Consider the following 115,343-nt stretch of genomic DNA (forward strand, 5'->3'; position numbering starts at 1 on the left):
TTACATTGCTGTGTTTGCCTTGATAGCTCAGTCGGTAGAGCAGAGGATTGAAAATCCTCGTGTCGGTGGTTCGATTCCGCCTCGAGGCACCATATTAAAGATAATGAGTTCTCTCATTATTTAAAAAAGAATTTAGTGTGCCGACTTAGCTCAGTAGGTAGAGCAACTGACTTGTAATCAGTAGGTCACCAGTTCGACTCCGGTAGTCGGCACCATCTTTTGAAAGCCTCATCTTTGATGAGGCTTTTTTTTCGTCTGGAGAAAAGGAACGAGGGTTCGATGGTTCGATGGTTCGATGGTTCGATGGTTCGATGGTTCGATGGTTCGATGGTTCGATGGTTCGATGGTTCGATGGTTCGATGGTTCGATGGTTCGATGGTTCGATGGTTCGAAATTTTCAGCACCAGCAACATCATTGTCAACAATAATCTTGCCGCTGCCCTTACTCGTCTCTAAAAAACTCGTCCCTGCTATTACACCTATCTTCAGCTCTTCCTCGCCCCTAGAAACCTCGTCCCTGCTGTTACACCTATCTTCAGCTCTTCCTCGCCCCTAAAAACCTCGTCCCTGCTGTTACACCTATCTTCAGCTCTTCCTCGCCCCTAAAAACCTCGTCCCTGCTGTTACACCTATCTTCAGCTCTTCCTCGCCCCTAGAAACCTCGTCCCTGCTATTTTACCTACCTTCTACCCTTTATCCCGCAAACATATGCTTAATCCACGTTGCAGGCTGGCTATCATTACACTGCACTTTTAAATCACCATTTTTATCCCAAGCAGGTAACGAAACATTACCGTTACAGTCAAACTGTAAACTGCCATTCGCTGCCCGTTGATACTTAACAGTAGTGATATAAGGCGGCCAGCCGATATTTAACGGCAATGGTTGACGACGAGTAAGATAATCAGCATAAACCCGTAGCGCACCGCTAGAGCCCGTTAATCGCACTGGAGTGTTATCATCACGGCCAACCCATACCACGCCAACCTCGCGTCCATCAGCGCCAGCAAACCAACTGTCACGGTTGTTATCAGTTGTACCTGTTTTCCCTGCGAGCTTAGCTGAACTAAATTTCGTGTGTAGAAAACGTGCCGTACCTTGGCTAACGACTTTTTTCATATCATAGGTTGTTAACCAAGCGGCTTGCTCTGGTACCACCTGTTCGATATGAGACTGATGTTGGTATAGCACCCGCCCTCGACTATCAACAACCGCATCAAGGCTATATAACGGCGCTTTACGGCCATTGTTAGTAATACTCTGGAACATCTGTGCCACTTCAAACGGTGATAAATTAAATGCCCCTAATAATATCGACGGTAAACGTGGTACTTCATCGCGGTTAACGCCAAGCTTAGCCAGAGTATTAATCACTGTACCCAGCCCAACTTTTAGCCCTAAATTCACTGTCGGCACATTTAGCGAATGTGCTAGGGCATAATATAACGGTACTTGACCACGGAACTTACGATCGTAGTTTCTTGGCCGCCAGGAGGTGCCTTTATTGCCTTTTAAAACAATTGCCTGATCACTAAGCGTGGTCGCTAAGCTAAATTTATGGGGTTGGCTCAATGCCGCCAGATAAACCGCGGGCTTAGCTAACGAACCAATTTGACGACTGGCATCTAAAGCACGATTAAAGCCCGCATACCCGGGACGACTACCACCAATAAGTGCTCGTACTGCACCATCTTGACGATCAACCACCACCATCGCAGTTTCTACTTTAACACCGGCTTTTTTATTCAACCGTGGCACCATCACCGCAATGGTTTTTTCAGCCGCTTGTTGAGAGACAGGATCAAGGGTACTGAAAATACGCAGCCCTTTACCTGATTTGTAAATATCGCCAACATCTTGTTCTAGTTCACGTTGCAATTGCTGAAAATAAGCCGGTTGACGACTGGCTATCTTGGGTGTTTTTTGAATCCCTAATGGTTCTGAAACCGCTTTCTCATATTCAGCACCCGTGAGATAATTATTTTTAAGTAATAACATCAACACCAAATCACGACGCTTAATGGTGCGATCAGGATGACGCCATGGATTAAATTGTGACGGTCCTTTTACCATACCGACTAACATTGCCAATTGATCAGCCCGCAGTTCTTCTAATGGACGTCCAAAATAAAATCGTGCTGCCAATGGAAAACCATGCACTTCTTTAGCGCCATTTTGACCAAGATAAATTTCATTTAAATACGCTTCTAAGATGCGGTCTTTACTGTATCGATGATCAATAATCACCGCGATATACGCTTCACGCACTTTGCGCCATAAACTGCGTTCACGGCTTAAAAATAAATTTTTTGCAAGTTGCTGGGTCAACGTACTGCCCCCTTGCACTGTGTGTCCTGCTTTAAGATTTACCACCATCGCTCGTAAAATCGCTAATGGCGACACGCCATCATGCTGATAAAAATCACGATCCTCAGTGGTTAATAGTGCATCAATTAATAACGGTGGAAATTGATCCCGCGCCATAAAGATCCGCTGTTCATTACCTGTTAGCCCAAGCATACCTAGCAACTTCGGTTCAATTTTTAGGGTTTTTAAGGGGTGCTTGGTGGTGACATCAACAATCGAGGTTAGCTTAGTACCTGCAAAAGTGAGCATCACATGCTGTTGTGGTTGCGGATCATCGACAAACTTAAATGGGCGTCGAATTAACTCGATTCGAGTTGAAGAGGCAGAATATTCCCCCATTCGTTGTGGACTACGTACTTTATGATATTGCAGTACATCTAATTCACGTCGCACATCACTGATTGTAATCGCTTGATCAGGATGTAATGTTAATACACGGCCATAGACAACCGAGGGTAAATCCCAAATCGGTCCATCCATTTTATTGCGTACCACGGTATCTAAATAAATACCGATCACCAATAAAATAGCCACCACCACTAAGGTCACTTTAAACACGAATCCAGCGATTTTTCGTACCCACGGATGAGGGCTATTATTATTTTTGCTGGTGTTTTTTTTGGTGGTCACTTTTTTAACTGCACTTTTTTTAGGAACGGCTTTTTTTACCGCAGGTTTTATAACGGCCTTTTTTTTTGTCGGTGCTGGCTTTTTCTGCTGTGGTTTAGGGGGCTGTGGCAACTTACTCATAATGCATCAACTACCGTCATTCCTGTGTGTAAGCAGAGACTATCATTAGGCTCTGCTTTATGATTCAGTGTTAAGATCCTAACAACTATGACTGATTATATATACAGGTATCTAACTTGTTTAGCATCACTAAAGGTATTTTTTGATTTTGCGGGTTGGAAGATGATTTGCAGGATCATCAGGCCAAGGATGTTTGGGATAACGGCCTTTCATTTCTTTTTGTACATCTTTGTATGAACCTTGCCAGAAACCCGCTAAATCTTGGGTGATTTGCAATGGTCGCTGCGCAGGCGATAACAATTCCAGTACTAAAGCAACCTTACCGTTGGCGATCGTTGGCGTGGTTGGCTCACCAAACATTTCTTGTAACTTCACCGCTAACACGGGTTGCTGCTGTTGTTGATAACGAATAGTTATCTTTGATCCTGTCGGTACTTGATAATGGATTGGCAATAGTTGATCGAGCTGTTGTTTTTTATTCCAACCGAGATACGCCTCTAACGCTGCCACCAAGTTAACTCTTTGAAGCCCTTTTAAGGTGGTTATTCCATTGAGATACGGCAGTAGCCAGCGTTCGGCATTGGCTAATAGACTTGCCTCATCCAGCGCAGGAAAATTCACGTCAGGTAACCACTCACAACCACAACGTCCGCGAATCAACAGCATTGTTGCCGCAGGTGTCCAATTTAATACTGCAAGCCCTTTACGTTTAACCGCATTAAGTAATGCTTCACTGGCTAATGCTGGATCTGGGGTTGCAGCAAGGCTACGAGCAACAATCAGTTTGCCACAATAGACTCGATGCTCAGCACTTAAACGGCCTTTTTTATCATCCCAATCAAGCCACTCACATTCACTGAACAATAATGGCAATGCCTGTTGTAACCCACTTAAATCCGCACCAATAGCAGAAAATATTCGACTATCGCCTTGACGAGTTTTAACCACATCAGCGACCACTAACAAAGGCTGATTTGCTAAGCCTTGGCTGCCATCAAGCATGACGCCTTGACCATTGGCTAATTGATAACGACCATCATCAGTGCGAGATTGGGCAATGCGATCAGGATAACCGACAGCTAATACAATCGCTGCCCAATGATTGTTAACTCTTAACACACTATTTTTAGCTGCGCCTAAAGTCGCAAGATGTTGCTGAACACGTTGAATGTAAGCATGACTTTTAGGCAGTTTTTTGGTTTCTAGTAAATGTAATTGAAACGCTAAATCTGGATTATCGATACCACGTGGTGGATCTTCCAGTAATGCCACTAACATCGCGGCGGTAGTCAATATGGTAGGATCAGCTTGCTGGTGTGAAATCTGTTTTGCAAACGCTAACATTGCACCATGACGCGGATCAGCACCTACGGTTTGCATCAATTGACCGCGTGACGTTTGTTGCCCGCGTTCATCAATCGCACCGAGTTGTTGCAATAGCTGTCGCGCTTGCTGTAACGCAATCGCTGGCGGTATATCTAGCCATTGTAAATCTTGCGGATCATGACAGCCCCATTGGACTAAATCCATCGCGAGGGCAGTTAGATCACTGCGAAGAATTTCAGGCTGTGGTGTCGCGGGTTGGCGTTGTAATAATTCTTCACTGTACATCCGTAAACAAATACCCGCCTCTAAGCGTCCAGCACGCCCTGCTCGCTGCTCAGCAGAAGATTGGGCTATACGTACTTGCTGTAAGCGACTAATCCCTGTTTTAGGCTCCCACAATGCGATTCTCTCAAAGCCACTATCAACCACTAATCGAATTCCCTCAATGGTTAAACTGGTTTCAGCAATATTGGTCGCTAACACGACTTTGCGTTGTCCAGCGGGGGCAGGATTAATCGCTTGTTGTTGTTGCTCAATCGGTAACTGACCATACAACGGGCAAATATTGATATTGGTCGCGGTTGCAGGTAAACGGGCTGCTAATGCTTGAGCAAGACGTTTGATTTCCCCAACCCCAGGCAAAAAGGCTAATACTGAACCAGATTCTTGGGTTAGCAACTGACTGATCGCGACAGCCATGTGGTCAATCACATCCCGAGGATCATTAACATGTTGATAGCGATACTCAACCGGAAAACACCGCCCCTGAGATTCAACATAAGCCGCATCAGGTAGCAACTGTGCCAATGCCGTGTGATCAAGCGTGGCCGACATCACTAACAACTGCAGATCGTCACGTAGCGCTTGCTGAACTTCAATCGCTAATGCTAGTGCGGTATCAGCATGAATACTGCGCTCGTGAAATTCATCAAAAATAATCAGTCCGATCCCAGCAAGTTCAGGATCGTGCTGCAACATTCGCGTCATCACGCCTTCGGTGACAATCTCTAATCGCGTTTGCGCACTGACTTTGGTTTCACCTCGCACCCGTAAACCAACGGTTTGTCCGACACGCTCACCCAATTGCTGCGCCAGATATCCAGCAATATTTCTTGCCGCTAACCGTCGCGGTTCAAGCATGATAATTCGACCTTGGATGACGGCTTTATCTAACAACGCCAACGGCAAACGGGTTGATTTACCCGCCCCAGGTGGCGCCTTTAAAATCACTTGAGTATGGCAAGTTAACGCTGTAAATAAGGTCGCTAAAACCTCGTCAATCGGGAGTTGTGACAATCGCGCCACCTTATGTCATGATCAAAACGAACTCACAGTGTAACGAAAGCCGCCCCTCAACTAAAAATAATAATCACTTCACGAGGCCATTAATGAAATTTGTGCCACCACTTCAAGCAGCCATATTGATCAAACGCTACAAACGTTTCTTAGCTGACATTGAGCTGAGTAATAATGAAATCCGCACCATTCACTGTGCCAATACTGGCGCAATGACAGGATGTGCCGATTCAGGAACCACAGTGTGGTATTCCACTTCTGATAATAAAAAACGGAAATACCCTAATAGCTGGGAATTAGCACACACAGAAGCTAACGATTGGATTTGTGTAAATACTATTCAAGCCAACCACCTCGTTAAAGAAGCCATTGAACAACAACGGATACCAGAACTCAGTGGCTATGATAATTTACGCACTGAAGTAAAATACGGCACTGAAAATAGCCGTATTGATCTATTACTTGAATCACAACAGCGCCAGCCCTGCTATATTGAAGTAAAAAGCGTGACTTTATTGGCGAATAATGGTCAAGGTTACTTTCCTGATGCAGTGACGACTCGAGGTCAAAAACACCTACGAGAATTAACCCAAATGGCACAGCAAGGATCGCGGGCAGTGCTCTTTTTTGCAGTGTTACATACGGGTATCAATAAAGTTAATGTTGCGCAGCATATCGATGCTGAATATGCGCAATTATTACAGCAAGCAGTCAGCGCTGGGGTCGAAATAATTTGCTACCGTGCTACGATTAACGCGACTGAAATAAAACTCGAAGACTGTATACAATTTCAGCATTCGACACAAAAAATGCCGTTTTCTTCACATTGACGTAGAATTGAAGTTATACAATAATTGCCACATCGTAACCTTTCTGGTATAGATACCGCCCAAAATTAACCAGTGACGGTTATTAGGTACATTAGGAGATGCTATATGCCAGAGACCATTGTTAAAAAATCACTAGGCATCCTGGCTATTGCTGGGGTTGAACCTTATCAGGAAAAAGCTGGCGAAGAATACATGGGAGAAGCTCAATTAGAGCATTTCCATAAAATTCTATCAGCATGGCGAAACCAACTTCGTGTTGAAGTTGATCGCACCGTAAACCACATGCAAGATGAAGCCGCTAACTTCCCCGATCCAGTGGATCGTGCCGCACAAGAAGAAGAGTTCAGCCTTGAACTTCGTAATCGTGACCGCGAACGAAAACTGATCAAGAAAATTGACAAAACACTTAAACGTATCGAAGAAGACGATTTCGGTTTCTGCGACTCTTGTGGTGTTGAGATTGGTACTCGCCGTCTTGAAGCTCGTCCAACGGCAGATCTTTGCATCGACTGTAAAACACTTGCAGAGATCAAAGAAAAGCAAATGGCTGGCTAATTACGCCTTTATCAGGTTAAAGCTAATTTTAGAGGGAGCGTAAGCTCCCTCTTTCGTTTACACTAGCGCTCGAAATAACACGCAGTAACTAACTTAATGGTTGCTTACTTACCGATGTCGCACGAGCTCTGCCTGTTCAGTCATAACATTACGTTATAGATAAATAGGCACCAAACTGAATAGTGTTCTCATCTCAGAGAGCCTTATTCAGTTTGGAGGGAATATATCTTGTCATATTTACCCCTGACTCTGGGCGACATTTACATTGCCGTACCAAGTTAGATAATAATCAACTTGGATTTTATAACCGTTCATTAATGTATGACTAACACGAATCAATATGTCGGTCGTTTTGCACCATCGCCTTCAGGGCCATTGCATTTCGGATCGTTAATTGCTGCTCTTGGTAGCTACCTACAAGCAAAATCTCAGCAAGGAAAATGGATCGTTAGGATCGAAGATCTTGATCCACCTCGTGAAATGCTAGGTGCTGCTAATGATATTCTGCGCACATTAGAAGCTTTTGGCTTCATGTGGGATGGCGATATCATGTATCAGAGTTTACGCCATGATGCCTACCACGCTCAAATTGACGCTTGGTTAGCACAAGGTAATGCCTACTATTGTCAGTGCAGTCGAAAAGACATTAAACAAACGGGCGGCTTTTACCCTGGTACCTGTCGTACCCTCAATCAACGGCACAGCAATGGTGCGGTTCGATTACAAGTAGACACACCAATAACCCATTTCGATGACCTATTACATGGTCATATCGAATTGCCGTTTGCATTAGCGCGCGAAGATTTTATCATTCGTCGCCGCGATGGCTTATTTGCTTATAATCTTGCTGTAGTGCTAGATGATATCGAACAAGGGATCACCGAAGTGGTACGTGGTGCCGACTTAATTGAGCCTACTGGGCGTCAAATAGGTCTTTACCGTCAGCTTGGGCATCCTGAAGTGAGTTATTTGCACTTACCGCTCGCCATTACGGACAATGGTAATAAATTGTCGAAACAAAACCATGCTCCAGCGATTGATAAACACAATCCTCGGCCAGCATTAATGGCAGCGCTACGCTTTCTCGGCTTTTCGCCACCGACAGAACTTGTCACTGAAAGCGTAGAACAAATATTACAGTGGGGCATCACTCATTGGCAGCTCAAGCAGCTACCAAAGACAACTGCTATCACACTAGCATTCTAAAATAGTCTGCCGTGATATATTATACACGGCTGTTTGTTGAACCAAGTGCACAAAATGGGGTGTATTATCTTTAATCGAGTAGCCAACTTTTGCCGTAAAGTATTGAATCGCGACAGTAGTACTCGCGTTCCAGAGGAACAAACTTTGCAAGTTTACCAACGTCCAGAACACGGCATTTCACGAAAAGATATCAGCGAAAATGCGCTGAAAGTACTATATCGTCTAAACAAAGCTGGTTACGACGCTTACCTTGTTGGTGGCGGCGTCCGCGATTTATTGCTCCACAAACAGCCGAAAGACTTCGATATTGCAACCAATGCAACTCCCGAAGAAATCAAAAAACTGTTTCGTAACTGTCGTCTAATCGGCCGTCGCTTTCGTCTCGCGCACATTCTTTTTGGGCGTGACATTATTGAAGTAGCGACTTTCCGAGGTCACCACTCAGACGCACCAACACAAGTCGTTGCACCAAAAGACAATAAGCAAAAACCACAAATCTCGTCTCGCAGCGAAGAAGGTATGTTGCTACGTGATAACGTTTACGGCACCATCGAAGAAGATGCAGAGCGCCGTGACTTTACCATTAATGCGTTGTATTACAGTGTAAAAGATTTCACCGTAACGGATTACGCGCAAGGCATTGAAGACCTTAATAATCGTGTCGTTCGCCTAATGGGTGATCCTGAAACACGTTACCGTGAAGATCCTGTTCGTATGCTACGAGCGGTACGCTTTGCGGTCAAACTGGATATGGATATTGAACCCGTAACAGCAGCGCCAATTCGTGAACTTGCGTCATTGATGCAAGATATTCCTTCTGCGCGCCTGTTTGAAGAAAGTCTCAAGTTATTGCAATCAGGCCAAGGTTTAGAAACCTACCGCATGCTACGTGAGTACAATTTATTCCAGCAGTTATTCCCAATTTTATCTGACCATTTTACCGAGAATAACAGCAGTAAAACGGAAAAAATGATCGAGCATATCCTGGCCTCGACTGACAAACGAATTGCTGAAGATAAGCGTGTTAATCCCGCCTTCATTTATGCCGCTATGTTGTGGTATCCAATGATGATTCGCGCTGAGGAAGTTTCTTTTGCGAGTGGCTTATCGTTCTATGATGCCTTTATGGTGGCGAGTAACGATATTCTTGATGAACAAGTGCGCTCAATTGCCATTCCACGTCGTCACACCACCACAGTACGTGACATCTGGCAGCAACAATTACGCTTTAGTCGTCGTAGTGGCAAACGTGCCTTTAAGACCATGGAACACCCTAAGTTCCGTGCCGCTTATGATTTCTTAGAAATGCGCAGTTTGTTTGAAGGCAGCGATATCAAAGAACTTGCTCAGTGGTGGAATGAATTCCAAGACGCGGATTACAACCAACGCGGTCAAATGGCCACCCACATAAATGATGGTGGTGTTCGCCGTCCACGTCGTCGTCGCCCACAGCAACAACGCCGTAAAAAACCGCCAGTTAATTCATGATTCGCGCTTATATTGCGATAGGCAGTAACTTGGGCGATCCTGTCGCCCAAGCTCAAACTGCGATTGAAGCACTGCACCATCTACCACATAGCCAGGTTGTTAGCGTGTCCTCGCTGTACAGCAGTACCCCAATGGGGCCACAAAACCAACCTGATTATATTAATGCAGTTGTCGCTATCGACACTGCATTAGCTCCACTTGAGTTACTCAACCATACTCAAGCGATAGAGCTCGAACAAGGACGTGTTCGCAAAGATGAACGCTGGGGTCCAAGGACGTTAGATCTCGATATTATTTTATATGGTGATCTGCAACACCACTGCGAGCGCTTAACTGTGCCGCATTATGGAATGCAAGTACGGGAGTTCGTACTGTATCCACTTGCCGAAATTAACCCTGATTTAGTTCTACCTGATCACACTTCTTTACGCACGTTATTGACTCAGGTTAACCGTAATGGCTTAGCTATTTGGCAAGCATAAATTCATCAGGGCGAGGAACAAGCTATGAAAAAAATCACCATCAACGATCTACTGACATGGAAGCAAGAAGGTCGTAAATTTGCATCAGTAACAGCATATGACGCTAGTTTTGCACAATTATTTGAGCAACAGAATATGCCGGTTATGTTAGTAGGTGATTCGTTGGGCATGGTACTCCAAGGCCGAAACGACACTCTACCAGTAACCATTGATGACATCGCCTACCATACGCGTAGTGTTCGTGCAGGCAGCCCTAACTCGCTGCTAATGGCTGACATGCCATTCATGACCTTCGCAACCCCAGCACAAGCTTGTGAAAATGCCGCTAAATTAATGCGCGCAGGGGCTAACATGGTAAAAATCGAAGGTGGCGCTTGGGTTGCTGAAACAATCTCAACCCTCACAGAACGTGCAGTTCCTGTGTGTGCTCACCTTGGTTTAACACCCCAGTCTGTCAATATTTTTGGCGGCTATAAAGTTCAAGGCCGCAGTTTGGATCAAGCTGAGACAATGGTTAAAGATGCCATTATTCTCGCTAAAGCTGGTGCCCAAATCATCGTATTGGAATGTGTTCCGGCAAGCCTTGCTGAACGTATTACCAAAGCGGTGGATGTGCCTGTAATTGGTATCGGTGCGGGTAATGCGACTGATGGCCAAATACTGGTTATGCACGACATGTTTGGTATTTCTGCAAACTATATGCCGAGGTTCTCTAAGAACTTCCTTGCAGAAACCGGTGATATGCGTGCTGCGGTTACTAAATACATTGAAGATGTTGAGTCTGGTGCATTCCCAGGGTCTCAGCATACCTTTGAATAAGGAATAATAGATGCAAACATTCGCCGAGATTGCCCAATTAAGAGAGCAAATTACGACGTGGCGCCGCGCAGGCCGTCGAATTGCCTTTGTTCCAACCATGGGTAATTTACATGAAGGCCATCTTACGTTAATGCGTAAAGCACGTAAGCATGCTGATGTTGTTGTTGCGAGTATTTTTGTTAATCCAATGCAGTTTGAAAAAACTGAGGATTTAACCAATTATCCACGCACACTTGAACAAGATATTGCCAAGCTACAACAACAAAATATGGTGGATGTGGTCTTTACCCCAACCCCAGAAATCATGTATCCAGCCGGTGTTAATAATCAAACGTTCATCGACGTTCCAGGATTATCTACCATTTTAGAAGGTGAATTACGTCCGGGTCATTTCCGTGGCGTAGCAACCATCGTCAATAAACTGTTTAATATCGTCCAACCTGATGTAGCTTGTTTTGGCGAAAAAGACTATCAACAATTGGCGCTTATCCGCCAAATGGTGATTGATCTAGCGATGGATATTCACATTGTTGGGGTACCAACTGTACGTGAAATGGATGGCCTAGCCATGAGCTCACGTAATGGTAATCTAACCGTTGATGAACGCCAACGTGCACCTGTTTTAGCCCGTACAATGCGTTGGATCAATAATCAAATGCGTGGTGGTCGTACTGACTATGACGAATTAATTGTTGATGCTAACGATCAATTACGTGCAGCAGGCCTGCAACCAGACAAAAGCTTTATTCGTGATGCAGTGACCTTATTACCCATTACTGACACAACCCAACAAGCGGTTATTTTAATGTCAGCACAATTAGGTAAGGCACGCTTAATCGACAACCAAGTAGTCGACTTATCCCCTGCTGTCGCTGTCGAAGAAGAAGTCGCTGAAGCAAATTAATTGCTGATCGCTGACTAAAAAAATACCGCTCGTTAACCATAACGCGCGGTATTTTTTTAACTATAGATTGTGGCTATGTGTTTTTAGCTACCGGTTAGTAAAAATGATCAGCGCTTATGAACGTAAACCAATACCGCGTGAAATTAAGTAATAGGCAACACCATACAAGGCAATAACAAATAAACTTAATACCGCAAACGATGTGCCAATACCGACATCAGACACCCCTAAAAAACCATATCTAAAGGCATTAACCATATACACAATCGGGTTAATCTTTGACACAATTTGCCACCCTTCTGGCAGCAAATTAATCGAATAGAACACTCCACCAAGATACGTCAGCGGCGTTAACACAAAGGTCGGAATAATACTGATATCATCAAACGTGCGCGCAAAAATGGCGTTAATTAATCCACCAAGAGAGAACACGATTGAAGTCATCACTACTGTGGCAATAATTACCCCTAAATGGGCGATATTAAGTGACACAAACAACAATGACACCACCGATACAATCAGACCAACCCCTAATCCTCGCAGTACACCACCACCAACATAGCCGGCAATAATAATATAATTAGGCACCGGAGCGACCAATAACTCTTCAATATTGTGTTGAAATTTGGCACTAAAAAATGAAGACGCAACATTAGAATAAGAGTTAGTGATCACCGACATCATGATCAATCCTGGCACTATGTATTCCATGTAGCTAAAGCCTTCCATGTCACCAATACGCTTACCAATAAGATTTCCAAAGATAATAAAATACAGCGTCATCGTAATCGCTGGCGGCACCAGAGTTTGTACCCAGATACGAGTAAAACGATGAATTTCTTTGGTAATTAAACTTTTGAATGCAATCCAATATTGTTTTTTCATTGACGATTACCTGTCGCATTAGCGGTTTGAGCTTTATTGACTAAATTCACAAATAGCTCTTCTAAACGGTTACTCTTATTACGCATTGAACGTACCACTACACCTTGCGTGGTAAGGGCACTAAAGACGCTATTTAAATCATCACCTTTATTGAGATCCACTTCGAGGGTAGTGGCATCAATTAATCGACACTCGCCAACCATTAATGTAGGAATATCCATCACGGGATCAATATCAAAAATAAAGGTTTCTAGTTCTAATTGACTCAATAATGCTTTCATTGAGGTATGCTCAACAAGTTCGCCATCATTAATAATACCAATATTACGACACAACATTTCTGCCTCTTCAAGATAATGCGTTGTCAGGATAATGGTCACTCCTTCACGGTTTAACTGCTGTAAGAAAACCCACATTGAACGACGTAATTCAATATCAACCCCAGCGGTTGGCTCATCTAAAATCAACAATTTTGGCTCATGCATTAACGCGCGCGCAATCATCAAGCGGCGTTTCATCCCTCCTGAAAGGTTACGAGCACGATCATGACGTTTACCCCATAAATCTAATTGGGTTAAATATTTTTGCGCTCGTTGTTTGGCCAGTGTTCGTTCAACCCCATAAAAACCCGCTTGGTTAACAACAATCTGTTCTACAGTTTCAAAGGGGTTAAAGTTAAATTCTTGCGGCACTAAACCGAGCTGATTTTTAGCATCGACTTTTTGAGTATCTAAGTCATAGCCAAAAATGCTGACCGAGCCGGAGGTTTTATTAACCAGTGAGCTAATAATACCAATGGTGGTCGACTTACCCGCCCCATTTGGCCCTAGCAACGCAAAAAAATCCCCTTGCTCTACATTGAGACTCATATTTTTCAGCGCCTTGACGCCGCCTTTGTAAGTTTTGCTTACATTTTTTATTTCTAAAGCATTCATTATATGCAATCTTTCTGTTAAATATTTATAGGCTAGTGACAAAACGCTAACAACTAATCCGATTTGCTATCAGCGCAGCTTGTGTATAGTAAGGAACATATTAATATAAGGCATTATCATGGCAGATATAAAGCAGCTCTTTGCAAACAACCTTTCGTGGTCAGAAAACATTAAGGATGAAGATCCTGAGTTTTTTTCTCACCTCGCAGAAGCACAACACCCACAATACCTCTGGATAGGCTGTTCTGACAGTCGCGTACCCGCAGAGCGCCTGACCGGTTTAACTTCTGGTGAATTGTTTGTGCACCGTAATGTTGCCAACCAAGTTATTCATACCGACTTAAACTGTTTATCTGTAGTTCAATATGCAGTTGACGTTCTTAAGGTTAAACACGTTATCATTTGTGGTCACTATGGCTGTGGTGGTGTGACAGCGGCGATAGAAAACCCACCATTAGGACTTATTAATAACTGGCTACTGCACATTCGCGACCTGTATCTTAAACATCGCTCAGATCTTGGTAGCCTACCGCGTGACAAGTGGGATGACAAATTGTGTGAAATTAATGTCGCCTCTCAAGTTTATCATCTCGGTAATTCCACCATCATGCAACAGGCATGGGAACGCGGCCAAGATGTTAAAATCCACGGTTGGATTTACGGTACCAGTAACGGCATTCTAAAAGATTTAGGTGTTACCGCGACTAGTCGTGAAGGGCTTGAGATTGCTTATCAAGCAGCAATGTCATCATTATTGCCGCCGCTTGAAGCACAATTAAAGCAGCTAGAAAATAATAAATAGCAGTCATAAAAAAAGCGACCTTCTTGTGAGGTCGCTTTTTGTTTTTATTCTGCGTCTGGAATAACTTTACCAATGAACGGTAAGTGACGGTATTTTTGTGCGTAGTCGATACCAACACCAACCACAAATTCATCTGGAATAATAAAGCCGTACCAATCAACCTTCACATCCACTTCACGACGTTCAGGCTTATCAAGTAGCGTACAGATGCTGATTGAATTAGGGCCGCGTAACGATAAAATCTCACACACTTTACTTAGCGTATTACCGGTATCGATAATATCTTCCACCAATAACACATCTTTGCCTTTGATGTCGTCATCTAAGTCTTTCAAAATACGTACATCACGGCTGCTATGCATAGTATTGCCGTAGCTTGATGCGGTCATGAAATCAACTTCATGGGGGATCTCAATCGCACGCGCTAAATCTGCCATAAAGACAAATGAGCCACGCAGTAAACCGACCATTACTAAGTCTGTAGAGTCTTTATAATGTTCAGTGATCTGCTTTCCTAGCTCTTTGATGCGTTCCTGAACGTCCTGCTCAGAAATCATTACTTCGATAGTGTGCTTCATTTTATTCTCCATCAACGCGACTGCGTTAGCCGACTGAGGCTATATATTCTAAAGGTCGTTATTGTAGCATTCATTCATGTTAAGCGTTATTTAATCAATAGTGTCCAAAATCCGAAACACTTATTGATAGTTCAGTTTGAATCAACCCAGTTGCTGTTGTAGTGTTTATGCATAAAAAATAAACATAATCGCTGCGAATATATATAGGGTTAGGGAGTTAATAATTATGGATACGATTACTAAAAAACCACGCACACGTTTATCACCAGAAAAAAGAAAGCAGCAACTGCTCGATTACTCAATTGATGTTTTTTCTCGACGTGGCATTGGTCGCGCAGGTCATGCTGATATTGCTGAAATGGCAAATGTTTCTGTTGCCACTGTTTTTAATTACTTTCCAACGCGTGAAGCATTAGTTGAACAAGTATTAATGGAAGTCGCGACCCAATTTAATGATCTGCTGACTGAATGCATTGGTGCGCCAAATAAAGCATTACATACACGCTTAACCTGTATCAGTAATAACTTAATTGATACCGTATTAGAGCAACAAGATTGGATCAAAGTGTGGTTTGAATGGAGTACATCGGTTCGTGAAGATGTCTGGCCTCAGTTCATAGAAAGCAACCAGAAAAACCTTAAGCAAGTGCAGAAAGCATTTACTCAAGCAATTGATAATGGTGAGATTAATTCAAATCAAACCCCTGAGAACTTAGCTAAAATGTTACATGGCATGTGTTATGTGATTTACATGCAAGCCAACCAACATCCTGATCAAGATATTTTGCGTGAACAAGCGCAAATTTACCTGCAAGTGTTGATGCAAAAAAACTAATTTAACGCAGGTTTACACGATTAAGGCTTGTATTAACAAGCCTTAATTATATTTACACGTTCGCGAAAATAACCGGCTGATGAGGCGTAACATTGACCGTCACTCGCTGACCGACATTCAATAATAAATTAGAATTAATCACTAATTTATGCCCTTCAAATTCAACGATATAACGACAACTATCACCCATAAACTGCTGTTCAACAATAACCGCCAAACCGTCATCCTCAGACATTACAGTTAAGTGCTGTGGGCGTAATAACCAATCAACATCCGTGGTCGCAGCCAATTTTTGCTGAGCAGCTAATGCTAACGCACCAAATGGGGTCTTTAATTGCTGATCAGCGGTGACAGTGGCCGGTAAATACGAACCCACCCCTAAAAATTCAGCCACAAAACGAGTGCAGGGGTGATAATAAAGCTCAGTCGCTGTGCCAAATTGTTCAATCACACCGTTATTCATCACCGCCATTTTATCGGCAAAAGCAAACGCTTCTTCACGACTGTGAGTCACGAAAATCGCGGTCACACCTTGATCTTTAAATATTTGGCGAATATCACGGATCAAACTATGGCGCACTTGGGTATCAATATTAGAAAACGGCTCATCCAATAAAATCAAATCCGGCTCATTGGCTAACGCACGTGCAATCGCTACTCGTTGCTGCTGACCACCAGATAATTGATGTGGATAACGATCATCAAGTTCAGTTAAATGAACCAATGCTAACATTTGCTTAATTTTGGCAGCGATGCGGGGCTTATCCCAATGACGCAGGCCAAAAGCAATATTATCAGCCACCGTTAAATGCGGAAAGAGCGCGTAATCTTGAAATATCATTCCGATATTACGTTGCTCAGGCGGCAGACATAATTGTTGATCAACAATGGTACGATCATTAATCGCTATTGTACCTTGCGCTAGCGGTAATAATCCTGCAACCGCTTTGAGTAACGTGGTTTTGCCACAGCCACTGGCGCCAAGCAAACACACAATCTCACCCCGCTCTACCGCCAACGACAAATCTTGTAAGATCGGCTGTCCATGGTAACAACAACTAAGATCAGTGACGGATAATGCATGTTTCATCAGTGTTTTTGCTCCAAAGAACGGTTAACGATAACCAACGGAATCAAGCCAACGACGACCAATAAAATAGCAGGGAATGCTGCGACTTCTAACTGCTCATCAGAGGCGAAGTTAAACACATAAGTGGCTAAGGTTTCAAAATTAAACGGGCGGAGTAATATCGCTGCATTGAGTTCTTTCATGGATTCGATAAACACCAGTAAGCCAGCAATTAAGCACCCGCGACGGATCAACGGCAAATGCACTTTACGTAGCATGGCAGTCGATGCATAGCCCATCGTTTTAGCTGCCATGTCGAGTGATGGTGGTATTTTCACTAAACTACTTTCGATACTGCCAATCGCCACAGCGGCAAACCGCACCACAAACGCAAAAATAATCGCAAACATTGAACCAGAAAAAATAAGCCCTGGACGACCTAAATCTAAACTACGAGCAATATCATTCACCATATGATCAGCGCTAGTTAAAGGGATCATCACCCCAATTGCTAATACCGTTCCCGGCACTGCGTAGCCTAAGGATGCTAATCGCATCGGCACAGTGCTGATACCTCGACCATCTAAACGCTGATAGAAATTGACCATCAACGCTAATAACACCGCAAATATTGCCGCGGCCAATGACACCATTAAACTATTAAAACTGTAGGTCTGAAATTGCTCAGTCCAACTTTGCTCAAAATAATCAATCGCGTAATAGCCTAATTGCAACATCGGTAATATAAACGCACAACCGACCAACCCCCAACACCAGCTCACTGCAAGCCATTTTTTCCAGCCTATCAGTTGGTATTTAGTATGGTTATCATTACCACATTGCTGCTGAAACATTTTTTGCTTGCGACGACTAAAACGCTCGCTGCTGATCAGTAAGAAAATCACCATCAGCATGATCGCAGAAATTTTAGCGGCAGCATTGAGATTAGAATATCCCAGCCACGTATCGTAGACCGCTGTCGTTAGTGTATTTAAAGCAAAGTAACTGACCGTACCAAAATCACCTAACGCTTCCATCGCCACTAATGATACTCCAACTGCAATCGCTGGACGGGCTAACGGCAATGAAATACGTTTGAAACTTTGCCATGGCGAACAGCCTAATAACCGCGCCGATTGGAGCAAATTATTACTCTGTTCCATAAAGGCGGCACGGACTAATAAATACACATAAGGATAAAGCACTAAGGCTAAGACAAAACATGCGCCCCATAATGAGCGTAAATCAGGAAACCAGTAATCGCTAACATGCTGCCAGCCAAACAGTTCACGCAGCCAAATTTGAATCGGGCCCGCGTAATCAAACCAATGAGTATAAAGGTAACCAACAATATAGCCGGGCATCGCAAGAGGTAAGATAAGTGCCCATTGAAGTATTTTTTCACCGGGTAAACGGCACATCGCCATTAACCATGCGCAAGGAAGCCCAAACACTAGCGTCAGTAATACCGTACCAACCACCAGCCCGAGGGTATTTAACGCGTAGGTCGACATCACTGTATTCATCAAGTGTGAGAATACCTGATCAGAATTTCCCATCGCGGTAATAAATATAGCGATAATAGGCAACACTAACAACGTTCCAAATAACCAGCTGTTAATCCGCCAAAATAAAAACTTTTCTTTCATTTACTACTACTTAGTACGTTTTTCAATATATTTAAGCCTGCAAAATCAGGCCACTTTGTCAGTAAATACATTCACTGTAAGCAAGCATGAGAAGCTACCACAACTTATTGCAAAAGAGGCTAAGTTAAACGAATAAATGGGGCTTAACACCCCATTTATTTTGTAACTAATTACAGATCAAACTTCACTTCATCCAGTAATTTAATCGCAGCTTGGTGGTATTGTGCAACTTGATCAAGTGAAACATCATCGGCTTTGAACTCACCCCATGATGCCACTAACTCTGAACGCTTAACGCCTTCTTTAACCGGGTATTCGTAGTTCACTTCTGCATACATTTGCTGAGCAGTCGTCGCCGTTAAGAATTCCATTAATTTAAGTGCGTTATCTTTGTTTGGGGCGTATTTCGCCATTGCCATACCACTGACGTTAACATGAGTACCGTTACCTTGCTGGCCTGGGAAATTAATCTCAACCGCTTCAGCCCATGCTTTTTGGTTGGGATCGTTAACCATTTTGCCAAGGTAGTAACTGTTACCAATCGCAATATCACATAAGCCTTCTTTCACCGCTTGTACTTGACCGCGATCATTACCTTGAGGCTTACGGGCTAAGTTAGCTTTTACGCCTTCTAGCCATGTTTTAGTTTCAGCTTCACCATTGTGAGCAATCATTGCTGAGACCAGTGATACATTGTATGGATGCTTACCTGAACGCGTACAAAGTTTACCTTTCCACTCAGGTTTAGCTAAATCACTGTAATCAAATGCTGCTGGTAATTTACCAACACGATCTTTTGATGAATAGACATTACGAGAACGCAGTGTTAGTGCAAACCACTCATCTTCATTATCACGAAATTGTGCAGGAATGTTAGCGTCAATGACTTTGCTATCAACCGGCTGCACCAGCTTCTTATTCGACAACTCAACTAAGCGGCTAATATCGGTCGTTAATACTACGTCAGCTGGGCTGTATTCACCTTCTTGCTGTAGTTTTTCAGCAATGCCTTCTTTAGCAAACTTAACGTTAACCTTAATACCTGTTTCTTTGGTGAACTCATTAAACATCGGTTCAACAAGGAAAGGTTGACGGTATGAGTAGACATTGACTTCTTCAGCAGCGGTAGCGATTTGAGGCGCAGACAAACCCAATAAAACGGCGGTAGCTAAAAGTTTCTTCATTGCTAAATCCCTTAATGCAAAATGTAATGATAATGTTTCTCAATTAGATTAATGCAAATTATACGGTTTTCATCTTCGAACACAATCGACCAGTAACACTTCATTACAAAAAAACGTCATCGCAAGCGATGACGTTTTTTTACACTTTAATAGCAATTAAATACCGCTATTATTGCTATTTTGCGCTAACAAACTCAGGGTAAGCATCAACACCACAGTCATGTGAGTCCATCCCTTCAAGCTCTTCATCTTCACTAACACGAATACCGATAGTAAGTTTCAGAATGCCCCAGACTGCTAAACTTGCACCAAATACCCATCCAAAAATAACCGCGGCACCAAATAACTGGGTCATAAATGAAGCATCTGGATTACTCAATGGCACCATCATTAAACCAAATAAACCACATACACCGTGAACTGAAATCGCACCAACAGGATCATCAATCTTGATTTTATCAAAGCCAATAATACTAAACACCACTATCGCACCAGCAGCACCACCAATAGCAACAGCGGCTAATGGTGACGGTGATAATGGATCGGCGGTAATCGCAACTAAACCAGCCAATGCACCGTTAAGAATCATCGTCAGATCAGCCTTACCCCACATAATTTTACAGACAAGCAGAGCAACAATCGCGCCAGCAGCAGCTGCGGCATTGGTGTTAAGGAATATTTGTCCAACAGCGGTCGCATTCTCAAAATCTGACAACATTAATTGTGAACCACCGTTAAAACCAAACCAACCGAACCACAGAATAAACGTACCCACAGTGGCTAATGGCATATTTGAACCAGGGATAGGATGAACCTCTCCATTTTTACCGTACTTACCTTTTCGTGCGCCTAATAGTAATACTCCAGCAAACGCAGCAGCAGCACCCGCCATATGAACAATACCAGAACCTGCAAAGTCACTAAAACCGGCTTCAGCTAGAAAACCACCACCCCATGTCCAATACCCTTCAATCGGATAAATCACACCGGTTAATACCACTGAAAATAATAAAAATGACCATAGTTTCATTCGCTCAGCAACTGCACCTGATACTACTGACATTGCTGTCGCTACGAAGACTACCTGAAAAAAGAAATCTGATTCTAAAGAGTGGTCAGCACCTTCGGCTTGAGTGCCAATCAGTGCACCAAACGATGGCAACCAACCACCCGCACTGTTATCGACATACATAATGTTATAGCCAACTAATAAAAACGTGGTACAGGCTATCGCATATAAACAAAAATTCTTGGTTAATATCTCAGTAGTGTTCTTTGAGCGCACTAAGCCTGCTTCTAACATCGCAAAACCTGCTGCCATCCACATCACTAATGCACCAGAGATCAAAAAGAAAAATGTATCGAGTGCATAGCGTAATTCAATTACTGTTATTGATAATTCCATGGTTATCTTCCTCTAATACCTAATATTTATCATCCTAATCACATGCTGCGGCTAAAGTGCTTCCCTGTCTACTTCTCCTGTTCGAATACGTACAGCATGTTCAAGATCGTAAACAAATATCTTGCCATCTCCGATTTTTCCTGTTTGAGCGGCCTTACTGATAGCATCAACAATGTTGTCAATATTTTCTGCTTGAGTTGCGATTTCTAGTTTCACTTTCGGTAAAAAATCGACTTGATATTCAGCACCGCGATAGAGTTCGGTATGACCCTTTTGACGTCCAAATCCTTTGACTTCAGATACCGTCATCCCTTCAACGCCGACATCTGCTAATGCTTCACGTACGTCATCTAATTTAAATGGTTTAATAATCGCATTAATTATTTTCATGATTTGCTCCTTAACCCAACATATTTTCCCGTTATGGTTAAACAACAAACAATCATCATGCCAACTATTTAACATGCTGTTTAATAAAGAAATATAAAAAATATCATGTAAAAACAAAAAAAGGCCGCACCATATAGGTGCAGCCTTTTCACTATCATGTAGCACTTAATCGCTACTGATAAATAACTGATTTAAAAACGGATCACAAATGATCGCCAAGCGGCTAATGCTTGGGCTAAATCCTCAAAGCCACATACCGACATACATTCATCATCATAAAAATGTAGATCCTCTTCAAAATCTTCATCTTCTTCTGAAAACAAGCAGTTATCTTGGACTAAAGCTTCATTATCTTGTAAGCATAATGTTAATTCTTCACCCGTTAACCGCCATTCTTTCGTGCTATGTTTCAATGCACTAAGTTGATTCATTACCAGATCAATTTTATCGACATCCTTGCCTAGCTCGTCAATGATCCAACGGCCTAATACTTCATGGCCCATTGAAAAAATGGCATGATAACTACCGTCCAAGGTATTTTTTTTAAATTCGTAATCCATACCTTTAGTACCCCATCTCTGATCATCTTAGTTGTTAACTGCTACACTGCCAGCAGAATGCGCTTGGCGCCCATTGTCAGGATCTATCACTAAAATGCAACTCATCTCTAGCAACTAAATTGTTATATGCCTTTATTTAACGGACTCCCACATTTAACAAGGCTGATTGATTATGAAAATTATTATTGCTCCTGACTCATACAAAGAAAGCCTGACTGCAATGGAAGTGGCGACGGCTATTGAAGCGGGTTTCTGTCAAGTGATGCCTGATACCGAATACATTAAACTGCCGATGGCTGATGGCGGTGAAGGCACCGTACAATCATTAGTTGACGCCAGTAACGGCACTATTATTGAGCACTCAGTTACTGGTCCTTTGGGTAAATCAGTACCCGCCTTTTTCGGCATCATGGGTGACGGTAAAACTGCTGTTATTGAAATGGCGGCAGCATCTGGCTTACACCTTGTTAGCCCAGATCTACGCAATCCAATGCTCACGACGAGTTATGGTACTGGTGAGTTGATTCTAGCGGCACTGGATCACGGGGTTAAACATATTATTATTGGTATTGGTGGCAGTGCCACTAATGACGGCGGTAGCGGTATGGCGCAAGCGCTTGGAGTGCAACTATTAGATAGCAACGCTCAGCCTTTAGGATTGGGGGGTCAGGCATTAGCACAACTGGCGACAATAGATGTCAGTCACATTGATCCCCGTCTAGCCCATATAAAACTAGAAGTTGCGTGTGATGTTGATAATCCCCTTTGTGGTGAAAAAGGCGCATCACAGGTGTTTGGACCTCAAAAAGGCGCAACTCCAATAATGGTTGCCGAGCTTGATCAAAACCTCACTCACTATGCCGACATTATTAAACGTGACTTAGGCACAGATATTAAGAATACAGCAGGGGCTGGTGCCGCAGGCGGTATGGGCGCAGCGTTATTAGGCTTATTTAATGCCCAATTACGATCAGGGATTGAGATTGTGATTGATGCGGTTAACTTCAACGAGATTGTTAAAGATGCCGATCTGGTGATCACTGGCGAAGGTCGAATTGATAGCCAAACCATTCACGGTAAAACCCCGATTGGTGTTGCACGTGCTGCCAAGAAATTTAATAAACCGGTGATTGGTATCGCAGGTTGCCTAAGCCAAGATTGCGGCGTGGTTTATGGGCATGGTATTGATGCGGTATTTAGTGTTGTTCCTGCTGCGATGAGCCTTGAACAAGCTTTTAAGAATGCTGCTATTAATGTCGAACTAACCGCCCGTAATGTCGCGGCTATTTATAGCTTAAACTCATCACATTAATGTAAGCGGGCATTTCCCAAAGCAGTTAATTCCCCCAATAAAAACGCCGCGATTATTCGCGGCGTTTTTTCTATCTGTTTTATGATTTATTTTTATCTCACCAATAATGACGAAGATTAAACAGCTTGCTGAATAATCACTTCATCGGCTTTATTGGTGTATTCAGCCATACGATCAAAGTTGAGGTAACGATAAGTATCAGCCGCCGTCGCATCGATTTGCTGCGCATAGGTTAGGTATTCATCCATGGTTGGAATACGACCTAGAATTGCACCCACCGCAGCTAACTCAGCCGAGGATAAGTACACGTTAGCACCATTACCTAAACGGTTGGGGAAGTTACGGGTCGAGGTCGACATCACCGTTGAGTTATCTTTTACTCGTGCTTGGTTACCCATACACAATGAGCATCCCGGTGTTTCAATACGTACCCCAGCGCGACCAAAGATACCGTAATAGCCTTCTTCGGTTAGCTGATCTTTATCCATCTTCGTTGGCGGTGCAACCCATAAACGAGTATCTAATTGGCCACCAAATTTCTCAAGCAATTTACCTGCGGCACGGAAGTGACCAATGTTAGTCATGCATGAACCGATAAACACTTCATCAATCGCTGTACCTGCAACCTCTGACAGTAAACGTGCATCATCAGGATCATTAGGCGCACATAAAATTGGCTCTTTAATATCCGCCAGATCAATGTCGATCACATGCGCATATTCCGCGTCTTTATCTGCGGTCATTAACTCAGGATTGGCTAACCACTCTTGCATCGCAGTAACACGACGTTCAATGGTACGACGATCGCCATAACCTTCAGCGATCATCCATTTCAGCATCACGATATTGGAGTTTAAATATTCAGTGATTGATTCTGGCGACAGTTTCACGGTACAACCCGCAGCACTACGCTCAGCCGAGGCATCAGAAAGCTCAAACGCTTGCTCAACCGATAAATGCTCAACCCCTTCAATCTCAAGTACACGGCCTGAGAATTCATTGATCTTGCCCGATTTTTCAACCGTTAATAGCCCTTGCTGAATCGCAAAATAAGGAATTGCATGGACTAAATCACGTAGGGTGATCCCTGCTTGCATCTCGCCTTTAAAGCGCACCAAAATAGATTCTGGCATATCCAGTGGCATCACTCCGGTTGCCGCAGCAAATGCCACTAAACCTGAACCGGCTGGGAATGAAATACCTAATGGGAAACGGGTATGTGAATCGCCCCCAGTACCTACCGTATCAGGCAGCAACATTCGGTTAAGCCATGAGTGAATAACACCATCTTTAGGACGTAACGCCACTCCACCACGATTCATAATAAAATCAGGCAGAGTATGGTGAGTATTAACATCAATTGGTTTTGGATACGCCGAAGTATGACAGAAAGACTGCATCGTCAGATCCGCCGAGAAGCCTAAACAGGCTAAGTCTTTCAGTTCATCACGAGTCATAGGGCCGGTGGTATCTTGCGAACCAACAGTGGTCATTTTGGGCTCACAATAAGTGCCCGGACGAACGCCCTCAACACCACATGCTTTACCGACCATCTTCTGCGCTAAAGTATAACCTTTATCACTTTCAGCAACGGCGACAGGACGACGGAATACCTCAGATGCAGGTAGGTTCAATGCTTGACGCGCACGATCGGTTAAACCACGACCGATGATCAATGGAATTCGACCACCCGCACGCACTTCATCAATCAGGACATCGGTTTTTAATTTAAAGGTTGAGACTAATTCATCGTTATCATGACGACGGACTTCTCCTTTAAATGGGTAAACATCAATTACATCGCCCATGGCTAACTTAGTCACATCAACTTCAATCGGCAATGCGCCTGCATCTTCCATGGTATTAAAGAAGATCGGCGCGATCTTACCGCCAAGCACATAACCACCGGCGCGTTTATTGGGTACATAAGGAATATCATCCCCCATAAACCACAGCACAGAGTTAGTGGCAGACTTACGTGAAGAGCCTGTTCCTACAACATCACCGACATAGACTAATTGATGGCCTTGTTGCTTTAGCGCTTCAATTTGAGTGATCGGGCCAATAGTGCCCGCTTGATCAGGAGTGATCCCTTCACGCTCAATTTTTAGCATTGCTAACGCGTGCAGTGGAATATCAGGCCGTGACCATGCATCAGGGGCTGGCGATAAGTCATCGGTATTGGTTTCACCAGTGACTTTAAAAACAGTAAGGGTGATTTTTTCAGCAAGAGCAGGTTTAGATAGAAACCACTCAGCAGCAGCCCAAGATTGCATCACTTGCTCAGCAAACGCATTACCTGCTTTGGCTTTTTGCTCGACATCATAAAATGAATCAAACATCAGTAATGTATGTGATAACGCAGTCACTGCAATTGGCGCAAGCTCAGCATCATCAAGTAATGATACTAATGGCTCAATATTATAACCGCCTTGCATAGTCCCTAATAATTGTGCAGCTTTGGCTTTGCTAACCAATGGCGATTGGGCTTCGCCGGTGGTGATCGCTGCCAGAAAACCTGCCTTTACATAAGCCGCTTCATCCACACCCGGTGGAATACGATTTTCTAGTAGATCGAGTAGGACTGCTTCCTCACCTTGTGGTGGGGTTTTTAATTGCTCAATCAGAGCAGCAACCTGTTCAGCATTTAGCGGCTGGGCAACAACCCCTTCGGCCGCACGTTCTTCGACGTGTTTACGGTAGGCTTCAAGCACGACATATTCCTCTTATATTGGCTCGACTATAGCGTCGAACATCCTTGGAAGTTAAATGATCTCTCGCTGATCAGTGATTGACGTGTAATCCATACCTTACGTCTTCGCTATTAATCAGGGATCAAAACTGTTAAATACCATATCACTTTTAACCTAATTTTAAAATAAATCGATGTTTTACAACATTCACAGTTTTGGAAAATTATTGCGTCTTAATCACAAAATAATGTACTGCTAGTGAAAATATACCGTTGGTGAAATAGCAGCCACAAAAAAAGCGCCAATCAGGCGCTTTTTAGTTAACTGAGCAAGTTAAGCGAGAATTACTTCTTACGCTTTACTGCTTTTGCATTTGGCAGGTCAGTGATTGAACCTTCAAATACTTCTGCTGCAAGACCAATTGATTCATGCAATGTTGGGTGAGCGTGGATAGTTAATGCGATATCTTCTGCATCACAACCCATCTCGATCGCTAGACCGATTTCACCTAGCAATTCACCACCGTTAGTACCAACGATTGCACCACCGATAACGCGGTGAGTGTCTTTGTCGAAGATCATCTTGGTCATACCATCAGCACAATCAGATGCGATAGCACGGCCTGATGCCGCCCATGGGAACGTAGCAACTTCGTAGTTGATACCTTCTGCTTTCGCTTCTTTCTCAGTCTTACCTACCCACGCAACTTCTGGCTCAGTGTAGGCAATTGAAGGAATTACTTTAGGATCGAAGTAGTGCTTCTTACCAGAAATAACTTCTGCTGCTACGTGACCTTCATGCACACCTTTGTGAGCAAGCATAGGTTGACCAACAACGTCACCAATCGCGTGAATGTGCGCTACGTTAGTACGTAGTTGCTTATCTACATTGATAAAGCCGCGCTCATCAACATTGATACCCGCTTTTTCAGCGTCGATCAATTTACCGTTTGGTACACGGCCGATAGCCACTAACACTGCATCATAACGTACAGGTTCAGCAGGGGCTTTCTTGCCTTCCATTGATACGTAGATACCGTCTTCTTTAGCTTCAACTGCTGTCACTTTCGTTTCAAGCATTAGGTTGAATTTCTTAGAAATACGCTTAGTGAAGACTTTAATGATATCTTTATCAGCAGCAGGAATCACTTGATCGAACATTTCAACAACGTCGACATCAGAACCTAGGGCGTGGTAAACCGTACCCATTTCAAGACCGATGATACCGCCGCCCATAACAAGTAACTTTTTAGGTACTTCTTTAAGCTCTAGCGCATCTGTTGAATCCCAAATACGTGGGTCTTCATGCGGAATGAAAGGTAACTTAATTGGGCGTGAACCCGCAGCGATAATTGCATTGTCAAATGTTACTGTCGTTTGACCGTCAGCACCTTCAACAACGATTGAATTAGGACCTGTGAACTTACCGTAACCGTTAACCACGTTAACTTTACGCATCTTAGCCATACCGCCAAGACCGCCAGTAAGTTGGGTAATTACTTTATCTTTCCATAGACGGATTTTATTAATATCGGTTTGTGGCTCGCCGAAAATCACGCCGTGTTCTGCCATTGCTTTTGCTTCTTCAATAACTTTCGCTACGTGAAGCAGAGCTTTTGATGGGATACAACCCACGTTAAGACACACACCGCCTAGGGTACTATATTTTTCGATTAAAACCGTATCCAAACCTAAGTCTGCACAACGGAATGCCGCAGAATAACCAGCAGGGCCTGAACCGACTACTACTACCTGGGCTTTAATTTCTTTGCTCATCATGACCTCGTTGTAAGTCTTTTATCCCTAACAGGCTATCAGCTATGCTGTAATATTCATTCAGAATTTACGTTCAAACTGAGCAACAAGTTTACAGACCTGTTAACAAGATGAAAAATAAATTACTGTAGCCTGTGAGCTAAACAACAATTCCATGCCTACTCAACGTAGGCATGGCGTTGTGGATGTGAAACCTTATAGTACCAAACGACGGATGTCAGATAGACAACCATTTAGGTAAGTAATGAAACGTGCACCTTCAGCACCATCAATCACACGGTGATCGTATGACAGTGATAATGGAAGTTGTAGACGCGGTTCAAACTCTTTACCGTTCCATACTGGTTTCATTTCAGACTTAGATACACCAAGGATACCTACTTCTGGTGCATTCACGATTGGTGTGAACGCAGTACCACCTAAGCCACCAAGGCTTGAGATAGTGAAACAGCCACCTTGCATATCTGATGCCGTTAGCTTACCAGCACGTGCTTTCTTAGAGATAGTCATTAGCTCTTCAGACAGCTCGTAAATACCCTTCTTGTTCACGTCTTTAAATACAGGAACAACCAAGCCATTCGGGGTATCTACCGCGATGCCGATGTTGATGTATTTCTTCAAAATCAAGCTCGCGCCATCATCAGATAGTGAAGAGTTGAATGAAGGGAACGCTTCTAGTGCTTTCGCTACTGCTTTAAGAATGAACACTAATGGCGTGATTTTCATGCCAGTGTCTTTCTTCGCTTCGATAGCGTTTTGGTCTTTACGGAATGCTTCAAGCTCAGTGATATCTGCATTATCCCACTGAGTAACGTGTGGGATCATTACCCAGTTACGGTGCAGGTTAGCGCCAGAAATCTTCTTAATGCGAGAAAGCGGTTTAACTTCTGTCTCACCAAACTTGCTGAAGTCAATCTTCGGCCAAGGTAGCAGACCTAATGCAGCGCCATCGCCTTTACCTGAAGCCGATGCTGCTGCACCAGACTCAAGACGCTTAAGTGCATCTTTAACGAAGCTTTGAACGTCTTCTTTAAGAACGCGGTTCTTACGGCCAGTACCTTTAACTTTCGCAAGGTTAACGCCAAACTCACGTGCTAGACGACGAACAACAGGTGATGCGTGTGCATAATCGTTGTTTTCTTCAAAGTCGCCCGTTGTTGCTGCCGGAGCAGATGCAATAGGTGCCGCTGCAGGTGCCGGAGCTTCTGCTTGAGCAGGTGCTGCAACCGCTACCGCTACCGCTACAGGTGCTGCGCCAACAACGTCAAAGATCATGATCAATGAACCAGTAGAAACCTTGTCGCCAGCAGCGATTTTGATTTCTTTGATAGTACCAGCGAACGGTGCAGGTACTTCCATTGATGCTTTGTCGCCTTCAACAGTAATTAAAGATTGCTCTTCTTCTACTGTATCGCCAACTGCAACCATGATTTCAGTTACTTCAACTTCATCACCGCCGATATCTGGAACATGAACTTCTTTCGCTGCTGCAACGGCTGGAGCTGCTGCTACAGGTGCTGCTGCTTGAGCAGGAGCCGCTACTGGCGCAGAGCCAGCAACTTCAAAAATCATTACCAGTGAGCCAGTTGATACTTTATCGCCAGCTGCAATTTTGATTTCTTTTAATACGCCAGCAAACGGTGCTGGTACTTCCATTGACGCTTTATCGCCTTCAACAGTAAGTAGTGACTGCTCTTCTTCGATGCTGTCGCCGATAGCAACCATAATTTCAGTTACTTCAACTTCATCACCGCCGATATCAGGCACGTGTACTTCTTTCAGTTCAGCTACCGTTGCTGCTACAGGCGCGGCAACAGCTGCTGCTTCAGCTACAGGGGCAGCAACGACTGCGCCTTCAGCTTCAAAGATCATGATCAATGAACCAGTAGAAACTGTGTCACCAACAACGATTTTAATTTCTTTCACGATACCCGCTTGAGAAGCAGGCACTTCCATTGATGCTTTATCGCCTTCAACAGTGATCAGTGATTGATCTTCTTCAACCTTGTCGCCAACGCTAACAAGAATCTCAGTTACTTCAACCTCATCCGCACCGATATCAGGTACATTAATTTCGATTGCCATTATATTTGCCTCTTACGCGTATAGCGGGTTGATCTTGTCTGCGTCAATGTTGAATTTAGCAATTGCATCTACAACTACAGAATTCTCGATGTCACCACGTTTTGCCAATTCAGAAAGTGCAGCAACAACAACGTAGCCTGCATTAACTTCAAAGTGACGACGTAGGTTAGCACGGCTATCTGAACGACCGAAGCCATCAGTACCCAGTACTTTAAATGACTCAGAAGGCATGAACGCGCGAACTTGTTCTGCGTAGTTCTTCATGTAGTCAGTCGCAGCGATTGCAGGCTCAGAACCCATAACCGTTGTGATGTAAGGAACTTTCTGCTCAGCTTGTGGGTGAAGCATGTTGTAACGCTCAACATCTTGACCGTCACGAGTCAATTCGTTGAATGATGTTACCGAGTAAACATCAGATGCTACGCCGTAGTCTTCACTTAGAATTTGAGCCGCTGCGCGTACTTCATTCATGATCGTACCAGAGCTCATTAACTGAACTTTAGACTTCTCACCCGCGTAAGACTCAAGCTTGTAGATACCCTTACGAATACCTTCTTCTGCGCCTTCTGGCATACCAGGCATGGCGTAGTTTTCATTCATTACTGTTAGGTAGTAATAAATGTTCTCTTGCTCTTCACCGTACATGCGACGAATACCGTCTTGCATGATAACCGCTAGCTCGTAAGCAAACGTTGGGTCGTAAGAGATACAGTTAGGCACTGTGTTAGCCATGATGTGTGAATGGCCATCTTCGTGCTGAAGACCTTCACCGTTCAAGGTTGTACGACCTGCAGTAGCACCTAATAGGAAGCCACGTGCTTGTTGGTCACCTGCCATCCACGCCATGTCGCCAACACGTTGGAAGCCGAACATTGAGTAGTAGATGTAGAACGGAATCATTGGTAAATCGTTGGTGCTGTATGATGTTGCAGCAGCGACCCAAGATGCCATTGAACCTAGTTCGTTGATACCTTCTTGCAGAACCTGACCTGAGTTTGCTTCTTTGTAGTAAGAAACAATGCCCTTGTCTTCTGGGGTGTAAGTTTGACCCGCTGGGTTGTAGATACCCACTTGACGGAACAGACCTTCCATACCAAAGGTACGCGCTTCATCACAGATGATAGGCACGATGTTCTTACCAATATTCTTATTTTTTAATAGAATATTTAGGGTACGAACGTAAGCCATTGTGGTTGAGATTTCACGCTTTTGCTCAACAAGCAACGGAGTGAACTCTTCAAGCTCAGGCACTTTAAATTCTTGAGTAAACTTAGGGCTACGCTTAGGTGTGTAACCTAATAGTGCCTCACGACGAGCGTGTAGGTAGTTATACTCAGCAGAGCCTTTTTCAAGCTCTAGATAAGGCAATGATTTGATTGCTTCATCAGAGATAAGGTCTTGTAGGCCTAAACGGTCACGTAGGTATTGAACATGAGTCATGTCCATTTTCTTCACACCGTGAGCGATGTTTTTACCTTCAGCGGCTTCACCCATGCCGTAACCTTTAACAGTTTTAGCAAGAATAACCGTTGGTTTACCTTGAGTGTCTTTTGCATTAGTAAATGCAGCAAATAGTTTTGATGAATCGTGACCACCACGTTTCAGTTCAAAGATTTGCTCATCTGTCATGTCAGCAACCAGTGCTGCAGTCTCAGGGTACTTACCAAAGAAGTTCTCACGTACGTAAGCGCCATCTTTAGATTTAAATGTCTGGTAGTCACCATCGATAGTTTCGTTCATTAACTGAAGAAGCTTACCAGTAGTGTCTTTTGCTAGTAGTGAATCCCAGTTGTTACCCCAGATCACTTTAACCACATTCCAGCCAGCGCCTTTAAATAGGCCTTCTAGCTCTTGAATGATCTTACCGTTACCCATAACCGGGCCATCTAGGCGCTGTAGGTTACAGTTGATAAGGAAACATAGGTTATCTAGCTTCTCACGTGCTGCAAAAGAAATCGCACCGCGTGATTCTGGCTCATCCATCTCGCCGTCACCTAGGAACGCGTAAACACGTTGCGCTGATGTGTCTTTAAGACCACGACCATTTAGGTATTTAAGGAAACGTGCTTGGTAGATCGCAGAGATAGGACCTAGACCCATAGATACCGTTGGGAACTGCCAGAATTCAGGCATTAACTTAGGGTGTGGGTATGAAGGAATACCTTTGCCATCAACTTCTTGACGGAAGTTATCAAGCTGATCTGCTGTTAAACGGCCTTCAACGAATGCACGTGAGTAGATCCCTGGAGAGATGTGACCTTGGTAATAAACCAAATCGCCGCCATCAACGTCATTAGGTGCACGGAAGAAGTGGTTAAAACATACTTCGTAGAAAGCAGAAGCAGACTGGTAAGACGCCATGTGGCCGCCTAAGTCTAAATCTTTCTTCGAGGCACGCAATACGATCATGATTGCGTTCCAACGAATGACAGAACGGATACGACGCTCTAGCGTAGTATCACCTGGGTACGCAGGTTGTTGCGCCGCAGGAATCGTATTAATGTAATTAGTGTTGATGCCTGTTGCCATATCAACACCATCTAAACGTGCTTTATCCAATACTTGCTCTAGTAAGTACTGGGCGCGTTCAACACCTTCTTCACGGACTACTGATTCAAGAGCTTCTAACCAATCTTGAGTTTCCAGTACATCCACGTCACTCTTCATGACTTCAGACATGCGATCTATCCTTTCGTTATAATTTACTAAACTAACAATGTCGCGACTTGCAGATGGCCTTTGGCTGATAAAGAACCCTAGTCAAGCCCGTCCTTGCGTTGTTGAATTCGACGGAGAGAGCGTTGACGTCTGCTATCTTCTCGCGATAAATCCAACAAAGTCTCCTCGATGTAAGCCAAATGTGCGTGGGATGCTTCTCGTGCCTTTCCCGGCTGCTTAGAAACAATCGCTTCAACAATATTGGCTCGATGCTTACTAACCTTATTCACCACCTCTTGGTGACGATTAAGGTGTTCAAAATTCTGTAATACATTTTGTTCTAACAACGGCGCTAAACTGCGAATAATGTGTAATAACACCACATTATGGGCTGACTCTGTAACCGCAATAAGGCATTGCATTACCGCAGTTGCTTCAGCGGCTAAATCGCCTTGCTGTTGTGCTTGCTGAATTCGCGTATGACAATCTTTAATACGATCAAAATCATCATCATTACCACGCAGGGCCGCATAATATGCCGCTAATCCCTCTAACGCATGGCGTGCTTCAACTAAATCTAATTGTGTTTCTGGGTGTGCGGCTAATAAATCAAGTAATGGATCAGAAAAACCTTTCCATAAATTCTCGGTCACAAAGGTGCCGCCACCTTGACGACGAGTCAGTAAATGTTTGGCTTCTAAACGTTGAATTGCCTCACGAACAGAAGGGCGAGAAACATCAAATTGCTTTGCTAGTTCACGCTCAGGAGGCAATTGTTGCCCCGGAGATAATGTTCCCTCAACAATCAAACACTCAAGCTCTTGCTCGATAGCGTCACAAAGTTTAGGTTGGCGAATACGTTTATACGTCATTATGATGAATGCTTCTTATAATCAATCTGCTTCATAACAAAACTAACAATACGGGTAATTGGTATTACCAATTTGCTGACGTGCAAAGTTTACAGAAATAATCGTAAAAGTCCACACTCGACTTGATTGAAATCATAGAATCCGCTTTGTTTAACAAAAAATACACATCAACACTAATAACAACCAACAAACACAATCACGTTAAGATACAGACCGCACTAAAAATCAAGGCGTACAAAGCATTAATAAGCAATTTGTTTGCTTTCTTATCAATAACATAGTCAGTAACTATCAAGAAATAATCGCTTACAACTGGCTTTTATAGCATTGCCAATCAAACACTAATCCAGGGTCAGTTTTACGCCCAGGTGCAATGAATTCATGGCCAGTTACCCGCTGGCGAGTGATGGCAGGATAGCGCTGCATGATTTTCTGGGTGAGTGTGGCTAGGGTTTCATACTGATAAGCGGTGAAGGGTAAATAATCACAGCCCTCAAGTTCAATTCCAATCGAATAATCATTACATTTGTCGCGCCCTTCAAAGCAAGAAACCCCTGCATGCCATGCGCGAGCATTAAAGGGTACGAACTGAATAATACTGCCATCACGACGGATCAAACAGTGAGCCGAAACGCGAAACTGATGAATTAATGCGAAATAAGCATGTTCGTTAGGATCAAGTTGACCAGTAAATAATTGTTCAATATAAGGACCGCCAAACTCCCCCGGCGGTAAACTGATGTTGTGCACCACCAGCAATGAAATATCATCATCAGGGCGAGAATCAAAAAATGGCGATGGCACTTGTTTGACGTTATCAAGCCAATGATGACTGTTAATGGTTAGGGTCATATAAACCTCAAGTGGAAGTATTCAAGTAAATAATTAATAAATAGCTTTCGAGTATCAAGTATCGAAACCAAAATTAAAACCTCTATCCCTCGCCTCTGTCTTTCCTCGTACCTTTTTCCTCCCTCCTACTTTTCCTCCCCCCTAACAACCTCTCCTCCTTGCCCCTTTCTCCTCTCGAAAACTGGATCTATTCCCTGTATGCTTTCTGTATCATTCGCGGTAATTCGATTACCGGCAAACTCATGCAATGGATACGACATGACAGCTATGGAACATAAACACGACAGCACCGCCCGCCTCGCTTACCTTAAACAACAATTGCCGCTGGAAATCACTCGCGCAGTTGCTGATGCCCTGCGTGAAGATTTAGGCGGTGAGATTGATGCCAGTCGTGACATTACCGCTAATTTAATTGCCGCTGATAGTTACAGCACCGCCACTATTATCACCCGTGAATATGGCGTTTTTTGTGGGCAGCTGTGGGCGGATGAAGTATTTGTTCAATTAGGTGGCGAAGTGGTAATTGATTGGCATGTCGCTGATGGTGAAGTGGTTAAACCCAACCAAGTGTTATGTACCCTTAAAGGTCCTTCACGGGTATTGCTCACTGGCGAGCGTAATGCGATGAACTTTATTCAAACGTTATCAGGTTGCGCCACCCTTACTGCGGAATATGTTAACCAACTCCAAGGCACTAATACTCGTCTATTAGATACCCGTAAAACCGTTCCCGGTCTGCGCAGCGCACTTAAATATGCGGTTAGTTGTGGTGGCGGTTTTAACCATCGTATTGGGGTGTTTGATGCCTATTTGATCAAAGAAAATCATATCATGGCGTGTGGTGGGATTGATAAAGCGATCGCCACTGCCAAGCAGCTCAACCCCGGCAAACCAGTAGAAATAGAAACTGAATCGCTAGCCGAATTAGAACAAGCGATTACCGCCGGCGCAGATATTATTATGCTGGATAATTTCAGCCTAGAGATGATGCGTGAAGCGGTAGCTATTAATGCCGGTCGCGCGGCACTGGAAAACTCAGGTGACATTACTCTCGCTAATATTCGTCAGTGTGCGCTAACGGGGGTGGATTATATTTCGGTAGGTGCGCTAACCAAGCATGTACGGGCAATGGATTTGTCGATGAGGTTTAGGTAGGAGATAGGTTTCGAGGGGCGAGGTTACTAGTTTTCGAGGAAGAGCTGTTTTTATCTCGCCCCTAACTAGTAACCGTCATTCCCTACAGTGAATGCCCGCGAGGGCGATAGGGAATCTACTGTCCGCACGTTGTAGAGTCATTATTTTCACTGGCGTCTTTAAGGCTCAATCACGCGGTGAGTAGATCGCGGATAGTTTCGTACCCCAGTTTCCGAGATGACGAATAATAACCTCACCCGCACAACTATCTTTTCCTGCTCTCCTCGTCCCTTATTCACCTCGCAACCTGCTCCTTTTCTGCGCCCTAACTCCAACCCTATTTTGCAACTGCTGCAACAGCACAATAAATAATTCAAACTGTGCCGAGCAATCTTTCACCTCTTATTCAATCAAACGCGTAAGCCTTTTATCCTATTGCCAATTGCACTATCCCTTTTGATTCGCGCTGTGCGAATTACACTTTCAAGGAATGGAATATGAAAAAGCAACAAGGCTTTACCCTTATTGAATTGATGATCGTAGTGGCGATCATTGGTGTGTTATCAGCAATTGCAATTCCAGCTTATAAAAACTACGTAACTAAAAGTGAAGTAGCATCAGGACTAGCCACGTTAAAGGCTTTAATTACTCCCGCAGAAATGATTTATCAAGAAAAAGGAACACTTGTAAAAGCTACAGCGTTGACTGATCTTGGTATAACCGATACTGCAAATAATTTAGGCGCTATATCTTTACCTGAAGATAATCAAATCCAACTACTATTTGGCACAGATAGTTCAATCAATGGAGCTAAATTAGTATTTGTTCGAGGAACTGATGGATGGGCCTGTACTCGAACACCTGCAGCAGGTGGTGCTTTACCAGAAATTGATGGTTGCAAGTAGTGAAATGCAAACCAACCTCGCCTCGATCCTGTTCCAAGCTGAGTTAATCAGCCGCGAACAGGAACAACAAATAGTCGAGTCAGTACAGGCGGAAGGGATCAATGTCCCAACCGCCATTACTCGCTTGGGCATCATGGCGGATGATGAACTGGCGCGTTCATTGTCGCACCTGTTCACACTTGATCGGGTTGATGTTCACCACTATGACTTTCAAGGTTGTTGCCAAAGTGTCTACCAACGTGAACTGGTATTACAGCATCGCGTGCTGCCGCTGGCGCAAGACAATAACACCCTCTTTGTTGGCCTGAGCGATCCTACCAATGTCGATGCGCAAGATGAATTTCGCTTCGCTATTGGTAAGAACGTTGAACCGTTATTATTAGATAATAAACAACTTGAATCCGCTATTCGACGGGTTTATGGCAGTGATATTGGCGATGTCGGTAATAGTCGCCAAATCAGCGATGAAGATCTCGGTAACTTAATTGATATTAACGATCTTGAAATTGATGATGCTACCGATTTAAGCCAAGACAGCGCCCCTGTTACTCGTTATATCAACCAAGTATTAATGGATGCACTGCGTCGCAAAGCATCAGATATTCACTTTGAACCCTATGAAACCAGCTATCGAATTCGGTTTCGCTGTGACGGTATTTTACATCAACATTTAACCCCACCGTCAAGTTTGTCACGGCGGTTATCGACCCGTTTAAAAGTAATGTCAAAGCTCAATATTGCCGAGCGTCGCCAACCGCAAGATGGACGGATCAAACTTAAATTATCTGATTCAGTGGCAATTGATCTGCGAGTTTCGACCCTACCGACCTTGTGGGGTGAAAAAGTGGTGCTGCGGATTTTAGACAGTTCCAGTTCGAGCTTAAACATTGATATTTTAGGTTACAGCGAGGCCCAAAAACAGGCCTATTTAACCGCATTACAACGCCCGCAAGGGATGATTTTAATGACAGGTCCAACAGGCAGTGGCAAAACCGTGTCGTTGTATACCGGATTAAGTATTTTAAACACTGACGAGCGTAATATTTCTACCGCCGAAGATCCGGTTGAAATTAACCTCCAAGGCATTAACCAAGTTCAGATCAATAATCTCGCCGGACTTGGGTTTGCGGAAGCATTACGATCGTTTTTACGTCAAGATCCTGATGTGGTGATGGTCGGTGAAATTCGTGATCTAGAAACCGCAGAGATTGCAGTAAAAGCAGCCCAAACCGGGCACTTGGTGTTATCAACCCTGCATACTAACTCTGCCGCCGAAACCATTACCCGTTTAACTAACATGGGCGTCGAAGATTTTAACCTCGCCTCATCGCTCAGTTTAATCATTGCTCAACGGCTGGCGCGGCGGTTATGTAGCCACTGTAAACAACCGCACTTACTGGATGATTTGACCTGTGAGCGCTTAAAGCTGCCACTTAATAGCAGTGTATTTCAAGCCAATAAAGAAGGCTGTGATGATTGCAACAAAGGCTATGTTGGGCGCGTCGGTATTTATGAAGTAATGCAATTTAGCCGTGAAATCGCCGAAGCATTAATGCAAAACGCCACCAGCTTACAATTAGAAGATATTGCCGCTAGCCAAGGCATGCAACGGCTGCGAGAATCTGGAATAGATAAATTGGTTGCTGGCATCACCAGCCTCGTCGAATTACAACGGGTACTGCAACTTTAACGGCACTCACGATGCTATAGATAACAACCACTGACGTTAACTAACAAGGATCTATTATGGTTGCTGCCACTAAAATTCGTTACTACCAATGGCGTGGCGTCAATCAAGCCGGACGTAAAGTCTCTGGCGTCACCATGGGGTATCAAGAACAGGAAGTACGTCTTCAGCTCACCGAGCAAATGATCAATATTAAAAAGATCAAGCGTACTTCCCCTGGAACATTAAGCCGCCTTCGCAACCAAATGAAGCCTGAAGATGTCACCATGGTCACCCGTCAATTATCAACCATGGTTGAATCAGGGGTGCCTGTAGTACAAGCCTTAACACTGATGGCAAACAGTCATCATAAAGGCGAAATGCGCGCTACTCTAAAACAAGTCACTACCCAAGTCGAAGCGGGAGCATCACTGTCAAAAGCGATGCGTTCCAGTTCACCGTTGTTTGATAAATTCTATTGCGACTTGGTCGATACTGGCGAACAAACAGGTCACTTAGGTGAAGTGTTTGCACGAATTGCCATTTACCGTGAAAAAGCGGAAGCGATGCGAAAAAAGATCATCAAAGCGATGATCTACCCGTCAATGGTGTCGATCACCGCGGTATTAGTGACAGTATTAATGCTGGTGTTTGTTATTCCCCAATTCGCGGCGATTTTTAGTGGTTTTGGCGCTGAACTGCCGTGGTTTACTCGCCAAGTCATGAAAGCCTCGGACTTTCTGGTTAACTACGGCACTTATCTAGGTGGCGTCATTGTGATGGCAGTGTTGCTATTCCGCTACTGTTATAAAAACTATTACCGCTTCCATTATCGCGTTGACAAACTGAGCCTAAAGTTACCCATCGTTGGTGGAGTATTACTTAAAGCCACTATTTCCCGTTTTGCACGAACGCTAGCAACCACTTTTAATGCGGGTATTCCGTTACTGACCGGTATTCAATCGGCGGCAAAAACCAGTAATAACCTTTATATCGAACAAGCGATTGATGAAGTGTATAACAATACCGCAGCAGGAATGCCATTATACTTATCCTTGCGTCAAGCTGATGTTTTCCCAGAATTAATGCTGCAAATGGTAATGATTGGTGAAGAATCTGGCGCACTTGATGATATGCTCAACAAAATGGCACAATTGTACGAAGATGATGTCGATAATACCGTCGATAACCTTGGTCAAATTTTAGAGCCGTTTATTATTATCATTCTTGGTACCATTATCGGTGGTTTATTAGTCGCGATGTACATGCCTATCTTTACGCTCATGAGCGTGATGGGATAATCACAACTCAATCAATAACCATGACGTTAAGGTAAATAGATTTCTTTTTTTAGAGAGTAATTGATGGCTGTATTGAGTTATTACCCGTGGCTGTACCCGTTATTTGCAACCCTGTTTGGTTTATTAATCGGCAGCTTTCTTAATGTGGTGATTTATCGATTACCGATCATGATGGAGCGTCAATGGCGTCAAGAATGCCATGATTGTTTTCCAGAGCTGGATCACCCTCAACCTAATGATACCGATACCCCCTTTAATTTAAGTGTGCCCCGTTCGCGCTGCCCCCATTGCAATCATGCCATTAGTGCACTGGAAAACATTCCTGTCATTAGCTGGCTAGTGTTAAAAGGCAAATGTCGCGCGTGTCAGGCATCAATCAGTAAACGCTATCCTGCGATAGAATTACTCACCGCCATTATTAGCTTAACCGTCGCGTTAGTATTACCACCAACATGGTGGGCAGTTGCCGTACTCGGCTGTAGCTTTGCATTGATCGCGCTAACCTTTATCGACATCGACAAAATGCTACTGCCCGATCAAATCACGCTGCCATTAATGTGGGGCGGTATTTTATTCGCTTTACTCGGCATCAGCCCTATTTCATTAACTGATTCCATTATTGGCGCAATGGCAGGTTATTTATCGCTGTGGTCAATATTCTGGGCATTTAAACTGCTGACCAAAAAAGATGGCATGGGTTACGGTGATTTTAAACTGTTAGCGGCTATTGGCGCTTGGGTTGGGTGGTCATTATTACCCTTCGTGGTGTTACTGTCGTCTCTTGTCGGTGCGATATGCGGCATTATCATGCTACGAATCAAGCATCAAGATCAACAAACCCCGTTCTCTTTTGGACCCTACCTTGCTGTCGCTGGCTGGATTGCTATGCTATGGGGCCAACCCATTTTAGATTGGTATGTTAGTTCATATTTAGGATTTTAATTAATGACAGTTGTGATTGGCTTAACCGGCGGTATTGGCAGTGGTAAAACCACGGTGGCTAATTTATTTGGCGATTATGGCATTGATTTGATCGATGCCGATATTATTGCCCGTGATGTAGTGGCTATTGGCAGTCGCGGTTTATGCCGTATTATTAAAAAATTCGGTAATAGCATATTGTTAAATGACGGCAATCTTGATCGTAGCCAACTAAGAGCAGCCATATTTAGTGATCCACACCTTAAGAACTGGCTTAATCAACTGCTGCATCCATTGATTCGTGAACAAATGTTAGCCGACATAGATCGTGCTACATCACCGTATTGCCTACTGATCGTACCGTTAATGGTCGAAAATAACCTTCAAACCCTAACCGATCGGTTACTGGTGGTTGACGTTGACCAACAAACACAGATAATGCGTACCCAACAGCGGGATAATGTATCGCTTGAGCAAATAAAAAATATTCTTGCAGCGCAAGCATCACGCCAACAACGACTGGATGCTGCCGATGATATCATTTGTAATAATGGTGATAATCAGGCACTGTTGACTCAAGTTGCTCAGCTACACCAACATTATCTCGCACTCGCACAAGCCGCGAAATAACGCTCAGCGTGCATTCACATTATTCTTTTTTGGCTTCCACTGGTTTCCGTTATGCAAATACATCGCTATGAACATCCACTGAATGAAAAGGTGCGTATTTATCTGCGCCTAGAACACTTACTTAAACAGTTACATCACAGCAGCGAACTTAGCGACCCATGGCAATATACGATTTTCTTTAATGCCTTATTCGATCTGCTAGAACTGATTGAGCAAATCCCCGTTAAAACTGACCTTGCTAAAGCACTTGATAAGCAAAGTACTAAATTAAAAGCATGGTTAGATTACGACGGCGTTGATCCCACCGCCATTCAGTCGTTACTTGACAGTATGAGTCATGCTCAGAAAAACCTATTAGCAGCACCACGCTTGGGACAAAGCCTGCGTGAAGATCGTTTTCTAAGCTCGATTCGCCAACGGTTCTCAATCCCTGGCGGCACTTGTAGTTTTGATCTCCCAGCACTGCATTACTGGCGTCAACAGCCGCTTGAAGAGCGTCAACAAACCACCCAAGCATGGATCGATCAACTGGCAGAAATCGATCAAGCATTAAACCTATGGCTTCATTTGATCCGTCAATCCGCACAATACCAACCACAATCGGCACATAATGGTTTTTTCCAAAATGATGCCAGCTTATCGTGTTTACTTCGCATTGAAATCGATGCAAGCTATGGCGTTTATCCTGTTGTATCAGGTCATCGTAGCCACTTCTCTATTCGGTTTTCACCTTATGAAGATGGCTCGACAGTGGCAACTAATATCGACTTTAAATTAGCTATTTGCTGAGGTAACTATGTCACAAGCTCAACCAACCGTGGTGAAATGCCCAACCTGTAAAACTGATGTGGTCTGGGGCGAACAAAGCCCATACCGTCCTTTCTGCTGTAAACGCTGCCAGTTGATTGATCTTGGTGAGTGGGCAGATGAAGAGAAAGCCATTGCTGGTGCGCCAGACATGTCTGATACCGATGTATGGTCAGAAGATAGCTACTAACGCTTCACATTGCTCTATAGCAACCGATTACTGATTAAGGGCGAGTCAATGTTCACATTAGCTCGCCCTTTTTAATGGCTAGATATTTAATCACTCAATGTTATTCAAGGACTGAGTTATGACTAAAAAACGAATTTGGATCGCAGCAGGGATCATTTTAAGCCCCGCCCAAGATCGAGTTTTTATTACTCGTCGTCATGCTAATGCGCATCAAGGTGGGCTATGGGAATTTGCCGGCGGTAAAGTAGAAACCAATGAAACCGCTGAACAAGCGGTTATTCGTGAGCTTGACGAAGAAGTTGGGATTCAAGTAACTGCACTCGTGCCATTAATCAGCCTTGCGCATGACTACCCGGATAAAGCGTTACAGTTTGATTTCTTTGCGATCACCGCATTTACTGGTGAAGCACGGGGTAATGAAGGTCAGGCAGGATTATGGGTAGCTATTAATGAGCTTGAGCAATACCCATTCCCTGAGGCGAATGCGGCGGTATTGGCGAAGATCATTGAGGTTTATGGGGGATAATTTATTCCGTCATCCCGGAAATTGAGGTACGAAATTATCCGGGATCTACTCACAATGAGCTTGAGCCTAACAGATACCAAAAATAATATTAACGCTACGGCGTATGAATAGTAGATTCCCTATCTCGTTCGTAACCTCACTGTAGGGAATGACGGTAGGTTTCTTACACTGAAAATAACAGCCATAAAAAAAGGTCGCTCGAAGGCGACCTTTTTTATAACAGTTTAACGGTGATCTTAATCGATCTTGCCGTGACACTGCTTGTATTTCTTACCTGAACCACATGGACAAGGCTCATTACGGCCGATCTTACGCTCTTCGCGCTCAAACGTACCTTGATGGCTATCGTCTTCTATTTGAGGTGCTTCATCGACAATTTGATTGTCAGCATCTTGATGTTGGAACTGCTGACGACGTGCTAGCATTTCTGCCATTTGACGACGCTCTTCTTCCATACGATCAACTTCTTCCTGCTGCTGTACTCGTACCTTACTTAAGATAGAAACAACATCACTCTTTAAGTTATCTAACATCTCTTCAAACAGTTCAAACGACTCGCGCTTGTACTCTTGTTTAGGGTTCTTTTGTGCGTAACCACGAAGGTGAATACCTTGACGAAGATGATCCATCGCCGCTAGGTGTTCTTTCCATAGCGTATCTAGGTTTTGCAACATTACCGTTTTTTCAAAGTTACGCAGCACTTCTGCGCCAACAACTTGTTCTTTCTCACGGTAAAGCTCAAACGCTTTCTCAATGATACGTTCACGTAGTGCTTCTTCGTAAAGCTTATCTTCAGTGTCTAACCATTGTTTAATCGGTAGCTCTAAATCAAAGTCTTCTTTTAGACGCGCTTCTAGGCCTTTGATATCCCACATTTCTTCTAGCGATTGCTGTGGAATGTAGTTATCAATAATTGCGTTCAACACGTCTTCACGGTTGTGCTCAATCATTTCACTGATATCGTTCGCATTCATTAGCTCATCACGTAGTTCATACACTACCTGACGTTGATCGTTAGCAACATCATCAAACTCAAGCAATTGCTTACGGATATCAAAGTTACGCCCTTCAACTTTACGTTGTGCGTTCTCGATAGCTTTTGATACCCATGGGTGTTCAATCGCTTCGCCTTCATCCATACCGAGCTTCTTCATCATGCCAGAAACACGATCAGAGGCGAAGATACGCATTAGGCCATCTTCCATTGAAAGATAGAAGCGTGAAGAACCTGCATCACCCTGACGGCCCGCACGACCACGTAACTGGTTATCGATACGACGCGATTCATGACGCTCAGTACCAAGAATGTGCAAACCACCCGATGCTAATACTGCATCATGCTTAATTTGCCAATCAGCACGAATTTTTGCGATTTGCTCATCAGTTGGATTGTTAAGTTTTTCAACATCCGCCTTCCATGAACCACCTAACATGATATCGGTACCACGACCGGCCATGTTAGTTGCGATAGTGACTGAAGCAGGTGCACCCGCTTCAGCGATAATATCCGCTTCTTTTTCGTGGAACTTCGCATTCAGTACGTTGTGCTTGATACCGGCTTTTTTAAGCGCGTTTGATAGCATCTCAGATTTTTCAATCGAAACCGTACCCACAAGACATGGCTGACCGTTTTTAACACGCTCAGAAATATCTTCACTGATAGCAACGAATTTCTCAGCTTCAGTCATGTAGACTAAATCGCCGTTATCAATACGTGCCATTGGACGGTTAGTCGGTAGCACTACCGTATCTAAATTATAAATAGATTGGAATTCAAACGCTTCAGTATCAGCAGTACCTGTCATACCAGATAACTTCTCGTATAAACGGAAGTAGTTCTGGAAAGTAATCGATGCCAAGGTTTGGTTTTCGTTCTGAATCTTAACGCCTTCTTTCGCTTCAACAGCTTGGTGAAGACCTTCAGACCAACGACGACCCGGCATAGTACGGCCAGTGTGCTCATCAACAATGATAACTTCATCATCTTGAACAATATAATCGACGTCTTTTTCAAACAACACGTGCGCACGTAAACCGGCATTAACGTGGTGTAATAAACTGATATTAGCCGGAGAATACAGGGTATCGTTCTCTGCCATAATGTCATTTTTAATCAACAATTCTTCAATGAATTCTTGACCTGTTTCGGTAAAATGCGCTTGCTTAGATTTTTCATCAACGGTGTAGTGACCGTCACCACGATAATCAGCGCTATCTTCTTTATCTTGACGCACTAGCAATGGAATTAGCAGGTTCACCTTAATGTACATTTCTGAGCTATCTTCAGCAGGGCCAGAGATAATCAGCGGTGTACGCGCTTCATCAATTAGAATGGAGTCAACTTCATCGACAACCGCAAAGAAACGCTCACGCTGGACGCGATCTTCAGGTCGGAACGCCATGTTATCGCGCAGGTAATCAAAACCAAATTCGTTGTTAGTACCGTAAAGAATATCCGCCGCGTAAGCGTCTTTCTTCGCTGGCGGTGACATATTCGGCACGTTAACACCGACAGTCATACCGAGGAATTCAAATAACTCGCGGTTAGTTTCAGCATCACGCGCGGCTAGGTAGTCGTTCACAGTAACAATGTGAACACCTTTACCGGTTAAAGCATTTAGGTATGACGGCAATGTTGCGGTAAGAGTTTTACCCTCACCAGTACGCATCTCGGCAATTTTACAGTCATTTAAAACCATACCGCCAAGTAGCTGGACGTCAAAGTGACGCATGCCATAAACACGTTTTGATGCTTCACGAACTGTCGCGAAGGCTTCTGGTAGTAGTTGATCTAGCGCTTCGCCTTGCTCTAAACGCTCACGAAATTCAGCTGTTTTTGCTTGCAGCTCATGATCTTGTAGGCTTTCAAACTGAGGTTCTAGCTTATTGATTTGATCAACAATTTTGCGCATACGACGCAGAGTGCGGTCGTTACGGCTACCGATAACTTTAGTCAGTAGTTTTGATAACATGGTGATGCCGGTTTCTCTTTGTTATATCAGCGTTTCTATTGCTGAATCGCTTAATTCGGGTTTCATTCCTTGGGGGACCTAAGCCATCCTTATCCCACTGGAATCGCCACAACGGTGACTAAGAGGTTAATCCTAAAACATGTAATATCTGATATTGTGTCGTGATCGTCGATTTTCAAGGGCTAACATTACTATCCTAACAAAAAGCACCTTGCTCAATGCTAAACTAATTGCCTTTATTGCCATCTCAGCACAAAAAACACCATGGTCACTGACGCTTGGCAGACATATCACTCAACATATATTAACCTATATGTCTGATATGATAAGTCATATTAATGTCATCGCCTATGATAAAAGCCACAGCAATGGTGTTTATCTGTGAAAAATTAAGATCATATTCGCAAAAGTAACATTTTTATTCTGTTGAATATTCAGGAACTAAAATAATGAGAGATCATCGTCCACAAACCCCTGCTCACCTGCTCGACTGTGATGGTCTAACGTCGATTCAACAACGAGCAGCAGCATTGAGCCAGCTTGATACGGCGGTAAAAGCGCATTTAAATTGTGCCGAACATTGTCGAGTCAGTAATTATCGCCAAGGGGTGCTGATCATTGAAACTGCATCGGCAGCATGGTCAATGCGACTTAACTATGAACGCTACCAGTTAATAGTTAAATTACGCGAGAAATTATTGCCAAAATTGCAGGAGATTGAAGTCAAAGTAAACCCTGTTATGGCGGCAGTGACGATTCGTAAACAAGATAAAATTCCCGATATTATTCAAAAGCCGATCAGTAATGTGGCAGCTCAACATCTATTAGCAACAGCAGCCAATGCGCCCGATAAAGTCAAAGCCTGTTTAGAGCGATTAGCTAAGCTGGCACAAAAGAGCACTCGTTGATCACAACCAACAGATACAAAAACGCCGAACATAAATGCTCGGCGTTTTTTAATACAAGGCAATTGCGTGATTTACGCCAATACCATACCCGGTTGAGCAAAAGTGACAGGCACTTCACGCTCATCTTCAAAGGTTGACCACTCATAGGCTTCTTGGTCAGCCAATACTGCACGCAGTAGTTGGTTGTTCAGCGCATGACCTGATTTATAAGCGCGCATTTCACCAATGATATTATGACCACACATGTAAAGGTCGCCAATGGCATCCAATACTTTGTGCGTTACAAGTTCATTGTCAAAACGCAAACCGTCATCGTTCAGGATACGGTAGTCATCCAGTACAATTGCGTTATCAAAGCTACCACCAAGACACAAGTTTTGTGATTGAAGGTATTCGATATCGCGCATGAAACCGAAAGTACGTGCACGGCTAATCTTTTTAACAAAAGACTGGCTTGAAAAATCTAACACTAGACGCTGCTGATCTGAATCAATCGCAGGGTGGTTAAAGTCGATAGCAAAATCGAGACGGAAACCGTTATAAGGCACGAGTTCCGCCCACTTGTCGCCATCTTCAATGCGAACAGGCTTTTTAATACGTAAAAAACGCTTTGGCGAATTTAAGGTATCAATACCTGCTGATTGAAGCAGGTAAATAAATGGGCTTGCGCTACCATCCATAATTGGAATTTCAGGCGCATCAACTTCGATAATCACGTTATCGATACCCATACCGGCTAGTGCAGCATTCAAGTGTTCAACAGTTGAAATGCGCACGCCTTGTTCATTAACAAGAGCGGTACATAACATGGTATCGCGCACTGAATCTGCATTTGCAGGGAAATCCACAGGTGGATTAAGGTCAGTACGGCGATAAATCACGCCAGTATTTGCGGCTGCAGGACGCAGGATAAGCGTCACTTTACGTCCAGAGTGGAGGCCCACACCAGTCGTCTGCACAATGCTTTTAAGTGTACGTTGTCTGATCATCTGCTTTATATCTCAACGGTTAAACAAACTTTTGCTTGCAAACTTATTAGGTGAATAGAAACTATTCGCAACACCAACATGGCGAATTGAACATTTATCATACCATAACCTAAAAAATATCCAAAATAATTCACTGCAGATGTAAAAGAGCACCTTTTGTGGTGAAACAAAAGATGCAACTCTTACTTAACTAAAATAGCTCTACAATCAATATGTTGGCTATTTTAGTCCGCTTGCTTACGCAAGAATGCAGGGATATCTAAGTAGTCATGATCCGCACCCTGAGCTTTAGCTTGTTGAGTTTCAACAGGCTTCTCTTCAGCGATTGCAGCAGGTTTTTCCTGTGCAACAACGGGTGCTGGCTTTGATGACGTTACTAATGTGATATCAGGCTTACACTCTTTACCAATGCCTGTTGCCACTACGGTTACACGTAGTTCATCAGTCATATCTGGGTCAAGTGAAGTACCAATAACCACGGTAGCGTTATCAGAAGCGAATGCTTTAACTGTGTTACCCACAGTTTCGAATTCGTCAAGACGCATATCCATACCAGCAGTAATGTTAACTAAAACACCACGCGCGCCAGCTAGATCGATATCTTCTAGTAATGGGCTAGAAATTGCCATTTCAGCAGCTTCTTCAGCACGATCATCACCAGCAGCAACACCGCTACCCATCATTGCATGACCCATCTCCGACATTACGGTACGTACGTCCGCAAAGTCGACGTTGATCATGCCAGGGCGAGTAATTAGCTCAGCAATACCTTGAACTGCATTCTTAAGTACATCGTTTGCTTTCGCAAAGGCATCAAGTAATGTGATACCACGACCAAGTACTTTAAGTAGCTTTTCGTTAGGAATAGTAATTAATGAATCAACATGCTTAGAAAGCTCATCAATACCTTGCTCTGCAAATGCCATACGCTTCTTACCTTCGAAGCTAAATGGTTTAGTCACAACAGCAACAGTAAGAATACCAAGCTCTTTCGCTACTTCAGCAATGATTGGCGCAGCACCAGTACCGGTACCACCACCCATGCCCGCTGCAATGAAGATCATGTCAGAGCCTTCTAGCTCTTTCTTGATTGCTTCACGATCTTCTAACGCTGAATCACGGCCCACTTGTGGGTTAGCACCCGCACCCAAACCTTTAGTGATATCACCACCGATTTGAATAACAGTACTTACGCTTGTTTTACGAAGAGCTTGTGCATCAGTATTAACACTAATGAACTGCACGCCTTCAATAGACTCACGTACCATGTGATCGACTGCATTACCGCCGCCGCCGCCAACGCCAATGACCTTAATTACAGCTTCATCAGACATTTCCATCATCGGTTCAAACATTTGTTCTCTCCGTTATCCTGTTCGCATCAGGTTTAAAAATTCTTTTCGAACCAACCACTGATTCGTGAAAATATACCAGTTACCGAGCGTTTCGGCTCTGGTGCATGATCATCAAATGATTGACTATCCTTTCCGTAATGCAGTAATCCTACTGCAGTAGCATAGGGTGGAGCCTGAACATAGTCAGTCAATCCACTCAGATCAAGAGGCTGACCAATACGTACTTGATTGCGGAAAACCCGCTCAGCACATTCAGTTAAACCTTCCATTTGCGCAGCGCCCCCGGTAAGGACGATGCCCGCTGCTAGGTGGTGTTTAACACCAGCCTCTCGCAATTGATCTTGTACGGTTAGTAATTTTTGATTTACTAACCCTAGCAATTCACTATATCGAGGCTCTATTACTTCTGCGAGTGTTTGACTTTGCAAGCTCCTCGATGGACGACCACCCACACTGGGTACATCTACCTTAGCATCTTTGCTCACCAATTCACTCAGTGCACAACCGTATTTCACTTTAATATCTTCAGCGTCACCCGGCGGTGTACCAAATGCATAAGCAATATCACTAGTAACTGCATTACCTGCATAGGGAATCACTTCCGCATGACGTAATGCACCACCAGACCAAATGGCAAGATCCATTGTACCGCCGCCAATATCGACTACGCATACGCCGAGCTCACGCTCATCTGGGGTCAGTACAGCATGGCTTGCTGCTAATCCTGAAAAAATCAAATGATCAACAGTTAAACCACAACGCTCTACTGCTTTAACGATGTTGCGCGCCATGTCGTTATGACAAGTGATCAAGTGAACACTTGCTTCCATACGAACACCTGATAAACCAACTGGGTTTTTAATCCCTTCTTGGTAATCAATCGCAAATTCTTGTGGAATCACATGCAACGTACGTTGCTCATCGCTTATTTTTACTGATTTCGCCGTATGAATAACATTATCGACGTCATCTTGAGTCACTTCTTTATCAGAAATTGGCACCATGCCTTTTTCTGTTTGGCAACTAATATGTTTACCTGATAGCGACAAACACACGGAACCAATTTGGCAGTCAGCCATGAGTTCAGCTTGATCAACAGCACGCTGAACTGATTTCACTACTGATTCAAGGTCATTAACCCCACCTTTATCCATTCCGCGTGACGGGCTGCTCCCTACGCCGATAACATTAACATTGCCATCAGGTAGGACCTCCCCAACCAAAGCACAAACTTTGGAAGTGCCGATATCAAGACCAACTATGAGTTTTTTATCTGCAGCCTTAGTCATCAGTGCACGCTCTTATTTTTTACCCGGCACATGGTTATCATGCTCCGGTTTTGTTTTCCAACCCACAGCTGCGCCAGTATCATAACGCAAATCTACATAATCAATCGGCTTATCCTGCTTTAAGAGCTCAGGATAAATCTCGATAAAACGCTTTATACGCTGCATTCGAGCTTCATGCCCTAATTCAAGTATAATCCCGTTTGTTAATATTACGCGCCAAGCACGACGTTCATTAAAGGCTAATGACGCAATCCCAAAACCCGCTTTTTTCAGTACCGGACGCATTTCCTTGAGTCCAGCTAAAACTTCTTGGCTACTGCCTGTTGGGCCAATCAGGTCAGTTAATCCTAACCCTGCCACTTGTAATGCAGGCGCCTTAAAAACATTGCCAGCACGGTTAACTAAATAGGTTCCATTCCATTCAGCGATCGGTTGATTTTCAACCAAAAACACTTTAATGGTATTCGGCCATTGTTTACGTACTGCCGCTTGAGCAACCCAAGGCAATGCCTCAACGGAGGCTTGAATACTATCTACATCTTGGGTCATAAAAGTGCCAAGATGATGAAGATGTAAAATTGACTGTCGAACATCATCTTTAGTCAGATAATGTAACTGCCCCTGAATCACTAAATTTGACAACGGTAATCGGTTTGCATCGGTCATCCAGTCTTTGGTAGCACTGACAAGCCAAACCGTAAAACCAATGACAAAGAGAAAAAACGCCAATCCACCCCAACGTTTTAAACCACGAGGAGAGGATGATATATGCTCTTTATTTACGACTTGTTCAGTCATCGCGTGTCTATTTACCTTACCATTTGAGCCAAACCATTCCATAAAGGTATTTTATGATGGTGCGCTCAGTCAGGTATAACGAGCAAAGTTGAACGATTATACCGAGCAACTCGACCCACTCCAACACTCATGAGGCGTTTTCCGAGCATAACCTGACAATAAATTTATCTATTTGTCGAGAAATCGCAAAAAATAGCGATCACTGGCGATGGAATATCCAATTTACAACCAGTAATCTATATTTACGATACCATCAGTAACAAACAATACCTATTAAGCATTACTCTGCATAGCAGCAATATTCAACTGCAGCTCAGCTAACTGGCGAGCTATTTTGCCAACATCACCCGCACCTTGTGTCAGAACCAAATCATCATTTTTGATAATATTGGCTAGAATTGCAGGCAAATTCTCGGCTTGGGGCACAAAAATAGGATCGATTTTAGCGCGAGATCGAATTGTGCGACACAATGAACGGCTATCAGCACCTGCAATTGGGGTTTCACCTGCAGAATAAACATCAAGCATCACTAACACATCAACTTGTTCCAACACATTAGCAAAATCATCATATAAATCACGGGTGCGGCTATAGCGGTGTGGTTGGAATATCATCACTAACCGTTTATCAGGCCAGCCTGCACGTGCCGCTTGAATAGTGACATCCACTTCGCTTGGGTGATGACCGTAATCATCCACCAGCATCACATTACCATTACCCGTATCAAATTCACCTAAGTGATCAAAACGACGACCCGTACCTTCAAATTCAACTAACGCACGCATGATAGCGTCATCACTGACGCCTTCTTCGGTTGCTACCGCAATCGCAGCAGTCGCATTTAATGCGTTGTGTTTACCGGGAATATTAAGGGTAATATTCAGTGCCTGTTTATCATTACGTAACACCGTAAAATGACCTTGTTGACCGGTTTGGGTATAATTCACTAACCGTACATCAGCATCTTCTGCAAACCCATAAGTCAACATTGGACGACCAACACGCGGTAATAATTCACGTACCACAGGATCATCAATACACATTACTGCTAATCCATAAAAAGGCAGATTATGAATAAAATCAATAAAGGTCTGCTTTAGTACTTCAAAGTCGCCACCATAGGTATCCATATGATCAGCTTCAATGTTAGTGACCACACATACCATTGGCTGTAAGTGTAAAAACGACGCATCACTTTCATCGGCTTCAGCGATTAAATAGCGGCTACAGCCTAAACGGGCATTAGTACCCGCACTTTTCACTAAACCACCATTAACAAACGTTGGATCAAGTCCCGCTTCAGAGTAAATCTGAGTTGCTAATGCGGTTGTAGTAGTTTTACCGTGGGTCCCCGCAATCGCAATACCGTGACGATAGCGCATTAATTCCGCTAACATTTCAGCGCGACGTACTACAGGAATACGTAATTCTGTTGCTGCTAATAACTCTGGGTTTTGTTTGTTAATCGCCGTTGATGCGACCACCACACTCGCGCCATTAACATTTTCAGCTGCATGACCAAAAAAGATTTCTGCACCTTTCTCGGTCAAACGATCAGTAACGGCATTTGGTGCAATATCAGAACCACTGATACGATAACCTTCATTGACTAATACTTCTGCGATGCCGCTCATGCCAGCACCACCAATACCAACAAAGTGAATACGTTCGACTCGGCGCATCTCGGGCACCATAGTTCGAATCTTTGCTAATTGCTGGTTATCCAGTTTACTCATCACTTGGTTCCTGTTTAATTCTTTGCTAGTGATTTGATCACATCAGCAACACGTTGGTCTGCGTCAATGATTGCAGCATTACGCGCCGCACAAGCCATATGCTCAAGCGCAATACGATTTAATAAATTAATTTGTTGGGCTAGACCATCAACCGTTAGTTGCGGTTGCTCGATCATTTTTGCCGCACCACATGCGACTAAATGTTCTGCATTTAATGCTTGTTGGCGATCTTTGTGCATAAAGGGAATAAAAATAGCACCCACACCAGCTGCCGATAATTCTGACACGGTTAACGCACCTGAACGGCAAACCACCAAATCAGCCCAACCATAAGCGGCGGCAACATCATCAATAAACTCGGTCACTTTATGCGGTGTTTGGGTTTCTTTAGCATAAGCTTGTTCCGTCGATTGCTGATTACCTTTACCCGCCTGATGCCAAATCGTCACGTGCTCACCAAGGATAGCGGCGACCTCTGGCATGGTCTGATTTAAAATACGCGCCCCTTGACTGCCCCCCATGACCAATACCCGAATCGGACCACTTCGTTCAGTAAAGCGTTGCTTTGGCGCGGGCAGTAACGTCACATCTTCACGGACGGGATTACCGACCACTTGCTTGTCTTTAAATGCACCAGGAAAAGCTTGCAGCACTTTAGTGGCTATTTTTGCTAACCATTGATTGGTTAAACCAGCGACAGCATTTTGTTCATGCAATACCACCGGAATGCCTAATGACCACGCAGCAACACCACCGGGACCACTGACATAGCCCCCCATGCCAAGTACTACATCCGGTTGCCATGCTTTAATGTATTTACGCGCTTGAATAATAGAGCCAACAATTTTAAACGGTGCGCCGAGTAAAGACACAATACCGCTACCACGTAGGCCTTTGACTTTAATAAAATCGATATCAATACCATGTTTCGGTACTAATTCCGCTTCCATGCGATCGGCGGTACCTAACCAGCGGATTTCCCACCCTTGTTGTTGTAATTTACGCGCAACGGCAAGCCCTGGGAAAACGTGACCACCAGTACCACCAGCCATCACCAATAAACGTTTATTGTTTGTCATTAGAATGCTTTTTATCTTGTTCTAGTTGTAAATTAGCAGCGGTTGCCAGTACTTGAGAACCCAAGCCGACTTGTTCAACCGCGACGTCCATATTATCTAATGCTTCATCATCAACATCAGCAGGATGCTCTGATGAAAATTTAGCCGCAACCCGTTGTTCAAAATCAATTCGAATCAAAATCGCCACCGCAGCAGCCATAATAAATAAACTCGAACCACCATAACTGATCAAGGGCAAGGTTAAGCCTTTAGTGGGTACAATACCCGCGGCCGCGCCAACGTTAACCAAGGTTTGGAAGGCAAACCAAATACCAAACCCAATCGCGAGATAACCGCCAAATAATAATCCGCCCTCAAGACATTTACGTCCGATAATGATCGCTTTAAACACTAAAGCAAACAGCAGTGTTAAAACGATAATAACGCCAATTAATCCTAATTCTTCAGCTAAGACAGCAAATACAAAGTCGGTATGGGCTTCTGGAAGATAGGCTAATTTTTGAATCGAATTACCCAGCCCTTGACCAAACCATTCACCACGACCAAATGCCATCAGTGATTGAGTTAACTGATAGCCACTGCCATAAGGATCTTGCCATGGGTTTAAAAATGAGGTGACGCGTCGCAGACGATAAGGTTCAAAGATGATCAACATCGCAATGCCAACAAATGCCGCGGCCAACATCACTAAGAACTGCCACAAACGCGCGCCAGCAATAAAGAGCATTCCGATGGTACCGACAAACATTACTACAAACGATCCTAAGTCAGGCTGTTGCAGCAAAAGAAACCCCATAATACCGAGAACGCCAAGAGGTTTTAGGAAACCGACAACATTGTCTCTCACTTCATTATTTTTACGGACTAAATAACCGGCGAGGAACACAAATAACGACAGTTTAGCCACTTCCGCAGGTTGAAGGTTAAACACCCCTAGCGGGATCCAGCGCGCGGCACCATTGACCGAATGACCAATAGCTAATACGACGATCAACAAGAAGATCGAAATTAACAACATCGGAACGCTATACTTTTCCCATTTCGATAATGGGATCCGCATAACAATCGCAGCAATCACTAGCGAACAGGCTAAAAAGAACGCATGTCGTAGCGCAAAGAAGAAAGGCATACCAGTAAGACGAGTAGCGACAGGTATGGATGCTGACGTTACCATCACTAAACCAGTAATCATCAAGGCGATTGCGATCCACACTAATTGGCGATCATACAGAATCGGTTTGGCGGGTTTTAAAAACCAGCCAGAGATTACCGATAATCCGTTACGGGCCATTTTAAACATTACATATTTCCTGAGACTGAATCTTGAAGCCGAATGGCTTGTTCAACAAAAGCATCACCGCGTGCCATAAAGTTGGCAAATTGATCCCAACTCGCACACGCCGGTGATAATAAAACCATATCGCCAGCTTGTGCCGTAGCAGCTGCGCGATCCATTGCTTCACTCATGGTGTCGACATTTATCGCGTTCTCTACGAGTTCGCTAAATAAATGACCATCACGCCCAAAACAATAAAGTTGTACATTTAAGCCAGCCAGAACCGGTTTAAGTTCACTGAAATCAGCGCCTTTACCATCACCACCCATTAATAAATGCAGTTTGCCAGCTAATTGCAAACCGGTTAATGCTGCCACAGTGCTGGCAAGGTTGGTCGCTTTAGAATCATTAACCCATTTAACACCATGGCGATTAACGGCTAATTGACAGCGATGGGCTAAACCTGTGTAACGACGCATTGTTTGACAAGCTGCGACGCGATCAATGCCAACCGCATCGGCTAACGCTAATGCAGCTAAACAGTTGGCGACGTTATGACGGCCAACTAACGCAATCTCACTGACAGCCATTAATGGTTCGCCACTAATCGCTAACCATTCCGCGCCATCAACCATCACCAAACCATAATCAGCATTATCAAAACCAAAACTGGTCATATTACCGTTAAAATCAGGCTTAGTAGCGAGATCGTCACGATTATAGACAGCTAATTTAGCATGCTCAAAAATACGCATTTTGGCATTACTGTAATCGGCTAAACCACCGGGATAGCGATCCATATGATCTTCTGACAGATTTAAATATACTGCAGCTTCAAGCGCTAACGATGAAGTGGTTTCTAACTGAAAACTTGATAGTTCTAACACATAAAGATCATGATCTTGTGCCAACATATCTAGCGCTGCAAAACCAATATTACCGCCGACACCGACATTAACACCGGCTTCTTTAGCCATTTCACCGACAAGACTGGTGACCGTACTTTTGCCATTAGAACCGGTGATCGCGATCACCGGTTTGTTAACGGCACGAGCAAATAACTCAATATCTCCCACCAGCTCAACCCCAGATTGAGCCGCTAAAAATAACTCAGGGGTTGCTAATGCAATGCCAGGGCTGGCAACAATCAAGTCAGCATCGAGTAACCATTGCAGATTCCACAGCCCGGCACATAAATCAACGCCAGCGGGCAATTGGTCTTGGCCTGGCGGGTTATCACGGGTATCAATCACTTTAATGTCCAGTGATTGCGGTAATCGTACTAAATGGTTAACCACCGATAGACCTGTCATACCAAGTCCAATCACAACAACCTTGTTTATCCCTGCCAAGCCATTCATGTTAACGTACCTTCAATGTTGCTAATGCAATCAATACCAGCATCAACGTGATGATCCAAAAACGAACGATAACACGTGGTTCTGGCCAGCCTTTTAATTCGTAGTGATGGTGAATCGGCGCCATACGAAAAATACGTTGACCACGCAGTTTAAACGAGCCGACTTGCAAAATAACCGATACGGTTTCCATCACGAACACACCGCCCATGATCACCAATAAGAACTCTTGACGAACTAATACCGCAATCGTACCTAATGCACCACCCAATGCTAATGAGCCTACATCGCCCATAAATACTTGCGCTGGATAAGTGTTAAACCATAAGAAACCTAAGCCTGCACCAACAATTGCGGTACATAAAATAACTAACTCACCCGCATTACTTAAGTAAGGGATATGCAGATATTCAGCATAGTTGTAGTTACCTGTTGCCCATGCAATAAAGGCAAAACCCCCAGCAACCATTACTGTTGGCATAATAGCTAAACCATCTAAACCATCGGTTAAGTTAACCGCGTTACTGGTACCGACAATCACAAAATAAGTCAGCACGATGTAAGACAGACCTAACTGTGGCATTACATCTTTAAAGAACGGCACCACTAATTGGGTTGCTGCAGTATCTTTGCCGTAGGCATAAAGCACAAAAGCCACCACAAGTGCGATGGCTGATTGCCAAAAATATTTCCAACGCGCAATTAAGCCATCGGTATTTTTACGCACCACTTTACGGTAATCATCGACAAAACCAACCGCGCCATAACCCAACATCACAGCCAATACAGCCCAAACATAAGGGTTACTAAGATCACACCATAACAGTACAGTTAACGTAATCGCGGCTAAAATCATCAGCCCGCCCATGGTGGGCGTACCACGCTTACTAAAATGTGATTCAGGGCCATCGTTACGTACAATTTGACCAATCTGCAGCATCTGCAAACGAGCAATCATGCGTGGACCTAACCACAATGAGAACAATAAAGCTGTTAAAATACTCATAATGGCGCGGAACGTCAGGTATTCAAACAGACGGAAAAAGGGGATTGAGGACTGAAAGTGGTCAGCTAACCAGTAAATCATTATTTATCTTCCTGCAAGGCAATAATAACATCTTCCATCTGTGAGCTACGCGCGCCTTTGGCAAGTACAGTCACTTGTGAAGTTGGATGTTGACTAAATTGTTGGTGTAATTGTTGTTTAAGTTCATCGATCAACGCAGTTTTATTGCTAAAATGCTGACCATTATTCAAATCACTGACAACAGCACTGGCACGACCAAATGTCATCACGCAGTCAAACTGTTTATCACGTGCATATTCACCGACTTCACGGTGTAAGCTATCACTTTCTTCGCCCAACTCAGCCATGTCACCTAAAATAAAGTAACGCTGACCGCTGAAACTATGCAGTACATCAATTGCTGCTTTCACAGAAGCAACGCTAGCATTGTAAGTATCATCAATTAACCGTAGCCCTGAATGAGGCTCAGTGATCGCTAATCGACCTTTAACGTTAGTAACTGTCTCTAATCCTTGTTTTACATCAACAAGAGTTGCCCCTAATGCCATAGTTAACGCTGCAGCTGCTAAGGCATTACTGACATTGTGAGTGCCCGCTAACGTTAACTGGATATCAATCGCGCCAACAGGGGTTTGCATTGTAAAACACGCTAACCCTTGAGCGTTAATCTTTATCTCTGACGCAAAATAATCCGCATTATTGGTGGTAGCAGAAAAGCTCACAACGGTATGCGCTGTAAGTGACGGTTGCCACATTGTAAGACGATTAGAATCAAGATTAATCACCGCCTGCCCTTGCGCGGCTAATCCGGCAAAAATTTCACCTTTCGCTTTAGCAACACCTTCTAATGAGCCAAACCCTTCCAGATGCGCTGCCGCAAGGTTATTGATCAATGCCACGTCAGGTTTAACTAATGCAGTAGTGTAAGCAATCTCGCCTAAATGATTAGCACCGAGCTCAATCACAGCATAGTTATCAGCAGGGGTTAAACGCAATAATGTTAAAGGCACACCAATATCATTATTAAAATTACCTGCGGTGGCTAGCACTTTACCTTTGGTGGCTAAAATCGCTGCCGCCATTTCTTTGACGGTGGTTTTACCACAACTACCTGTTAACGCGAGGGTTTTTAAACCATGCTCCGCCGTCATTTTGGCTTTTAACCATGCCCCTAATTGACCAAGGGCTTGATGGGTATCAGCAACAACCAATTGTGGAATATCTAACGCTAACGGCTTACTGACCAACAAGGCTTTTGCCCCATTATCAACCGCAGTTTGACAAAAATCATGACCATCAAACCGCTCACCAATTAAGGCAATAAAAAGGGTGTTATTATCAATTGCTCGCGTATCGGTTGATACTGCTGCAATCTCAGCATCCGCGCCAATAAGTTCAGCATTGAGTACTGACTGTAAATGACTTAGTTGAACCTTTATCATGCCTGTTCTCTAAATAATGCGGCCACAGTTTCGCGGTCTGAATAGTGGATCGTACGATCAGCTAGAATTTGGTAATCTTCATGACCTTTTCCGGCAACCAGAATGATGTCATTTGAGTTTGCCTGTGAGATTGCATAAGCACACGCTTGAGCGCGATCATGAATCACGGTTGCAGTCGCAGCAGCCGTTAATCCTGCTTGCATGTCCAGCATGATTTGCTGTGGATCTTCACTACGCGGATTGTCATCGACTAAAATAATATGATCAGCATATTGTTCAGCAACCGCCGCCATCATTGGTCGTTTACCTGTATCACGATCACCGCCACAACCAAATAAACACCACAATTTGCCTTCACAATGAACCCGTAAGGCTTGCAAGGCTTTTTCTAATGCATCAGGCGTATGGGCATAATCAACCACCATCATCGCTTTATCGCTCAGAGGTGATTGAAACACTTCCATGCGCCCGATCACGGCTTGTAAACGTGGTGCTACCGCTAACAACTCAGGCAATGAATGACCACTAACAAGTAAAGTTGCTAATGCCAGTAACAAATTTGTTGCATTAAATGAACCGACTAATGGTGCGGTAAAGGTACCGTTACCCCAGCTGGACTCAAAACTAATAGTGACACCTTGAGTGCTAAAATCGACCGCTGTTGCCCATAGCTTTGATCCGGCATGGGTGGCAACAGCTTCAGTATTCATCGCCACCGCAACCGCTTGAGGTAAATCGACTAGCCATTGCAGACCGACTGCATCATCGGCATTAATAACCGCGATACCACTGTCATGCTCGGTGAATAAACTTTTTTTAGCTGCGGCGTAATGTGCCATATCACCATGATAATCAAGATGATCTCGACTAAGGTTGGTAAAGATACTGGCGACAAAATGCAACGCACTAACTCGCCCTTGAACTAAACCGTGAGATGACACTTCCATCGCAGCAAAGTTAGCCCCTTGCGCGACTAACTCAGCTAAAGTCTGTTGAATTTCAATCGCACTACCCGTGGTATTCGCTGCTGGCTGTAGATCCGTTAACAAACCATTACCCGTGGTGCCCATCACACCAGCGCGATAGCCAATTAAATCAGCCCATTGTGCCAATAATTGACTAATGGTGGTTTTGCCATTGGTGCCAGTTACAGCATACAATTTAAGCTTACTATCAGGTTCAGCATAAAAGCGCCCAGCAATAGCAGATAACTTATGACCGAGATTGTGCAAATAGATAATAATGATCCCATTCTTAAATAGGATCTCACCGTCAGCAGCAATATCGTCAGCTTCTGCAACAATCGCGCTCGCACCTGCCGCAATCGCATTATCAATAAAACGACGACCATCAACGGCATGACCATTAACCGCAGCAAATAAACACCCAGGGGTTACCTGACGGCTATCTAATGTCATCGCAGTTAACGCCAACTGTAGATATTCAGCTGGTACATTGCTGGCTGTTAACCAAGGCGCCAACAAAGCGCCTAATTGTACTTCCTGTGTAACCGATGCCATGTTCATACTCATTTATCTATTTTTAGCGTATCAGCATCTGGCGGCACGTTCAGGATCTGTAATGCTCCACCAAGTACTTTTGATAAAATTGGCGCAGCAACTGCACCGCCATAGAATTTATCGCCTTTAGGCTCATTGACCATCACTACAATCGCTAACCGTGGATGACTAATTGGCGCTACACCTACAGTATAAGAGAAGTAATCATTACCATAACCACCCGCAATCGCTTTTTTCGCAGTACCGGTTTTAACACCAACGCGGTAACCTGGAATGGCTGCTCGCCAACCACCACCACCACCTGCTTTATCGGTTACAGATTCAATCATCAACAGAATTTTCTTAGCAATTTTAGGATCAAGTACTTGCTCTCCCGGTACCACTTTTTCTGTTTTTAGAATTGATAACGGACGTTTAATACCATAAGCACCTAAGGTGGTGTAGGCATGCAGTAATTGAATCGGCGTTAATGAAATACCATAACCATACGCTAAAGTGGCACGACCAATGTCAGACCAACGATAACGATTCGGGAAGTGACCGGTTGTTTCACCAATCAAGTTGATCCCTGATGGCTCATCAAAACCGACTTTACGGTAGGTATCTAAAATATCTTCCACTGGCATCGCTAGCGATAGTTTACTCACACCGATGTTACTCGATTTTTGTAAAATACGTTGAACGGTCGCTAATGGTTCAATGCGTGATACGTCAGTGATCACCTTGCTACCAACGCGGAAATGCTTACTCTGCGGAATATTAATCAGCGTATGTTCATTAACGACACCAGTTTTAAGCGCGGTATACACTACAAATGGTTTCACTGTTGAGCCGGGCTCAAAAGTATCTGTGATCACGCGGTTACGCATTTTATACGGCTGACGATCATTACGATCATTAGGGTTAAATGACGGCGCATTGACCATTGCTAGAATTTCACCAGTGCGAACATCGGAAATCGCAATGCTGACCGAAGTGGCGGGAATATCCATCACCCCTTCTTTGGCGGCACGATAAGCGATGGCTTGAATCCGTTGATCAATACTGAGTTCTAACGGTTTGCCTGGTTGACGGCTTTGCTGGGAAATATTTTCAACCACACGGCCATAACGATCTTTACGTACGGTGCGGCGTCCAGGTTCTCCCGTTAGCCAACCATCATAGGTTTTTTCGATACCATCAAGTCCATGGCCATCAATACCCGTAAAACCAATTAACTGCGCACTGACTTCACCGGAAGGATAGAAACGACGAGATTCTGCTCTTAAACCAATACCGGGTAATTTAAGTTTCTGAACGTAATTTGCCATTGGTGGGCTAACTTGACGCGCGAGATAAATGAACTTGCGGTTTTTGTTTTTTTCGAGGCGTTTCAGTAGTTTTGCACGGTCAAGATCGAGGACATCAGCAAGTGCATTCCAGCGGTTAGTTTCACTTAAACCACCGTGTTTAAATATCTCAACCGGGTTAGCAAATACGGCTTGTACTGGCACACTAACAGCAAGTTGCTCACCGTTACGATCGGAAATAATACCGCGTGCGGAGGGCATTAACTGCACACGCAACGAACGAGCATCACCTTCTTGAATAAGTCGACCAGGTTCAAGTACCTGAATATAGGCAGCGCGGGCAATTAGGCCAAAGAAACCTAATAAAATAAAACCACAGACGATGGCAAAACGCCATTTTAGAAATGGAGTACCCTGACGACTAACCTGAGTCTTTTTATTTGAACGATTAAATAATTTCATCTTTTAATGTATAACAATTTCATTATCGACAGATGGACGTTGCATTTTGAGTTCAGTTTCAGCTAATCGTTCAATACGACTGTGCTCTGCAAGTGAATTTTCTTCAAGAATTTGATTTCGCCACTCAACATCATAGTTCTCACGTTGCATAAGCAACTTTTCTTGCTGAGCAATTAATTGACGAGATTCATGAGTAACATAAACAACAGATAAGGCAGAAAGAAGGATAGCGAAGGCTAAAATCAGCGGCACCAACCCGACCGTGACGAGGTCTCGTCCGATCAGGCTAGCCAGATTCATTGAAGATTCTGTTGGTTTCATAGACGCTCGGCCAAACGTAATACTGAACTACGAGCGCGAGTGTTATAACCGAGTTCATTTTGTGACGGTTTAATTGCTTTACCGATAGGTTTCATATCAGCACTGCCTAGCGCTTTAATTTGATCTTCGGTTAGAGGTAAGCCAGCGAGTACATCAGGCCCTTTACTTTGCTTACGAATAAAGCGCTTTACCATCCGATCTTCCAATGAATGGAAACTGATCACCGATAAACGACCACCGGATGCAAGGGTATTCATTGCGCCATGCAAAGCAGTATCAATCTCTTCTAATTCACTGTTGATGTAAATACGAATAGCTTGGAAACTACGGGTTGCTGGGTGCTTATGCTTATCTCTAAACGGTGACACTTCAGCAATAAGACTGGCTAATTCACGGGTACGCGTTAGCGGTTCTTTATCAGGGTTTTCACGATGATCAACAATACCGCGGGCAATACGTTTAGCGAAACGTTCTTCACCAAACTCTTTTAATACCCATGCAATATCATCAGCATCCGCTTCTGCTAGCCATTCGGCAGCAGACATACCTGATGTCGGATCCATACGCATATCCAGTGGACCGTCACGCATGAAACTAAAACCGCGTTCAGCATCATCAAGTTGTGGTGACGAAACACCTAAATCAAGTAATACGCCATCAACACGACCAATCAGATCACGTTCTTGCATGTATTTTTCCATGCCAGAGAATGGACCATGGATAATCTCAAAACGTGGATCATCAATTTTTTGTGCTTCAGCAATCGCTTGTGGATCGCGATCAATACCATAAAGGCGACCGTTATCACCTAATTTTGAAAGAATTAAACGGCTATGGCCGCCGCGGCCGAAAGTACCATCGATATAGATACCGTCGGGTTTAATCGCTAACCCGTCTACTGATTCATTAAGTAAAACGGAAACGTGCTCAAATTGCTCAGACATAAATATAATTTCAGCTAAAGTGAAAGCTCACTAAGGCGCGGGGAATATTCCGACGCATCCTTAGCCTGAAGGTCGATATCATGTTCAATTTGCTGTTGCCATAAAGGCGCAGACCAGATTTCAAATTTATTTAACTGGCCAACGACCATTATTTTATTCGCTAATTGAGCATATTGTCTTAACGTCGGTGGAATTAATATCCTTCCCTGCGCATCCAATTCACACTCGCAAGCATGCCCAAGCAATAATCGTTGCAAGCGGCGTTCTGCGGGGTGAAAGCTGGATAGACATACTAATTTAGCTTCAATTCGTTCCCATTCATCGATGGGATATAGCAACAAGCAACAAAACTGGTGATCGATAGTACAAACAAAGCGTCCCTGACATTGTTCGATTAATGATACTCGATAACGCTTAGGCATTGCCCAGCGACCTTTATCATCAATAACAACGCTAGTGGCACCTCTTAACATTGGGGGATCTCGGTTAAATTACACAATAAAAGAGTACGTTAATCACTCATTTTAGCAGCATAACAACAAAGATAATGAGACAACACCACTTTTCCCCACAAATTCCCACCACAAAGTGTACGTATGAGACAAAAACGATGTCAAGCAATTGGCAGTAATTCAGACACACTTCTAACAGTGGCCTAATTAACCTGATTGCGAAATGTAATTTTGGCGGAAAATAAAACGAAAAAAAGGTGGTGCTTGTAATCAAACACCACCTTCTCTAAATGTAGGGAGTCGGTCGATAAGCCGGGTTTTGTTCCGCTTTCGCGGCGGCAATCATTCGTCTAGGTCTGCAATCGCTCACAGACTCAAGCAACCTACCCGTCCCCAACGCGGGCCGCGCCATTAGGGACCTATTTGGTCTTGCTCCGGGTGGAGTTTACCCTGCCACAAACTATTACTAGCCGCGCGGTGCGCTCTTACCGCACCCTTTCACCCTTACCTGTGCACCATTGCAAGCAATGGGCCATCGGCGGTTTGCTCTCTGCTGCACTTGTCGTGGGCTTGCGCCCCCCAGACGTTATCTGGCACCCTGCCCTGTGGAGCCCGGACTTTCCTCCCCTCCATTGATTTCCCGAAGGTTACCAACGAAGCAGCGATTACCTGACCAACTCCGACACGAATTGTATAAGACTACGCTCACAGTTACCAGTGAAAAAATCACCAAAATTACAGCTTGAACAAAAAACCAGCGCCTGATTTTAATTCGTTGATAAAAACCACGCTATACGACTCTGTAAGCAAATAGAAGCCATCAAATATACTGCTTATTCTAGATTCTCAAGGCCCCACTTATACAATGCATTTTTCTTGGCCCCATGAATCTCAGCGGTTAGCGCCGCTGCTTTTTTAAGTGGTAACTCTTTAGCGAGTAGGGTTAGCGTGCGCAGAACCTCAACTGATAACTCATCTTTCTGAGCGCGGTGGCCCGCAACTAAGATCACCATCTCACCACGGACACGATTACTGTCTTCCGCTAGCCAATCAATTAGCTCGCCAAGTGGTGCACCATGGATAGTTTCATAAGTTTTTGTTAACTCACGCGCCAATACTACTTGGCGATCAGGGCCAAGCACAGCTAACATATCACTTAGGGAATCATTAATACGATGTGGCGATTCATAAAAGATCAATGTGCGCGCATCGTCGGCTAATGCTTGAAAACAATCGCGGCGACCTTTGCTTTTTGGAGGAAGAAAACCTTCAAAGCTAAAACGGTCAGACGGTAAACCTGAACCACTCAAGGCTGTAATTACAGCACATGGACCTGGTAAAGGCACAACTTTAACACCCGCATGACGACAGCGATTAACAAGATGATACCCTGGATCACTGATCAGCGGCGTACCAGCGTCGGACACAAGCGCAATGCTGGTACCTGCCTGAAGTTTCTCAATCAAATAGTCAGCTTTTTGCTGTTCATTATGATCGTGAAGCGCAAAGGTGCGGGTCGAGATAGAGAAATGGGACAACAATCGCGATGTATGACGTGTATCTTCAGCAGCAATTAAATCTACGTTTGCTAATACGTCTAGTGCGCGCTGCGTTATATCAGCAAGATTACCGATAGGTGTCGGTACGATGTACAAAGTTGCGACATCTACCATGCCTGAATTGCTCTCACTCATTTGTCTAAGATCTCATCTGCAATTAATATCAAGAGTAATTTGTCACAGTTGAATAAATTCAATGCCCAATTTTACCCATAAGCGTAAAAGTGTATCACGACTAATGGCCCCTGTAGCCCTTGCTGTTGCTTTAGCAGGATGTAGTACGCCAAACCTGTACAATAATCAGGTGCCATTAACCGATATCACTGCGGTAGCCGCTCAAAGCTCAGCCGCCTATTTAAGTAAAGCCAATATCAGTGATGGCGCAGAGCGCATTAACTGGGAGATCATGGCTGTAAAAGCGATGATCCTCGAAAATAAATGGCAACAAGCCGATCAATGGATTGCTAAATTATCACAACAATCTATGAGCCCAACCCAAATTGCGGAGTGGCAACTCGCACGCGCAATGGTACGTGAGCATCAGGGTCAACCACAAGCAGCACTTAATAGTTTAAACTTTCAGCCATCGTGGCAACTGACTAAGAGTCAATATCAGCGTTATTACACACTGCGTGCGAATCTATTAGAACAGTTAAACCATCCGTTCCAAGCTGCACGTGAACGGACTAAGCTTGATTTCTATTTAGATCAAACTCAAAAAGCGGCTAACTGGCAACAGCTGTGGCATGATCTATCGGGTTATACCAATACGCAATTAGCCAGTGTTAAACTCACCGATAACGATAATGTCCTTAAAGGTTGGGTTGAACTCGCAATGTTGAAAAACAATGCAACGATGCAGCCAATGCAACTTAAACAAGCGCTTGAACAATGGCTACATAGCCACCCTTATCATCCTGCAAATCAATTTTTACCGGCAACTCTACAAGCATTAATCGATATGAAAGCGGTTAAACTTGATAATATTGCCTTGTTGTTACCACTTTCTGGTCGTTTTGCCGCACAAGGTAAAGCGGTTCGTGATGGTTTCATTAATGCGATGATGGATGATAAAGGCCGCGATGCTGATAATGAGCTCAATATCTATGATACCGAAGCTCAATCAATGCCAGATATCATGACCCAACTACAACATAACGGTACTCAGTTTGTTGTTGGTCCACTGCGTAAAAATATTATTACTGAATTTCAGCAGGATAACACCAGCCATATCAATATGCTGGCGCTAAATATGCCACCACAAATCAGTAATAATAAGCCTAATGCTTGTTATTTTGCATTATCGCCAGAGCAGGAAGCACAACAAGCGGCACAACGCATTTATGCCCAAGGCCATCGTAACCCAGCAATATTAGTGCCATCAAATGGCTTTGGCCAACGGGTAGCACAAGCGTTTAATCAGCAATGGTTACAGCTTGATAACCAACCAGCCCTTATCGTTAATTTTGGTAGCCGTGCTGAAATACCTCAGCAAATTAAAGCGGCTTTTACTAGCGGTCGAGGCAGCCAGGTTGATGCGATTTATATGGTCGCTAGCCGTAACGAAGTGATGATGCTAAAACCTTTCATTGAAGCATCAATGCCTCCGAGTGGTGATCCTGCCCAGATCTACGCTAGCTCACGCAGTAATCCTGATAATCACAATACTAACCGTGAATTACGCGGTATCGAAGTGAGTGATATTCCATTACTGATCAACCCTCAAGCGGGTTATATGGAGCGCTTTAATCAATTGTGGCCACATCAAGGTAACACCAGTATCCGTTTACATGCTTTTGGTATGGATGCTTACTTGATCGCCAAAAAACTACCTGAAATGCGCGCTAATAATCATTACAGTGTACAAGGGGAAACAGGTCAATTGTCAGTGAATAATCATTGTGTTGTTCAACGTGAAATGGATTGGGGCAAGTTTAGCAGTCAAGGCATAACACCATTGACGGCAACACATACCCCAACAGCACCACTTTCTAGTACAACGAATGCAGCCGATAATATTAACCTAATCAACGGTGAGAGTTCTGCCCAATAAACGTCAAATTGGCCAAGTCTATGAACAAATGGCGGAACAATATCTGTGCCGCCATCATTTGACGCCTATTGCACGAAATTTTAGCTGTCGCAGTGGTGAAATTGATTTAATCATGCGACAAGGTAAGTGTTTGGTGTTTATTGAAGTAAAATACCGAACCCAAGCTCACTATGGATCAGCCGTTGAAGCGGTAAATTGGCGCAAACAACAAAAACTCAAACGAGCCGCTTTTTTTTGGTTACAGAAAAACGGCTTCGCGATTGAGCATTGCCAATTTCGCTTTGATGTTATTGCTATCCAAGGTAATCACCACCACATTGAGTGGTTTACTAACATATTAGTTGAAGGTTAGTCATGCTAGATAGCATTCGAGAAAGTTTCACCGAAAGTATTCAAACCCAAATAGCGGCAGCTGAAGCATTACCTGATGCAATTTCAAAAGCAGCTCAAGTGATGGTTCAAAGCCTATTAAATGGCAATAAAATTTTAAGTTGTGGCAATGGCGGCTCAGCAGCCAATGCCCAACAACTCGCTTCATGCTTAATTAACCGTTTTGAAATTGAACGTCCAAGCCTACCTGCACTCGCCTTAACTGCCGATACTACCGTGTTAAGCGCTATTGCTAACGATTACCACCATGATGAAGTTTTTTCAAAGCAAGTCCGTGCCTTAGGACAAGCTGGTGATATTTTATTGGTACTGTCCACCAGTGGTAACAGTAAAAATATTATTAAAGCCATGGAAGCCGCACTGACGCGTGATATGACTATTATTGCTTTAACGGGCAAAGATGGTGGAGAAATGGCAGGATTATTAGGTGTGCAAGATGTTGAAATTCGTATTCCATCCCAACGTACTGTTCGTATTCAAGAAGGTCACTTACTCACGGTGCATTGCTTGTGTGATTTAATTGACCAAGTTTTATTTCCGCATCACGAAGGCTAATTGATGAAGTGGTTATTAGCGTTACTCGTTATATCGAGTTTATCACTGTCTGGCTGCTCTGTTTTTTCAACCCAAGATCCGCGTGACAATACTCAACATTGGCAAGATCAAAAAATAGAAATGGATATTGCGGGTATTGCCCATACGCGTAAATATACTAAAAAGTTGAGTATCGATAGTGTGGCATTAGACGGTAGGATATTACTAGTCGGCCAAGCAGCATCACCACAGCTAAAACAAGCATTTGTTAATCAAGTCCGCGGTATCACTGATGTCGATCATATTTATGATCAAATTCAAGTGCGACCGTTATTAGCGATGACGAGTATTAGTAACGATGCGTGGTTAACCACTAAAGTAAAATCGCAGCTGATTGCCAGTAAACAACTCACCAATGTGGTTATCAAAGTGATCACCGAAAATAAACGGGTATTTTTATTGGGTTATGTCGCACCAGAGCAAGCTGCAGTAGCAACGAATATTGCCCGTAATGTTTCAGGGGTTGAGCACGTTGTTACGCTGTTTGAAAAACCACAACGCTCTTAATCAATAGCGTTATTACCGCCATAAAAAAACGCAGCCACTGGCTGCGTTTTTATTTTAGCTGATTGCCAATGTTATTTGACAACGCGTAAGCTTGGACGACCACGTGGACGTGGTGGCTCATCATCAGGCTCATCACCTTCAGCCGCTTCAGTAACGACTGCAAATGGCGAAACTGCAGGAGACACAACATCATCACTGATATCGTCTTCTAACGCATGCTCATCATCATAGATAGCGGTTTCAGTATCATATGCGGCTTCTGGCTCGAACATCGTTCCTGCACCGTTTTCACGTGCATAAATAGCCAATACCGCATACATAGGTACGATAACTGAATGTGGACGACCACTAAAACGGGCACTAAAGCTGACTGCTTCATTGCTCAATTCAAGGTTACCCACTGCCATAGGCGCTGTGTTAAGAATGATTTGACCATCACTAACAAATTCCATAGGCACCTTTACACCAGGTAAAGTCGCATCAACGACTAAATGTGGCGTAAGGTCATTATCAACCAACCAATCATAAAACGCGCGCAACAAATAAGGGCGACGCGGCGTCATATTTTCCATATCCATAATTACTGGCCAGTTAAACGCATTTCACGTTCAGCTTCAGTTAAAGAAGCAAGGAATGAATCACGTTCAAATACACGTGTCATATATGCCTTCACTTCTTTAGCACCAGTACCACTTAGCTCAATACCCATTTCAGGTAAACGCCATAGCAGTGGAGCTAGGTAGCAATCAACTAGGCTAAATTCGTCACTCATAAAGAATGGGTATTCAGCAAATACAGGTGCCAGCGCTAATAGCTCTTCACGTAATTGCTTACGTGCTTTATCAGCTTCATCAGCAGTACCTGAGTTAATCTTGTCAGCCAGTGAGTACCAGTTACGCTCAACACGGTACATCATCAAACGACTATTACCACGGGCAACAGGATAAACAGGCATTAGAGGTGGGTGAGGGAAACGCTCATCCAAGTACTCCATAATAATGTTAGCTTGGTATAACGCTAATTCGCGATCAACCAATGTTGGAACTGAACTGTATGGGTTCAGTTCTAACAGATCTTCCGGCAGGTTCATTGGATCAACCAGCTCAATTTCAACACTAACGCCTTTTTCGGCTAGTACGATACGCACCTGATGGCTGTAGATGTCTGAAGCATCAGAATACAGAGTCATCACAGAGCGTTTATTGGCAGCAACAGCCATCAACCCCTCCAGTATATTTCAATACACAAAAAGCAATGGAGGCTCAAGCCCCCATTGCGAGATTCTTAACCCACTAGATTACCTTATCAGTGGACATCACGCCAATATTCTTTCTTCAACAACACTGTTAATACTAAGAATATGGCAATAAACCCCATTACCCACAATCCTAACCGTTGTCGTTCAAGCTTCATTGGCTCAGCGGAATAATCTAAAAAGTTAACGATGTCGCGCACAGCGTTATCATACTGCTGTGGGTTTAGCTCACCACTACCATCAGATTCAATGCCCATTAACACTTGAGTCGGACTGCCATCAATCATTTGAGTCTCGTAAATCTTACGAGGGACACCTTGAAGTTCTTCCAATACATGGGGCATACCAACACTTGGGAAAAGGGTGTTATTAACCCCAAATGGACGACTCGGATCAGCATAAAATGAACGTAAATAAGTATATAACCAATCGGTGCCACGCACTCGAGCAACCATCGTTAAATCAGGTGTAGGGGCACCAAATGACGTTGCAGCGTATTGTTCTGACATTGAATTTGTCATTAAGTCGCCAATTTTAGCATTTGGATCAAACATCAAATGCTGCTGCATGAGTTCTCGCGGAATACCTAAATCAGTCGCAACCCGTTCATAGCGCTGATATTGGGTTGAGTGGCAACCCGCACAATAATTAGCGAACAATTGGGCCCCCCGTTGTAAAGAGGCTTTATCTGTTAAATCATTATTAGCCGCTTGCAAACTTATATTTCCACCACCAGCAAATGCCAATGTCGGCAGCCAAATAAGCAGTGCTACAATCCATTGTTTCATTTGAAGTTCACCCTCTTCGGTAGCGGTTTAGTCGCTTCATTTTTACTGTAAAAAAACAACACAATAAAAAACATAAAATAGGTAAAACTAAATATTTGTGCCAGCACGGTAAACAAAGGGGTGACAGGCAACGATCCTAATATACCCAACGCGATAAAACTCACCGTAAATTGAGCCAGATTCACTAAATGCCACCGGCTACGATAACGGAACGAACGCACATTACAGCGATCAAACCACGGTAATAAGAATAAAAATACAATTGCAGCTCCCATTGCGGCAACCCCGAGCAATTTATCGGGTACCGCGCGCAAAATGGCATAAAAGGGGGTGAAGTACCAAACAGGGGCAATATGTTCAGGGGTTTTCATTGGATTAGCGGCTTCAAAGTTTGGCGCTTCTAAAAAATAACCGCCCATTTCAGGGGCAAAAAAGATCACATAACTGAAGAAAAGTGCAAATACTGCCACCCCAATTAGATCTTTAACCGTGCCATAAGGATGAAACGGGATCGAATCAATAATGTCGTATTTTTTGGTGTAATCTTCATGAAAAGTGAACTGGGTTTGATAGTCATCCCCTTTGCTGCCTTTTGGCAACTTGGTATCAATACCATCGGGATTATTTGACCCGACCTCATGCAGCGCCAACACATGTAATACCACTAATAATAATAATACTAACGGTAACGCTATTACGTGTAAGGCAAAGAAACGGTTTAAGGTTGCGCCAGAAATGACATAATCGCCACGGATCCATAACGTTAGATCATCACCGATCACTGGGATCGCACCAAATAAGGAAATGATAACCTGTGCGCCCCAATAAGACATTTGTCCCCACGGTAACAAATACCCCATAAAGGCTTCAGCCATCAATATCAAAAAGATCAGCATCCCAAATAACCACAGCAACTCACGCGGTTTTTGATAAGAGCCATAGATTAGGCCACGGAACATGTGTAAATATATCACCACAAAAAATGCTGATGCGCCGGTCGAATGCATATACCGCAATAACCATCCATACTCAACATCTCGCATGATGTATTCGATTGAAGCAAACGCACCATCGGCTGATGGCACATAATTCATGGTTAACCAAATTCCTGTCAGAATCTGATTCACCAGTACTAACATCGCTAACGAACCAAATACATACCAAAAATTAAAGTTCTTAGGCATTGGGTATTGGGACAAATGCTTACGGTATGCATTTGTTACTGGTAGACGTTTATCTACCCAATCAAGTAAACCGGCCATTATACCGTCTCCTTATCAAGCCCAACCAAAATGGTGTCATCGTCTAAGAATTGATGCGGTGGAACCACCAAATTAAGCGGTGCGGGGACGCCTGCAAACACTCGCCCAGCCATATCAAAGGTTGAACCGTGACATGGACAAAAAAAGCCAGCGGCAACACCACTGACTTGATCACTAAAACTATTGGGTAAATACGTTGGCGAGCAGCCTAGATGAGTACAAATACCCACAGCTAAAAAAATTTCAGGCTTTAATGAACGATGTAAATTTTGCGCATAAGCCGGTTGTTGCGGTTCTTCAGAGGCGGGATCACGAAGTTGATCATCGTGAGTGACAAGTTGCTGTAATACTGCTTTACTGCGACGAACAATCCATACCGGTTTACCTCGCCATTCAACGCGGATCATCTGTCCGTCAGCGAGTTTACTGATATTAACTTCAACGGGCGCCCCCGCAGCTTTCGCTTTCTCGCTCGGATTCCAATATTTAATAAACGGCACTGCAATTGCCATCGCCCCTATACCACCGACGATTGAAGTTGTTGCCGTTAGAAAGCGACGTCTTCCATTACTTATTCGCACATTGCTCATCCCTTTTCTCCGATAGCTCCTGCTTGGATTTTTATTGTTATATATCCCTAGCGCTTAGATGCAAACTTACCTAAACATGCTGCAGCAACAATATTGCTACAGTTTTAAATTATCGCCAACATTTAAAGAATAAGTAAAGGTCAATACATTCACAAGTTAACACCATTGTTTAGTCGCAAATATTGGAGATGTGTTATTTTTCGTTATTATGCATTGAAGTTTATAGAAAAACAGGTGCGAGGTGCGAGGTGCGAGGTGCGAGGTGCGAGGTGCGAGGTGCGAGGTGCGAGGTGCGAGGTGCGAGGTGCGAGGTGCGAGGTGCGAGGTGCGAGGTGCGAAAATATTCTATTGAGGATAATAAACAATACTTTCATAGAAAATAATCAAAAAAAAGCCCAACCCGAGGGCTGAGCTTTTCTGTACACAGTATCCAGATATAAAAATCTGGAAGCGTAAAATTAACGCTTAGAGAACTGTGGTTTCTTACGTGCTTTACGTAGACCAACTTTCTTACGCTCAACGCAACGAGCGTCGCGAGTAACGTAGCCAGCTGCACGTAGAGCAGGACGTAGAGTTTCATCGTATTCCATAAGAGCACGAGTGATACCGTGACGGATAGCACCAGATTGACCAGTAATACCACCACCTTTAACAGTGATGTATAGGTCAAAATTCTCAGTCATACCAACAAGCTCAAGAGGCTGAAGAACTACCATGCGCGCTGTTGGGCGGCTGAAGTACTCTTCGATGCTACGCTTGTTGATTACGATGTTACCAGTACCCGGTTTGATGAAAACGCGAGCTGCTGAGCTTTTACGGCGACCAGTGCCGTAGTATTGATTCTCTGCCATTGTCATAATTCCCAATTAGATGTCTAGTACTTTAGGCTGTTGTGCAGCATGGTTGTGCTCAGTACCCGCGTAAACTTTAAGCTTACGGAACATAGCACGGCCTAGAGGACCTTTTGGAAGCATGCCTTTAACAGCAGTTTCAATAACCATTTCTGGTTTCTTAGCAATTAGCTTATCAAAGCTGATTGACTTAAGGCCGCCGATGAAGCCAGTGTGGTGATGGTACATTTTATCTGTACGCTTCTTACCAGTTACTGCTACTTTCTCAGCATTGATAACTACAATGTAGTCACCAGTGTCAACGTGTGGAGTGTACTCCGGCTTATGCTTGCCACGTAGACGAGAAGCGATTTCAGTTGAAAGACGACCTAGAGTTTTACCTTCAGCGTCAACAACATACCAGTCACGTTTTACAGTTTCTGGTTTAGCAACGAAAGTTTTCATGCTAATTAATACCCATTATTTAAATAGTTTCACTTACTAGAACCATCGAATGATGATTCCTCTGTTAAGAGCCCAGTCATCACCCCTTCGAGTGGGTGGTACTCCTGGCTTTCGCCATACAGGTACGGTGGGTCGCAAGATTATAGAGAAGGGTGCGGAAAAAATCACCTTTTTTCCCAAAATAAATGGTTTTTTTTCATATCAACGGCCATTAATTGCTAATTAGGCCAATAAATCACAACTTAAAGTGTGCTAATCATACTAAAAATGCTGATCTTCCTAATCACTCAACAGCTGTAATTAATCAATTAAATGGGGTTTTGCTAAATATTGCTCACTTTGCATTTCAATTAAGCGCGAACAACAGCGCTCAAATTCAAATAATAACCGTCCTTTGATATAAAGCTCAGTTACAGGTGCTGCGGCAGAGATAATTAAAGTGACATTACGCTCATAAAATTCATCTACCATCGCAATAAAGCGGCGCGCGGCATCTTGATGTTGCTCTTCCATCACCATCACATCAGCCACGAGTACAGTATGATAGAGCTGTGCAATTTCAATATAGTCATTTTGACTACGTGCTGTTTGACATAGCTGCTGAAAACTAAACTGTATCACTCCCCTCGCTTCACGTTGAGCGGTGACTGGACGGCGATTGATCATAATATCTTTAGTGGCATAACGAGGTTCAAAAGTCAGCTGCTCAAAATAACGGGCTAAATTATCATCCGCTTGCTGACCTAAAGGTGAATAATAGATTTTAGCTTGTGCCAATGCTCGTAGCCGGTAATCAATCCCAGCATCCACATTAACCACCTGACAATATTGTTCAATCAGCGCAATAGCAGGTAAGAAACGTGCACGTTGCAAACCATTTCGATATAAACCACTCGGGGCGATATTCGATGTTGCTACCAAAGTAATACCACGCTTAAACAGGGCATCAAGCAAGGTTGCTAAAATCATCGCATCGGTAATATCACTAACAAAAAACTCATCGAAACAAATAATATCAGTTTGTTGTTTAAAATTATCCGCTACATGCTCTAACGGATCTTCAACGCCATCAAGCTGTTGCAACTGTTGATGAACCCGATGCATAAAACGATGAAAATGTATCCGCATTTTCCTCTCAATCGGCAAACAGTCATAAAATGTATCAACTAAATAGGTTTTCCCACGTCCAACACCCCCCCAAAAATAGAGTCCGGTAACTGGCACGATATCTGCTTGAACATCGTCGGTAAGCAATAATGCTTTTGTTGCTGTCCATAATCGATGCCATCCAGTCGTGGCAGGTAGTGGGGCTATTGGCGTTATCAATCGATGGTATAAATCATCTAAATGAGCAACCGCTTGAGCTTGAGCAGGATCTGAAAAAAAATCAATACGTTGCAGATCGGTATTATATTTATCTAACGGTGTCATTTGCAGTCATCCTTTTTCATCTTACTGCCATAGAATTAGAGCATAAATAGTCACAATATATGATTGAATCAGTTTCCAGTGCAACCCACTCAAGGTATAGTAATAATGTTATTACCTATTAATAAGCAGCACGCTGACTAGCAATACACGTATTAACACTAAAATCACAAGGAATTATCATGGCTATGAGTTGGATTATTGCAATTTCTATATTTATTGCTGGGATCTTTATTGGTTACATCGTCAGTCGCTTAACCAATAAAACCCAAAATCAGCAAATCTCATTAAAAAAAGATCTCGATAAATCAAAATACGAGCTGGAACAATATCGCCAAGAATTAGTCGACCATTTTGCTCGCAGCGCTGAATTATTAGATAACATTTCAAAAGATTACAGTAAGCTCTATGAACACATGGCAAAGACATCGGCAGAACTGATGCCTAATTTACCGACCCAAGATAACCCGTTCGCACAACGAATAACCACCTTAGAACAGGTAAAGAATAACGAACCAATTGAAGACGAAGTCATGGATCATCAACCTCGAGACTACGCCAATGGCGCGACAGGGCTATTTAGTGATAAAGCCGCCACCGTTCGCGACACTGAAATTGTAATGCCAGAGCCGCAAGTTAAAGCAAGCTAACGTTTAATCTCAATTCTAAGACTTCTACTGAAAAATACCGTGGTGGGGAACTTAATTCCGGTTAACAAGTCATACTTTAACTTGTTAACTCGGAGTTAAATTATGCTTAAGAAAAACCTTTTTGTTATTAGTGCATTAGCTTTAACTGTCAGTACTCTTATATCGCCTATCACGGCTAATGCCGCATTACCTATTGCGGTAAATAATCAATCTATTCCCAGCCTTGCTCCTATGCTTGAACATGTAACACCTGCAGTTGTTAGCATTGCTATTGAAGGGAAACAGATTTCAAAGCAACGGCTCCCCGAAGCTTATCAATTTTTCTTTGGTCCGAACTTTCCAAGCGAACAAGTGCAAGAGCGTCCTTTTCGAGGTTTAGGCTCTGGGGTTATTATTGATGCTGACAAAGGCTATATTGTAACCAATCAGCATGTGATCAATAACGCTGATAAAATTATGGTTCAGCTTTATGATGGTCACGAAGTCACTGCGAAGCTAATTGGTAGTGATAAATCATCTGATATAGCTTTACTACAAATCAATACCCCACAAAAATTAACCGCGATTAAATTAGCCAACTCCGACAAGTTACGAGTCGGTGATTTTGCGATTGCGATTGGTAACCCTTTTGGTCTCGGACAAACCGTGACTTCAGGTATTGTATCGGCTTTAGGCCGTAGTGGTTTAAATCTTGAAAATATTGAAAATTTCATTCAAACCGACGCTGCCATTAATAGTGGTAATTCAGGTGGCGCACTGATTAACCTCAATGGTGAGCTGATCGGTATTAATACCGCGATCCTAGCACCAGATAGGGGTAACGTCGGAATTGGCTTTGCTATTCCATCTAATATGGTTAATAACCTTGCGGCACAAATTATTAAATTTGGTCATGTCCAACGGGGAACATTAGGCATACAAGGGCGTGAACTGACTGCAGAATTAGCGAAAACATTTGGTTATGACACTAATCAAGGCGCGTTTGTAAACCAAGTCATGCCAAATTCAGCCGCCCAAAAAGCGGGGCTAAAAGCAGGCGACATCATTACCACCGTAAATGGCAGCCCTATTCGTTCATTCAGTGAATTACGCGCTAAAGTAGCAACCTTGGGAGCAGGGAAAACTTTAACCCTACAAGCAATGCGTAATGGTAAATTACAACAATTTACCGTTACTCTTGGTGCTAGTAGCGATAATAGCGTCCAAGCTGATGATCTTCACTCTAGCTTAATGGGTGCCAAACTCACTAATACTATGTTTAATGGTAAAGCTCATGGCGTTAAAGTTAGCCAACTTATGAAAGGATCACTCGCGGCACGTTCTGGATTACTTAAGGGTGATATTATTATTGGTCTTAATCGCACCACAATTAATAATCTGGGTCAACTGCGTAAAGCGCTGGAACATCCACCCAAAGTCATCGCGCTTGAAATTCAACGTGGCAATAATGTGTTGTATATCATTATTCGCTAGCCATAACCGAACCAATAATAGCAGCACTGATAAGGTTGCTTTAATCTAACTACGACAATCACGCCAAAAGTTGGTCTCACTCCTGATGGGTGCTATTCTGTTAGCACCTTTTTATTACCCATTTTATAAGGACAGTTAATGCTGGCATTTCTTGGCCGTTCAATTCTTCTCGGCCTTATCACCGCTATTGTTGTGCTAATTGCCGTTCCTGATTTACGCCCAACGACGCCAGTGTCCTTATCATTACCCGATAGCGGTCCAACCCCGCTTTCTTTTAATTATGCCGTTCGCCGTGCATCGCCAGCAGTCGTGAATATTTATAACCGCCGTTATGACAACAGTAATAGCGAAGAACGTGAGTTACGTACTCAAGGGTTAGGATCCGGCGTTATCATGAGTGATAAAGGCTATATCGTCACTAACTACCATGTGGTTGCTCATGCTGATCAAATCATTGTAGCCCTTCAAGATGGTCGCGTACTCAATGCGCAATTGATCGGTTTAGATCAATTAACCGATCTCGCAGTATTGAAAATCAATGCCGATAACTTACCCGTAATCCCTGTGAATCCACAATATAAAGCTGCGGTGGGTGATGTGGTACTGGCGATAGGCAACCCTTATAATCTCGGTCAAACCACGACTTTTGGCATCATCTCGGCAACAGGACGATCGGGGATGAGTTTTTATGGTCCGCAAGATTTCCTTCAAACAGATGCTGCAATTAATAAAGGCAATTCTGGTGGTGCATTAGTCAATACGCGTGGTGAATTAGTCGGGATAAATACCGCTTCTTTCCAGCAAGCAACCAATATTGAAACCTATGGCATTTCATTTGCGATCCCCTATCAGCTAACAATTAAAATCATGCAAAAACTGATTTCTGATGGGCGGGTTATTCGAGGTTGGATAGGTATTCAAGGCCGTGAAATCAATCCTTTAATGGCGCGACTTTATGATGTCGCCAAGGTCAATGGTATCATCGTTGATGGTATGGATCCGACCGGCCCCGCATCAAAAGCCGGATTTAAGAAAAATGATATTGTGATTGAAATTGCCGGTAAAGAAGTCAGTAATGTTCAAAGTGTGCGAGATATAGTGACCGATATTCGCCCTGGCACCCATATTCAAGTCAAGATTTTACGTGATGGTAAACCAATGATGATTCCAGTGACAGTTGCTAATCGGCCACCCATGACGAATCCACCGAAATAGGCACCTATCACGGTAACGATTAACAAAAAATCATAGCAAACCAGCAATAAAAAAGCCTCGCACAGTGCGAGGCTTTTTTTGCTTGAAACTATTACAGCTTACTCAGAGATACGCTCGATGTTCATTCCTAGCGCACTGAATTTTTGCTCAATAAATTCGTAACCGCGATCGATATGGTAAATACGATCGACAATGGTTTCGCCTTTCGCAATGCTGCCTGCAATCACTAAGCTAGCTGATGCACGTAGATCCGTCGCCATTACTTGTGCGCCACTTAAACCATCGGTATCACCACAAATCACAGTATTACCTTCGATTTCAGCGTGGGCACCCATACGGATCAATTCAGGAATATGCATAAAACGGTTTTCAAAAATCGTTTCAGTAATAATACCTGTGCCTTTCGCGATTAAGTTCAATAGCGAAAATTGTGCTTGCATGTCGGTTGGAAAACCTGGATGCGGCGCAGTACGAATATTCACGGCTTTAAGCTCACGATCGGTCATATCAAGACTGATCCAATCAGATCCTGTTTCAACCAATGCGCCCGCTTCTTCTAGCTTAGCAAGTACAGCTTCAAGTAGTTCAGGCTTAGTATTGCGACATACGATCTTACCGCCAGAAACTGCAGCTGCCACTAAGAACGTACCGGTTTCAATACGGTCAGCAACCACTTCATGGTTACCACCAGCAAGACGTTCAACACCTTCAATCGTGATGGTTGCCGTGCCTGCGCCAGTGATTTTAGCGCCAATCGCATTTAAGAATGCGGCAGTATCTTCAATCTCTGGTTCACGAGCAGCATTTTCAATGACGGTTGTGCCTTCAGCAAGTGTTGCTGCAGACATAATAGTAACGGTTGCGCCAACACTGACTTTATCCATTACGATATGTGCGCCTTTAAGACGACCATCGACAGAGGCTTTAACATAACCTTCATCTAAGGTGATCGTTGCGCCAAGCTGCTCAAGACCCACAATGTGTAAATCAACCGGACGTGCACCAATTGCACAACCACCGGGTAATGACACTTGACCTTGACCAAAACGTGCCACTAATGGACCTAATGCCCAAATAGATGCACGCATGGTTTTTACAAGATCATACGGTGCACAAAACTCATTCACATCACTAGCATCAATGTGTACAGATGAACCATTACGAGACACTTTCACGCCTAAACGTGATAGTAATTCCATAGTGGTATCAATATCACGTAACTGAGGCACATTGGCAATTTCTACCGGACCTTCAGCAAGTAACGCTGCAAATAAAATCGGTAGTGCTGCATTCTTAGCACCAGAAATAGCCACTTCACCACTTAATGGGCCACTGCCCTGAATACGAAACTTTTGCATCATTTAGCTCTCTATAACGACATTAATTTTTTATCACGCGCCCATTCTTCAGGCGTATATGTTTTAATACTTAACGCGTGAATGTCGTTTGCTGCAATACGATCCATTAATGGACCATAAATTGTTTGTTGTTTTTTAACACGGCTCATGCCGTCAAATAATGTACCCACTGCGATCACTTGATAGTGGCTACCTTCACCTTTTACGATGATTTCATCAACGTCTAAAGCGCTTTCTAGAATTTGTTTAATTTCAGAGATTTCCACAAGCTATCCTCTCTACAGCTTACTCCATGCAAGCTGCTAACATTGGTTCGATATGGCTTAAGCGAAACAGCGTCTTAAGCTGCTTAGGGACATTGTGTAATATCACACGGCTCCCCGTTTGCTTAAGGTACTGGCATAAATGCAGCAACATTACCATGCCTGCAGAGTCTACTCGAGACAAGTCAGCAAGATCGAGTGTTAACTGCTTATTATGTGGCATCCATTGTTTTTTTTGGCGCCAAAAATCAGGCACTGTGTCACGATCTAACGACCCTGACAAGCGGTATTGCCCTTCCGCAATCATCTGCCAACTTATCTTATCCACAGCCATGGTTAGTTGGTCTCTATTTGAATCGGTTTTGCCGCCAAATCACGTAAACTTTGTGTTACCGCATCAATACCTTTGGTACGTAGCTGACCACTCCATTCACTTTGTTTAGTTGAAAGCATACTGACACCTTCAGCTACCATGTCAAATCCCTGCCATTCTTTGGTTTTTTTATTTAAACGTAATTTAAAATCAAGACGAATTGGCGGGCGTTGCGGATCAACAATATCCACTCGAACCGAAATTATACTGCGATCAGCAGGAACAGCTTTTGGTGACTCTAATTCGATTTTTTGACCTGTGTATTGCGTTAATACTTGTGCATACGATGCCACTAAATAATCCGTAAATGCCGCTGTAAATGCATCACGTTGCGCTGCAGTTGTATTACGTAAATTAGATCCTAAAACTTTGTAAGCGGCATAACGAGCATTAATATAAGGCAATAACTCTTGCTTAACGATCACTCTTAGCTCTTCGGGGTTAGCTTTAATTTTTGCTTGTTCCGCTTTTAACGTACCAAACAAATGCGCAGATACTTTATCCATCATTTTATAAGGGTTAGTTTGATCGACTGTCGTTGCTTGAGCCAACATTGGTACGGCCAATAAACACAGCATTAAGCCTCGTATAAATTTCATGGTGGTTCTCCTCATTATTTCTTATCGCCGCCAAGGCTATACAGCACTTGACCAATCATATCTTCTAATACTAACGCAGATTTAGTGTCTTCAATTAAATCCCCGTTATGTAGCATCTCGGTATCAGTATCAATAAATCCCGGACGAATACCTAAGTACTGCTCACCCAATAACCCTGATGTTAAAATCGAGGCTGAGCTGGTTTCTGGGAAATAACCATACTTTTTATTAATCTCTACAGTAACAATCGGTACATACGTTTGTTTATCTAACGTAATAGACGTTACCTCACCGACAGTAACACCACCGACTTTAACCGGTGAACGTACTTTTAAACCGCCAATATTGTCAAAATGTGCTTTAAGAGTATAGGTTTCAGTACTGCCAAAACTTTGTATGTTAGCCACTTTAAACGCTAACACTAAGAAGGCACAAATGCCGGCTAGCACAAACACACCAACCCACAATTCTAATCGTTTATTTTGTTGCATTGTCTTTATCCATGTAATTTATGCCGTCGTATGCATGCGGCTAAGTGAATGTTTAGCTACCAAACATTAATGCTGTTAACACAAAATCAAGTCCGAGTACCGCCAATGATGAATTAACAACAGTACGGGTTGTCGCACGGCTGATACCTTCTGAAGTTGGTACGGCATCATAACCATTAAAGACGGCGATCCAAGTAATCACAATCGCAAACACTACCGACTTAATAATGCTATTACCAATATCAGTACTAAAATCAACTGATGATTGCATTACCGACCAGAAACTACCGTAATCAATTCCTTTCCAATCAACACCGACTAATTGTGCGCCCCAAAGTCCCACTAAAGAAAACATTAACGCTAACAATGGCATCGAAATTACCCCCGCCCAAAATCGTGGGGCAATCACGCGACGTAGTGGATCAACCGCCATCATTTCCATGCTAGATAATTGTTCGGTGGTTTTCATTAATCCTATTTCAGCGGTTAACGCTGAGCCAGCACGCCCGGCAAACAATAATGCAGTAACCACAGGCCCCAATTCACGCAATAATGATAATGCCACCATTTGTCCAAGACTGGTTTCAGCGCCATATCCGGCTAAGACCAAATAGCCTTGAAGGCTTAACACCATGCCGATAAATAATCCCGATACCAAAATAATCGCCATTGATAACACCCCAACTGAATACAGTTGTTTGATCAATAATGGCAACATTTTTCTCGGTTGCGGCTTACACACTAACGCCCCATATAACATCAAACTAGCGCGACCACTGGCCTGACATTTTTCGATGGTCGCTCGTCCCAATCGGGAAATAGCATCAATTATCATTTTTTGCTCATATTCTCTGTTGTCATACACTGATGCCATCACAGCAATCAATGCTACACATTAACCAAACAAATCATCATTTAATGGTTGTGCTGGAAATTGAAACGGTACCGGACCATCCGCATCACCATCTAAAAATTGGCGAACTTGAGGATTGGTATCTGCCCATAATTGTTCTGGCGTACCACTACCAATGATTTTAGCACCAGAGAGAATATAGACATGGTCGGCAATACTCATCACCTCAGGTACATCGTGCGATACAATCACAGAAGTAATATTTAATGCTTGGTTAAGATCGCGGATTAATTTGACTAACACCCCCATGGTGATTGGATCTTGACCCACAAAGGGCTCATCGTACATCATCAAATCAGGATCAAGAGCAATCGCACGCGCCAAGGCTGCTCGACGCGCCATACCACCGGACAATTCATTGGGCATCAATTGTGCCGCCCCACGTAAACCGACGGCTTCTAACTTCAATAGCACTAAAGTACGCAGTAAATCTTCAGGTAATTGAGTATGTTCTCGTAATGGAAAAGCCACATTATCGAACACCGTCATATCGGTAAATAATGCCCCTGATTGAAACAACATGCTCATCCGCTTACGCGCTTGATAAAGTTCATGCCGACGCAAGGTGGGAATATTCCATTGATCAAACCAGACCTCACCACTATCGGGTGCTATCTGACCGCCAATTAAACGTAATAAGGTGGTTTTGCCGATCCCTGACGGCCCCATAATAGCGGTGATTTTTCCACGAGGAATATCAAGGCTAATATCATCAAAAATAGGCCGTTCACTACGAGAAAAGCTCATATTTTTAATCGAAACAAGTACATCGTCATTGAGCATTATGTTTACGTTACCTCTAGCTAACTAGCTTGCGTAAGCGATGAATATTGATGTTATTTGACACCATAGCGCGTCATGCCTCTTGATAATAAATAACTTAAAAACAATCAGTAGACATTATAGAAATAGAGCGCCGATGATAGGAGGAATTAGCTATCAACTCAACCTAAGCGCAGTATTATCACGCTTTAATGGTGGATTTTTATTAAAAATAATACATTTCCCCTAAAAGCTGCACTAACGGCACTATTTTAGTATTAAACAAATCAAAGTAATTCTAACGCCAACACAATAAAACATCGTTTTAATCGTGTAAATAGCCAACGCCTGATTTCAAGTACCGATCTGTTCTGATTCAGCGGTGGTTAATCAACTTCGTTACAATAAAACCGCCTCAAGATAATAATTAGTCTTGGCTTATGCTTCCCTTTTGCATGAGTTAACGTCAAAATTAGCAACTCAAATTGGAAATTTTTCATCAATTGACTAAAAATCGCTTTTTTGCGAGTCGTACTGAAAAGGAATTAACATGCTAGAAGCCATTGTGTTGCTCTGTGTCGGGTTATCTTTACTGGTTTGGAGTGCCGATAGATTGGTATATGGTGCGGCAGCATTAGCGAAAAACTTTGGTGTTGCACCATTGGTTATCGGTATGACTATTCTCGCAATGGGCTCATCCGCACCAGAAATGATGGTTTCAGCCACAGCAGCATTAGCCGATAAAACCGATACAGCCGTCGGTAACGTACTTGGTTCAAACATTGCCAATATTGCATTGATTTTAGGCATTACAGCAATAATCAAACCACTGTGCATTAGTTCGACCATCATTCGACGTGAATTACCCATCATGCTTGGTGTTACGGTTATCGCCGGAGCCGTTCTATGGGATAATTATTTAAGCCGACATGAAGGTATTATCTTAGCGGTATTATTTGGTATTTTCTTAATCGTAATGCTAAAAATTAGCCGTGACAGTAAAACTGATCCCTTAATTGAAGAACAACAAGCAGAAATCCCAACGGGCGTGACTAATACCAAGGCGATTATTTGGGTATTGATCGGATTAGGTCTGCTTTTATATTCTTCTGACATGGTAGTAGGATCAGCAGTGACTATCGCTAAATACTACGGTATGAGTGATTTAGTGATTGGTTTAACCATTATTGCGGTCGGCACTAGCTTGCCAGAACTCGCAGCATCCATCGCCAGTGTCTTTAAAGGCGAAGATGATATGGCGGTCGGTAATATTATCGGTTCTAATATCTTTAATATTTTAGCAGTAATGGGCATACCTGGATTATTGAATCCATCCGCATTAAGTCCACTGGCAATGAGCCGTGACTTTTATGTTATGTTGGCAATTTCAATCCTGCTACTGGTAATGGCTCTCGGTAAACGCCGCCAAATTAACCGTATTGAAGGTGGAATATTAGTCATTTGCTTTATTGCTTATCAAGCTTTCTTATTTCTTAATGTTGCCGCATAAAAAGGAGTACTCTCTGATGTCTGGTCAATTTGATTTTTGTAGTCATGGTAAAAAAGTACTCGATACTGAATTACAAGCGCTTGAAAAAATTCGTCATTATATTGATAACAGCTTTACCCTTGCGTGTGAGTTAATCTTACATTGCCAAGGTAAAGTGATCGTCATGGGAATGGGAAAATCAGGTCACATTGGCCGCAAAATAGCAGCAACATTGGCCAGCACAGGAACCCCTGCTTTTTTTGTTCACCCTGGAGAAGCTAGCCATGGCGATCTTGGTATGATCAAAAAAAGTGATGTCGTGATTGCGATATCAAACTCAGGTGAAGCCACTGAAATTCTCGCGTTATTGCCAGTAATTAAACGCCTTGGCATTGCGATGATCAGCATGACAGGTAAACCTGAATCAAGCATGGCAAAAATGGCGCAAGTACATCTTCAAGTCACCGTTGATAAAGAAGCTTGCCCATTAAATCTTGCGCCAACATCGAGTACTACCGCCACGCTTGTTATGGGTGATGCGGTTGCGATTGCAGTGATGGAAGCACGCGGTTTTACCGCTGATGATTTTGCACTTTCTCATCCAGGAGGCGCATTAGGTCGCAAGTTATTACTTCGCATTGCTGATGTAATGCATAGTGGTGAGTTGCTGCCTATGATTGAAGAACACGCAAGTATCAAAGATGCACTGTTAGAAATATCACACAAAGGCCTAGGAATGACGGCAATTGTTGATCATAACCAACAATTACGTGGTATTTTTACAGATGGTGATTTACGGCGCTTACTGGATAATCATATTGATATTCACAACACTAGCATTGGCGAAGTCATGTCAAGTAACCCACAAACTATTTCACCCCAACTATTAGCCGCAGAAGGGCTAAAATTAATGGAAGATAACAAAATTAATGGCTTATTGGTGACCGAAAACAACCAATTGGTCGGAGCGCTAAATATGCATGATTTGCTTAAAGCCGGAGTCATGTAACGCTATTATATACCGTATATCTATCTGGAAAATATCGGAAAAACCCAGACAATAAAGGCTTAAGTCTATGACTTTTAAAAAGCTATTCTATGTACTAGTAGTGATTATATGTGCATGGCTCAGCTACTATCTACTTGAACAACATTGGCGACAAGATGTCCAAGTAACACCTAATGATGAAAAACCGATGTTTATTGGTAATAACGTCAGTAACACCAGTTTTGATTTGAAAGGCACCCGTCAATATCAACTTGATGCTGACCACCTTGAACACTTCAATGTCAGTGGTCTCACAACATTTACTAAACCGGTGCTATGGGTATTTAAACAAGGTCAGAATGCAGAATGGCGAATCAGCGCTAACAGTGCCAAATTAGAGCAAGATAAAATCTTACACCTTCAAGGTAATGTGCGTATTTTCAACCTGTTACCTGATTCTGATATTCAGGTTATTAAAACAAATAATCTGCGCTTAAATTTGGTGAATAAGAATTTTGATACCGATGATCATGTCACTATCAATGGCCCTGCTTTTCAAAATCAAGGCGATGGCATGAAAGGCAATATGTCCCGTAATGTGGCAACTCTATTAAAAAATGTAAAAGGTAGATATGAACCGACTAAAAATTAGTACTCTACTATGCTTGTTGTGTATCAGTGCACCAACATGGGCAATGAACAGTGACACCAAGCAACCTATTTATATTAATTCAGACAGTCAACAAGTTGATATGCCGAATAATATTGTTACTTTCATCGGTAATGTTACGTTGCGCCAAGGTACGATTGATATTCGCGCCAATAAAGTTGTCGTTACTCGACCAAACGCTAAGTCTCAGCAACAAACCATCATGGCCTATGGCAAACCCGCGACATTCCATCAAATAATGGAAAATGGTAAACCACTCGATGGTAATGCGCTTAAAATGCGTTATGAAACGTCGACTGAACGCTTAAAAATGACAGGTAAAGCAGAACTGAATCAAGACGGTAGCAACATCAAAGGTAATATTATTACCTACGATATTCGCGACCAACGTCTCGTGGCAGAAAGCGGCAATAAAGAGCGTGTCACCACTGTGATACTACCAAGTCAATTAAACAATAATAAGAAATAAACAGTATTTATGGCTATTCTAAAAGCTGAACACCTTGCAAAAAGTTACAACGGACGCAAAGTCGTTTCCGATGTCAGCCTTGAGGTCGAATCAGGAAAAATTGTTGGTTTACTTGGTCCTAATGGTGCGGGTAAAACCACCTCGTTTTATATGATCGTGGGTTTAGTTAGCCGCGATGAAGGCACAATTACCATTGATGGTGAAGATATTAGCTTGCAGCCCATGCATAATCGTTCTCGAATGGGTATTGGCTATTTACCACAAGAAGCCTCAATTTTTCGTCGTCTAACGGTTTATGACAACTTAATGGCGGTACTAGAAACACGTAAAGAGCTCACCAAAGAAGGTCGTCAAGACAAAGCAGAAGAGTTATTGGATGAGTTTAATATTCAACACATTAGGGATAGCTTAGGGCAAGCATTATCAGGTGGTGAGCGACGTCGAGTTGAAATTGCGCGCGCCTTGGCGGCCAATCCTAAATTTATTTTGCTTGATGAACCGTTTGCAGGTGTTGACCCTATTTCAGTTATCGATATCAAAAAGATCATTAAACATTTACGAGATCGAGGGTTAGGGGTATTAATTACTGACCATAACGTCCGTGAAACACTGGATGTCTGTGAGCATGCTTATATTGTAAGCCAAGGCCATCTGATTGCTAACGGTACTCCAGATCATGTTCTCAACCATGAACATGTTAAGCGAGTTTATCTAGGTGATCAGTTCCGTCTCTAGCATTCACCATTGGCTATTGATTACAGATAATAACAACAATAACAATAAGGTGTATCAACGTTAATGAAAACTTCGCTCCAACTTAAGCTCGGTCAACAGTTAGCAATGACGCCTCAGCTACAACAAGCTATTCGCTTGTTGCAGCTATCTACATTGGAACTCCAACAAGAGATCCAAGAAGCGCTTGATGGTAACCCTCTCCTAGAGCTTGATGAAACACTCGATGCAGATGAAGTAAGCACTAACAATGAAATCTCAACCGCAGAAACTACCACTAACGACACTAGCGAGAACCTCGACGACATTGAGAGCTTTGATACTGTAGAAGCACTTGAGACGCGTGAACTACCCACCGAACTTCCCGTTGATAGCACTTGGGATGATGTTTACAGTGCCGGAACAGGCAGTGCGGGGATTGCTATTGATGATGACATGCCTGTCTATCAAGGTGAAACCACCGAGTCATTACAAGATTACTTGATGTGGCAAGTGCACCTGACCCCATTTAGTGAAACAGATTTAGCCATTGCAATAGCTATTATTGATGCTGTTAATGAAAAAGGCTATCTCAGTTGTACTACCACCGAAATTCTAGAAAACTTCGAAGATGAAGAACTGGAAGTGGAACTTGATGAAGTAGAGGCGGTACTAAAACGGGTGCAACAATTTGACCCATTAGGGGTTGCTTCTCGTGACCTAAAAGAATGTTTATTACTCCAGCTAGCGACTTATCCAGAACAAACCCAATGGCTTACCGAAGCAAAAACCCTGTTACGCGAACACATTAATTTATTAGGCAATCGTGATTACCGCCAATTAATGCGCGAAACCAAACTCAAAGAGCCGGAACTTAAAGCGGTCATGGATTTGATTCACAGTTTAAATCCTCGACCCGGTAACTATGTTGTATCCACCGAAACCGAATACGTTATCCCTGATGTCTCGGTGTTTAAAGATAACGGTAAATGGGTCGTTAACATCAATCCTGACAGTATTCCACGCATCAAAGTTAATCAGCAGTACGCCGCATTAAGTAACAATTCTCGCAATAGTGCTGATGGTCAGTTTATTCGCACTCACCTACAAGATGCCAAATGGCTGATTAAAAGCCTTGAAAGCCGCAATGAAACCTTGCTGAAGGTTGCTCGCTGTATTGTCGAACAACAGCAAGATTTTTTTGAATTTGGCGAAGAAGCCATGAAGCCGATGGTTCTTAACGACATCGCGCTCGCGGTTGAGATGCACGAATCCACCATATCCCGAGTCACTACCCAAAAATATATGCATACACCTCGGGGTATTTTTGAATTGAAATACTTCTTCTCAAGTCATGTCAGTACGGATAATGGCGGTGAATGTTCATCGACAGCTATTCGCGCACTGGTGAAGAAACTTGTTGCTGCTGAAAATCAGGCTAAACCCCTGAGCGACAGCAAAATTGCGACTTTATTGGCAGAACAAGGGATCATGGTTGCGCGACGAACTATCGCTAAATACCGTGAATCTTTAGGAATTCCGCCATCAAATCAGCGAAAATGTCTGATCTAACTCGGATCAGCGCCAACAAAAGGAAGATGTCTATGCAAATCAATATTACCGGACACCATGTTGATGTAACCGATTCTTTACGTGAGTATGTGAGTACCAAATTTGACAAATTAGAGCGTTTCTTCGACAAAATTAATAACGTTCAAGTGATCTTAAATGTCGAAAAGCTCCAACAAATTGCCGAAGCAACACTGCATATTAATTCAGGAGAAATCCACGCTAAGGCTGATTCTGAAAATATGTATGCCGCGATTGACGAATTGACTGATAAACTGGTCCGTCAATTAAATAAACATAAAGATAAACTCAATAGTCACTAATCATGCAACTGAGTAACGTATTGAGCTTGGACTGTACTAAAAGTGCAGTCCCTTGCTCCAGCAAAAAACGCGCGCTAGAGCTCATCAGTGAGATCGCCGCAACACATCTTGATCAAAATCCGCAGCCATTATTTGAATGTATGCTCAATCGTGAAAAATTGGGTACCACAGGTATTGGTAACGGCATTGCGATCCCTCACGGCCGAATCAGTAACAGTGATCACGCGATTGCTGTGCTTATTCAATGCCAACAACCGATCGATTTTGACGCTATAGATGGTCAACCTATTGACCTGTTATTTGCGCTTCTGGTACCAGAAGAGCAATGTAAAGAGCATTTATCGACCCTTGCTAGCATGGCTGAAAAATTGGGCAATAAGAAAATTTGCAAGCAATTACGCAATGCAAAAACAGATCAAGAATTATATAACATACTGATTGATGAAGAATAAATCAGTGCCTTCTCACTACAAAAAAGGTAGCTAAACCATGAGGTTAATGGTTGTTAGTGGCCGTTCAGGTTCTGGTAAATCCGTCGCATTACGCGTACTAGAAGATTTAGGTTATTACTGTGTTGATAACCTTCCAGTACACCTGCTGCCACAATTTGTAAATGATATCGCAGATAGCGAACAAGATATTGCCGTTAGTATTGATATTCGTAACATGCCCCCCCATCAGGGTGAACTAGAAGCCATTTTTAAAAATTTAGCCAGTGATGTTGATATCAACGTTATTTTTCTCGATGCTGATGATAAAGAACTGGTTAAACGCTACAGTGAAACCCGTCGTTTACACCCACTTTCTCGCCACAATATGAGCTTAGAGCAGGCTATTCAATCAGAAAGCCTGTTGCTTAGCGATCTTAAAGAACATGCCGATCTTGTCATTGATACGACTAACCGTTCAATTCATGACTTAAGTGAAACCGTGCGTGCTCGAGTGCTTGGTCGAGAAGCGCGTGAACTAATCTTAGTATTTGAATCATTTGGTTTTAAACATGGTCTTCCTTCTGATGCTGACTATGTGTTTGATGTCCGTTTCTTACCTAATCCACATTGGGTACCAGAGCTCAAGCCTCAAACTGGCCTTGATCAGCCCGTCAAAGATTTTTTAGCCGCTCACGCTGAAGTAAATAAACTTAACTATCAATTGCGTAATTTTCTTGAAACTTGGCTGCCGATGCTAGAAAAGAATAATCGCAGTTATGTTACTGTCGCGATTGGTTGTACCGGTGGACAACACCGTTCAGTCTACATTGCCCAGCAACTGGCCGATTATTTTACCCAGCAAGGTCAACAAGTGCAGATACGTCACCGCACGCTGGAAAATTATAAATGACCACCCAACGCGAGTTATTTATTCGTAATCGGCTCGGGCTTCATGCTCGAGCTGCCATTAAATTGGTCGAGTTAGCGCAAAGCTTTAACGCTGTTATTACCATTACTAATGGTGATAACAGCGCAACAGCTGATAGCGTAATGGGGTTACTGATGCTTGATTCAGCACAAGGACAAAAAATCATGGTCAGTGCTCAAGGCCAAGATGCTCAATCTGCATTAATGGCCGTTGCAAACTTAATTGAAGCAGGGTTTGATGAAGACAATTAATCGACTACATATAATCGGCTATATATCTGACCATCGACTCTTTGTTGTAAATTAGGTGTTATTTCTCACTATAATCAGTGTTATCGAATAGACTCATTTGTCATTAAATACGCTTTTTAGGCGTTATTCGATAGAGAAAAAGCCTAAAATCTAAATAGATAATCATAGTGATCATGCGTATCGCCCATACTTAACCGCTTTATAAACGAATTAAATCGCAATCAGCAGGAGACAAAGGCTAACTGATTACGTTAAAATTCAGCTTATTGCGCCATCAAATATAAGTGGGCCTAATACCTATGGCGGATGTATTAGAACAAGATCAAACCCATCACACACTCCAAGAAGTCAACAAAGCGCTTGAAAATGGCATGTTTGTCCATGTTCGCCGGTTACTCCAAGATATGGAGCCGGAGGATATTGCTCATCTGTTAGAAGCCTCACCCCCGAAAGAACGTCAAGTCTTATGGCAATTGACGGATCCGGAAGAACAAGGTGAAATTCTTGATGAACTTTCTGAAGATGTAAAAGATGGCATCGTCTCGCAAATGGAGCCAGAAAAACTGGCGGCCGTTACCGAAGGCATGGAAAGCGATGATGTCGCGTACGTACTTCGTAGCCTCTCTGATGAGCGTTACCAAGAAGTATTGGCACAAATGGATGCCAACGATCGTCATCGTATCGAAGAAGCACTCGCCTATCCGGAAGATACTGCCGGTGGCATGATGAGTACCGATTTTATCACTATTCGTGGTGACGTAACTGCCGATGTGGTATTACGTTATTTACGCATGCGTGGTGAACTTCCAGAAGCAACCGATTCACTATATGTTGTTGATAATGAACAAATTTTAATTGGTCACTTATCACTATCAACCTTGATCACCACTCAACCTGATATCGAAATTAAAGATGTCATGCAAGATGCTGATGAAGCGATTGCCGTTGATATGGCAGACAGTGAAATAGCCAATATCTTTGAACGTCGAAATTGGATATCAGCCCCTGTTGTTGATACTAATAATCACCTTGTCGGTCGTATTACTATCGATGACGTGGTTGACTTGATCCGTGAAGAAGCAGAACACTCGATGATGTCCATGGCAGGTATGGATGATGACGAAGATACTTTTGCACCCGTATTAAAATCAGCCAAAAGCCGAAGTATTTGGCTTGGGGTTAATGTCCTGACAGCTTTAGCTGCAGCATCTGTTTCCAATATGTTTGAACACACTTTACAACAGATGGCGACCGTCGCGGTATTAATGACAATCGTGCCCTCAATGGGTGGTGTTGCGGGTAACCAAACCGTTGCACTGGTTATTCGTGGTCTGGCTGTCGGCCATATCGGTGAGAGCAACACCCGCTGGCTACTGAGCAAAGAAGCCCGCGTCGGTTTAATTAACGGCGTAGTTTGGGCGTTAATTATCGGTCTGGTGGTCTTTATTTGGAAAGGCAGCTTGATACTTAGCGTGATTATGGCAGGAGCGATGTTAGCTAACCTGTTTATTGCGGGTGTCGCTGGAGTATTAATTCCAATTGGACTTAAAAAACTCAAGATAGACCCAGCACTTGCAGGCGGTATGGCACTCACAACCTGTACTGATATTGTCGGTTTAATGGTGTTCTTAGGTCTAGCAACGATCTTTATCACACCTTAATAAATACTAATTGCACCGTTTAAAAAAGCCCGAATCAAACGCTTGATTCGGGCTTTTTATTGCGTATAAATAGCAGTGTTAAAAATAATTATTCGCCAGCAATTTTCATTGAATCTAACAACATTGATCCAGTTAGGATCTGACTGCGAGTTTCAGTATCACTACCAATCGCAACAATGTTTTGCATCATATCTTTAAGATTACCTGCAATGGTAATTTCAGAAACAGGGTATTGAATTTGACCATTCTCAACCCAGAAGCCAGCAGCACCACGCGAGTAATCGCCAGTGATAATGTTAACCCCTTGACCCATCAATTCAGTCACCAACAACCCACGATCCATCTTTTTCAGCATTTGCTCAAAGCTTTCGCCAGTTGATGACACCATCCAGTTGTGAATACCACCAGCATGACCCGTTGGCTGCATCTTCATCTTACGCGCGGCATAACTGGTTAATAGATATGTTTGCAGTGCACCGCCAGTGATGATCTCACGATCAAAGGTCGCTAAACCTTCACTATCAAACGGTGTACTTGCCATACCCCGTAAAATATGTGGACGCTCACTGATGTTTAACCACTCAGGGAAAATTTGTTCGCCAAGCTTATCAAGTAAGAACGACGATTTACGGTATAAGTTAGCACCGCTGATCCCCATCACTAAATGACCAAACAATCCAGTCGCAACATCCGCTGCAAACATCACTGGTGCTTCACGGGTAGTAAGTTTTTGCGGATCAATACGGCTAACGGTACGCTCTGCCGCATGGCGACCGACACGTTCAGGGGTCCACATATCAGACGCTAAACGTGACGTCGTATAACTATAATCACGTTCCATATTGCCGTTTTTGCCTTCACTGATCACACAGCAACTGATGCTATGACGACTAGAAGCATAACTGGCTAGCATACCGTGACTATTACCGTAAACACGTACACCATAGTGACTGTCGTAACTCGCACCGTCACTTTGTTTCACGCGCGGATCAAACGCCAGTGCCGCTTCTTCAGCAGCAATTGCAATGGCGGCAGCACGATCAGGTTCAGGCTCATCAGGATGAAATAAGTCTAAATCAGGAATATTACGCGCCATCAACTCCGCTGGGCCGGGGCCAGCAAACGGATCTTCAGAGGTGTAATTTGCAATGTCTAAAGCGGCAGCAACCGTTTGGGCAATCGCCGCTTCGCTTAAATCTGATGTCGATGCACTGCCTTTACGATTACCGCGATACACAGTAATGCCTAATGCACCATCGCTATTAAATTCAACATTTTCAACTTCACACATGCGAGTTGAAACACTGATACCTGTTGTTTTGTTAATGGCTACTTCGGCTGCATCAGCCTGTTTACCAGCAACTTCAAGCGCTTTTGCTACTGCAGCTTCAAGTTCAACGCGCTGATGAGCAACCTGTTCTCTTACGTCCATACAATCACTTAAGGTTAGGGTTTAGCTTATTAGTTATAGAATAATGTAATTTACGCCCAAAATCGTTATTAAACTGATAAAATAGAACTATTGATACAATGAGTGAGCCCATTTATGAGCCGTAAAAACAAGAAAGCCCCTTGGGATGAAGAAGAAGAAATCATCTGGGTAAGTAAGTCCGAGATGAAACGTGACATGGAAGAGTTGCAAAAAATTGGCGAAGCGTTAGTTGAATTAACACCCAACGCACTCGCAAAAGTGCCATTAGATGAAGAAATGATGGCCGCAATTAAAGACGCGCAACGCTTTAGTAAAGAAGCGCGTCGTCGTCAATTGCAGTTTATTGGTAAGCAGATGCGTCATATGGATCTCGACCCAATTCAAGCCGCACTCGACAAATTAAATAATAAGCACTCCCAACATACTGTTGCCCTTAAGAAGCTTGAAATTAAACGTGACAAGCTCGTTGAGAATGGTGACAGCATGCTAAATGCTATTTTGGTTGATCATCCTGATGCTGATCGCCAACACCTACGCCAATTGATGCGTCAAGCAGCAAAAGAAAAGGCGCAGGAAAAACCAGGCAAGGCCAACCGTGAGATTTTTCAATATTTGAAATCTCTTTACCTTGCTGATTAATCGCTTCGATTAATGTACATACGAACAAAAAATGCCAGCATCTCTGCTGGCATTTTTATTTAAACAACGGCGGTAATCGCTACAGTGACAGAGTCACTGATAGTTATTCCGTACCACCAACGGTCATTGAATCAATCTTCAGTGTCGGTTGACCCACGCCTACAGGCACGCTCTGACCCGCTTTACCACACACACCAACCCCACGGTCGATATCAAGATCATTACCGACCATAGACACCTGCTGCATCGCTTCAATACCGCTACCGATTAAGGTCGCACCTTTAATTGGACGGGTTACTTTACCGTTCTCAATTAAATAAGCTTCTGAGGCAGAGAACACAAATTTACCCGAGGTAATATCAACCTGACCACCACCAAAGTTTGGCGCATAGATACCATTTTTAACACTAGCAATGATTTCTTCAGGAGTATGTTCACCCGGTAACATGTATGTATTGGTCATACGTGGCATCGGTAAATGGGCATAAGATTCACGACGACCATTACCTGTCGGTGCCACACCCATTAAACGTGCATTGAGCTTATCTTGCATATAGCCTTTAAGCTTACCACCTTCAACCAGTACATTGTGCTGACCCGGAGTGCCTTCATCATCAATGTTAATTGAACCACGACGATTAATCAGCGTTCCATCATCAACAATAGTACACAGTGAAGATGTAACCTGCTGCCCAATTTGTCCGGCAAACATTGATGAACCTTTACGGTTAAAATCACCTTCTAAACCGTGACCAACCGCTTCATGTAATAATACACCCGGCCAACCAGCACCCAATACAATCGGCATAGTGCCAGCAGGTGCAGCATCCGCTTCAAGGTTAACTAATGCTTGGCGAATGGCTTCATCAGCAAAAAAGATCGCTTGGCTTTTACCGCTTGAATCTTCCGTTAAAAACGTTTCATAACCATAACGACCACCGCCGCCAGCACTACCACGCTCACGCTTATCGCCTTTCTCAACCAAGACCGTAACCGACAACCGCACTAATGGGCGTATATCTGCCGCATAGGTGCCGTCTAATGCCGCCACTAATACTTCTTCGTAAACACCATTAATACTGGCAGACACTTCAGTAACCAGTGGCTCTTTAGTACGAATGTAGCGATCGATTTCTTCAAGCAAGGCAATCTTTTGGTATTTATCAAAACTACCTAATGGATTGCTCGGTGAATAAATGCCAGACGATGCCATCGGTGCAAATGTCTGAACCTTACCATTACCACCTTGACGTACAATCCCGCGTGCCGCTTTCGCACTTTGGGTTAATGCTAATAAGTTAATTTGATCCGAGTAAGCAAAACCGGTTTTCTCACCCGCAACAGCACGAACACCAACACCGCGATCAATGTTAAACGAGCCATCTTTAATAATGCTATCTTCTAACACTAACGACTCATGCCAGCATGATTGAAAATAGATATCAGCATAATCAACATCACGAGTAGCAATTAAGCCAAGGATCTTATGCAATTCATCACGACCAAGACCGGACTGGTCTAGCATGGTACTTTCTACTGTGTTAAGGGTCATTAATTTGCTCTTAATTATTGAATATGACTGAATACCAATCGGGCATGATCAGCCACTGGCATATTGGTGCGAATCTTATGTGCTAATTGTAAATCAACATTCGCTGTCAGAACACCCGTTCCTTGTTGTTGGCAAGCAACCACTTGCCCCCATGGATCAACGATCATTGAGTGACCCCAGGTTTCTCGAGTTTCATTGTGCTCGCCCCACTGGGCAGCTGCAACCACCCAACACTGAGTTTCAATAGCGCGGGCACGAACGAGTACTTCCCAATGAGCTCGTCCAGTTAACTTGGTAAATGCTGCAGGAATCACTATTATATCAGCACCTTGCTGACGTAACTCGCCATAAAGTTGCGGAAAACGAATGTCATAACAAATTGATAATCCAAGTTTACCAAAAGGTGTCTCTATCACTTTTATGTCATCGCCAGCTTTAAAGGTATCAGATTCTCGGTAACTCTGATGTTTATCCGCGACATTAACATCAAACATATGCATTTTATTATAATGCGCTTGAATTTTACCCTGATCATCAAATAACACCGCCGTGGTGGTGATGCTACCATCAGCATGTAGGATTGGCATTGAGCCTATCAATAACCACACCCCTAATTGTTGCGAATACTGGGATAATTGTTGCTGTAATGGGCCATCACCGAGAGGTTCAGCCCAACGTTGGTAATCGACTTTACTGCCAAAAACGATCGTATTTTCAGGGGTCACAATTAATTTCGCCCCTTGTAGCTGTAACCCTTGCATAAACTTTTTTAATTGGTTCAGGTTACGCTCAGGATCAGTGCCTGAGTTCATTTGTACTACACCAATCTTGCTCATGGCTATCTCCCTGAACTATATATGAAATAAATCACATTCATTGCGATACCACCAAAGTGACAGCTTAAAACTTACTGTTCTCTGGTATTTTATATTCGCCTTCTAAGCGTGAGCGCTCAACCACTTTTGGCGAGTCTATCGGCCCCGTCACTTGATAATTCACCTGCGTAATCACATCAAGCACGGGTGATAATACGGTTGAGATCGCCAACACATACAATGCAACTTGCGGGGCCACGGCAAAGGCCGTCATCACGGGCAATCCTGAAGTAAAATCAGGAATAAATTTAACGTTAGCATTAATTTTTTCGTCAATCAGATTCACTTTACCGTTGATGAACATATCACCGGCTAACGCTTGCATTTTAATATTATTACTATCAAAAATACCGTCTTTGATAGTGCCGTTACCACGAATATAATTAAAGGCTAAACCGTTATCAAATATTCCAGAAAAATCGAGTTTCATTTTTCGAATAATAGAATCGAGACTAAATAAACCTAATAATCGCCCTGCACCACCGACACCACTGACAACCCCTTTACCAATATCTGTCGTCACTTTGCCATTTAATGTCGTGCGATCAATATTCCAAGGGCTACCTTGCCAATCAATCATGACATGAGTATTAAACGGTGCATCTTGAACACCACCTGAGATCCCAAACCGATCGAGTAAATCAGTACTATTAGTACCACTGATCATAACATCGAGCTTAGTGTGATTACGCGGTTGACGCAGACTCCAGTCACCTGATGCCGTTAACTTCACATTACCAGATTTGATTTTAAACTGCTGCAACTGCAAACGCTGATTATTCTTCGTTAACGTTGCTGTTACCGCCCCTAAGCGATAACCTTGTAACCATGCATCTGCAATCGATAAGTCAATCGCAGGTATCGCTGCCATGATGCTGCGATCGTTTGCGGTAACTAAGGTTGATGGCGGTTGGGTGGTTAATATTGGGGTTAATAATGCGCTAGGTGGCTGCGGCTCTAATTGCGGTAAATTAAGATGTAATGATTTTAAAATGACATTCAATGGCTGATTCTTAACCCATGAAATATAGCCACTCGCCTCACGTGATGCCAATTTTATCGACCAGCCTAATCCGCGTGTTGCTACCGTATCAACTTGATGCCAAGTAAGACCGCCTAAGGTTAACTTACCAATCTTCGCTATCACGCGGGTTGGTAAAGGTAATGAAAATGCCGCTGTCTGAGTCGTTGTCCCTGACGATAATGAAGCATGGTTATCCGTTAATTGTTTTACTACTGCCAGCCATTGATCAGCATTAAATTGACGACTATTAATCTGTACTTGTTGACCTTGTAACGGCTGGGCTAATAATCTCCTTTCACCTATCGTAAGGTTACTGGCGATAATTTTAGGTGTTTTTGTCAGCAATGATACCTGTGCTTGATAACTAACATCAGGTAATAAAGCTTGAGCATACAACTGGGTTTTATTGCCATTAACGCTGACTGTTAGCGCTGTAGCAGTATCTTGAGGTTGCTGCAATGGATAAGGTAATTGAGTACTGATATGGGTTAATGGGATTGTAACTCCAACGTTATAATCAAACCTACTCGGTTTAATATTAACCCCAACATGAGCCTTCCAATCACTGCTTCCACTAATATTTGTTAATAATGCTGGCGGTAAAAAAGCGTTTAATTTAGCTAATTGCCATTGTCCACCAACACTGACATTGACTTTATAATCGGCTGACTTGTTAACGTTGTTACCATCAAATCCAAACTGAATGGGCTGTTGATATAACAATCCTGTTAGCCCTTGGGCGTTAATCTTATTATTATGAAAACCTAAGCTACCGTTGACATTATCTATCGCTAAATGTGGCGTTGTCAGTGTGATTGGGGTGTGTTTGAAATACACCTTACCGCTAGCATCAACCTCAGTACCATCAAACGGAATATCCAAATTAAGCCTTGCGGTAACAGGTCCAGCGACATTGATGGTCGTCAAGGCACTCCCCACCGAGCTTGCCAATGGACTATTAAGCATGTAATGACGAACTTGATCTCCCGTAGCCGCAAGATCGATGGCAAGTTTAAGGCGACCATGGGGCGTTAAGTCAGCCTCACCGACCACGTGAGAACTACGCGCACCTAATGTTTTAACATGATCAGCATCAAGGTACATTTTGTCATTTTCAAATAACAAATTGAGCTTCATATCTTGTAATAATGGCCATTTAGGATCAAAACTAAATTTTGCCTGTGTTAATGGCACAAAGGCTTGAAACACACCATCATGGTGCTGATAGGGAAAGGTATTTAATGCGCCATACCACAGAATACGCGCAGACTTAACTTTACCGCCTTTAATCGCCTTCGCTAAATAATCCGTCAAGCGATCTCCCAGCGCGGGTCGCGGTAAATAACGCCAAGTTTGACCAGCATCTACCACGTCAGCTTCACCATATAATGACAACCAAGGCGATCCCTCTCGCGGTATATCAACCCGAGCTTGTCCAGCAAAGCTTAAATCTGGTGTTGCCAGCGCAAGTTGATCACTCCATAAGGTGGTGGTTTGAGCATCCCGATGCCAATAAGCCTGAATTTGAGCTTGGTTTATTTTGAGTGGTTTAGCAAACACACGCTCATAGGCAAAACTATCGGCTGCGACATTGAGGGTGACTTTACCTTGCAGACCATCCCCTGCAACAGTGGCATTTAAATGATTGATCCCCGGGATCCATTGCCACGGTTTAACACTTAACTGTTGTACCTTAAATGAAAATCGAGGCACTTTATTGGGCTCACCAGCAACTCGAATCTGGGTCAATAACCCACTTGGCTTAAGATGCTGCACCGCATTAACCAGCGAATTGGTTGACGGCAAAAAATCAATTAATGGCAATAACCGTTGCAAAGCAATATTACTTAATGCCAGTTTCCATTGCTTTAATTGATCGTGATCCGTAAAGCTTAATTGGCCCGCGATATCAAAGGTTGGCCACGCAATATCATCGGTATAAATAGCAAATTTTTCAGTATCAATCCGCCATGTTCGTGAACCATCTGCTAATCGAATCGGTCTTAATGCCACCAGCCCCTGTTGAATATTAATTTGATGCTGCTGATTATTTTCTTGCCAGTCAATAATACTGTTATTGATCTTCGCTTTACCATTCTCAATCTGACCTTGTTTTAGTGTCAACCACGCTTCGACTCCAATCTCGCTATGGGTAATATTTGCCATTCCAGCGAGTTGTTTATTGAGCCATGGTGTGACAGAAACATGTTCACCTTTAATATACAAAGAGCCGGACAAACTATTCAGTCCGCCTTGTTCAGATATATTGGCTTTAACCGCTAATTGTCCAAGATCCGTATTAGTAAAATTAATACTTCCCTGCGCTAAATGACGCCCGTTAACATTGGCCCAATCAAGCTGTTTAATATTAAGTTGTTGCTGAAGACCTGACGGTGCAATAAAAGACACCGATGAATCGAGGAGTTGAAACTGCCCTAAGCGGGTAAAAAACAGCTGCTCTAAACGTTGGGCGACACTGGCATCAGCCCTATTTGACGCTGATGAAGACGGTTTTATTTTAGTAAGATCAAGATCAACCTGCCGAATGGTCACTTGTTTGAAAATAGGACGTAAATGCAGTGCAGACTGCCAAATATCAAAATAAAATCCAATCTGGCCAATTTCAGCCAATGGTTGCGAATGATGTGGCGCAGAGAGGGTAATACCAGATAACGTTAAAGCAGGCCCTGCAGCTTGCCAGCGTCCTTCAATATCGGTTAATTTTAAAGAAATATCCGCCTGCTGAGACACCCATTGTGCTATCGGCTGGCGGTAATCATTGAGGTGAGGAAGCAGTATCCTTAATCCGGTGATTACTGAGGCTAAGAGTAACGATATAATTACTACCAACCATAAACCACCGCGTACAAGGCGTACGAGTATCTTGGGCACTGTTACTTCCTCACTGAGTACATTACATCATTACCACATCAAATTGCTCTTGATTATAAAGAGGCTCTGGTTTGATTTTTACTTGCTTACCGATAAACACTTCTAGCTCTGCTAACGCATGATATTCATCACCCGCTAAAGCATCACCAACGGCCGATGACACATAGACCACAAACCGATCGGCATCATAGGCGCGGTTAACACGGGTGATTTCACGTAGAATTTCGTAACACACGCTCTCAACCGTTTTGACCGTACCGCGACCTTCACAAGAGGGGCAAGTGTTACATAACACATGCTCAATACTCTCACGGGTACGCTTACGGGTCATTTCAACTAACCCAAGCTGAGTAAAACCATTAACATTGGTTTTCACCCGATCAAACGACAATGCTTGCTCTAAAGCCTGTAATACGCGGCGTTGATGCTCTTCCAATGCCATATCAATAAAATCAATAATAATAATACCACCAAGGTTACGTAATCGTAATTGGCGTGCAATGACTTTAGTGGCTTCAATATTGGTATTGAAAATAGTCTCATCAAGATTACGACGACCAACAAACGCACCAGTATTAATATCAATGGTGGTCATGGCTTCGGTCTGATCAATGATTAAATAACCACCCGATTTCATTTCGACTTTACGATCAAGCGAACGCTGAATTTCAGCTTCAGTATCATAAAGATCAAAAATAGGCTGATCACCAGAATAATATTCAATATTCTCGGTAACTTCAGGCACGAACTCATCGGTAAATTCTTTGAGTTTATCAAACGCAACCCGTGAATCGACCTGAATATGGTTAATTTGAGTACCAACAAAATCACGTAAAATGCGCTGCGCTAAGCCTAACTCACCATATAACATTGAACGCGGCTTATATTTGGCACGACGTTCAATGACTTTGCGCCATAAATGCTTTAAAAATGCCGCATCTTGTGCCACTTCATCTGGATCCGTACCTTCAGCCGCAGTACGAATAATAAAGCCGCCAAGATGATCACAATGCTGCGCTACCGCTTTCTTTAATCGATCACGTTCTTTATCACATTCAATCCGCTGTGATACGCCAACATGGCTCGCACCAGGCATAAACACTAAATAACGCGATGGTAGGGTAATATCGGTGGTTAAACGTGCTCCTTTAGTGCCCAATGGATCTTTAACCACCTGCACCACGATATCTTGCCCTTGACGGACTAACTCTGAAATATCACGGACTTTAAATTGTTTCTTTTCATTTTCAGCCACACATTCCGTATGAGGAACAATGTCTGACGCATGTAAAAATGCCGCTTTATCTAAACCGATATCAACAAATGCAGCCTGCATTCCCGGTAAGACACGGCTTACACGTCCTTTATAAATATTGCCGACGATGCCTCGCTTTGATTCACGTTCAATGTGGATCTCTTGCAAAACACCTCCGTCAATCATTGCGACGCGCGTTTCACTCGGCGTCACATTTATTAGCAGCTCAGTGCCCATGGTTGCCTCTACTTATAACTTTAAAAAATCTTGTACCATGATGTCGGTTTCCACTAACGGTAACCCCATCACAGCGTAATAGCTGCCGTCGATACGGGTAACAAATTTGCCGCCTATCCCCTGAATGCCATAGCTTCCGGCTTTGTCTTGCGGTTCACCACTTTGCCAGTATTTTTTAATATCGTTATCGGACAAAGTTTTAAACCACACTTGGGTGGTGACTAAACAGGTTTGGTTGTGTGATGATGTCGCTAAGGTGACAGCGGTCATCACTTGATGTTGCCGTCCTGATAATAACCTCAGCATACGCGCAGCATCGGCAAAATCGACTGGTTTTTCTAGAATTTGTTGATCTACCACAACAATAGTATCAGCACCGAGTACTGGGATATCATTATCGGCGGCTTTTACACCCGCAAAGGCTTTATCACGTGACAAACGTTGCACATATTGCGCGGCTGTTTCTTGGGCTTGATGACATTCTTCAACATCTACCACTATACGCTCAAAGTTATAACCCAGTTGGGCCAAAAGCTCCATTCGACGTGGCGAACCAGAGGCAAGGTAAAGTTGAATAGATGACATAATTATCCTTTGTTAACTAATGCGGGATTCAAGCAATAAGCTATACCGCATTAAATAGTCGTTTATTAAATGATTTGGTAATTTTTGCACCAAAAGCACAAAGGGGGAATACCGATTGGCTTCCCCCTATAATGTTAATTGTGGCTAACGAATCGCTAATTTACGTCTAATTCGGCGCAATAATAAAAATAACCACGGCCACAAGATAAAGTTTAGTAATACCGCCCACAACTGCTGCGGATAAAAACTAATATTTGAGACTAAATATTCAGCCCAGAATTCAATTAACTTACCGGCCAAGGATAATAACGCTATCACAATTGCCTGCTGCCATAACGATAAATTACGTAAAACCCTAAAGTTAAGCGCAATAATATAGGCGATCACTGACAACATTAATCCACGCACACCTAAGGTCGAACCTAAAATCAAATCCCATAATAGACCAACCACTAATGCCGTACCGACATTAACCCGATGCGGTAACGCTAATACCCAGTAACATGTCACCAGCACTACCCATGATGGTCGAAAGGGTTCTAACTCCCCCGGCCAAGGGACGGCTTGTAACACTAACGCAAATAAAAATGATAGCCAAATCCAGATTCGACCCTGTGCTTTATTGGTTGGCATGATTCACCTTCTTCGGTGCAGGCACTACTGCATCTGTTGCTGTGGCAGAGACTGGCGGAACCAAAGGCTCAACAACAGTTGCAGGTGTTGTCTCGGCACCCGCGGGTTGAGGGCTCACTTTATTTCGATCTGTTGGCCATACTAATAACAGATAACGCAAGCGATCAAACTGTACTGTCGCCTTAGCGGTAATTTGGGCAAACGGACGTTTATTATCAAACGAGAATGATGTTACTCGCGCCACAGGATAGCCTTCAGGATAGCGACCGCCTAAGCCTGAACTGACCAATAGATCACCCTTTTTAATATCGGTGCTACTGGGTACATGTTCTAATAAAATCTGATGGTTACGCCCACCACCAGTGGCAATAACACGAATATCATTACGTACAACCTGTACTGGAATCGCATTGGTAGGATCAATTAATAATAATACGCGACTATTATGTGCCCCGACATAAGAGACCTGACCGACAATGCCTTTATCATTTATCACCGGCTGACCTTCATAAACACCATCAATACGGCCTTTATTTATCATCACTTGATAACTGTAAGGATCAGAATCAACCGCCATTACTTCTGCCACCATTTTGCGTTCATCGCGAACAAATGGAGATCCAAGTAAACTTCTTAAACGCTGGTTTTCTTGCTGTAATTGATCAAGTAATAGCATATTACTTTTCATGACTAATAAATCACGTTTTAATGCTGTATTTTCTGTCAATAAACGTTGATGAGAACTGAGTTGACCACGCAAAACATCTAACATTTCACGCGGTAAATTTGCAGCATATTGCAACGGCGCAACCGCCGAATTCAATAAATAACGAATATTGGCAAAAGCACCAAGACGACTATCGGCTAGCATTAAGCTAGCCGATAATAATATTGCAAGAAACAGGCGTAATTGCAGAGATGGACCTCTGCTAAATATAGGTTTCATATAACGCTATAACCTGTTTAGTTGGAAGCCTATGACAGTATTATTCTTCGCTGAAGAGATCACCACCATGCATATCAATCATTTCAAGCGCTTTACCGCCACCACGAGCCACACATGTTAATGGATCTTCAGCCACTACCACAGGAATGCCCGTTTCTTCAGTAAGGAGACGATCAAGATCGCGTAATAATGCACCACCGCCGGTTAACACCATGCCGCGTTCCGAAATATCAGACGCTAATTCAGGTGGACATTGCTCAAGAGCAACCATAACCGCAGATACAATCCCCGTTAACGGCTCTTGGAGTGCTTCTAAAATTTCATTGGAGTTCAGTATAAAACTACGCGGTACGCCTTCTGCAAGGTTACGACCACGAACTTCAATTTCAAGGACTTCATCGCCAGGATAAGCCGATCCAATTTCGTGCTTAATACGTTCAGCTGTTGCTTCACCAATCAAGCTGCCGTAATTACGACGCACATAGTTAATAATCGCTTCATCAAAGCGATCACCACCGATACGTACTGATGATGAGTAAACCACACCATTTAATGAGATCACCGCAACTTCAGTAGTACCACCACCGATATCGATCACCATCGAACCAGTTGCTTCTGATACTGGCATTCCAGCACCAATTGCTGCCGCCATTGGCTCATCAATTAAATACACTTCACGTGCACCCGCACCTTGAGCAGACTCTCGAATAGCACGACGCTCAACTTGAGTCGATCCACAAGGTACAGCCACTAACACACGAGGGCTTGGACGTAAGAAACTATTATCATGCACTTGCTTAATAAAGTGTTGTAACATTTTTTCTGTAACGTAAAAATCGGCAATAACGCCATCTTTCATTGGACGAATTGCGGCAATATTACCTGGCGTACGGCCAAGCATTAATTTAGCGTCATGGCCGACAGCAGCAACACTTTTGGTTGCCCCCGAGCGATCTTGACGAATAGCCACAACAGAAGGTTCATCAAGAACAATTCCTTGTCCTTTGACATAAATAAGGGTGTTGGCTGTGCCCAAGTCAATAGACAAGTCATTGGAAAACATGCCACGAAGCTTCTTAAACATAGTCTTCAGCTATTCCTGCAAGCGTTAAAAAATCGTAAATTGCGCTCAATGTATCAAGTGCTACCAAGTGAAACAAGATATGGATCGCTAAACCGCGTCTAGACACGCAATTTATTTACTCTATGGGTTGATTGAGGCATTTTCCGAACGATAAATGATTCTATCATTACCACGGTAATTACCAAAGGTTACCAAGCCTGACGGATCCTCGTCACCAATTCCACGCCAGTTAAATGTCAGCCATGGTTGATTAACATTTTCATTCTCAGTGCAACCAATATTAGTCGCAGGCTGAGCCGCTATTCGTAGCCAAAACCGCAATTGTTGTTTGATATAAGCTTCATTTTCATCAATACCGGGTAATACCTGTAACGAATAATTCTTACCTTGTAATACGTTATTGGTGATTGCGCTTAAACTGGCTTTAGCGTGAGGTTTAGAGGTATAGATAATTTGCTTACATGACCACTGACTATTAAAGTGTGAACGACTGTCATCAGTATTAATCGTAAACTGATCACTATTCCAATATTCAACTTTTAGCGGCATGGTTAACGGTTGATCAAATACGCCACTGGCATCATCTAACACCATCCTCCCATAACGACTATCAACCCAACCATTAAGTGGTGCAGTTAATACCTGTGATTGATTATAGCGTTGCAATGGCTGAGTTTTATTCGCAAAATCAGTACACCCTAACTTTGAACACTGAGATCGAGACTCGACTGATAGCCCTAAGCCAATCTTAAATGGACCATCAGCAGTGGTCACAGTTGCAACTAATTGATTATTTTGTTTCGGTAAGCGTGTAAATGCTAGTTTACCATCACGAAGAGTAAGCTGTGCTTGTTGCCAATCGTGCTGCCAGCCAGCAACTAAATTAGATTGATCAAGCCGCGCACTGACATCATTTAATTGTCTATTTTGATTAAGATCGACCGCGGTTAATAGCAAACTCTCTTTTAACTGAGGGGCAAATTTACCGTAATTTAGCGTTGCTTCACCAGCCGCATTTTGCGCTTCAATTATCGCATTAGCAGTAAAGGTTTGATCCATATAAGTGAATGGGGATGATTCAGTATGGGCATTGATGATAGCACTGTCTTTAATAACAAACTGTTTTGGATAAAAACGCCCAATGGCGCGCTGACTCGGGTTTATCTTCATACCGAGATAACTATCAGCTGTAATTGCTAACTTGACACTACCAACCTCACTCCAACGCAAATCATCAAAAATCATTGCCGTATTATCATGAGAATCACTATTTTGTTGACGAGTAATACCACTTAACTCACCACTGTGACCATTTTGGGGCGTATCAATGCCAACAACAGAGGCCGTTACTGTTGCAACTGGCGCGTCTTTAGCAAGAAAGTTGGGCGTAATCGGTCGCTGACAATATTTATCATTGCTAACATCAATAGCATTATTTACCTTATCACCCGGCTGCCATTGCAGCGGCTTAGCTCGCATAATAAAAGCATCCCCAGCAGCGACTAAACCATCACCACTATTTGCCGTTCCAGTAAAACTATCGTTAGCTTGAGGACACATCGCAAATGTCCATGGGCGCGAATGTACACTCGCTTCGCCCACCAACCCTTGCGGAAGATCTGTGGTTTTAAGTTGATTAGTTTTAGTTGTTATAAGCTCACAGTAGTCACTGGTACAGGTTTTATCTTTGACCACTAAATTAACACTTCCGGCGTCACGATAACGCATTCGAATAGCATCAGAGATACCGTTGGTAAAATTGACCTTTAATGACGATAACTCATCGCCCCCCCTCACCGCACCAACATGATATTGACTTTGAGACGGTGCTAGATAACGAGTATCAAACTCAAGTTGCTTGACACCACTATATTGAGTAATAACAGCATCATTAATATTGGGTTGATTAGCACAAGCAACCGCTTTAACCGTTACAGAAAATGGCTGACCAGCAATAATATTGTTGTTATTAGGAGTTACGCTGAACCCACCCGGAATGAAACTGTATTCCCCGACCGGCTTATCACCTGCCATATCAGCAATCGATGCAGTAACAGTTACCGTTTCTGCACCATTGGGTTGTAACCAAATAACACTCCTTGAGTCACTATTTTTCAGCACAAAAGTTGAGGTTCCAACACCAAATGAGGTCGCATTATTAAGCCCAACATTACGCGCCCATTTACCGCCAGTAGAAGAGCTAATACTAAATGAGATATCGCCGTTAAAATCAGAATCAGCAGCGCCAACTTTCGAGACTAAAAAGGTTATTTCCTGAGGTTCACACAAGGTTGAGGTTGCAACAATAGGGGTAATTGCTAATTGATATTCAGGCTGGGCTTCAAAGCACGTACTTTGACCAATAATTTCAGTTTGAATATAATTAACATCCCCTGTCATAATCAAGTTAGGTGCTGTTACTGCACCAGTAACTCGCGTTATTTTTGTATTATTACCAATTTTTGTATTATTACCATTAGACAAGAATAAATTACGTTCTGAATAGATTAACGCCGTAACTTGAGTACCTGCATTTAAATCAACCCACTCATGCAGAATATCTTGGCTAGGTTTTAAATCATGAACAAATATTAATAAATCATCGGCTTTTTTAGATTCTGAAGATAATGACGAATTATTCAGCGTCATCGTTTTCACATGTACAACAGATCCTGAAGGGAATACAATATTTTTATTACTTAAATTAATGGTATTAAACCAAAATATTTGTTTACTACCAAAGTCACGTTGTTCAGATAAATTGCCATCATCCACTTGAGGCCATAAATCTAATTTTAATTTCGAAGCATAAAGATTTTCATTTTCACCTATAGGCTGACAAGATTTACCATTACAAAAATCATTTATATTACTGTAAAAGCCACTCGTATTTTTAACTGTTTCAAAACCAATATAACGTTTACTATTTATAAGTGCAGCGCCTGTTATATTAAGTTTATGACTCCCCTCAAACTTACCTTTAGAATCTTGCCACGTTTGTACTGGCCCTGGAAATACGTCACACACTTCTTCAGCAACACGGCGTTGAAAAGCCATAAAGCCCACTTCTTCATTGGCATGCGCACGTTCAGGCTGGTTATTTTCATTAAGATCTTCATCATTAACAAAACTGACTTTCAACCGCTGAGCTGCTGCATCAGTTTCTACCTGACACAAACGCACCCAACCGCCATTGGAGCCAAAACGCGAATTTTTAGACGCCATAAATAAAATTGGATTCTGACTCTGATCAGAAAAATCGAAATTGGTATTATTTAGTGTAGTAAATCCCTTACATTGTTCTAATACAGGCTGAGTAATTAGCGCATTGCCACTATAATCATCTTTTAATGTATTTGGGGTTTCAGCGGAGCCCAATGCGAATTGTAATCCACGATGAAAGCCGCTCCCTTCAACCAATAAATAAGCCACAGTTACTTTTTTATGCAGTACCGCACCAGTTTCTGAACTATCAACACCTAAATAAAAATCACCAAAATTATTATTACTATGATTGTTATTACGTATCATTAATGGCGTAAACCAATTTTTTTCAACATCGTCATCAGTTGGAATTGCAGCAGTAGTCGGCTGAATTTCCGCCATAGCCCCTGGGCTCTTAAATTGTGGTGGCAAAGGAATTGAAATCAGTTTGCCACTTTTCACTAACTGTTCCGCACTATTTTTTTGTAATTTTTGATTTTTATAAAGGCTTTTAATACCGCCCTCAAGATTATGACGGATCTCTTTTTTACCCGCGAGAATTCGACCTTTATGACCTAAAGCTATTTCGCCTTCTTCCATAGCGAAGTAAGCGATCTTCATCATTGGTATTTTATATAGCTCAAGCTCTATTTTATCGCTAATAACTGGATATATCTGCCGTACTTTAAAAGCATATTTTTCCGCTGTTTTTTTATAGATTGCAGTTACTTTTAGTGTTGATGGCGCGTCTAATCCATTATTAGTAATGGTAGGCATTAAAAAAACTAACGGTTTACGGGTAAAGTTTTTTTCTAAAATGATTTCACAGTCACTCTCAATGCAGCCATTTTTATTAGTGACCTGATACTGACCAAAATCAAATACTGGCTCGCTAGCGACATTAAAGCTCACTAACAACAAATAACAGCTTAGAATAATTGCAAATTTCATTGTACCAATCCCTTAACCCATACTTGTTGTTGGCGAGTGACTTGATATTGCCCACTGCCACAACGTCCTGTACTACGCAGTTGAATTCTACGCTTTGCATCATCGTTAGCCACAAACTCATCACATTCCACGCTGACCTTACAGCCATCAAAATCCACCAGCGGGATCTGATGAGAAATAACATCACAAGTTAACATTTGATTAGGATCACCAATTGGAAATAATTTATTAAGACTGATCTCAATCCCACTGTGAGCCGCAAACCATGCTCGGGTACCTAATATTTCTTGAGTAGTTGTAACGGTTTGAGATGCGTTAATTTTGATCATCGCGGCAGCCATCATCGACATCACCGTAATAATAAAAATAGCCACCACTAAGGCGCTGCCTGTTTGTGAACGTAATGAAACAGCAGAATTACGGCGCATTCATCACCTGTACAGTATGGTTATAACGGCTCGACTCACCATTGCGAGTAAAAGTGAACTGCCAAGCCACTAATGCACTACGCGCAAGAGCAGCATTATCAAGTTCAAACGTAGACAGACTAGTATCTAGATATTGGGCAAGTAATACAGGGGGTGATTGAGTGCCCATATTATCAATTGTGGTGCGGGTCAGACTATTATCCTCAATGCAAAACTTAACACTGTGGGTATAGGTGTAAAAACGCTGTGCTAATGAACCACTTCTAAAGCTATGTTGACCATCAAGTTCAAACTGCCACTGATTAGCGGCTATTCCTTTATTTATTGCCGTCACTTTAGCAACTTGATCACTAATAACATCAAAATCTTGCGGTTTATGGGGGTTAATCACTACCATCATATTAGTTTCAAATATTGGCGCTGAGGTCTGAGTAAGAAACCCCGAAATAACATCAATATGAGTTAAGCTTGGATTAACATAATCACCACTGTATTGAATCGGTCGAAAAGCTAAACAATGACCATTTTCATCATCTGTCACCTCAAGACTGTTTGGCACTGCATCACGTAATTCACGCGCAACTCGCTCAACCGCAAATCGGGCTTGGGATTGTAATTGTTCCCGGTCGCGAGTTTGCAAATAACCCTCAGTACCAAGACTGACAAAGCGACCAATACCGATAGTAATAAATGCCATCACCACGATCACCATGATCAATTCGATCAATGTAAATCCTTGCGAGTGCCGCGATAACATTAATAGTTGCCTCGATACGCTGCAAATTGATAACGTCCATAGCGACCGCTATCAATCACCATATTGATCCGTTTATAATTATGCGGGGCTACCACCGCCGTTGTTGGATTGGGGAAATTAGTTAAATTATTATCGTAAAAAACAGTAACCGTTACCGTAAAATGACTGTAGTCATCAGCAATGACATCACCCACTGCATTACTTAGTTCACGTCCATTACCATTTTTACAATTAGCACTCTTTCCTTGCCAACAACCAATATAATCATCAACCGTTGCAAACTGTTGTCTATCTATAGGTGACGTTAAACTTATAGAACAAGGATTACGGATCACCTTACCTTGTAAGTCTTGGGTATCATCACAGCGGATCTGCTCACCATTATCATCACTGTTAGCATCAAATTTTCGCGCTAAAATTTCAGTCATCATCGCATTGGCTAATGCCGCAGCACGGGCTTGATAATGCGGCTCAGCTGATAATGCAATTTGGGGCAATAAAAAACGGCTTAAAATAACCATCGCCACCGCAAAAATGACAATCGTAATAATCATTTCAATCAGCGTAAATCCACGCTGAACATGATGAACCAAGCACTTCATAAACAAGCCCCAGTATGAATATAACCCTGCTGATTAATACACATTTTTGCCTGATTGTTATTATTAGCAGTAAAGGTGATCTCACAGCCTGATCCCGTCATACACTGACGTTCACCTTGTGGATTAAATGGCTGACCGAGTAAATTAAAACCAAGAAAATGATTCGGGGTAATAGTGACCTGATCGTTTGCTGTCGTAAGATAATTGGTGGGATTTTGCTGGGTAGCACAACCAAATAACGATTCGGTGATGGTTAAAGTGGCACAGGCTAACTGTTGCTGCTGCATCGCGCTAATTTGAATTTGACGGGCAATTGAGATTGCTTGATCACGCATAAGCTCAGCACTAAAGCTTGAGCGAGAGGCATAGCGACTGGCGGCAGTGACAGAGATAATTGCCAATACAATGATCACCATCACCAATTCAATTAAGGTGAATCCCTGTTGTCGCGCCACAGCGTTAACCTTTAGTGATGATTATTTAATGATGCTATTTCGAATAAAAACAGCATCATTAATGATCGCTATTTCGTCAATGATTGAACTGAAGACTCACAACCTTTGCCTAGTTTAACAACCGTTGTCGCCGCCGCGGTACTTGTTGCTTGAGTATAAGTTACAACACATATAGTCGCATCATTAGCATTACTTTGATAGGTGTATGAAATTTTGTTGTTCGCTGGTGTTCCTGCTACTTTCCAGTCATTCTTAAGACCAGAAACCACAGCCGATAATGCTGCTGATGTTGCAACAGGGTAACCATATGCAGTCGGAATATCATCAACACCTACACCAGCCGCAGCGTCTTTATTCTCAATCCCCTTAATCGCAGCCTTGCCATACGTAATACCAGCGGCACCTTCGATTGCCCCCTTTAAGCCTTTCAATGATGACGCGCGCGCATCATCTTGTAAATTCAAAAATTTAGGGGCAGCTGTCACAGCTAAAATACCCAAAATAACAATCACTACCACTAATTCAATTAATGTAAAACCATTTTGACGTTGCATAACTTAGTCCTTTTTCCTATGTAGATTCACTTCAACACGACTTTAAGTCGGAATGTAAATAAATAATTAATTAGATGGAGAAGTACATCCATTACCAAGCTTAACAACTGTTGTTGCTGCAGCTTTACTCGTTGCTTGAGTGTAAGTCACAATACACTCACTCATATTTAAATTACCTTTATATGTATAAGTAACTAAATCATCGTTTTTTATCTCAACTTGCTGCCAATCATTATCTAAACCCATAACTATAGATTCTAGATTCCCCTCAAGTACCCTCGGGTAACCATAAGATGTATAAACATTATCGATAGAACTCTGCGGTGCTAATTCGGCTCCCGCAATTGCAGCTTTACCGTAGACAATACCTGCTGCACCATCAATCGCGCCTTTTAAGCCTTGCAGTGATGACGCACGCGCATCGTCTTGCAAGTTCAAAAACTTAGGGGCTGCTGTAACGGCAAGAATACCCAAAATAACAATCACCACCACCAATTCAATTAATGTAAAACCGGTTTGACGTTGCATAATTTAGTCCTTTTTCTTATGTAGATTCACTTCAACCCGGCCTTGAGCCGGGATGTAAGTAAATGAATGCCCGGCAGTCACATTAATTGCGCCTGAGCGATTGCTGTTAGCTGATGCTAACTGATAATATCGACACAATTTATCAGTCTGCTGACCTTCAACTGTGGCGAAAAAAACATACTTCCCCGTTGCAGCATCAGCCATTAATGCCGTTACCGATGGTGGGATTTGTAATAAGTTAACCATTAAATCAACACAATCTTGAACCGTTAACTGCTCAACATCAGAAGTGGTACTTACTAACAATCCAAATGGATACCCTATTACCCCCGAGCGTTGAGTTATTGCTGGGGTTAATTTAAAAACGCTACCATCATAATTAACAATATTATTATCAGCCGTTCTCGGTCGACCATCAGCTTCCCATTGTGATCGCGCAGAAATAACCGCCGTCGCGAAATTACCACTAATTGTTTCAATAGCGGCTTGTTTAGCTTGGTGGATAATATTAATAAATAACGGTAAAGCAGTAGCTGTTAATAGTCCGATAACGACAATAACAATAACCAATTCAATAAATGAGAAACCTTTAGGTCGGATTGACACTGGTTATTCCTAACAATATAAACTGTCAAAAAACTATCGTCATATTTTCTCATTTCGTCAAAAAAACACCAGCAATATTTTGTAACTAATTAATAATAAAAAAGATTAATACCAATTAAGATTGATATAATTCTTTTAGGGTATTTCACAGGTAATGTAATTAACAATAATAAAGAGATCGTTAATATAACTATTAATATCAATGGTCTTTAAATATATTGATTGTAATTTATAAATATCACCCAGAATTGGCGACATCTAACATCCCCCACATCGGTAAAAATATACCAAGAGCCAGTAATAACACCATTGCCGATACCACTAATAATAATATCGGTTCAATGCGTGCGGTTAAGGTTGTTAAGTCATAATCAACTTCACGATCATAAAAATCAGCCGCTTCTAATAATAAATCATCAATCTGACCGGTTTCTTCACCCACCGCGATCATCTGCAATACTAACGGTGTAAAAATTTCTGTCGCCGCAGCTGTGGTAGTAATGCTACTGCCACTTTCAATTCCTAGTTTCATTTCCAGCAACCGTTGCTCTAAAAATTGATTATCCAGTGCTTCTGCGGCCATTTTTAACGCTTGATTTAACGGTAAACCAGCACGTACCATTAAGGCAAAAGTACGAGAAAAACGCGCCATTAGAGCTCGATTGATAATGCTACCCACAATCGGTACGCGTAATCGCCATAAATCCCACCGCAATTGTCCAGTGGCAGTATTGCGCCACAGACGAACCCCAACCCAAGTTGCTATGCCAAAAATAATCATTAGTGGCCAATAATCAACAAACACGTTTGAGGTTGTAATTAACACTTTGGTTGGCCATGGTAAATCCACGCCAAACCGAGCAAACATGCCTGAAAACTGAGGGATCACTTGGGTATTTAGCACCACCATAGCGAGTCCAATCGCAATCATGACAA

The 115,343-nt window shown here is 43.0% G+C and carries 106 protein-coding genes, 2 tRNA genes and 1 other RNA gene (1 of these 109 cut by a window edge); 41 read left to right on the forward strand and 68 right to left on the reverse strand.

Annotated elements, in window-relative coordinates:
* Positions 1-16: 16 nt before the first annotated feature.
* Both BTO21_RS10235 and BTO21_RS10240 read left to right on the forward strand, forming a co-directional pair.
* Positions 17-92, forward strand: a tRNA-Phe gene (locus BTO21_RS10235).
* Between the two features lie 47 nt (positions 93-139).
* A tRNA-Thr gene (locus tag BTO21_RS10240) sits at positions 140-215 on the forward strand.
* Between the two features lie 478 nt (positions 216-693).
* Here BTO21_RS10240 and mrcB read toward each other — a convergent pair.
* Together mrcB and hrpB are read right to left on the reverse strand one after the other, a co-directional pair.
* Positions 694-3,120 carry a penicillin-binding protein 1B gene (gene mrcB, locus BTO21_RS10250; protein ID WP_205068419.1) on the reverse strand — a complete coding sequence of 809 codons (2,427 nt, stop codon included), beginning with the start codon at positions 3,118-3,120 and terminating at the stop codon, positions 694-696.
* A 126-nt stretch (positions 3,121-3,246) separates the two neighbouring features.
* Positions 3,247-5,739, reverse strand: coding sequence for an ATP-dependent helicase HrpB (gene hrpB / locus BTO21_RS10255; protein ID WP_045028038.1), 2,493 nt, complete (start codon positions 5,737-5,739; stop codon positions 3,247-3,249).
* A gap of 92 nt (positions 5,740-5,831) precedes the next feature.
* Between hrpB and sfsA the strand changes: the two genes are divergently transcribed.
* The 7 genes from sfsA (at position 5,832) to panC (ending at position 12,023) form a co-directional block, all read left to right on the forward strand.
* A complete protein-coding gene (gene sfsA / locus BTO21_RS10260; protein WP_045028040.1) occupies positions 5,832-6,569 on the forward strand; it encodes a DNA/RNA nuclease SfsA in 738 nt (245 codons plus the stop codon).
* Between the two features lie 105 nt (positions 6,570-6,674).
* Entirely contained in the window at positions 6,675-7,124 is a 450-nt protein-coding gene (gene dksA / locus BTO21_RS10265) for an RNA polymerase-binding protein DksA (RefSeq protein ID WP_045028041.1), read from the forward strand.
* Positions 7,125-7,445: 321 nt separating this feature from the next.
* Positions 7,446-8,330: a tRNA glutamyl-Q(34) synthetase GluQRS gene (gene gluQRS, locus BTO21_RS10270; RefSeq protein ID WP_082056804.1), complete on the forward strand. Its 885-nt coding sequence runs from the start codon at positions 7,446-7,448 to the stop codon at positions 8,328-8,330.
* 54 nt (positions 8,331-8,384) lie between these two features.
* Entirely contained in the window at positions 8,385-9,818 is a 1,434-nt protein-coding gene (gene pcnB, locus BTO21_RS10275) for a polynucleotide adenylyltransferase PcnB (RefSeq protein ID WP_082056805.1), read from the forward strand.
* On the forward strand, positions 9,815-10,300 hold the full coding sequence (folK, locus tag BTO21_RS10280) for a 2-amino-4-hydroxy-6-hydroxymethyldihydropteridine diphosphokinase (protein ID WP_045028043.1): 486 nt from the start codon (positions 9,815-9,817) through the stop codon (positions 10,298-10,300). Before pcnB ends, folK begins: the two co-directional genes overlap by 4 nt.
* A gap of 24 nt (positions 10,301-10,324) precedes the next feature.
* Positions 10,325-11,119: a 3-methyl-2-oxobutanoate hydroxymethyltransferase gene (panB, locus tag BTO21_RS10285; protein WP_045028045.1), complete on the forward strand. Its 795-nt coding sequence runs from the start codon at positions 10,325-10,327 to the stop codon at positions 11,117-11,119.
* Positions 11,120-11,129: 10 nt separating this feature from the next.
* The gene (panC, locus tag BTO21_RS10290) at positions 11,130-12,023 is read left to right on the forward strand and encodes a pantoate--beta-alanine ligase (protein ID WP_045028046.1); all 894 of its coding nucleotides are present in this window, start codon (positions 11,130-11,132) and stop codon (positions 12,021-12,023) included.
* 114 nt (positions 12,024-12,137) lie between these two features.
* Here the strand turns inward: panC and BTO21_RS10295 are convergent, their stop codons facing one another.
* Together BTO21_RS10295 and BTO21_RS10300 are read right to left on the reverse strand one after the other, a co-directional pair.
* Positions 12,138-12,908, reverse strand: a complete 771-nt coding sequence (locus BTO21_RS10295) for an ABC transporter permease (protein WP_045028048.1) — start codon at positions 12,906-12,908, stop codon at positions 12,138-12,140.
* Positions 12,905-13,843, reverse strand: a complete 939-nt coding sequence (locus BTO21_RS10300) for an ABC transporter ATP-binding protein (protein WP_045028050.1) — start codon at positions 13,841-13,843, stop codon at positions 12,905-12,907. The genes BTO21_RS10295 and BTO21_RS10300 overlap by 4 nt, the downstream gene beginning before the upstream one ends.
* A 118-nt stretch (positions 13,844-13,961) precedes the next feature.
* Here BTO21_RS10300 and can point away from each other — a divergent pair, with 118 nt between their 5' ends.
* Positions 13,962-14,645 (forward strand): carbonate dehydratase, encoded by a 684-nt coding sequence (gene can, locus BTO21_RS10305; RefSeq protein WP_045028052.1) that lies wholly within the window; start codon positions 13,962-13,964, stop codon positions 14,643-14,645.
* Positions 14,646-14,689: 44 nt separating this feature from the next.
* On the opposite strand, the gene hpt is transcribed toward can, so the two are convergent.
* On the reverse strand, positions 14,690-15,223 hold the full coding sequence (gene hpt, locus BTO21_RS10310; protein WP_045028053.1) for a hypoxanthine phosphoribosyltransferase: 534 nt from the start codon (positions 15,221-15,223) through the stop codon (positions 14,690-14,692).
* Between the two features lie 226 nt (positions 15,224-15,449).
* On the opposite strand from hpt, the gene BTO21_RS10315 reads away from it, so the two are divergent.
* Positions 15,450-16,058: a TetR/AcrR family transcriptional regulator gene (locus tag BTO21_RS10315; protein WP_045028055.1), complete on the forward strand. Its 609-nt coding sequence runs from the start codon at positions 15,450-15,452 to the stop codon at positions 16,056-16,058.
* A gap of 52 nt (positions 16,059-16,110) precedes the next feature.
* On the opposite strand, the gene BTO21_RS10320 is transcribed toward BTO21_RS10315, so the two are convergent.
* The 6 genes from BTO21_RS10320 to BTO21_RS10345 all read right to left on the reverse strand — a co-directional run bounded on the left by BTO21_RS10320 (position 16,111) and on the right by BTO21_RS10345 (position 22,315).
* A complete protein-coding gene (locus tag BTO21_RS10320; RefSeq protein ID WP_045028056.1) occupies positions 16,111-17,148 on the reverse strand; it encodes an ABC transporter ATP-binding protein in 1,038 nt (345 codons plus the stop codon).
* Entirely contained in the window at positions 17,148-18,776 is a 1,629-nt protein-coding gene (locus BTO21_RS10325; RefSeq protein ID WP_045028058.1) for an ABC transporter permease, read from the reverse strand. The genes BTO21_RS10320 and BTO21_RS10325 overlap by 1 nt, the downstream gene beginning before the upstream one ends.
* Positions 18,777-18,946: 170 nt before the next feature.
* Positions 18,947-19,960 (reverse strand): Fe(3+) ABC transporter substrate-binding protein, encoded by a 1,014-nt coding sequence (locus BTO21_RS10330; protein WP_065192122.1) that lies wholly within the window; start codon positions 19,958-19,960, stop codon positions 18,947-18,949.
* Between the two features lie 175 nt (positions 19,961-20,135).
* Positions 20,136-21,365 (reverse strand): ammonium transporter, encoded by a 1,230-nt coding sequence (locus BTO21_RS10335; RefSeq protein ID WP_045028061.1) that lies wholly within the window; start codon positions 21,363-21,365, stop codon positions 20,136-20,138.
* A 51-nt stretch (positions 21,366-21,416) separates the two neighbouring features.
* The gene (locus BTO21_RS10340) at positions 21,417-21,755 is read right to left on the reverse strand and encodes a P-II family nitrogen regulator (protein WP_045028062.1); all 339 of its coding nucleotides are present in this window, start codon (positions 21,753-21,755) and stop codon (positions 21,417-21,419) included.
* Positions 21,756-21,946: 191 nt separating this feature from the next.
* Positions 21,947-22,315 (reverse strand): YacL family protein, encoded by a 369-nt coding sequence (locus tag BTO21_RS10345; RefSeq protein WP_045028064.1) that lies wholly within the window; start codon positions 22,313-22,315, stop codon positions 21,947-21,949.
* Between the two features lie 172 nt (positions 22,316-22,487).
* Between BTO21_RS10345 and BTO21_RS10350 the strand changes: the two genes are divergently transcribed.
* Positions 22,488-23,627: a glycerate kinase gene (locus BTO21_RS10350; RefSeq protein WP_045028066.1), complete on the forward strand. Its 1,140-nt coding sequence runs from the start codon at positions 22,488-22,490 to the stop codon at positions 23,625-23,627.
* A gap of 116 nt (positions 23,628-23,743) precedes the next feature.
* Here the strand turns inward: BTO21_RS10350 and acnB are convergent, their stop codons facing one another.
* From acnB to ampD, 6 genes are all read right to left on the reverse strand, one after another.
* Positions 23,744-26,341 (reverse strand): bifunctional aconitate hydratase 2/2-methylisocitrate dehydratase, encoded by a 2,598-nt coding sequence (gene acnB, locus BTO21_RS10355; RefSeq protein ID WP_045028067.1) that lies wholly within the window; start codon positions 26,339-26,341, stop codon positions 23,744-23,746.
* A 323-nt stretch (positions 26,342-26,664) separates the two neighbouring features.
* Positions 26,665-28,095 (reverse strand): dihydrolipoyl dehydrogenase, encoded by a 1,431-nt coding sequence (gene lpdA / locus BTO21_RS10360; protein WP_045028069.1) that lies wholly within the window; start codon positions 28,093-28,095, stop codon positions 26,665-26,667.
* 195 nt (positions 28,096-28,290) lie between these two features.
* On the reverse strand, positions 28,291-30,180 hold the full coding sequence (gene aceF / locus BTO21_RS10365) for a pyruvate dehydrogenase complex dihydrolipoyllysine-residue acetyltransferase (RefSeq protein WP_045028071.1): 1,890 nt from the start codon (positions 30,178-30,180) through the stop codon (positions 28,291-28,293).
* 12 nt (positions 30,181-30,192) lie between these two features.
* Positions 30,193-32,859 (reverse strand): pyruvate dehydrogenase (acetyl-transferring), homodimeric type, encoded by a 2,667-nt coding sequence (gene aceE / locus BTO21_RS10370; protein WP_045028072.1) that lies wholly within the window; start codon positions 32,857-32,859, stop codon positions 30,193-30,195.
* Positions 32,860-32,936: 77 nt separating this feature from the next.
* A complete protein-coding gene (gene pdhR / locus BTO21_RS10375) occupies positions 32,937-33,710 on the reverse strand; it encodes a pyruvate dehydrogenase complex transcriptional repressor PdhR (protein WP_045028074.1) in 774 nt (257 codons plus the stop codon).
* A gap of 306 nt (positions 33,711-34,016) precedes the next feature.
* On the reverse strand, positions 34,017-34,562 hold the full coding sequence (gene ampD / locus BTO21_RS10380; RefSeq protein ID WP_045028076.1) for a 1,6-anhydro-N-acetylmuramyl-L-alanine amidase AmpD: 546 nt from the start codon (positions 34,560-34,562) through the stop codon (positions 34,017-34,019).
* A 267-nt stretch (positions 34,563-34,829) separates the two neighbouring features.
* Here ampD and nadC point away from each other — a divergent pair, with 267 nt between their 5' ends.
* The 9 genes from nadC (at position 34,830) to mutT (ending at position 42,642) form a co-directional block, all read left to right on the forward strand.
* On the forward strand, positions 34,830-35,717 hold the full coding sequence (nadC, locus tag BTO21_RS10385) for a carboxylating nicotinate-nucleotide diphosphorylase (protein WP_105026833.1): 888 nt from the start codon (positions 34,830-34,832) through the stop codon (positions 35,715-35,717).
* 476 nt (positions 35,718-36,193) lie between these two features.
* The gene (locus BTO21_RS10390) at positions 36,194-36,601 is read left to right on the forward strand and encodes a pilin (RefSeq protein WP_045028077.1); all 408 of its coding nucleotides are present in this window, start codon (positions 36,194-36,196) and stop codon (positions 36,599-36,601) included.
* 4 nt (positions 36,602-36,605) lie between these two features.
* Positions 36,606-38,291, forward strand: a complete 1,686-nt coding sequence (pilB, locus tag BTO21_RS10395; RefSeq protein ID WP_045028181.1) for a type IV-A pilus assembly ATPase PilB — start codon at positions 36,606-36,608, stop codon at positions 38,289-38,291.
* A 56-nt stretch (positions 38,292-38,347) separates the two neighbouring features.
* Positions 38,348-39,568, forward strand: a complete 1,221-nt coding sequence (locus tag BTO21_RS10400; RefSeq protein ID WP_045028079.1) for a type II secretion system F family protein — start codon at positions 38,348-38,350, stop codon at positions 39,566-39,568.
* A 63-nt stretch (positions 39,569-39,631) separates the two neighbouring features.
* Positions 39,632-40,510, forward strand: a complete 879-nt coding sequence (locus BTO21_RS10405; protein WP_045028081.1) for a prepilin peptidase — start codon at positions 39,632-39,634, stop codon at positions 40,508-40,510.
* Between the two features lie 3 nt (positions 40,511-40,513).
* Positions 40,514-41,119: a dephospho-CoA kinase gene (gene coaE / locus BTO21_RS10410; protein ID WP_045028083.1), complete on the forward strand. Its 606-nt coding sequence runs from the start codon at positions 40,514-40,516 to the stop codon at positions 41,117-41,119.
* A gap of 51 nt (positions 41,120-41,170) precedes the next feature.
* Positions 41,171-41,908, forward strand: a complete 738-nt coding sequence (gene zapD, locus BTO21_RS10415) for a cell division protein ZapD (RefSeq protein ID WP_105026792.1) — start codon at positions 41,171-41,173, stop codon at positions 41,906-41,908.
* A 7-nt stretch (positions 41,909-41,915) separates the two neighbouring features.
* Positions 41,916-42,116, forward strand: coding sequence for a DNA gyrase inhibitor YacG (gene yacG / locus BTO21_RS10420; RefSeq protein ID WP_045028085.1), 201 nt, complete (start codon positions 41,916-41,918; stop codon positions 42,114-42,116).
* Between the two features lie 118 nt (positions 42,117-42,234).
* Positions 42,235-42,642, forward strand: a complete 408-nt coding sequence (mutT, locus tag BTO21_RS10425; RefSeq protein ID WP_045028086.1) for an 8-oxo-dGTP diphosphatase MutT — start codon at positions 42,235-42,237, stop codon at positions 42,640-42,642.
* Positions 42,643-42,878: 236 nt separating this feature from the next.
* On the opposite strand, the gene secA is transcribed toward mutT, so the two are convergent.
* Complete coding sequence (gene secA, locus BTO21_RS10430) at positions 42,879-45,614, reverse strand: preprotein translocase subunit SecA (protein ID WP_045028088.1); 2,736 nt, start codon at positions 45,612-45,614, stop codon at positions 42,879-42,881.
* 449 nt (positions 45,615-46,063) lie between these two features.
* On the opposite strand from secA, the gene BTO21_RS10435 reads away from it, so the two are divergent.
* Entirely contained in the window at positions 46,064-46,522 is a 459-nt protein-coding gene (locus tag BTO21_RS10435) for a DUF721 domain-containing protein (protein ID WP_045028090.1), read from the forward strand.
* A gap of 71 nt (positions 46,523-46,593) precedes the next feature.
* On the opposite strand, the gene lpxC is transcribed toward BTO21_RS10435, so the two are convergent.
* From lpxC to rsmI, 17 genes are all read right to left on the reverse strand, one after another.
* On the reverse strand, positions 46,594-47,511 hold the full coding sequence (gene lpxC / locus BTO21_RS10440; protein WP_045028092.1) for a UDP-3-O-acyl-N-acetylglucosamine deacetylase: 918 nt from the start codon (positions 47,509-47,511) through the stop codon (positions 46,594-46,596).
* A gap of 224 nt (positions 47,512-47,735) precedes the next feature.
* On the reverse strand, positions 47,736-48,866 hold the full coding sequence (gene ftsZ / locus BTO21_RS10445) for a cell division protein FtsZ (protein WP_045028094.1): 1,131 nt from the start codon (positions 48,864-48,866) through the stop codon (positions 47,736-47,738).
* Positions 48,867-48,898: 32 nt separating this feature from the next.
* The gene (gene ftsA / locus BTO21_RS10450) at positions 48,899-50,155 is read right to left on the reverse strand and encodes a cell division protein FtsA (protein WP_045028095.1); all 1,257 of its coding nucleotides are present in this window, start codon (positions 50,153-50,155) and stop codon (positions 48,899-48,901) included.
* Between the two features lie 12 nt (positions 50,156-50,167).
* Positions 50,168-50,953: a cell division protein FtsQ/DivIB gene (locus BTO21_RS10455; protein WP_045028097.1), complete on the reverse strand. Its 786-nt coding sequence runs from the start codon at positions 50,951-50,953 to the stop codon at positions 50,168-50,170.
* Positions 50,954-51,226: 273 nt separating this feature from the next.
* Positions 51,227-52,690, reverse strand: coding sequence for a UDP-N-acetylmuramate--L-alanine ligase (murC, locus tag BTO21_RS10460; RefSeq protein ID WP_045028098.1), 1,464 nt, complete (start codon positions 52,688-52,690; stop codon positions 51,227-51,229).
* Between the two features lie 14 nt (positions 52,691-52,704).
* The gene (gene murG, locus BTO21_RS10465) at positions 52,705-53,769 is read right to left on the reverse strand and encodes an undecaprenyldiphospho-muramoylpentapeptide beta-N-acetylglucosaminyltransferase (RefSeq protein WP_045028100.1); all 1,065 of its coding nucleotides are present in this window, start codon (positions 53,767-53,769) and stop codon (positions 52,705-52,707) included.
* Positions 53,756-55,069, reverse strand: coding sequence for a cell division protein FtsW (ftsW, locus tag BTO21_RS10470; protein WP_045028102.1), 1,314 nt, complete (start codon positions 55,067-55,069; stop codon positions 53,756-53,758). Before ftsW ends, murG begins: the two co-directional genes overlap by 14 nt.
* Complete coding sequence (gene murD, locus BTO21_RS10475) at positions 55,069-56,406, reverse strand: UDP-N-acetylmuramoyl-L-alanine--D-glutamate ligase (RefSeq protein WP_045028103.1); 1,338 nt, start codon at positions 56,404-56,406, stop codon at positions 55,069-55,071. Before murD ends, ftsW begins: the two co-directional genes overlap by 1 nt.
* Before the next feature lies 1 nt (position 56,407).
* The gene (mraY, locus tag BTO21_RS10480) at positions 56,408-57,490 is read right to left on the reverse strand and encodes a phospho-N-acetylmuramoyl-pentapeptide-transferase (protein WP_045028105.1); all 1,083 of its coding nucleotides are present in this window, start codon (positions 57,488-57,490) and stop codon (positions 56,408-56,410) included.
* Positions 57,490-58,872: a UDP-N-acetylmuramoyl-tripeptide--D-alanyl-D-alanine ligase gene (murF, locus tag BTO21_RS10485; protein WP_045028107.1), complete on the reverse strand. Its 1,383-nt coding sequence runs from the start codon at positions 58,870-58,872 to the stop codon at positions 57,490-57,492. Before murF ends, mraY begins: the two co-directional genes overlap by 1 nt.
* Positions 58,869-60,392: a UDP-N-acetylmuramoyl-L-alanyl-D-glutamate--2,6-diaminopimelate ligase gene (gene murE, locus BTO21_RS10490; RefSeq protein WP_045028108.1), complete on the reverse strand. Its 1,524-nt coding sequence runs from the start codon at positions 60,390-60,392 to the stop codon at positions 58,869-58,871. The genes murF and murE overlap by 4 nt, the downstream gene beginning before the upstream one ends.
* An 8-nt stretch (positions 60,393-60,400) precedes the next feature.
* Positions 60,401-62,143 carry a penicillin-binding transpeptidase domain-containing protein gene (locus BTO21_RS10495; RefSeq protein ID WP_045028110.1) on the reverse strand — a complete coding sequence of 581 codons (1,743 nt, stop codon included), beginning with the start codon at positions 62,141-62,143 and terminating at the stop codon, positions 60,401-60,403.
* Between the two features lie 3 nt (positions 62,144-62,146).
* Entirely contained in the window at positions 62,147-62,464 is a 318-nt protein-coding gene (gene ftsL / locus BTO21_RS10500) for a cell division protein FtsL (protein WP_045028111.1), read from the reverse strand.
* Positions 62,461-63,408 (reverse strand): 16S rRNA (cytosine(1402)-N(4))-methyltransferase RsmH, encoded by a 948-nt coding sequence (gene rsmH, locus BTO21_RS10505; RefSeq protein WP_045028113.1) that lies wholly within the window; start codon positions 63,406-63,408, stop codon positions 62,461-62,463. The genes ftsL and rsmH overlap by 4 nt, the downstream gene beginning before the upstream one ends.
* Positions 63,409-63,422: 14 nt before the next feature.
* Positions 63,423-63,881, reverse strand: a complete 459-nt coding sequence (gene mraZ, locus BTO21_RS10510; RefSeq protein WP_045028114.1) for a division/cell wall cluster transcriptional repressor MraZ — start codon at positions 63,879-63,881, stop codon at positions 63,423-63,425.
* Between the two features lie 271 nt (positions 63,882-64,152).
* An RNA gene (gene rnpB, locus BTO21_RS10515) (RNase P RNA component class A) lies at positions 64,153-64,541 on the reverse strand.
* Between the two features lie 152 nt (positions 64,542-64,693).
* Positions 64,694-65,554 carry a 16S rRNA (cytidine(1402)-2'-O)-methyltransferase gene (rsmI, locus tag BTO21_RS10520; RefSeq protein WP_045028116.1) on the reverse strand — a complete coding sequence of 287 codons (861 nt, stop codon included), beginning with the start codon at positions 65,552-65,554 and terminating at the stop codon, positions 64,694-64,696.
* A gap of 103 nt (positions 65,555-65,657) precedes the next feature.
* Between rsmI and BTO21_RS10525 the strand changes: the two genes are divergently transcribed.
* The 4 genes from BTO21_RS10525 to BTO21_RS10540 are packed head-to-tail and all read left to right on the forward strand — an operon-like array spanning position 65,658 to position 68,963.
* Complete coding sequence (locus BTO21_RS10525; RefSeq protein WP_239997980.1) at positions 65,658-67,472, forward strand: penicillin-binding protein activator; 1,815 nt, start codon at positions 65,658-65,660, stop codon at positions 67,470-67,472.
* The gene (locus BTO21_RS10530; protein WP_268874382.1) at positions 67,453-67,824 is read left to right on the forward strand and encodes a YraN family protein; all 372 of its coding nucleotides are present in this window, start codon (positions 67,453-67,455) and stop codon (positions 67,822-67,824) included. Before BTO21_RS10525 ends, BTO21_RS10530 begins: the two co-directional genes overlap by 20 nt.
* Before the next feature lie 2 nt (positions 67,825-67,826).
* Entirely contained in the window at positions 67,827-68,417 is a 591-nt protein-coding gene (locus BTO21_RS10535) for a phosphoheptose isomerase (RefSeq protein ID WP_045028117.1), read from the forward strand.
* Positions 68,418-68,420: 3 nt separating this feature from the next.
* Positions 68,421-68,963 (forward strand): BON domain-containing protein, encoded by a 543-nt coding sequence (locus BTO21_RS10540; protein ID WP_045028119.1) that lies wholly within the window; start codon positions 68,421-68,423, stop codon positions 68,961-68,963.
* Between the two features lie 71 nt (positions 68,964-69,034).
* Here BTO21_RS10540 and sspB read toward each other — a convergent pair whose 3' ends face one another.
* From sspB to zapE, 8 genes are all read right to left on the reverse strand, one after another.
* Positions 69,035-69,541, reverse strand: coding sequence for a ClpXP protease specificity-enhancing factor (sspB, locus tag BTO21_RS10545; RefSeq protein ID WP_045028120.1), 507 nt, complete (start codon positions 69,539-69,541; stop codon positions 69,035-69,037).
* A gap of 2 nt (positions 69,542-69,543) precedes the next feature.
* A complete protein-coding gene (sspA, locus tag BTO21_RS10550) occupies positions 69,544-70,182 on the reverse strand; it encodes a stringent starvation protein SspA (RefSeq protein ID WP_045028122.1) in 639 nt (212 codons plus the stop codon).
* An 86-nt stretch (positions 70,183-70,268) separates the two neighbouring features.
* Positions 70,269-71,006 carry a cytochrome c1 gene (locus BTO21_RS10555; protein WP_045028124.1) on the reverse strand — a complete coding sequence of 246 codons (738 nt, stop codon included), beginning with the start codon at positions 71,004-71,006 and terminating at the stop codon, positions 70,269-70,271.
* Positions 71,003-72,268, reverse strand: coding sequence for a cytochrome b (locus BTO21_RS10560; RefSeq protein ID WP_045028125.1), 1,266 nt, complete (start codon positions 72,266-72,268; stop codon positions 71,003-71,005). The genes BTO21_RS10555 and BTO21_RS10560 overlap by 4 nt, the downstream gene beginning before the upstream one ends.
* Complete coding sequence (petA, locus tag BTO21_RS10565; protein ID WP_105026793.1) at positions 72,268-72,858, reverse strand: ubiquinol-cytochrome c reductase iron-sulfur subunit; 591 nt, start codon at positions 72,856-72,858, stop codon at positions 72,268-72,270. The genes BTO21_RS10560 and petA overlap by 1 nt, the downstream gene beginning before the upstream one ends.
* A 458-nt stretch (positions 72,859-73,316) precedes the next feature.
* Positions 73,317-73,709 carry a 30S ribosomal protein S9 gene (gene rpsI / locus BTO21_RS10570; RefSeq protein WP_045030124.1) on the reverse strand — a complete coding sequence of 131 codons (393 nt, stop codon included), beginning with the start codon at positions 73,707-73,709 and terminating at the stop codon, positions 73,317-73,319.
* A gap of 15 nt (positions 73,710-73,724) precedes the next feature.
* Positions 73,725-74,153, reverse strand: a complete 429-nt coding sequence (gene rplM, locus BTO21_RS10575; RefSeq protein WP_045030122.1) for a 50S ribosomal protein L13 — start codon at positions 74,151-74,153, stop codon at positions 73,725-73,727.
* A 300-nt stretch (positions 74,154-74,453) separates the two neighbouring features.
* Positions 74,454-75,584, reverse strand: a complete 1,131-nt coding sequence (zapE, locus tag BTO21_RS10580) for a cell division protein ZapE (protein ID WP_105026794.1) — start codon at positions 75,582-75,584, stop codon at positions 74,454-74,456.
* A gap of 185 nt (positions 75,585-75,769) precedes the next feature.
* Here zapE and zapG point away from each other — a divergent pair, with 185 nt between their 5' ends.
* From zapG to degS, 3 genes are all read left to right on the forward strand, one after another.
* Complete coding sequence (zapG, locus tag BTO21_RS10585) at positions 75,770-76,231, forward strand: Z-ring associated protein ZapG (protein WP_065192184.1); 462 nt, start codon at positions 75,770-75,772, stop codon at positions 76,229-76,231.
* 102 nt (positions 76,232-76,333) lie between these two features.
* The gene (locus BTO21_RS10590) at positions 76,334-77,704 is read left to right on the forward strand and encodes a Do family serine endopeptidase (RefSeq protein WP_105026795.1); all 1,371 of its coding nucleotides are present in this window, start codon (positions 76,334-76,336) and stop codon (positions 77,702-77,704) included.
* Between the two features lie 138 nt (positions 77,705-77,842).
* Complete coding sequence (gene degS / locus BTO21_RS10595) at positions 77,843-78,919, forward strand: outer membrane-stress sensor serine endopeptidase DegS (protein ID WP_045030119.1); 1,077 nt, start codon at positions 77,843-77,845, stop codon at positions 78,917-78,919.
* 98 nt (positions 78,920-79,017) lie between these two features.
* Here the strand turns inward: degS and murA are convergent, their stop codons facing one another.
* From murA to mlaF, 7 genes are read right to left on the reverse strand one after another with little or no spacing between them, the layout of a single operon-like run.
* Positions 79,018-80,277, reverse strand: coding sequence for a UDP-N-acetylglucosamine 1-carboxyvinyltransferase (murA, locus tag BTO21_RS10600; RefSeq protein WP_045030131.1), 1,260 nt, complete (start codon positions 80,275-80,277; stop codon positions 79,018-79,020).
* An 11-nt stretch (positions 80,278-80,288) separates the two neighbouring features.
* Positions 80,289-80,543 carry a BolA family iron metabolism protein IbaG gene (gene ibaG / locus BTO21_RS10605; protein ID WP_045030117.1) on the reverse strand — a complete coding sequence of 85 codons (255 nt, stop codon included), beginning with the start codon at positions 80,541-80,543 and terminating at the stop codon, positions 80,289-80,291.
* Positions 80,544-80,562: 19 nt separating this feature from the next.
* Positions 80,563-80,874, reverse strand: coding sequence for an STAS domain-containing protein (locus BTO21_RS10610; protein ID WP_045030115.1), 312 nt, complete (start codon positions 80,872-80,874; stop codon positions 80,563-80,565).
* A 2-nt stretch (positions 80,875-80,876) separates the two neighbouring features.
* On the reverse strand, positions 80,877-81,512 hold the full coding sequence (mlaC, locus tag BTO21_RS10615; protein WP_045030113.1) for a phospholipid-binding protein MlaC: 636 nt from the start codon (positions 81,510-81,512) through the stop codon (positions 80,877-80,879).
* A gap of 14 nt (positions 81,513-81,526) precedes the next feature.
* On the reverse strand, positions 81,527-82,003 hold the full coding sequence (mlaD, locus tag BTO21_RS10620) for an outer membrane lipid asymmetry maintenance protein MlaD (RefSeq protein WP_045030111.1): 477 nt from the start codon (positions 82,001-82,003) through the stop codon (positions 81,527-81,529).
* Between the two features lie 52 nt (positions 82,004-82,055).
* Positions 82,056-82,838, reverse strand: coding sequence for a lipid asymmetry maintenance ABC transporter permease subunit MlaE (mlaE, locus tag BTO21_RS10625; protein WP_045030109.1), 783 nt, complete (start codon positions 82,836-82,838; stop codon positions 82,056-82,058).
* A 60-nt stretch (positions 82,839-82,898) separates the two neighbouring features.
* The gene (gene mlaF / locus BTO21_RS10630; RefSeq protein ID WP_045030107.1) at positions 82,899-83,699 is read right to left on the reverse strand and encodes a phospholipid ABC transporter ATP-binding protein MlaF; all 801 of its coding nucleotides are present in this window, start codon (positions 83,697-83,699) and stop codon (positions 82,899-82,901) included.
* A gap of 529 nt (positions 83,700-84,228) precedes the next feature.
* Between mlaF and BTO21_RS10635 the strand changes: the two genes are divergently transcribed.
* The 11 genes from BTO21_RS10635 (at position 84,229) to mgtE (ending at position 93,168) form a co-directional block, all read left to right on the forward strand.
* On the forward strand, positions 84,229-85,188 hold the full coding sequence (locus BTO21_RS10635) for a calcium/sodium antiporter (protein ID WP_045030105.1): 960 nt from the start codon (positions 84,229-84,231) through the stop codon (positions 85,186-85,188).
* Positions 85,189-85,204: 16 nt separating this feature from the next.
* Positions 85,205-86,176: a KpsF/GutQ family sugar-phosphate isomerase gene (locus tag BTO21_RS10640; RefSeq protein ID WP_045030103.1), complete on the forward strand. Its 972-nt coding sequence runs from the start codon at positions 85,205-85,207 to the stop codon at positions 86,174-86,176.
* A 67-nt stretch (positions 86,177-86,243) separates the two neighbouring features.
* Complete coding sequence (gene lptC, locus BTO21_RS10645) at positions 86,244-86,807, forward strand: LPS export ABC transporter periplasmic protein LptC (RefSeq protein ID WP_045030101.1); 564 nt, start codon at positions 86,244-86,246, stop codon at positions 86,805-86,807.
* Positions 86,788-87,294 (forward strand): lipopolysaccharide transport periplasmic protein LptA, encoded by a 507-nt coding sequence (gene lptA, locus BTO21_RS10650; protein WP_045030099.1) that lies wholly within the window; start codon positions 86,788-86,790, stop codon positions 87,292-87,294. Before lptC ends, lptA begins: the two co-directional genes overlap by 20 nt.
* Before the next feature lie 9 nt (positions 87,295-87,303).
* Positions 87,304-88,029 (forward strand): LPS export ABC transporter ATP-binding protein, encoded by a 726-nt coding sequence (gene lptB / locus BTO21_RS10655; RefSeq protein WP_036793152.1) that lies wholly within the window; start codon positions 87,304-87,306, stop codon positions 88,027-88,029.
* Positions 88,030-88,134: 105 nt separating this feature from the next.
* Positions 88,135-89,577 (forward strand): RNA polymerase factor sigma-54, encoded by a 1,443-nt coding sequence (locus tag BTO21_RS10660; protein WP_420874932.1) that lies wholly within the window; start codon positions 88,135-88,137, stop codon positions 89,575-89,577.
* 32 nt (positions 89,578-89,609) lie between these two features.
* A complete protein-coding gene (gene hpf, locus BTO21_RS10665; protein ID WP_045030093.1) occupies positions 89,610-89,897 on the forward strand; it encodes a ribosome hibernation promoting factor in 288 nt (95 codons plus the stop codon).
* A gap of 2 nt (positions 89,898-89,899) precedes the next feature.
* Positions 89,900-90,349 (forward strand): PTS IIA-like nitrogen regulatory protein PtsN, encoded by a 450-nt coding sequence (ptsN, locus tag BTO21_RS10670; RefSeq protein ID WP_045030091.1) that lies wholly within the window; start codon positions 89,900-89,902, stop codon positions 90,347-90,349.
* Between the two features lie 37 nt (positions 90,350-90,386).
* Positions 90,387-91,238, forward strand: coding sequence for an RNase adapter RapZ (rapZ, locus tag BTO21_RS10675; RefSeq protein WP_045030089.1), 852 nt, complete (start codon positions 90,387-90,389; stop codon positions 91,236-91,238).
* Positions 91,235-91,507: an HPr family phosphocarrier protein gene (locus tag BTO21_RS10680; RefSeq protein ID WP_045030087.1), complete on the forward strand. Its 273-nt coding sequence runs from the start codon at positions 91,235-91,237 to the stop codon at positions 91,505-91,507. Before rapZ ends, BTO21_RS10680 begins: the two co-directional genes overlap by 4 nt.
* Positions 91,508-91,806: 299 nt before the next feature.
* Positions 91,807-93,168 (forward strand): magnesium transporter, encoded by a 1,362-nt coding sequence (gene mgtE / locus BTO21_RS10685; protein ID WP_045030085.1) that lies wholly within the window; start codon positions 91,807-91,809, stop codon positions 93,166-93,168.
* An 88-nt stretch (positions 93,169-93,256) separates the two neighbouring features.
* Here the strand turns inward: mgtE and pmbA are convergent, their stop codons facing one another.
* Entirely contained in the window at positions 93,257-94,600 is a 1,344-nt protein-coding gene (gene pmbA / locus BTO21_RS10690) for a metalloprotease PmbA (protein WP_045030083.1), read from the reverse strand.
* A gap of 114 nt (positions 94,601-94,714) precedes the next feature.
* Here pmbA and yjgA point away from each other — a divergent pair, with 114 nt between their 5' ends.
* Positions 94,715-95,239, forward strand: coding sequence for a ribosome biogenesis factor YjgA (gene yjgA, locus BTO21_RS10695; RefSeq protein ID WP_045030081.1), 525 nt, complete (start codon positions 94,715-94,717; stop codon positions 95,237-95,239).
* Positions 95,240-95,342: 103 nt separating this feature from the next.
* Here yjgA and tldD read toward each other — a convergent pair whose 3' ends face one another.
* The 17 genes from tldD to BTO21_RS10780 all read right to left on the reverse strand — a co-directional run.
* Positions 95,343-96,791, reverse strand: a complete 1,449-nt coding sequence (tldD, locus tag BTO21_RS10700) for a metalloprotease TldD (protein WP_105026796.1) — start codon at positions 96,789-96,791, stop codon at positions 95,343-95,345.
* Between the two features lie 14 nt (positions 96,792-96,805).
* A complete protein-coding gene (locus BTO21_RS10705; protein ID WP_045030079.1) occupies positions 96,806-97,627 on the reverse strand; it encodes a carbon-nitrogen hydrolase family protein in 822 nt (273 codons plus the stop codon).
* 64 nt (positions 97,628-97,691) lie between these two features.
* Positions 97,692-101,582, reverse strand: a complete 3,891-nt coding sequence (locus BTO21_RS10710; protein ID WP_045030077.1) for a YhdP family protein — start codon at positions 101,580-101,582, stop codon at positions 97,692-97,694.
* Positions 101,583-101,604: 22 nt separating this feature from the next.
* Complete coding sequence (gene rng, locus BTO21_RS10715; protein ID WP_045030075.1) at positions 101,605-103,074, reverse strand: ribonuclease G; 1,470 nt, start codon at positions 103,072-103,074, stop codon at positions 101,605-101,607.
* Between the two features lie 12 nt (positions 103,075-103,086).
* Positions 103,087-103,659 (reverse strand): Maf family protein, encoded by a 573-nt coding sequence (locus tag BTO21_RS10720; protein WP_045030072.1) that lies wholly within the window; start codon positions 103,657-103,659, stop codon positions 103,087-103,089.
* 144 nt (positions 103,660-103,803) lie between these two features.
* On the reverse strand, positions 103,804-104,292 hold the full coding sequence (gene mreD, locus BTO21_RS10725) for a rod shape-determining protein MreD (protein ID WP_045030070.1): 489 nt from the start codon (positions 104,290-104,292) through the stop codon (positions 103,804-103,806).
* Complete coding sequence (gene mreC / locus BTO21_RS10730) at positions 104,279-105,238, reverse strand: rod shape-determining protein MreC (RefSeq protein WP_045030068.1); 960 nt, start codon at positions 105,236-105,238, stop codon at positions 104,279-104,281. Before mreC ends, mreD begins: the two co-directional genes overlap by 14 nt.
* A gap of 40 nt (positions 105,239-105,278) precedes the next feature.
* The gene (locus BTO21_RS10735) at positions 105,279-106,322 is read right to left on the reverse strand and encodes a rod shape-determining protein (protein ID WP_045030067.1); all 1,044 of its coding nucleotides are present in this window, start codon (positions 106,320-106,322) and stop codon (positions 105,279-105,281) included.
* Positions 106,323-106,442: 120 nt separating this feature from the next.
* The gene (locus tag BTO21_RS10740) at positions 106,443-110,477 is read right to left on the reverse strand and encodes a DUF6701 domain-containing protein (protein ID WP_045030065.1); all 4,035 of its coding nucleotides are present in this window, start codon (positions 110,475-110,477) and stop codon (positions 106,443-106,445) included.
* Positions 110,474-110,905, reverse strand: a complete 432-nt coding sequence (locus BTO21_RS10745) for a pilus assembly PilX N-terminal domain-containing protein (protein ID WP_045030063.1) — start codon at positions 110,903-110,905, stop codon at positions 110,474-110,476. Before BTO21_RS10745 ends, BTO21_RS10740 begins: the two co-directional genes overlap by 4 nt.
* Positions 110,895-111,662, reverse strand: coding sequence for a PilW family protein (locus tag BTO21_RS10750; protein ID WP_045030062.1), 768 nt, complete (start codon positions 111,660-111,662; stop codon positions 110,895-110,897). The genes BTO21_RS10745 and BTO21_RS10750 overlap by 11 nt, the downstream gene beginning before the upstream one ends.
* Positions 111,662-112,264: a type IV pilus modification PilV family protein gene (locus BTO21_RS10755; RefSeq protein ID WP_045030061.1), complete on the reverse strand. Its 603-nt coding sequence runs from the start codon at positions 112,262-112,264 to the stop codon at positions 111,662-111,664. The genes BTO21_RS10750 and BTO21_RS10755 overlap by 1 nt, the downstream gene beginning before the upstream one ends.
* Complete coding sequence (locus BTO21_RS10760) at positions 112,261-112,719, reverse strand: type II secretion system protein (protein ID WP_045030060.1); 459 nt, start codon at positions 112,717-112,719, stop codon at positions 112,261-112,263. The genes BTO21_RS10755 and BTO21_RS10760 overlap by 4 nt, the downstream gene beginning before the upstream one ends.
* A gap of 68 nt (positions 112,720-112,787) precedes the next feature.
* Entirely contained in the window at positions 112,788-113,273 is a 486-nt protein-coding gene (locus BTO21_RS10765) for a type II secretion system protein (protein WP_045030058.1), read from the reverse strand.
* 66 nt (positions 113,274-113,339) lie between these two features.
* The gene (locus tag BTO21_RS10770; RefSeq protein WP_045030056.1) at positions 113,340-113,801 is read right to left on the reverse strand and encodes a type II secretion system protein; all 462 of its coding nucleotides are present in this window, start codon (positions 113,799-113,801) and stop codon (positions 113,340-113,342) included.
* A gap of 3 nt (positions 113,802-113,804) precedes the next feature.
* Positions 113,805-114,407, reverse strand: a complete 603-nt coding sequence (locus BTO21_RS10775) for a prepilin-type N-terminal cleavage/methylation domain-containing protein (protein WP_239997982.1) — start codon at positions 114,405-114,407, stop codon at positions 113,805-113,807.
* 238 nt (positions 114,408-114,645) lie between these two features.
* Positions 114,646-115,343 carry the 3' portion of a type II secretion system F family protein gene (locus tag BTO21_RS10780; RefSeq protein ID WP_045030054.1) on the reverse strand. It continues 523 nt past the right edge of the window, so 698 of the gene's 1,221 nt are visible here — the last part of the coding sequence; its start codon lies beyond the right edge, outside the window — the gene reads right to left on this strand; it ends in the stop codon at positions 114,646-114,648.

Origin of the sequence: Photobacterium phosphoreum, assembly GCF_002954725.1 — a bacterium.
Classification (GTDB): Bacteria; Pseudomonadota; Gammaproteobacteria; order Enterobacterales; family Vibrionaceae; genus Photobacterium; species Photobacterium phosphoreum.

Coding starts and splice junctions, on each gene's coding strand:
- sfsA (WP_045028040.1), top strand. CDS start 5,832: ATGAAATTTGTGCCACCACTTCAAGCAGCCATATTGATCAAACGCTAC.
- dksA (WP_045028041.1), top strand. CDS start 6,675: ATGCCAGAGACCATTGTTAAAAAATCACTAGGCATCCTGGCTATTGCT.
- gluQRS (WP_082056804.1), top strand. CDS start 7,446: ATGACTAACACGAATCAATATGTCGGTCGTTTTGCACCATCGCCTTCA.
- pcnB (WP_082056805.1), top strand. CDS start 8,385: ATGGGGTGTATTATCTTTAATCGAGTAGCCAACTTTTGCCGTAAAGTA.
- folK (WP_045028043.1), top strand. CDS start 9,815: ATGATTCGCGCTTATATTGCGATAGGCAGTAACTTGGGCGATCCTGTC.
- panB (WP_045028045.1), top strand. CDS start 10,325: ATGAAAAAAATCACCATCAACGATCTACTGACATGGAAGCAAGAAGGT.
- panC (WP_045028046.1), top strand. CDS start 11,130: ATGCAAACATTCGCCGAGATTGCCCAATTAAGAGAGCAAATTACGACG.
- BTO21_RS10295 (WP_045028048.1), bottom strand. CDS start 12,908: ATGAAAAAACAATATTGGATTGCATTCAAAAGTTTAATTACCAAAGAA.
- BTO21_RS10300 (WP_045028050.1), bottom strand. CDS start 13,843: ATGAATGCTTTAGAAATAAAAAATGTAAGCAAAACTTACAAAGGCGGC.
- can (WP_045028052.1), top strand. CDS start 13,962: ATGGCAGATATAAAGCAGCTCTTTGCAAACAACCTTTCGTGGTCAGAA.
- hpt (WP_045028053.1), bottom strand. CDS start 15,223: ATGAAGCACACTATCGAAGTAATGATTTCTGAGCAGGACGTTCAGGAA.
- BTO21_RS10315 (WP_045028055.1), top strand. CDS start 15,450: ATGGATACGATTACTAAAAAACCACGCACACGTTTATCACCAGAAAAA.
- BTO21_RS10320 (WP_045028056.1), bottom strand. CDS start 17,148: ATGAAACATGCATTATCCGTCACTGATCTTAGTTGTTGTTACCATGGA.
- BTO21_RS10325 (WP_045028058.1), bottom strand. CDS start 18,776: ATGAAAGAAAAGTTTTTATTTTGGCGGATTAACAGCTGGTTATTTGGA.
- BTO21_RS10330 (WP_065192122.1), bottom strand. CDS start 19,960: ATGAAGAAACTTTTAGCTACCGCCGTTTTATTGGGTTTGTCTGCGCCT.
- BTO21_RS10335 (WP_045028061.1), bottom strand. CDS start 21,365: ATGGAATTATCAATAACAGTAATTGAATTACGCTATGCACTCGATACA.
- BTO21_RS10340 (WP_045028062.1), bottom strand. CDS start 21,755: ATGAAAATAATTAATGCGATTATTAAACCATTTAAATTAGATGACGTA.
- BTO21_RS10345 (WP_045028064.1), bottom strand. CDS start 22,315: ATGGATTACGAATTTAAAAAAAATACCTTGGACGGTAGTTATCATGCC.
- BTO21_RS10350 (WP_045028066.1), top strand. CDS start 22,488: ATGAAAATTATTATTGCTCCTGACTCATACAAAGAAAGCCTGACTGCA.
- lpdA (WP_045028069.1), bottom strand. CDS start 28,095: ATGAGCAAAGAAATTAAAGCCCAGGTAGTAGTAGTCGGTTCAGGCCCT.
- aceF (WP_045028071.1), bottom strand. CDS start 30,180: ATGGCAATCGAAATTAATGTACCTGATATCGGTGCGGATGAGGTTGAA.
- aceE (WP_045028072.1), bottom strand. CDS start 32,859: ATGTCTGAAGTCATGAAGAGTGACGTGGATGTACTGGAAACTCAAGAT.
- pdhR (WP_045028074.1), bottom strand. CDS start 33,710: ATGACGTATAAACGTATTCGCCAACCTAAACTTTGTGACGCTATCGAG.
- ampD (WP_045028076.1), bottom strand. CDS start 34,562: ATGACCCTAACCATTAACAGTCATCATTGGCTTGATAACGTCAAACAA.
- nadC (WP_105026833.1), top strand. CDS start 34,830: ATGGAACATAAACACGACAGCACCGCCCGCCTCGCTTACCTTAAACAA.
- BTO21_RS10390 (WP_045028077.1), top strand. CDS start 36,194: ATGAAAAAGCAACAAGGCTTTACCCTTATTGAATTGATGATCGTAGTG.
- pilB (WP_045028181.1), top strand. CDS start 36,606: ATGCAAACCAACCTCGCCTCGATCCTGTTCCAAGCTGAGTTAATCAGC.
- BTO21_RS10400 (WP_045028079.1), top strand. CDS start 38,348: ATGGTTGCTGCCACTAAAATTCGTTACTACCAATGGCGTGGCGTCAAT.
- BTO21_RS10405 (WP_045028081.1), top strand. CDS start 39,632: ATGGCTGTATTGAGTTATTACCCGTGGCTGTACCCGTTATTTGCAACC.
- coaE (WP_045028083.1), top strand. CDS start 40,514: ATGACAGTTGTGATTGGCTTAACCGGCGGTATTGGCAGTGGTAAAACC.
- zapD (WP_105026792.1), top strand. CDS start 41,171: ATGCAAATACATCGCTATGAACATCCACTGAATGAAAAGGTGCGTATT.
- yacG (WP_045028085.1), top strand. CDS start 41,916: ATGTCACAAGCTCAACCAACCGTGGTGAAATGCCCAACCTGTAAAACT.
- mutT (WP_045028086.1), top strand. CDS start 42,235: ATGACTAAAAAACGAATTTGGATCGCAGCAGGGATCATTTTAAGCCCC.
- secA (WP_045028088.1), bottom strand. CDS start 45,614: ATGTTATCAAAACTACTGACTAAAGTTATCGGTAGCCGTAACGACCGC.
- BTO21_RS10435 (WP_045028090.1), top strand. CDS start 46,064: ATGAGAGATCATCGTCCACAAACCCCTGCTCACCTGCTCGACTGTGAT.
- lpxC (WP_045028092.1), bottom strand. CDS start 47,511: ATGATCAGACAACGTACACTTAAAAGCATTGTGCAGACGACTGGTGTG.
- ftsZ (WP_045028094.1), bottom strand. CDS start 48,866: ATGTTTGAACCGATGATGGAAATGTCTGATGAAGCTGTAATTAAGGTC.
- ftsA (WP_045028095.1), bottom strand. CDS start 50,155: ATGACTAAGGCTGCAGATAAAAAACTCATAGTTGGTCTTGATATCGGC.
- BTO21_RS10455 (WP_045028097.1), bottom strand. CDS start 50,953: ATGACTGAACAAGTCGTAAATAAAGAGCATATATCATCCTCTCCTCGT.
- murC (WP_045028098.1), bottom strand. CDS start 52,690: ATGAGTAAACTGGATAACCAGCAATTAGCAAAGATTCGAACTATGGTG.
- murG (WP_045028100.1), bottom strand. CDS start 53,769: ATGACAAACAATAAACGTTTATTGGTGATGGCTGGTGGTACTGGTGGT.
- ftsW (WP_045028102.1), bottom strand. CDS start 55,069: ATGTTTAAAATGGCCCGTAACGGATTATCGGTAATCTCTGGCTGGTTT.
- murD (WP_045028103.1), bottom strand. CDS start 56,406: ATGAATGGCTTGGCAGGGATAAACAAGGTTGTTGTGATTGGACTTGGT.
- mraY (WP_045028105.1), bottom strand. CDS start 57,490: ATGATTTACTGGTTAGCTGACCACTTTCAGTCCTCAATCCCCTTTTTC.
- murF (WP_045028107.1), bottom strand. CDS start 58,872: ATGATAAAGGTTCAACTAAGTCATTTACAGTCAGTACTCAATGCTGAA.
- murE (WP_045028108.1), bottom strand. CDS start 60,392: ATGGCATCGGTTACACAGGAAGTACAATTAGGCGCTTTGTTGGCGCCT.
- BTO21_RS10495 (WP_045028110.1), bottom strand. CDS start 62,143: ATGAAATTATTTAATCGTTCAAATAAAAAGACTCAGGTTAGTCGTCAG.
- ftsL (WP_045028111.1), bottom strand. CDS start 62,464: ATGAAACCAACAGAATCTTCAATGAATCTGGCTAGCCTGATCGGACGA.
- rsmH (WP_045028113.1), bottom strand. CDS start 63,408: ATGTCTGAGCAATTTGAGCACGTTTCCGTTTTACTTAATGAATCAGTA.
- mraZ (WP_045028114.1), bottom strand. CDS start 63,881: ATGTTAAGAGGTGCCACTAGCGTTGTTATTGATGATAAAGGTCGCTGG.
- rsmI (WP_045028116.1), bottom strand. CDS start 65,554: ATGAGTGAGAGCAATTCAGGCATGGTAGATGTCGCAACTTTGTACATC.
- BTO21_RS10525 (WP_239997980.1), top strand. CDS start 65,658: ATGGCCCCTGTAGCCCTTGCTGTTGCTTTAGCAGGATGTAGTACGCCA.
- BTO21_RS10535 (WP_045028117.1), top strand. CDS start 67,827: ATGCTAGATAGCATTCGAGAAAGTTTCACCGAAAGTATTCAAACCCAA.
- BTO21_RS10540 (WP_045028119.1), top strand. CDS start 68,421: ATGAAGTGGTTATTAGCGTTACTCGTTATATCGAGTTTATCACTGTCT.
- sspB (WP_045028120.1), bottom strand. CDS start 69,541: ATGGATATGGAAAATATGACGCCGCGTCGCCCTTATTTGTTGCGCGCG.
- sspA (WP_045028122.1), bottom strand. CDS start 70,182: ATGGCTGTTGCTGCCAATAAACGCTCTGTGATGACTCTGTATTCTGAT.
- BTO21_RS10555 (WP_045028124.1), bottom strand. CDS start 71,006: ATGAAACAATGGATTGTAGCACTGCTTATTTGGCTGCCGACATTGGCA.
- BTO21_RS10560 (WP_045028125.1), bottom strand. CDS start 72,268: ATGGCCGGTTTACTTGATTGGGTAGATAAACGTCTACCAGTAACAAAT.
- petA (WP_105026793.1), bottom strand. CDS start 72,858: ATGAGCAATGTGCGAATAAGTAATGGAAGACGTCGCTTTCTAACGGCA.
- rpsI (WP_045030124.1), bottom strand. CDS start 73,709: ATGGCAGAGAATCAATACTACGGCACTGGTCGCCGTAAAAGCTCAGCA.
- rplM (WP_045030122.1), bottom strand. CDS start 74,153: ATGAAAACTTTCGTTGCTAAACCAGAAACTGTAAAACGTGACTGGTAT.
- zapE (WP_105026794.1), bottom strand. CDS start 75,584: ATGACACCGTTAGATAAATATAATACCGATCTGCAACGTATTGATTTT.
- zapG (WP_065192184.1), top strand. CDS start 75,770: ATGAGTTGGATTATTGCAATTTCTATATTTATTGCTGGGATCTTTATT.
- BTO21_RS10590 (WP_105026795.1), top strand. CDS start 76,334: ATGCTTAAGAAAAACCTTTTTGTTATTAGTGCATTAGCTTTAACTGTC.
- degS (WP_045030119.1), top strand. CDS start 77,843: ATGCTGGCATTTCTTGGCCGTTCAATTCTTCTCGGCCTTATCACCGCT.
- murA (WP_045030131.1), bottom strand. CDS start 80,277: ATGCAAAAGTTTCGTATTCAGGGCAGTGGCCCATTAAGTGGTGAAGTG.
- BTO21_RS10610 (WP_045030115.1), bottom strand. CDS start 80,874: ATGGCTGTGGATAAGATAAGTTGGCAGATGATTGCGGAAGGGCAATAC.
- mlaC (WP_045030113.1), bottom strand. CDS start 81,512: ATGAAATTTATACGAGGCTTAATGCTGTGTTTATTGGCCGTACCAATG.
- mlaD (WP_045030111.1), bottom strand. CDS start 82,003: ATGCAACAAAATAAACGATTAGAATTGTGGGTTGGTGTGTTTGTGCTA.
- mlaE (WP_045030109.1), bottom strand. CDS start 82,838: ATGATAATTGATGCTATTTCCCGATTGGGACGAGCGACCATCGAAAAA.
- mlaF (WP_045030107.1), bottom strand. CDS start 83,699: ATGCTCAATGACGATGTACTTGTTTCGATTAAAAATATGAGCTTTTCT.
- BTO21_RS10635 (WP_045030105.1), top strand. CDS start 84,229: ATGCTAGAAGCCATTGTGTTGCTCTGTGTCGGGTTATCTTTACTGGTT.
- BTO21_RS10640 (WP_045030103.1), top strand. CDS start 85,205: ATGTCTGGTCAATTTGATTTTTGTAGTCATGGTAAAAAAGTACTCGAT.
- lptC (WP_045030101.1), top strand. CDS start 86,244: ATGACTTTTAAAAAGCTATTCTATGTACTAGTAGTGATTATATGTGCA.
- lptA (WP_045030099.1), top strand. CDS start 86,788: ATGAACCGACTAAAAATTAGTACTCTACTATGCTTGTTGTGTATCAGT.
- lptB (WP_036793152.1), top strand. CDS start 87,304: ATGGCTATTCTAAAAGCTGAACACCTTGCAAAAAGTTACAACGGACGC.
- BTO21_RS10660 (WP_420874932.1), top strand. CDS start 88,135: ATGACGCCTCAGCTACAACAAGCTATTCGCTTGTTGCAGCTATCTACA.
- hpf (WP_045030093.1), top strand. CDS start 89,610: ATGCAAATCAATATTACCGGACACCATGTTGATGTAACCGATTCTTTA.
- ptsN (WP_045030091.1), top strand. CDS start 89,900: ATGCAACTGAGTAACGTATTGAGCTTGGACTGTACTAAAAGTGCAGTC.
- rapZ (WP_045030089.1), top strand. CDS start 90,387: ATGAGGTTAATGGTTGTTAGTGGCCGTTCAGGTTCTGGTAAATCCGTC.
- BTO21_RS10680 (WP_045030087.1), top strand. CDS start 91,235: ATGACCACCCAACGCGAGTTATTTATTCGTAATCGGCTCGGGCTTCAT.
- mgtE (WP_045030085.1), top strand. CDS start 91,807: ATGGCGGATGTATTAGAACAAGATCAAACCCATCACACACTCCAAGAA.
- pmbA (WP_045030083.1), bottom strand. CDS start 94,600: ATGGACGTAAGAGAACAGGTTGCTCATCAGCGCGTTGAACTTGAAGCT.
- yjgA (WP_045030081.1), top strand. CDS start 94,715: ATGAGCCGTAAAAACAAGAAAGCCCCTTGGGATGAAGAAGAAGAAATC.
- tldD (WP_105026796.1), bottom strand. CDS start 96,791: ATGACCCTTAACACAGTAGAAAGTACCATGCTAGACCAGTCCGGTCTT.
- BTO21_RS10705 (WP_045030079.1), bottom strand. CDS start 97,627: ATGAGCAAGATTGGTGTAGTACAAATGAACTCAGGCACTGATCCTGAG.
- rng (WP_045030075.1), bottom strand. CDS start 103,074: ATGGGCACTGAGCTGCTAATAAATGTGACGCCGAGTGAAACGCGCGTC.
- BTO21_RS10720 (WP_045030072.1), bottom strand. CDS start 103,659: ATGTCATCTATTCAACTTTACCTTGCCTCTGGTTCGCCACGTCGAATG.
- mreD (WP_045030070.1), bottom strand. CDS start 104,292: ATGCCAACCAATAAAGCACAGGGTCGAATCTGGATTTGGCTATCATTT.
- mreC (WP_045030068.1), bottom strand. CDS start 105,238: ATGAAACCTATATTTAGCAGAGGTCCATCTCTGCAATTACGCCTGTTT.
- BTO21_RS10735 (WP_045030067.1), bottom strand. CDS start 106,322: ATGTTTAAGAAGCTTCGTGGCATGTTTTCCAATGACTTGTCTATTGAC.
- BTO21_RS10740 (WP_045030065.1), bottom strand. CDS start 110,477: ATGAAATTTGCAATTATTCTAAGCTGTTATTTGTTGTTAGTGAGCTTT.
- BTO21_RS10745 (WP_045030063.1), bottom strand. CDS start 110,905: ATGCGCCGTAATTCTGCTGTTTCATTACGTTCACAAACAGGCAGCGCC.
- BTO21_RS10750 (WP_045030062.1), bottom strand. CDS start 111,662: ATGTTATCGCGGCACTCGCAAGGATTTACATTGATCGAATTGATCATG.
- BTO21_RS10755 (WP_045030061.1), bottom strand. CDS start 112,264: ATGAAGTGCTTGGTTCATCATGTTCAGCGTGGATTTACGCTGATTGAA.
- BTO21_RS10765 (WP_045030058.1), bottom strand. CDS start 113,273: ATGCAACGTCAAAATGGTTTTACATTAATTGAATTAGTGGTAGTGATT.
- BTO21_RS10770 (WP_045030056.1), bottom strand. CDS start 113,801: ATGCAACGTCAAACCGGTTTTACATTAATTGAATTGGTGGTGGTGATT.